We start from the raw sequence: 115,343 nt of genomic DNA on the forward strand, positions 1-115,343 counted from the left end.
GGTGTCGGCGGCCAACCGCGGCGCTGCGGTTGGGGCGTATTCGCTGTTCATCGATTTGTCACTGGGGATTACCGGCCCGCTGGTGGGCGCAGTGGCAGCGGGGTTCGGGTTTGCTTCGATGTTCTTGTTTGCAGCGGGAGCTGCAGCGTGCGGGCTGGTGTTGAGCCTTTACCTGTACAGGCAGGCGCGCCGGGCTCGGGATACCCTGCAGCGGTCCTGATTATGCAGTGCCTGTACCGGCCTCTTCGCGGGCAAGCCCGCGAAGAGGCCGGTGGAGGTTTAACGCTGCGCGTACTGCAACACCACTTCCAGCGGATGGCGCATCTGCCGCTCGGTCATGCGCTTGACCTGGCTACGGCACGAATACCCCGTCGCCAGCGGTTCGTCTTGCTTGTCCAGCTTGGTCGCCCAGGACTGCTCGAAGATGGTCCGCGAGGTCTCCTGGTTTCGCGCTTCATGCCCATAAGTACCGGACATGCCACAGCAACCCGTAGCCTCGGTCACCAGCTTCAAGCCCAGGCGGGCAAACACTTGCTCCCATTGCCGAGTACTGGCCGGCACGTTGGTCTTCTCAGTGCAGTGCGCCATCAGGCGGAAGCTGCCAGCATTGGCCGCCGCTTGCTCGGGTAATGCATCCATCAACCATTCCTGCGGCAACAGCACCTTCGGGCAGTCTTCCAGGCCTGGCACTTTCTGGTACTCCTGGCGATAGACCAAGGTCATCGCCGGGTCCAACCCCACCAGCGGCACACCACAGTCGGCCAGGGCCTTGAGCTGGGTGCCATTACGGATCGCCGCCTTGGCGAACGCGCCAAGGAAGCCTTGCACGTGCAGCGGTTTGCCGTTGGCACTGTACGGCGCCAGGAACACCCGGTGGCCAAGGCGGTGCGCCAGGTCGATGAACGCGGCCAGCAGCGGCGTCTCGAAGTAGCGGGTGAAGGCATCCTGCACCAGCACGATGCTGCGCTCACGCTGGGCCGGGGTCAGCTCGCGCAGCGCTGGCACGCTGGCCACGCCAACGCGGCAGCGGGTCAGGGTCGCCTGGAAGTTGAAACGGCTGATCAGCGGGCTGTCGACCATGCCGACCTTGTCCGCCAGCAGCTTGCTCACCCACTTTGAGCCCATCACCGCGTTATACAGCCCCGGCGCATGCGCCAGGTATGGGATGGTGAACTCCAGCGAACCGATCAGGTAATCCCGCAGCGGGCGCTGGTAGCGGCCGTGGTACAGCTCGAGGAAACGCGAGCGGAAGTCCGGCACGTTGACCTTGATCGGGCACTGCCCCGCGCAGGACTTGCACGCCAAGCAACCGGCCATGGCGTCGTAAACCTCGTGAGAGAAGTCCGCCTGCCCTTGATCACGCCCGCGGTTATTGCGCAGCCGTGCCGGCAGGCCCTTGAGCCAGGACACCTTGTTACGCGCGGCCGCCAGCACATCGATATCCGCCGCGCCTTGCAAACGCAGCCACTCACGCATCAACGAAGCACGGCCCTTGGGCGAATGCTGACGCTCACGGGTGGCCTTCCACGACGGGCACATGGCATCGTTGGGGTCGTAGTTGTAGCAGGCGCCATTGCCGTTACAGTGCACAGCGCTGCTGAAGTCCTGCCAGACACGCTCGTCGATGGTGCGGTCGAGGTCACCGCGCAGGGTCACGCCATCGACCCGGGTCAGGCCTTCGGCGCTGTCGGGTGGGGTGCAGATCTTGCCGGGGTTGAGCTGGTTGCGCGGGTCGAAAGCGCCTTTCAGGCGCTGCAGCGCCGGGTACAGTTCGCCAAAATATTCGGGCACGTATTCTGATCGCAGGCCCTTGCCGTGCTCACCCCACAGCAGGCCGCCGTAGCTTTTGGTCAGCGCCGCCACGGCATCAGAGATCGGCTTGACCAGCGCGGCCTGGGCCGGGTCTTTCATGTCCAGCGCCGGGCGCACGTGCAGTACACCGGCATCGACGTGGCCAAACATGCCATAGGCCAGGCCGTAGCCATCCAGCAGTGCGCGGAAGTCGGCGATGTAGTCAGCCAACTGCTCCGGTGGTACTGCGGTGTCTTCCACGAACGGCTGCGGGCGCACCTCACCCTCGACGTTGCCCAGCAGGCCCACCGAGCGTTTGCGCATGGTGTAAACGCGAGTGACCGCCTCGGCGCCCTCGGCCAGGGTGTGGCCCAGGCGCTCGACGCTGGTGTCGTTTTGCAGGTGCTGGATGAACGCCTGCACCCGTGCATTGACCTCGTCCGGCTGATCGCCGCAGAACTCCACCAGGTTGATACCCAGGGTCGGGCGCTCGGGGTCGGCCGGGAAGTACTCGGCGACGCTGTGCCAGACGATGTCCTTCATGGCCAGCATCAGCACTTTGGAGTCGACCGTTTCGATCGACAGCGGCTTGTGCGCCATCAGCGCATTGGCGTCACGCAGCGCGTCCATGAAGCTGGTGTAGCGGACGTTGACCAGTACCGCGTATTTCGGGATCGGCAGCACATTGAGCTTGGCTTCGACCACGTAACCCAGCGAACCTTCGGCGCCGCACAGCACGCTGTTGAGGTTGAAGCGCCCCTGTTCATCGCGCAGGTGTGCCAGGTCGTAACCCGTCAGGCAGCGGTTGAGCTTGGGGAAAGTGCTTTCGATCAGCTCGGCCTGGGTTTCCTGGATCTCGCGGGCCACACGGTAGACCTCGCCAACCCGACCAGGCGCTTCACAGGCCTGCGCCAGCGCAGCGTCATCGATGGGCAGGCTGTGCAGGCGCTCACCCCCGAGCAGCACGCTGTGCAGTTCGAGCACGTGATCGCGGGTCTTGCCGTAGGTGCAGCTGCCCTGGCCGCTGGCATCGGTGTTGATCATGCCGCCGACGGTGGCGCGGTTGGAGGTGGACAGCTCAGGGGCGAAGAACAGCCCGTGGGGCTTGAGCGCGGCATTGAGCTGATCCTTGACCACACCGGCCTGGACCCGCACCCAACGCTCCTCGGCGTTGATTTCGAGGATGGTGTTCATGTGCCGCGACAGGTCGACGACGATGCCATCGGTCAGCGACTGACCGTTGGTGCCGGTGCCGCCGCCACGCGGGGTCAGTTTGACCTGGGCAAAGCGCGCCTCGGCCATCAGCGTGGCGACCCGCGCGACGTCATCGGCGTCACGCGGGAACACCGCTGCCTGGGGCAGGCGCTGGTAAATCGAGTTGTCGGTGGCCAGCACGGTACGGGTGGCGTAATCGGCACTGATCTGGCCACGGAAGCCGCTGTTACGCAGGGCCTCGAGGAATTCGGGGTAGTTGGCGGTCGGTGCACTGGTCGGCAGCTGGGCGATCATCGACGGATGGCCTCTTGATATGGGCTAATTCACGGAAAACCTGTCATGCCGGCATGGGTTATTTCACACCAGATGACGAATAGGCCAATGTTCCTGTAGTTTCGCGCCAAGGGCAAACGGATAATCCTGCCGCTATCGATGACTTTTATGAATGAATTACCGCCACCTGACACCGTCCATGTCGCTGCTGCTGGCGTTCGAGGCTGCCGCCCGGCATGAAAGCTATACCCGCGCCGCCGCCGAACTGTCGTTGACCCAAAGCGCTGTCAGCCGCCAGGTGCAGGCACTGGAGCAGCAATTGGGGCTGACGCTGTTCCGCCGTGAAGGGCGCCAGGTGCAGCTGACCGACGTCGGCCGGCTGTATCAGCGCGAGCTGAGCGAAGCCTTGGGGCGCATCCGCAGCGCCACCTTGCAGGCGCTGGCCTACCAATCGGGTGTTGGCACGCTGCGCCTGGCCACCCTGCCCACCTTCGGCTCGAAATGGCTGCTGCCGCGGCTGCATGCGTTCTACAGCGCCCACCCGGGCATGCTGGTGCATATCCATTCACGGATCGAAGCGATCAACTTCGACACCAGCGAGATCGATGCGGCGATCGGCGTGGCGAGCCACGACCTGCCGGGGCTGATCTGCCACCGCCTGCACGCCGAAGAGTTGCTGGTGATTCTGCCGCCAGAGGCAGGCGCCGACGCGCATGGCTGGAGCCCCGCCCGGGTCAGCGAAGAAGTGCTGCTGAACGTCGCCAACAACCCGCATGCCTGGGGCGAGTGGTTCTCGCACCACAGCCTGCCGCACCGGGCGATGCGCCTGGGGCCGAGTTTCGAGCTGACGTCGCATTTGATCCAGGCGGTACGGGCCGGCATCGGCATCGGCCTGGTGCCGCGGATATTGGTGGAAGAGGAACTGGCCAAGGGCGAGCTGTTCAGCCCTGGCGAGGCGTTTGCCAGCCAACGCAGCTATTACCTGATCTATCCGCCACGCAACGAAGCGCTGCCGTCGTTGCGGGCGTTTCGCAGTTGGTTGCTGGAGCAGATCTGAGTTTTGTGCTGGCAGCACTGGCCTCTTCGCAGCACAAGGCTGCTCCTACAAGGGGCGCGTAACCGAAAAAACCCGATGCCAGTCACCTGGCATCGGGTTTTTCTTGCCACCTATGGCGATTACTTGGCCACAGTACCGGCGGCCCCGTTAGCCTGCGCGTCACGCTTAGGCTTGATGAGGTAGAAGAGGAACATCACCACCACCCACACCGGGATCGCATACACCGAGATCTGGATACCCGGGATCTGCAGCATGATGCCCAGGATCAGCACCACGAAAGCCAGGCAGATGTAGTTGCCGTAGGGGTACCACAGCGCCTTGAACAGCGGCTTCTGGCCGGTGCGGTTCAGGTGCTGACGGAACTTCAGGTGCGAGTAGCTGATCATCGCCCAGTTGATCACCAGGGTCGCCACGACCAACGACATCAGCAACTCCAGCGCATTCTGCGGGATGAAGTAGTTGAGCAGCACGGCAATCAGGGTCACCGCCGCCGAGACCAGGATCGAACGCACCGGCACACCGCGCTTGTCGACCTTGGCGAGGGCCGCCGGGGCATCACCCTGCTCGGCCATGCCCAGCAGCATGCGGGCGTTGCAGTAGGTGCCGCTGTTGTACACCGACAGTGCTGCGGTCAGGACCACGAAGTTCAGCAGGTGGGCGGCCACATCGCTGCCCAGCAGGGAGAACACCTGCACGAACGGGCTGCTGCCGTAGCTGCCGCCGGACGCGTCGATACTGGCGACCAGGTTGTCCCATGGGGTCAGCGACAACAGCACGACCAACGCGCCGATGTAGAAGATCAGGATGCGGTAGATGACCTGGTTGATAGCCTTGGGGATCACGGTTTTCGGTTTGTCGGCCTCGGCTGCGGTAAAACCGAGCATCTCCAGGCCACCGAAGGAGAACATGATGAACGCCAGGGCCATGACCAGGCCGCTGACACCATGCGGGAAGAACCCGCCGTGTGCCCACAAGTTGGTCACCGACGCCTCCGGGCCACCGCTGCCGCTGGTCAGCAGGTAGGCACCCAGGCCGATCATGCCGACGATGGCCACGACCTTGATGATCGCAAACCAGAACTCGGCCTCACCGAATACTTTCACGTTCATCAGGTTGATGAAGTTGATCAGCAGGAAGAAGCCCGCCGCCGTGACCCAGGTGGGGATCTCTGGCCACCAGTAGTGGATGTACTTGCCGACCGCCGTCAGTTCCGACATGCCCACCAGGATGTACAGCACCCAGCAGTTCCAGCCCGACATGAAGCCTGCGAAACCGCCCCAGTATTTGTGGGCAAAGTGGCTGAACGAACCGGCCACCGGCTCTTCGACGATCATCTCGCCCAACTGGCGCATGATCATGAAGGCGATGAAGCCGCAGATGGCGTAGCCAAGGATCATCGACGGGCCGGCGGATTTCATCACGCCTGCCGAGCCGAGGAACAGACCCGTACCAATCGCACCACCGAGAGCGATCAACTGGATGTGGCGGTTCTTCAGGCCCCGCTTTAGCTCGCCTGAATGCATGTTTTGTCCACTCATGAACGAAGTCACCTGCATTGTTTTTATCTGTGACGAAATCGGACCCACCGCGCTCGTGGCGCAGCGGAATGGGCAAGGTGGTTACCTTGGGTTTCTTGAACGCGGGCGCCGCCGAGGCGGTTCAGCCGGGTGTGATCAAGAGTGCGCGGTACGCAAGAGGGTCACAGGTAAAACGCGGCGCACTGTATACCCCTGCAAGCGCGCAGGCGTCAACGCGTTGCGTCATTTCCTCGGGAAAAAACGCAGCGATCCTGTGGTGTGAGCCTTGAAAGGCGGAGTGATCGGCGTACATGGCGCCTCCATTTGTTGTTTTGTCAGCACACCTCTGTGGGCGGGCTTTTGCACACGGCAATGCCTGCTATATCAGCGTGCGGCGGGGGTTTGGGCAATAGGCATGCATGGCAGAGGGGGAGTACTGGCAAGGTGGGCGCGGCAAGTTCTGTTTACAGATGTAGGAAAATACGCATTCGATGGCCAGAAAGGGGTAATTTTGTATAAAAAACGTTACAGGGTGGTTTGCCAGCTTTCCACTCGTCAGAAAAAGGGTGACTGATCAATAAGTTGGGGCCGCTCGCGCCCCATCGCAGGCAAGCCAGCGCCTACAGGTCTGCGCTTCATTAGGGTTGGGTGGAGGCGAAAAAAAACCAGCCCGAAGGCTGGTTCTTTATCTTGCGCTGCGGATCAACCGCGCGGCTTGCCGCGGCCACGGCCTGCCGGCTTGTCGCCCTCTGGCTTGCCGGTACGCTTGCGCATCTCGCTCGGGCGCTCGGCCACCGTGCTGCCACGGTTGCCTTTGCGTGGTGCTTCGTCACGCGACGGGCGCGCTGGGCGCTCGGCGGCGGTGTCACGCGGCTGACGCGCTGGGCGCTCGCCAGCCGTCGCATCGCTGGCCGGGCGCAGGTTACGCACGCGCTCGCCACGCCCCATCGGACGGCTCGACTTGCGCTGCATGCGCTCCATCTTGTCCTTGGCTTTGAGGTTCAAGGTCGGCAGCGCAACCGGCTGCAGGCCCACTTCGGCGGCCAGGATGTCGATTTCGCCCTGGGTCATTTCGCGCCAGCGGCCCATCGGCAGGTCGGAGTTGAGGAACACCGGGCCAAAACGCACGCGCTTCAGGCGGCTGACCACCATGCCCTGGGACTCCCACAGGCGACGTACTTCGCGGTTACGGCCTTCCATCACCACGCAGTGGTACCAATGGTTGAAGCCTTCGCCGCCCGGGGCCTTCTGGATGTCGGTGAATTTGGCCGGGCCGTCTTCGAGCATCACGCCCGCCTTCAGGCGCTCGATCATCTCGTCGTCGACCTCACCCCGTACACGCACTGCGTATTCACGGTCCATCTCGTAGGACGGGTGCATCAGGCGGTTGGCCAATTCACCGTCGGTGGTGAACAGCAACAGGCCGGTGGTGTTGATGTCCAGGCGGCCGATGTTGATCCAGCGGCCTTCTTTCGGGCGCGGCAGGCGGTCGAACACCGTCGGGCGGCCTTCCGGGTCGTCACGGGTGCAGATCTCGCCGTCGGGCTTGTTGTACATGATCACGCGGCGGGTGGCCTCGGCGGCTTCCTCGCGCTTGATCAGCTTGCCGTCGACAGCGATGGCATCGTGCAGGTCGACGCGCTGGCCGAGGGTGGCGGCAACGCCATTGACCTTGATCCGGCCCTGGCTGATCCAGGCCTCGACGTCACGGCGCGAACCGACGCCAATGCGCGCCAGCACTTTCTGCAGCTTTTCGCCGGATGGAGGGGTAATTTCGGTATTTTGCAGGTCTTGCTCACTCATCTGGGCACCTCCCGGTGTAGGAATGAAAAAGGGGTCTTGGCGACGAACGCGCCAAAGGGCCGCGCATCATACGCGGTTCGTGTCGGGAACGCACTGGAGCGTAGTGGGTTTTGTGGGGGCTGGATGGGTTTTCTGCCCAATGGTTTGGCGTTGGCAGTGCCGGCCTCTTCGCGGGGCAAGCCCGCTCCCACACAGAATGCCTGAAGCTTGCTACTTACCTGTGGGAGCGGGCTTGCCCGCGAAGAGGCCGGCAATGGTGGTAAAAGGCTCAGGGCTGTACCGGGTCTTCACCCTCAACCGAAGGCTCTGGCTCTACCACGTCCTGCTCGCGCAAATCATCGAAGTCGGTCTTCAACCCTTCTTCCATCGCATCCAATTCCACCAGCAAGGTGCGGAAGCTGGTCTCATCCTTCGGCGCCTCGGCTTCAGCCTCATCCCCCAGGCTTGCATCAGCCAACGCCTGAAGGTGCGCAGGCACCGGCGCGTCATCGGGGTCGAGCAAGGGTTCGGGCTCCATCTCGCGCAACTCGGCCAACGCCGGCAGTTCCTCAAGGCTCTTGAGGTTGAAGTGGTCGAGAAAGGCCTTGGTGGTGGCGAACATCGCCGGCCGGCCCGGCACTTCGCGGTAGCCGACGATGCGGATCCACTCGCGCTCCATCAGGGTCTTGATGATGTTGCTGTTCACCGCCACACCGCGCACGTCTTCGATTTCGCCACGGGTGATGGGCTGGCGGTAAGCGATCAGCGCCATGGTCTCGAGCAGCGCACGGGAATAGCGCTGCGGCCGCTCCTCCCATAGGCGCCCGACCCAAGGGGCAAAGTCTTCGCGGATCTGCAGGCGATAGCCGGTGGCCACTTCCTTGAGTTCGAAGGCGCGGCCGTTGCACGACTTGCCGAGTACTTCCAGAGCCTTCTTGAACACCTTGGGCTCCGGGCGCTCCGCCTCTTCGAACAACTCGTACAGGCGCTCAAGGGACTGCGGTTTGCCCGAGGCAAGCAGAAAGGCTTCGATCAGCGACGCCAGGTCGCGGGGTTCATTCAGGTTCATCAGGTTCTTCAACAAACTCGGCGCGAAGCCGCACGTGGATCGCGGCGAAAGCCTCATTCTGCACCAGTTCGATCAGCGATTCCTTCACCAGCTCAAGAATCGCCATGAACGTCACCACCACCCCCAGTTTGCCCTCTTCAGCCGCAAACAGCTCGACAAAGGGCACAAAGGCGCCGCCCTTGAGGCGGTCGAGCACCTGGCTCATGCGCTCGCGGGTCGACAGCGTCTCACGGGTGATCTGGTGGCTCTCGAACAGGTCATTGCGGCGCATGACGTCGGCCATCGAGACCAACAGCTCTTCCAGGCTGACCTGGGGCAGCAGCTTGCGCACCTTGGCCTGGGGGGCCTCCAGGCGTGGCACGACAATGTCGCGGCCCACCCGTGGCAACGCATCGATACCTTCTGCCGCCGCCTTGAAGCGCTCGTATTCCTGCAAGCGGCGGATCAGCTCGGCGCGCGGGTCGCCCTCTTCTTCCTCGACCTCGGTGGAACGCGGCAACAGCATGCGCGATTTGATCTCGGCCAGCATTGCAGCCATGACCAGGTATTCGGCAGCCAGCTCCAGGCGCACGCTTTTCATCAGCTCGACATACCCCATGTACTGACGAGTGATCTCTGCCACGGGGATGTCGAGGATGTCGATGTTCTGTTTGCGGATCAGGTAAAGCAGTAAGTCCAGCGGCCCTTCGAACGCTTCAAGAATGACTTCCAGGGCGTCCGGCGGGATGTACAAGTCCACCGGCATCTCGGTCAGGGCTTCGCCGTAGACCAGGGCCAGTTGCAACTGTTGAGGCGACTCGACCTCCTCGGCCGGCGCCTCGGGCGCTTCCACCTGGCTCACGCGTTGACCAGGAACGGGGTCGGGTCGCCGCAGCCTTCGCGGATCAATGCAGGCTCATCGCCCGTCAGGTCGATCACCGTGGATGCCTTGAGGTCCCCGAAGCCGCCATCGATGATCAGGTCGACATGGTGCTCCAGGCGTTGACGGATCTCGTAGGGGTCCGTCATGGGTTCTTCATCGCCGGGCAAGATCAGGCTCACACTCATCAACGGCTCGCCCAGCTCCTCCAGCAGCGCCAGGACGATAGGGTTGGACGGCACGCGCAGGCCAATGGTGCGGCGCTTCTCGTGCATCAGAAGCCTCGGCACTTCCCGGGTGGCATTGAGGATAAAGGTATAGGGCCCCGGAATGTGCGCTTTGAGCAGACGGAACGTGGAGGTATCGATCTTGGCAAACAGGCCCATTTGCGACAGGTCGCAGCACAACAGGGTGAAATTGTGTTGCTTGTCCAACTGGCGCAGACGGCGGACCCGTTCGATGGCGTTCTTGTCACCGATCTGGCAGCCCAATGCATAGGCCGAGTCGGTGGGATAGACCACCACACCGCCCTTGCGAATGATATCGACGGCCTGTTTGATCAGGCGCGCTTGCGGGTTTTCCGCATGTATCTGGAAAAATTGGCTCACATAGTCGTCCTGTTCATACCGCCATAGGCTGTTCATGGCTGAATCGGCGCCACAGAGGTGGCAGGTCCTCGGGCAAAGGCCGGTAGGCACCGATCTCTCCCCAGGTGCCGGGGCCGTGGAAGTCACTGCCAGCGCTTGCCAGCAGGCCGAACTCACGGGTGAGGATGGACATCGTGCCCACCTGCTCGGCGGGCATCATCCCATTGACCACCTCAAGCGCTTGCCCGCCTGCCTGAATATAGTCGGCAATCAGCCGTCTGCGCTTGCTGCGGGTCAGATCGTAATGCATCGGATGGGCCAGGCTCACCCAAGCGTTGGACTGGCGAAGGGTCGCCACGGTTTCGTCCAGGGTCGGCCAATGTTGCTTGACGTCGCCGAGCTTGCCGGCGCCCAGCCACTTGCGGAAGGCCTCGCCGCGGTCCTTGACGTGCCCTGCGCGCACCAGAAACTCGGCGAAGTGCGGGCGCGCTGGGGCGTTGCCGCTGTCGCCGAGTTCTTGTTGCACGGCCCTGGCACCGTCGAGCGCACCCGGCATGCCCTTGGCCGCCAGCCGTTTGTCGATTTCCTCCGCGCGCAGCCAGCGGCCACGGTGCAACGCCTCGATGGCGTCGAGCAAGGGCGGTGCGTCGAGCGGGAAGTCATAGCCCAGCACATGGATGGTTGCCCCACCCCAAGTGCACGACAGCTCTACCCCGCTGACCCAGTGCATGCCGTGCGCGTGGCAGGCCTGACGTGCTTCGACGAGCCCTTCGAGGGTGTCATGGTCGGTCAGTGCCAGCGTTTGCACCCCGTGCTCATGGGCCCGGGCGACCAGGACCGTGGGCGACAGGGCGCCGTCGGAGGCCGTGCTGTGACAGTGCAGATCAACATTCATGGAGGAGCGCTACCGCTGGAATCGATGTTTGTTATTATGCCGTCACATCCCGATTCTGGCTGCCATTGTGAAACAATTCATCGATTTCATCCCGTTGCTGCTGTTCTTCATCGTCTACAAGCTCGACCCGCGGCCCATGGAGGTCGCCGGCCACAGCTTCGAATTCGGCGGTATCTACAGTGCCACGGCCATGCTCATCGCCAGTTCCCTGGTGGTGTACGGTGCCCTGTTCCTGCGCCAGCGCAAGCTGGAAAAAGGCCAATGGCTGACCCTGGTCGCCTGCCTGGTGTTCGGCGGCCTGACCCTGACCTTCCACAGCGAAACCTTCCTCAAATGGAAAGCGCCGGTGGTCAACTGGTTGTTCGCCCTGGCGTTCGCCGGCAGCCACTTCATCGGTGACCGGGTGCTGATCAAGCGCATCATGGGCCACGCCCTGACCCTGCCCGATGCCATCTGGACCCGCCTGAACCTGGCCTGGATCTGCTTCTTCCTGGTCTGCGGCGCGGCCAACCTGTTCGTCGCCTTCACCTTCCAGGCCTTTTGGGTCGATTTCAAGGTGTTCGGCAGCCTGGGCATGACCGTGATCTTCCTGGTAGCCCAAGGTGTCTACCTGTCGCGTCACCTGCACGACGACCCTTCTACCTCCAAACCCAAGGATTGACATGCTCTACGCCATCATCGCCAGCGACGTCGCGAACTCCCTGGAAAAGCGCCTGGCTGCCCGCCCTGCGCACATCGAGCGCCTGCAGCAACTCAAGGCCGAAGGCCGCGTGGTGCTGGCCGGCCCACACCCTGCCATCGACAGCAATGACCCAGGTGAAGCCGGTTTCAGCGGCAGCCTGATCGTGGCTGAGTTTGATTCCCTGGCCGCTGCACAGGCCTGGGCCGATGCCGATCCGTACATTGCCGCGGGCGTGTACGACAGCGTCATCGTCAAGCCATTCAAGCAAGTTCTGCCTTGATTCAAGGCCGTGCGGCCTGCTTTCGCGGGCAAGCCCGCTCCCGCAGGGACAGCGCAAGCTTCGCGCTTTGCGCAAACCTGCAGGCGCGAGCTTGGCCGCGAAAGCAGGCCACGCGGTGCTGCTGGTTACACACTTGCCATCAGTCTGCGGTATCTTTGCCACTGGCGGACCAATATGACGCCGTCGATGGTTGAGTTGAGTGAGTCATGAGTGAGCTGTTACTGATTGATGATGACCAGGAGCTGTGCGAGCTGCTCGGCAGCTGGCTGACCCAGGAAGGTTTTTCTGTACGTGCCTGCCACGATGGCCTGAGCGCACGTCAGGCCCTGGCCGCGCATGCGCCAGCGGCGGTGGTGCTGGATGTGATGCTGCCTGACGGCAGCGGCCTGGAGCTGCTCAAACAGCTGCGCAATGACCATGCCGAGCTGCCGGTGCTGATGCTGTCGGCCCGCGGCGAGCCGCTGGACCGCATCCTTGGCCTCGAGCTGGGCGCCGACGATTACCTGGCCAAACCCTGCGACCCCCGCGAGCTCACTGCCCGCCTGCGCGCCGTGTTGCGCCGCAGCCACCCGGCAGCCACCACCACCCAGGTAGAGATCGGCGACCTGATCTACAGCCCGGCACGGGGCGTGGCCAGCATCGATGGCCGCGAGATGACCCTGACCCTGTCCGAAAGCCGCATCCTCGAAGCCCTGCTGCGCCAGCCCGGTGAGCCGCTGGACAAGCAGGAACTGGCGCAGATTGGTCTTGGCCGCAAGCTGACCCTGTATGACCGCAGCCTGGACATGCACGTCAGCAACCTGCGCAAGAAAATCGGGCCCCATGCCGATGGCCGCCCGCGCATCGTTGCGTTGCGTAGCCGGGGCTATTACTACAGCTTGTGAGATCGTTGGGGCCGCTGCGCAGCCCATCGCCGGCAAGCCAGCTCCTACAGCGATAGCGCGGCCCTTGAACACTGCACTGCTCATGTGGGAGCTGGCTTGCCGGCGATGGGCTGCGCAGCGGCCCCAAAATCTCAGCCGCCATCTTTACCCAGCCTTTACCCTCCCCTGACCGCCCTTGACGGTGAGCTGCGTAGACTGTGCTCATCCGGTAACCACCGGCCTATGAAAGGAGAGACACCATGCGCAAGACCCTTATCGCCCTGATGTTCGCCGCCGCCCTGCCGACCGTGGCCATGGCCATGCCTGAAGGCGGCCCGCGTCACGACGGCCCGCATCATCGCGGTGATGCGCCTTTCGCCCAACTGGACCTGAGCCGCGACCAGCGTCAGCAGATCGGCAAGCTGATGGGCGAGCAGATGAAGCAACGCCGCGACATCACTGAGCGCTACCTGTCCAAGCTGCCGGCCGCCGACCAGAAGGCCATGCAGGATGAACTCAAGGCAAGCCATGACAAGACCGACAGCCAGGTCCGCGCCCTGCTCAAGCCTGAGCAACAAAAGCAGTTCGACGAACTGCAGAAAGAGCGAGCTGCAAAGAAAGCCGAATGGCAAGCGTTCCAGGCCTGGAAGGCTGAAAAAGCCGCCAAGGCCCAGTAAGCTAACCGCCCGACGCCCGGCCCGCACCCCTGCGGGCCGGGCTTTTCCCGTTTGCAGGAGGTGCACTTGCGTTCACTGTTCTGGCGCATCCTGGCCAGTTTCTGGCTGGCCATTACCCTGGTTGCCGGGCTGTCGATCCTGTTGGGCCACATGCTCAACCAGGACGCCTGGATCCTCAGCCGCCACCCGGGCCTCAACACCCTCGCCAGCCACTGGGCCAAGCACTACGAACAGGAAGGCACGGCCTCGGCGCAGCAGTTCCTCGAACGCCGCAAGCAGCGCTTCAAGATCGATGTGCAAGTGCTCGACGACAGCGGCGAGGCTGTGGTGCCCGGCACCTTCCCGCGCCGCGCGGCGGCCTTCGAGGCGCGCCAGCACAATGACGAGCGGCGCTTGCCATGGCGGCGCCTGACCGAGGAATACACCAGCCCCTACAGCGGTGAGACGTACCTGCTGATTTACCGGATCCCGCACCCCGAGCTGGACGCGTGGCACCGCGAGAGCCTGCTCTGGCCGCTCAGTGCACTGGGCATCGCCCTGGTGGTCCTGACCTTGTTCAGCCTGTTGGTGACCTTGTCCATCACCCGCCCCTTGAGCCGCCTGCGCAGCGCAGTACACGACCTCGGCCAGACCAGCTACCAACAGAACAGCCTAGCGCGCCTGGCCGCCCGGCGCGACGAGTTCGGGGTCTTGGCCAACGACTTCAACAAGATGGGTGCCCGCCTGCAGAGCACCATCGGCAGCCAGCGCCAGTTGCTACGCGACGTCTCCCATGAACTGCGCTCACCGCTGGCTAGGCTGCGTATCGCCCTGGCCTTGGCCGAACGCGCGGAGCCCGAGCAGCGCCAGGCGCTGTGGCCGCGCCTGACCCGCGAATGCGACCGGCTGGAAGACCTGATCAGCGAAATCCTTGCCCTGGCCCGTGTCGATGCCGAGCAGGCGCATGCCGAGCCGGTCGACCTCAACGCCCTGCTGGGCGGGGTGCGCAAGGATGCGTTGCTCAGCGCGCCGGAGCAGGAAGTACGCCTGCAGGCGCAACCTGGGCTGACCTTGCAGGGTTGGCCAACCTTGATCGAGCGCGCCGTCGACAACCTGCTGCGCAATGCCTTGCGCTTCAACCCGGCCGGGCAGCCGATCGAAGTCAGCGCCGAGCGTGAGCAGGGCCGCATTGTGTTGAGCGTGCGTGACCATGGGCCAGGGGTGGCGCCAGAGCACCTGGCACAGCTGGGTGAGCCGTTCTTCCGGGCCCCGGGGCAGCAAGCGGCTGGGCATGGACTGGGGCTGGCGATTGCGCGCAAGGCGGCCGAGCGCCATGGCGGCAGCCTGGTGCTGGCGAACCATCCGCAAGGGGGGTTTGTGGCACGGCTGGAGTTGCCTGTGACACAGGCTGCTAGTTGACATTCACAGCACAAGGCTGCACCTACAGAGGATCGCGTCACCCTTGTAGGAGCAGCCTTGTGCTGCGAATGGGCCGCAAAGCGGCCCCAACCCTCTCAGCGCTTACTCGCCCCAGGCACTGACAAAATCAGCAGTGTCCAGCACCGGCGCTGTACGCGGCTCGTTTACCGGCGTGCCGACATACAGGTAACCGATCAACTCCTCATTCTCAGCCAACCCCAGCCCTTTGTGCACATGCGCATCGAACGCCATGTCACCGGTACGCCACACCGCACCGACACCCTGGGCATGCGCCGCGATCAGAATACCGTGGGCCGCACACCCGGCCGCCAGGCGCTGCTCGGACTTGGGCACCTTGAAATGATCCTGCAGCTTGGCGATCACCACAATCAGCAACGGCGCACGCAGCGGCATGGCACGTGCCTTGTCCAGCGCTGCCTGGCTGGCATCGCCCTTGTGCTGGACCGCTTCGGCGAACAGCTCGCCCAGCTTCTCGCGGCCCTGGCCTTCGATGGTCAGGAACCGCCACGGGCGCAGCTGGCCGTGGTCCGGTGCACGCAATGCAGCCTGGAACAATGCCTCACGCTGGGCATCATTTGGCGCGGGGTCGGTCAGACGTGGCACGGAAACACGGTTGAGCAATGCGTCGAGAGCCTCCATCGGCTACCCTCCTGGCAGGTGAATGTGCGGCCATTCTAGCGTTTACATCACCAGACCCATAGGTAGAATGGCGCCCTTCCGTTCAGAGTCAGAGCAGATCACATGGCGTTGCCGACCTTAAGGATCATTGGTTTCATCATCGGCATCTTCCTGATCACCCTGGCCGTCAGCATGGTCGTGCCCATGGCGACCCTGGTGATCTTCGAGCGCACTGGCGACATGCCGTCGTTCCTCTGGTCCAGCCTGATCACCTTCATCGCCGGCCTGCTCATGGTCGTGCAGGGCCGGCCCGAGCACGTGCACCTGCGCCCGCGCGACATGTACCTGCTAACCGTCAGCAGCTGGCTGGTGGTGTGCGTGTTCGCGGCCTTGCCGTTCCTGTTGACGCAACACATCAGTTACACCGACGCCTTCTTCGAGAGCATGTCGGGCATCACCGCGACTGGCGCCACGGTGCTCAGCGGCCTGGACAGCATGTCGCCGGGGATCCTGATGTGGCGCTCGATGCTGCACTGGCTCGGCGGCATCGGCTTTATCGCCATGGCCGTGGCGATCCTGCCGCTGCTGCGCATTGGTGGCATGCGCCTGTTCCAGACCGAGTCCTCGGACCGCTCCGAAAAGGTCATGCCGCGTTCACACATGGTCGCCAAGTCGATCGTCGGCGTGTACGTCGGTTTCTCCGTGCTCGGCGCGCTGGCCTTCTGGTGGGCCGGCATGCGGCCGTTCGATGCCATCAACCACGCCATGTCGGCGATTTCCACCGGGGGCTTCTCGACCTCCGACCAGTCGTTGGCGAAATGGGATATCCCCGCTGTGCATTGGGTCGCGGTGGTGGTGATGATCCTCGGCAGCCTGCCCTTCACCTTGTATGTGGCCACCCTGCGCGGCAACCGCCGGGCGTTGATCCGCGACCAGCAGGTTCAGGGCTTGCTCGGCATGTTGGTGGTCACCTGGCTCGTGCTGGGTACCTGGTATTGGGCCACCACCAAGCTGCACTGGCTAGATGCCTTGCGCCACGTGGCGCTGAACGTGACCTCGGTGGTCACCACCACCGGCTTCGCCTTGGGCGACTACAGCCTGTGGGGCAATTTCTCGCTGATGCTGTTCTTCTACCTGGGCTTCGTCGGCGGCTGCTCCGGCTCGACCGCAGGCGGGATCAAGATCTTCCGCTTCCAGGTCGCCTACATCCTGCTCAAGGCCAGCCTTAACCAGTTGATCCACCCGCGCGCAGTGATCAAGCAGAAGTACAACGGGCACCGCCTCGACGAAGAAATCGTGCGCTCGATCCTGACGTTCTCGTTCTTTTTCGCGATCACCATCTGCGTGATGGCGTTGCTGCTGTCGCTGCTGGGCGTGGACTGGATGACCGCGTTGACCGGTGCTGCCGGCACCGTGTCGGGCGTAGGCCCGGGGCTGGGCGAAGTGATCGGCCCAGCCGGCAACTATGCGACGCTGCCGGACGCCGCCAAGTGGATTCTCGCCGGCGGCATGCTGCTCGGTCGGCTGGAGATCATCACGGTGCTAGTGTTGTGCATGCCGGCGTTCTGGCGTCACTGACCCCTTCAGGCTCCGCGCCCAGGCGGGCGCGGTATTCGCTGGGGGTGGCATCGAACCAGCGGCGGAACGCCCGGTAGAAATTGCTCGGGTCGGCGAAACCCAGCAGGTAGGCGGTTTCCAGCAGGGTCATGCCGGGCTGGGCCAGGTACTGCTCGGCCAGCTCACGGCGGGTATCGTCGAGCAACGTCTGGAAGCTGGTGCCCTCCTCTTGCAGGCGCCGCTGCAAGGTCCGCTGAGACAGGTGCAGGGCCTGGGCCAGGGTTTCACGCTTGGGCTCGCCCTGGGGCAGGATGCGGCACAGTACCTGGCGCACCCGGTGGGTGACCCGGCTTTCCGAGAAGCGCGCCAGGTACTCACCGGCAAAACGGTCGTGCAATATGGCCATGGCCTCGTTGGCTGTCGGCAGCGGTGCTTCCATGTCGGCACGTTCGAACACCAGCGCATCATGCGGTGCATCGAATACCAACGGTGAATGGAAGGCGACCTTGTAGGGTTCGATATTCTTCGGCTGCGGCCCCTGCACCAGTACCCGGCGCGGCTGGATGACGCGCCCGCTGAGCCAGGTGCACAACGACAGCGCGCACGCCAACGACGCTTCGGCGCTGTGCCGGGTCGGTGGCAGATGGTCGCCATGCACGGTCAGAATCAGCGAATAGCCCTCAGTGCCGAGGCGGAAGCTCAAGTCGGAGCTTTCGGCAATGATGCGCTGGTAACGCACCAGCCGCTCGAAGCCTTCGGCCAGGGTGCGGCTGGACATCAACGCATAGCCCACCACATGGAACGAAGCCGGGCGCACTACCCGCGCCATATTCAGGCCGATGGCTTCGTTGCCCGACAGTTCCACCGCCAGCTGCCAGAGCCGGGTCATGGAGTCTTGGGGGAAACGCGCGTCGGGGTCGTCGAGGGCGGCGAAGTCGAGCCCGAGTTGCTTGAACATGGCTGGGCAATCGAGCCCTTCCAGCTCGAGTGCCTTGACGATCCCTGATGCCCAGCTGGCTGACGTGGTTCTTTCACTCATGACAGGCTTCTTATGCTGACCGCTCCTGCGGTGAACCCCAAGGATACTCAATTGGCGCCTATTGTCACTGGTAGGCCCCGCCAATGACTCTAGACTCGATTCAGGCTCCACGCCGTGTATCTTATCCAGAAGTATTAATCCCGGAGCAGTGCCATGAACAGCACAGCGCAGTTTCGCAGTTTTGCCGAGTTCTACCCCTACTACCTGGGCGAGCACAGCAACCCCACCTGCCGCCGCCTGCATTTTGTCGGGACAAGCCTGGTGATTGCCTTGTTGGCGTACACCATCGGCAGCGGCAAATGGTTGCTGCTGCTGGCCGTGCCGCTGTTTGGCTATGGCTTTGCGTGGGTCGGGCATTTCTTCTTCGAGAAGAACCGGCCGGCGACGTTTACCTATCCGCTTTACAGCCTGATCGGTGACTTCGCCATGTTCCGTGACATCTTGCTGGGCAAGATCAGCCTTTAAATGGCTTGGGCCGCTTTGCGGCCTTCAGCGTGTCGCGCCTGCGCGTCCGCCAGGCGATACAGCTCAATGCTGCCATCCCAGTGCTCGATCAAGGCCGTGCACGATTCCACCCAATCTCCGCAATTGAGGTACTCCACCTCCCCCACCTTACGGATCTCGGCATGATGGATGTGCCCGCATACCACCCCCTGGAACCCGCGGCGGGTGCACTCGTGGGCAATGGCATCTTCGAAGTCGCTGATGAAGCTCACAGCGCCCTTCACCTTGTGCTTGAGGTAAGCCGACAACGACCAATAGCCATAGCCGTAACGGGCTCGCCAGTGGTTGAGCCAACGGTTGAGCACCAGGGTGAACTCATACGCGCGGTCACCTAGAAACGCCAGCCAGCGGTGATAGCGGGTAATTACGTCGAACTGGTCGCCATGGATCACCAGCAGGCGGCGCCCATCGGCCGTCAGATGCTCAGCCTCATCCACCAATTGGATGTTGCCCAGCATCAGCTTCGAATAACGGCGCAGGAATTCGTCATGGTTGCCGGTGACATAAATCACCTCGGTGCCTCGCTTGCTCATGGTCAACAGGCGCCGAATGACATTGGTGTGCGCTTGCGGCCAATAGATGCCGCCACGCAGCTTCCAGCCATCGATGATATCGCCGACCAGGTAGATGCGGTCGGCCTGGTAGCCCTTGAGAAACCGCGACAGGTGCTCGGCCTGGCAGTCACGGGTGCCCAGGTGCACATCGGAAATCCACAAGGTGCGCACACGTTGCTTGCGCGAGGGACGGGAGAGTTCAGCGTGGGTCATGGGCGGGCTCCGGCGCAGTTTGCTGGAGACTGGCAGGCGCGGATGACACTGCTGTGGCAAAACCATGACGGGTGATGGCCTGCTGTGAATGAGGCACAATGCGCGTCTGCCCTGCGAGGACGCCCCCATGACCACAGGCCCGATCCTCTCGCTGCGCCACTACCGTGACAGCCTGATCGCCCACAGCCACGAACACCCGCAACTGGTGTTCGGCCTCAGCGGCCGCCTGGAATTCGAGGTCCAGGGCCACGGTGCACGGGTAGATCGTCAGGCCCTGATGGTGGTGCCGGCGGGTGCGCACCACACCTGCTCCAGCGGTGCTGGCAGCGACTGCCTGGTGCTGGATGTGCCTGGGGAGCACTGGTTGCGCGAGCAACTGGGTGAGCATGCCGATGCCAGCCGCCGGCTGCTCGATCGCCCCGCGGCCTTGGGCCTGGACGCTCGCCAGCAGCAGTTGGTGGACTGGCTGGCGGCCAGCCCCATGGGCGACCCGCTGATCGCCCGCCAAGGTGCGGCGCTGCTGTTGGCCAGCCTTACCCCACCGGCAGCCGCCAGCATCAGGGCCAGCCAGCGCCTGCCTTATGCGGCGTTCGATGCGCATATCGAGCAACATGCTGCCTACCCGTTGCAGGTCGCCGACCTGGCGCGCCTGGCCGGGCTGTCCACTGCTCGCCTGCATGCACGCTTTATTGCCGAATGCGCGATGACGCCGATGGATTACATGCGCCAGCGGCGCTTGCTAAAGGCGCGGCAACTGGTGGAGCAGACGGTGCTGCCTATGGGGGAGATTGCGGCGCGGGTGGGGTACAGCTCGCAAAGTGCGTTTTCGGCGGCGATGTTGCGGGCGTTTGGCTGTACGCCCTTGGCGTTGCGGCGAGAGTCTGGCGATAACGGACGCTAGTTGGGCGACAGAACGGGTTTGCCTGAAGACCTACACTGTGCCTGCACTGGCCCTTTCGCGGGGCAAGCCCGCTCCCACATGCTTCGGGGGTTGCGCCGTACCTGTGGGAGCGGGCTTGCCCCGCGAAAGCGCCAGTACTGACATACTCTTGCTCAAGGACCACCATGAACCACCGCACAGCCCTAGGCGCCCTGCACATTGGCGCGCTGTTCTTCGGCCTTACCGGCGTCTTCGGCAAGCTGGCCGCCAGCGCCAGCCCGGCCATCATCGTTTTTGGCCGCGCCGCTTTTGCCGTCCTGGCCCTGGCCCTGTTCGCCAGTTTTGCCCGTCAAGGCTGGCACCGGCTCACTGGCCAGGATGTGCGCCGCCTGCTGCTCGGCGGCGTGCTGCTGGCGGGGCACTGGGTCAGCTTCTTCATCGCCGTCAAGGTGGGCGGCGTGGCCATCGCCACCTTGGGCTTCGCCAGCTTCCCAGCCTTTACCGTGATCCTCGAAGGCCTGCTGTTCCGCGAACGCATCCGCCGCAACGAAGCGGTGCTGGTGCTGCTGGTGAGCGTCGGCCTGGTGCTGGTCACACCGGCGTTCGACCTGGCCAGCGAGGCCACTGGCGGCCTGCTCTGGGCGTTGCTGTCAGGGCTGTTGTTCTCGTTGCTGTCGCTGACCAACCGCGCCGGCTCCGGCCGCTTGCCCGCCGTGCAGGCAGCACTGTGGCAAAACCTGGTGGTCAGCCTGTGCCTGTTGCCGTTCGCAGCGCCCGGGCTGGGCGCGGTGACGCCGATGGACTGGTTGTGGATCGCCCTGCTCGGCGTCTTCTGCACGGGGGTGGCCCACAGCCTGTTTGTCGCCAGCCTGGCCGTGATCAAGGCGCGCACGGCTGCCGTGGTGTTCGGCATGGAGCCGGTCTACGGCATCGCCGTGGCCTGGGCCGTGTTCGCCGAAACGCCCACCGTGCGCATGCTGATGGGTGGCGCGCTGATCATTTTCGCCATCGTGCTGTCCAGCCGCTTGGCCGCCGAACAACCCGTAAAGCCACGGCCGCTGGCCGAAGGCGCCTGATCAGCGATCGTTGTGGCCCAAGTCGCGCTGCGGGTCGATCTGGTCACGTACCCGCTGCTTGAGCACCTTGGCCTCCGGGAACCCACCGTCGGCCTTGCGCTCCCAAATCTGCACGCCATCACAGGTGATGCGGAAGATGCCACCGGTACCCGGCTCCAGCGCTACCCGACCAAGGTCGTCGGCAAAGGTGCTGAGCAGTTCCTGGGCCAGCCAGGCAGCGCGCAGCAGCCACTGGCACTGCGTGCAATACGTGATGACGATTTCAGGCTTGCTGATGGCCATTGCGAAGCATCTCCAGGTAAGGGGCCGCTTATACTAGCGGTCTTTTGCCCACGGTTTGAGACTCACGATGCGCCGTTTGCTGTTCTGTTTTTTGCTAATGCTGGTTGCTGCCACGGTCAATGCCGCCGAGCAGGTACGGCCCAAGGTTGGCCTGGTGCTTTCTGGCGGTGCGGCCCGGGGCCTGGCCCATATCGGCGTGCTCAAGGCTCTGGAAGAACAAGGCGTGCACATCGATGCCATCGCCGGCACCAGCATGGGGGCGGTGATCGGTGGCCTGTATGCCTCGGGGTACAGTGTGGAAGAACTGGAAAAGCTGGCCACTACCCTGGACTGGCAACAGGCCTTGTCGGATGCGCCACCGCGCAAGGACGTGCCGTTCCGGCGCAAGCAGGACGACCGTGATTTTCTGGTCAAGCAGAAGCTGAGCTTTCGCGACGACGGCAGCCTGGGCCTGCCGCTGGGCGTGATCCAGGGCCAGAACCTGGCGCTGCTGCTGGAAAGCAAGTTGGCCCATACCGCCGACACCCGCGATTTCGACAAACTGCCCATCCCCTTCCGGGCGGTGGCCACCGATATCGCCAGCGGCGAAAAGGTGGTGTTCCGCCGCGGCCACCTGCCCCAGGTGATCCGCGCCAGCATGTCGATCCCCGCAGTGTTCGCCCCGGTCGAGCTGGATGGCCGCTTGCTGGTGGATGGCGGCATGGTCGACAACATCCCGCTGGATGTGGCCCGCGACATGGGTGTGGACCTGGCCATCGTGGTCGACATCGGTACGCCGCTGCGTGACCGCAAGCAATTGGCCACGGTGGTCGATGTGCTGAACCAGTCGATCACCCTGATGACCCGGCGCAACTCTGAAGAACAATTGGCCAGCCTGCACCGCGACGACATCCTGATCCAGCCGACGCTGGCCGCGTTTGGCGTGACCGACTTCGGCCGCGCCCGCGAAATGATCGAAGCCGGCTACCGCGCCACCCGCCTGCTCGACCCGCGCCTGGCTGCGTTGCGCCAGCCCGAGGGTGACAGCAGCCTGGCCGTTGCCCGCTCGCCGCGTCAGCGCACGCCGGTGATCACTGCGATCCGGGTGGAAAACGATTCCAAAGTCAGCGACGACGTGATCCGCTCCTATATCCGCCAGCCGATCGATGCGCCCCTGGAGCTTGACCGCCTGCAGACCGACATGGGCACGCTGTATGGCCTGGACTACTTCGACCGGGTGCAATACCGCGTGGTGCACAAGGGCGCGGACAACACCTTGGTGATCAATGCCCGCGGCAGGCGCGGCGGCACTGACTACTTGCGCCTGGGCCTGAACCTGTCGGATGACCTGCGCGGCGACAGCGCCTTCAACCTCGGCGCCAGCTACCGGGTCAACGGCATCAACAGCCTGGGCGCCGAATGGCTGACCCGCGCCCAGATCGGCGACCAGCAAGAGCTTTACAGCGAATTCTATCAACCGCTAGACGTGGGCTCGCGCTACTTCGTCGCGCCCTACCTGGACATAGGCTCGCGCAACATCGAGGCGACCCTGGACAACGACCCGATCGCCGAGTACCGCCTGGAACGTTATGGTTTTGGCCTCAACCTCGGCCGGCAAATCGGCACCTATGGCGAAGTACGCCTTGGCGCGGGCAAGGCCTGGGGGGAAGCCGAAGTGCGTATCGGTGACCAGGACCTGCCCAAAGTTAGCTTCAATGAGGGGTTCTACGAGCTCAAGTACTCGTTCGACACCCTCGACAACGTGTACTTCCCGCACAGCGGCGAAGACATCGGCCTGACCCTGCGCAAGTACGACAAATCGCTCGACTCCGACCAAGACTACCGCCAGTGGCTATTCAACCTGGACAAGGCCATCAGCAGTGGCCCGAATACCTGGGTGCTGGGTGGGCGCTACGGGCGCACGCTGGATGATGCCGAGGTAGTGACCTCAAGCTTCGTGATGGGGGGCGCGCGGGAGCTGTCAGGGTTCCGCCAGGACTCGGTGTCGGGGCAGAACATCAGCTTGCTGCGCATGGTCTATTACCGCCGCCTGACGCCACGGGCCTACGTGCCGCTGGACTTCCCGCTGTACATCGGCGGCTCGCTGGAGCGTGGGCGGGCGTGGAACAACGACAATGAATTCGACAGTGGCTACATCAATGCAGCGAGTATCTTCCTGGGGCTGGAGACACCGTTGGGGCCGTTGAACCTGAGCTATGGGGCCAACAGTGCGCATGAGCAGGCGGTGTACCTGAACCTGGGGCATACCTTCTGAATCGATGGGGCCGTATTCGGCCCATTCGCGGGACAAGTCGGATCGCCGCACCGCCGCTCCCACAGCTACAGCGCTGCGCTATCACTGTGGGCTTATCCCGCGAATGGGCTGCAACGCAGCCCCCGAAATCAGGACTTTTCGAGGTTACCCAGAATCTTCGCATGTACCCGCATGCACACTTCCAGGTCTGCCTCATCCACCCCGGTGAACAGCTCTACCCGCAGCGCGTTGGCAATGGTCTCGATCTGTTCGATCAGCGGCTTGGCCGGTGGGCACAGCAAAATCTTCTTCGCCCGCCGGTCTTCAAGCACTGCCTGCCTACGCACCAAGCCCTGCGCCTCCAGGCTGTCGAGCAAGCGCGCCAGGGTCGGGCCTTCGACGCCCACACTCTGGGCCAGTTCTCGCTGGGTCGGTGCTTCTTCGAAACGGGCCAGGTGCAGCAACACCAGCCAGCGCGCCTGGGACAGGTTTAACCCGGCCAGGCGGCGGTCCAGCTCGGCACGCCAGCCCCGGGACATCTGGGCCAGCTGCATGCCGAAGCGGTGTTGGTTGTCGGTCAGGGGCATAAGCAACTCATTGAATAGATCTAATTATTAGGCAGCTAACCATGCCCCGGACCACGTGGCAAGGCTCGGGCGCTTGCCAGTGTTCGATAATCGTCAAAAAGCATGACAAAGGTCAGCAGTTGGCGGTTCTGGCCTCGAACCTGCCGACTGTTAAACGTCGAATTCCGCGGCCAATGCTGCGCGTATGCAATACAGCACCCCCTCCGGTACCCGTGGCCCAAACAAGGGCGCGATAGTCGACACCGGCGGCAGCTCGCCTTCGCCGTCGAGGAAGGCGTCCTGCACCTCCATCATCAGGTCTTCCGGCAGGTCGAGGGCCTGATCAAGGCTCAGTTCCTGGCGGCCGATGGCTTCGGCCAGCAGGCTGTAGACGTTCTTTTCGCTGCAATTGAGCTGGCCGGCGATCTGCGCGGGGGTCATGCCCGCGCGCGCCAGGCTGACCAACTCGTGGCGCAGGTCGAGGACCACCTTGGGCGCCTCCTCGGTGCCCCCGCTGTTGTTGAGCACCTCCAGGAAGGCCTGGCCGTAGCGCTCCAGCTTGCGCGCACCCACGCCGCTGACCTGGGCCATGTCGCTGAGGCTGGCGGGCTGACTGCGCAGCATTTCGAGCAGCGTCGAATCGGGGAAGATGACGTAAGGCGGCACGCTGTGCTCCTCGGCCAACTTGCGCCGCAGGGTACGCAGCGCCTCCCACAGCTCGCGCTCTTCGGTACGCACCAACTGGCTGGCCGGGCTGCCGCCGCTGCCAGCGCTCTTGGCCACCGTCTGCGGCTTGAGGTCGCGGCGCAGTTGCAAGGTCACCTCGCCGCGCAACAACGGCCGGCAGCTGTCGGAAAGGCGCAGGCCCCCGTAGCCTTCGAGGTCGATATCCACCAGGCCGCGCGCGACCAACTGGCGGAACAACGAACGCCACTCGACCTCGGCCAGCGACTTGCCGACACCGAACACCGAAAGCTTCTCGTGGCCGAAATTGCGCACTTTCTCGGTGTCCTTGCCCAGCAACACGTCCACCAGGTGCCCGACACCATAGCGCTGGCCGGTACGGAATACGGCCGACAGCGCCTGGCGAGCAGGTTCGGTGGCGTCCCAGGTCTGCACTTGGTCGATGCAGTTGTCGCAATGCCCGCAGGGCTGCTCCAGGGTTTCGTCGAAGTAGGCCAGCAACGACTGGCGGCGGCAGCGGGTTTCTTCACACAGGGCCAGCATGGCGTCGAGCTTGTGCTGCTCGACGCGCTTGTGGCGCTCGTCGCCCTCGGAGTTCTGCAGCATCTGCTTGAGCATCACCATGTCCTGCAGGCCGTAGGCCATCCAGGCATCGGACGGCAAGCCATCACGGCCGGCACGGCCGGTCTCCTGGTAATAGGCCTCGAGCGACTTGGGCAGGTCGAGGTGGGCGACAAAGCGTACGTTGGGCTTGTCGATGCCCATGCCGAAGGCAATGGTGGCGACCATGATCAAGCCTTCCTCGTTGAGGAAGCGGTGCTGGTTGGCGGATCGCGTTTCGGCAGCCAGGCCGGCGTGATACGGCAGCGCCGGGAAGCCCTGGTCGCAGAGGAAGGCAGCGGTCTCGTCGACCTTCTTGCGCGACAGGCAGTAGACGATGCCTGCGTTGCCGCGACGCTCGCCGAGGAAGGCCATCAGCTGCTTGCGTGGCGCCTCCTTGGGCACGATGCGGTAGAAGATGTTGGGCCGGTCGAAACTGGAAAGAAAACGCTCGGCGCCCTGCAGGTGCAGGCGCTGGACGATCTCTTCGCGGGTGCGCATGTCGGCGGTAGCGGTCAGGGCGATGCGCGGCACATGCGGGAACAGCTCGGCCAGTTGGCCCAACTGCAGGTATTCCGGACGGAAGTCGTGGCCCCATTGCGACACGCAATGGGCCTCGTCGATGGCGAACAGCGAGATGTCCAGGTCGCGCAGGAAGTCGAGCATGCGCGGCTGAACCAGACGCTCAGGCGCCAGGTACAGCATCTTCAGCTCACCGCGGCGCATGCGCCCAGCCAGCTCACGTTGCTGCTCGGCGCTCAGCGTCGAGTTGAGTGCGGCCGCAGCCACGCCAAGCTCGTCGAGCGTGGCGACCTGGTCGTCCATCAACGCAATCAGCGGCGAAACCACCACGGTCAGGCCTGGGCGCAGCAGCCCCGGCACTTGGAAACACAGCGACTTGCCGCCGCCGGTGGGCATCAGTACCAGCGCATCGCCGCCGTTGGCCACGCATTCGATGATTGCTGCCTGGCGCCCACGGAAACTGTCGTAGCCGAAGATATCCTTGAGAACGCGCTGAGCCTGTTCGAGCATGTGCAACTCCACAAATCGCCGTACCATCCTGGAGACAGGCTGGACGAAAAACCCGCCCCGCACACGCCGAATGCGTAAGCGGTTTTTACCAGACGGCCGACAAAGACCGCCCCTGGATGAAAAATCGCGGATTATACCCCAGTGCTAACCCACGCAGGGTGCCGCTGTGACAGACGTTCCCTTTGCCCCGCCAACGCTGCAAGGTGCTAGAATTCGGTATCGTTTATTCCCCAAGGTAGCCCTGTAATGTCCTTCGCCGAGCAACTCACCCGCCTGCAAGCCTTCCTCGACGCCGACGAGCTGCACGAAGAAGCGCTGGACTACGTCGCCGCTCACGGCTACCTCACGGCCCTGTCGATCAATGCCGAGGACGTACCCGAGCGCGAGTGGATCGACGCCCTGTTCGCCGAAGAACCCCACTACGCCAGCGATGCCCAGCGCACCGAGATCGAAGCGACCCTGGTGGCACTGAAGGCGCACATCGCTCGCCAACTGGCCAGCGACGAAGAATTCGACCTGCCGTGCGACCTGGACTTGACCGAAGAGCCGGACGATTCCGACCTGCGCGGTTGGTGCATCGGCTTCATGGAGGGCGTGTTCCTGCGTGAAGAGGCCTGGTTCGAAAACGCTGAAGAAGAAGTCAGCGAGATGCTGCTGCCAATCATGGTCGGTTCGGGCCTGTTCGACGAGCAGCCAGAGTTCGCCGACATCGCCAGCAATGCCAACCTCCAGGACGACATGATCGTGCAGATCCCGGAAGCACTCAGCGCGCTGTTCCTGCTGCTGCACGCCCCTGATGAGAAGCCGGCGCTGCTCAAGCCTCGCCACCACTGAGTCGGCTGTGCGCTACCTGCTGCTGGCCGTCGGCTGGCTCAGCGTTGCGCTGGGGGTGCTGGGGATATTCCTGCCGGTGTTGCCCACCACCCCTTTTCTGCTATTGGCGGCGGCGTGTTTCGCGCGCAGCTCGCCTCGCTTTCACCACTGGCTGGTCCATCACCCGAAGCTCGGGCCGTGGATCCGTGATTACCTCAGTGGCGACGGCATACCGCTAAAAGGCAAGGTCTACGCCATAGGCCTGATGTGGGCCAGCATTGGCCTGTCGTGCTACCTGGTACCGCTGTTCTGGGCTAGAGCATTCATGCTCACCAGCGCGGTGCTGGTCAGTCTCTATATCCTCAAGCAAAAGACCCTGCGCAAGCAGTGATCAACGCTGCGTGCGCCAGTAATCGCACCCTCTTGGTGAACACATAGCGGGCCTAAACCCTCTAGCGTCATTTTTTTGTCGCCAAATATCTATTTCGCCTATCCAGCCTTTTTTTTAGCTGCAAAAGTTCTGGAACTCGCTGTAAACCTTGAAAAACGAGACTTTCAGCCGCTTTGATTTCGGTCGACCTTAAGCGTCTCCCGCGCCCTCTTAGACCTGATAAGTCAAATATCGGTATGTTTTATGAGAAAATCTTCTTATCACTTTGATTGAATGTTCTTAGCTCTGTTGTTAAAAACCTGAAACGATTTGCATGATAACTATATCGTCATTTTTTTGGCGACCAGCAGGACTTATTTTAGGATCAGGGAGAGGTACCCATGCGCGTTTTGACCCCCATCACCAGTGCATTACTGTTGGCAATGGCGTGTGCCAACGTACAGGCGATGTCGATTACCGAGGCTGTTCAGAGCGCCGTGGACTACCATCCGCAGATCAGCTCCAACCGCAACAGCAAGCTGTCTGCCGATGAAGACGTGAAATTCGCGCGTGGCGGCTACTACCCTTCCGTTGACCTGGTCGCAGGCTATGGCCGCCAGCGTTCGGACAACCTCAATACCCGCGGCACCAACCCCGACGGTACGCGCAACCATGACAAGGCCACCCTCAGCTACACCCAGTCAGAGCTGCGCCTGCGGCAAATGCTGTTCGACGGTTTTAACACCTCGAACGAAGTAGGCCGCACCGAAGCGGTCGCCACCTCCCGCGCCTACTACACCCAGGCGGTCGCCCAGGATGTTGCCCTGCGCGCTGTGGAGGTTTACCTCGAAGTGCTCAAGCGCCGTGAGCTGGTGACGCTGGCCAAGAACAACCTGCAAGCCCACCTGCGGGTAAACGACCAGATCGGCCTGCGCACCGAGCGCGGCGTCGGCAGCACCGCCGACCTCGATCAGTCCCGCGCCCGCCGTGCCTTGGCGGAGAACAACCTGGACACCGCCGAAGTCGACTTGGCCGATGCCGAGGCCAACTTCTTCAGCGTCATCGGCAAACACCCCGATGAACTGGAGGGGCCGCAATCGATCAAGGTTGAAATTCCTGGCACCCTCGACGATGCCCGGGAAGGCATGCGCCAGAACAACCCTTACATCAAGTCCGCCCAGGCCGATGTCAATGCGGCCGAGCGGCAGTACGAAGTGGCCAAGTCGACCTTCTACCCACGCCTGGACGCTGTGCTGGCCACGGGTGCCAACAACAACCTTGGCGGTGAGAAGGGTCACAGCAACAACGATTGGCAGGCCGGTGTCGAGCTGAACTACAACGTGTTCCGCGGCGGCAGCGACAAGGCCCGCCTGCAGTCCGATGCCCACAAGATCAACCAGGCCCTGGACATCCGCAACAACGCCCTGCGCGAGCTGACCGAGAACCTGAGCCTGGCCTGGAACGCCATGAACAACGCGCGCAAGCAGACCCCAACTGCGCGTGAATACGCCGAAACCACCAAGCGCGTACGCGCGGCTTACCAGGATCAGTTCGGCCTTGGCCAACGTACCCTGCTCGACGTGCTCGACAGTGAGAACGAGCTGTACAACGCCGACCGTCGTTACACCGAAGTGCGTTACACCGAGGAATTCTCGATGTACCGCGTGTTGGCAACCATGGGTGAACTGTTGAGCAAGCAGCGTATTTCGCTGCCGCCAGAAGCCATCGCCAGCAATGAGGTGAAGACCGACGCACAGCTGCCAGAGATGCGTTGATCAACAGTCGGGGCAACCCGACTGTTGGCTGATACACCTTACGTGTAGGAGCAGCCTTGCGCTGCGAAGAGGCCGGTGAAAACAGCCAAGATTAACTACGTTTTCACCGGCCTCTTCGCAGCGCAAGGCTGCTCCTACACGTTTATGGGGTGCCGTGATTGCGCTGGAACGTCTCGGTACCCATGGCCTTGATCTGCCCCTCGATCAGGGCTTCGAACGGTTTGAGCAATGCATCGAACCGGGCTGGCTGCTCCAGCACATTCAGCGCCTCCACCACCGCCTCGAGGGTCGACAATGCCCCCGGCTCCGGCGCCTTGCGCAACCGGTAGCGCGAAGGCGCGACCGCCCCCAGCGTCACACGCGGCAAGGCCTCCAGCAACGGATTCAGGTACAGCAGCTTGCGTGCCTTGCGCCAGGTACCGTCGGGCACGATCAACAGCAAGGGCCTGTCATCCCCCTCACCATAAGCCGTCAGCACCTGGGCATGCTCACCCGGGAACAGCAGCGCCGGCCGGTAGCCAGGTGTCTGCAGCAATTCAACGAGGTCGTCGAACACCTCGCCAACGCGCAATTCGGCATTGACCAGGCCAAGGGCGGCCAGGCGGGCGGTATTCAGGGCGTGCGCGCTTTCACTGGGGTGCTGCAGCAGAACCACGCGGGTGCGGCTGTCGAGCGAGGGTATCAGTGGGCAAAGGCAGTGGTCGAGCGGGCGCTGGCAGCGCTCGCAGCGGGGTCTGGGCATCGGCTTCTCCTTACCGGGCGCAGTGTGCCATAGCCCTGCAGAAAAGCCCCACTTCCTTGTGGGATACGCTGAATGTCAGCGGTTGAAACGCTCCGCCAAGCTATGCAGATACTCCGCCATACGCTCCAGGTCCTGGCTGATTTCCGCCCCTTGCCTGGCCTGCCCGGCGCTCTGATCACACAGCTGTGCAATCCTCACAATCTGCTGGTTGATATCCTCGGCAACATGGCTTTGCTGCTCAGAAGCCGTCGCCATCTGCTGGCTCATGCCGGTAATCCGGCTGACCGCCTGGGCGATACCGGTCAACGCCGCTTGCACCGCTTCGACACTGTGTACGCTGTCGCGTGAAATCTGCTCGCCGCGGCTGGCCGTGCTCACCGCCCGCTCTGCCCCTGCCCGTAACGAGGCGATGATCTGATGGATCTCCTCGGTCGAGGCACGGGTGCGCTGGGCCAAAGAGCGGACCTCATCGGCCACCACGGCAAATCCGCGCCCCTGCTCCCCGGCGCGGGCTGCCTCGATGGCGGCATTGAGCGCCAGCAGGTTGGTTTGCTCGGCAATCGAGGTGATTGTATCGACCACGCTACCGATCGACTGCGTCTGCTCGGCCAACGCGTTGACCGCCTGGCCGATGTCGTTGACCGCATCGCTCATGCTGCCCATGGCCTTGAGACTCTGCTGGGCCAACTCACTGCCTTGCTGCGCCAACTGGTCGGCATCGCCTGCCGCATGAGCGGTGCTTTGCACGTTGTGGGTGACCTCCTGGATAGTCGCCGCCATCTGCGCGATGGCCGTGGCGGACTGGTCGGTTTCGTTGCGCTGGCGGTCAAGCATCTGGGCCTGGGCGTCGGACAGGTCAGCCGACTGCGCCGCCCGCGACTTCACCCCGACGCCGGCGTCCACCAGGCGGGTCAAGGCGGTTTGCAAGCGGGCCTCTTCGCTGATGATGGCCATGTCCAATTGGCCCTGCAGGCCCAGGTTGTCGCTGTAGGTCAACGCCACCAACGGGCTGGTGAAGGCTTTCGGGTGCTCACCAAGTGTGCGCCGAATGGCCTGGCTGTGGTGATGCTCGACCAAGTACCAGGCCAGCAACAGGCTGGCCATCAGCACCCCCAGCGCCGCGTAGGGCGGCAGCCACAGGTAGCTTGCCGCCGACAGCAGGCCCGCGCCGATCAGTGGCCAGCCGTGCGCCAATTCATGCCCTAGCCGCGCCGCCCAAGACACCGGCGAACGGCCAGCACGCAAGCGCGCGTAAAGCGCTTCGGCACGGCGAATCTGCTCGCGCGTCGGCACTGAACGCACCGACTCATAGCCACTGACCCTGCCCTGCTCATACACCGGGGTGACGTAAGCGCTGACCCAGTAGTAATCGCCGTTTTTGGCGCGGTTCTTGACCACGCCCATCCAGGGTTTGCCTTGCTTGATGGTGTCCCACATGTGCCCGAACACCGCCGGAGGCATGTCGGGATGACGCACCAGGTTGTGGGTCTGGCCGACCAGTTCGTCGTAGGTAAAACCGCTGATCGCCACAAAGGCGTCATTGCAGTAGGTGATGCGGCTATTGAGGTCCGTCGTGGAGATCAGGCGTTGATCGCTGGAGAAGGTTCTTTCGTGCTCAGTGACGGGCAAATTCATGCGCATCTTGGGCGATCCTTGCAGGATGAAATAGGGAGGAATCATCAGCGCAAGTTGATGTTTAGCAGAGCGCTATCAGGTTAGCGGTCATGTTCTGTAGGAATTGAGCCCGTCCCGACGGAATGCATGGACAGGCTGTGTATCAGCCCACGTTGAGCTGGCTTTTAAGCAGGTCGCGGAACGTCTGAATCAACGGCTCGCGGCTGCGACCACGGCGAATGATCAACGAAAAGGGTGCTTGATAACCGAAGGTAGACGGCGACAACACCCGTAGATCGCCCTTCTCCACCCAAGCTTGGGCGTAATGCTCTGGCAGGTAGCCAATGTAGGCACCCGAAAGAATCAGGATCAGCTGCGCCTCCATGCTTTCCACCGTCGCCGCACTGTGCTTGAAGCCATGCCGGGCCAGCTCTGCCTGGCTCCAGTAGCCGCGCCCGACCATGCGCTGCTGGGTCACCACCTGCTCAGGGATGCGCCGCTCGTTAAACAACGGATGGCGGCTGCTGCAGTACAGCCAGTGCTGCTCACGGTACAGCGGCTGGTAAACCAGGCCGCTCATGCGCGAAGAGAACGCCCCGATGGCCAGGTCGAGGCGGTTGTCCTGTACGCCCAATTGCAGTTCGTACGGGCTGGACACCGACAGGTGCAAGTGCACCGCCGGGTGCTCCTGGCTGTAAGCACCGATGGCTTCGGCCAGGGGCAGTGCGCGGTCGCCCACGGTGGAGTCGATCACGCCCAGGTTGAGCGTGCCGCGCAGTTCACCCTTGAGGGCCGCGGCATATTGCTCAAAGCCATCCAGCTCGGCCAGCAGGCGCAGGCTCTCCTGATGAAACAGCTCGCCTTTGCTGGTGAGGCTGAAACCGCCGCGACCACGGTGACACAGCACAATCCCCAACCCGCCCTCCAGCTGGCTCATGTAGGTGCTAATGGCTGACGTCGACAGGTTCAAATCGCGCTGGGCGTTAGCGAAGCCCTGGTGACGCACCACGCTGACGAAGATGCGCAGGAGTTTCAGATCGGGCAGGGTCGAGCTCATGGTGCAACGGTTCCGCAACAGTAAATGCGTGAAGTCTAACCGGTTGCGCGGGCATTAGTTCAGAAATTCCTGAAGTAAGTATTTGCCGGTAGCGATTCTTCCTACGCACTACCTTGCGCAAACTCGGCCGAAATGTCCTGCCCGCCGGCACAACCAGACTACACAGGCGCGCCGCGGCACAGGTTCGAACAAACACAACAATCGACCGACTGATGAGGCCCACCGTGGACAAGACTCTCCACCAACCACTGGGCGGCAACGAAATGCCGCGTTTCGGCGGCATCGCCACCATGCTCCGTCTCCCCCACCTGCAAAGCGCCGCCGGCCTGGATGCCGCATTCATCGGTGTGCCCCTGGACATCGGCACTTCGCTGCGCTCCGGCACCCGCTTCGGCCCGCGTCAGATCCGCGCCGAGTCGGTGATGATCCGCCCGTACAACATGGCCACCGGGGCTGCGCCATTCGACTCGCTGTCGGTGGCCGACATCGGTGACGTGGCCATCAACACCTTCAACCTGCTCGATGCCGTGCGCATCATCGAAGAAGCCTACGACGAAATCGTCGAGCACAACGTTATCCCGATGACCCTGGGCGGCGACCACACCATCACCCTGCCGATCCTGCGCGCCCTGCATAAAAAGCACGGCAAGATCGGCCTGGTGCACATCGATGCCCACGCCGACGTCAACGACCACATGTTCGGCGAGAAGATCGCCCACGGCACTACCTTCCGCCGCGCCGTGGAAGAGGGCCTGCTTGACTGTGACCGCGTGGTGCAGATCGGCCTGCGCGCCCAGGGCTACACCGCCGACGACTTCAACTGGAGCCGTCGCCAGGGCTTCCGCGTGGTGCAGGCCGAGGAATGCTGGCACAAATCGCTGGAACCGCTGATGGCCGAAGTCCGTGAAAAAGTCGGCGGCGGCCCGGTTTACCTGTCGTTCGACATCGACGGTATCGACCCCGCTTGGGCCCCTGGCACCGGCACGCCTGAAATTGGAGGCTTGACCACGATCCAAGCGATGGAGATCATTCGCGGCTGCCACGGCCTGGACCTGATCGGCTGTGACCTCGTCGAAGTCTCCCCGCCTTACGACACCACCGGCAACACCTCGCTGCTCGGCGCCAACCTGCTGTTCGAGATGCTCTGCGTGCTGCCGGGCGTCGTGCGTCGCTGATCCTGGCGATACCACGGCACCGCTTGACTGCAATACCCCGGCAGGAGCCATGAGGGAGGGCCACTGAGGCCCGCCAACACAAGACTAGACCGCCGGGTGGCGCTAAGCCCGTGCGGTCGATCTCGCCATAATAAAGATAATCGGGAGACCCCCAATGGCCTTGGACATCATCGTTGTAATGATCTATACCGCCGGCATGCTCGGGCTTGGCTGGTATGGCATGCGTCGGGCAAAAACCCAGGAAGACTACCTGGTGGCCGGACGCAACCTCGGCCCGACCCTGTACATGGGCACCATGGCCACTACCGTACTCGGCGGCGCCTCCACCGTCGGCACTGTGCGCCTGGGCTATGTCTACGGCATTTCTGGCTTCTGGCTGTGCGCAGCCCTGGGCCTGGGCATCATCGCCCTCAACTTGTTCCTCGCCAAACCGCTGCTGCGCCTGCGCATCTATACCGTGACCCAGGTCCTGGAGCGGCGCTACAACCCGATGGCCCGCCAGGCCAGCGCGGCGATCATGCTGGCGTACGCGCTGATGATCGGCGTTACCTCGACCCTGGCCATGGCGACCGTGCTGCAAGTGCTGCTCGAGTTGCCGTTCTGGATGTCGCTGATGCTCGGCGGTGGCGTGGTGGTGCTGTACTCGACCATCGGTGGCATGTGGTCGCTGACCCTGACCGACATCGTCCAGTTCGTCATCAAGACCGTCGGCCTGATGTTCATCCTGTTGCCGGTGTGCCTGTACAAGGCCGGTGGCTGGGACACCCTGGTGGCCAAACTGCCTGCGGCCAGCTTCCAGCTGACCACCATCGGTTGGGACACCATCATCACCTACTTCCTGATCTACTTCTTCGGCATCCTCATCGGCCAAGACATCTGGCAGCGCGTATTCACTGCCCGTGACGAGAAGGTCTGCCAACGTGCCGGTACTACCGCAGGTGTCTACTGCGTGGTGTACGGCCTGGCCTGCGCCCTGATCGGCATGGCCGCGCACGTGCTGATGCCCGACCTGGCCAACCCAAACAATGCCTTTGCGGAGATGATCAAGAGCACCCTGCCCGATGGCATTCGTGGCCTGCTGATGGCGGCGGCCCTGGCGGCCATGATGTCGACTGCCAGCGCCGGCCTGCTGGCTGCGTCCACCACCCTGACTGAAGACCTGCTGCCCAAGCTGCGTGGCGGCAAGCAGTCGAGCCTGGCCATCAGCCGCCTGTTCACCCTGCTGACCGGCCTGGTGGTACTGGGTATCGCCTTGGTGGTGAACGATGTGATCAACGCCCTGACCCTGGCCTACAACCTGCTGGTCGGCGGCATGCTGATTCCGCTGATCGGTGCGATCTTCTGGAAACGCGCAACCACCGCAGGCGCCATCGCCAGCATGTCGCTGGGCTTCGCTACTGCGCTGCTGTTCATGTTCAAGGACGGGCTGGAAGCCAACACGCCGATCTACTACAGCCTGGCAGTTGGCCTGGTGAGCTTTGTGGCGGTCAGCCTGATGTCGCGCAAATCGATGGCAGCAGTCAAACTGGCCTGATACGCGCTAGGCAATACAGACGATCCACCGCAACAAAAAGGCCGCCGCATCAGCAATGATGCGGCGGCCTTTGTCATTTCAGCGACGGCGCGGTTGGCGCTTGCGCTGCTCTTCATCAGTCGGGATCGGCACCGGCTGCAAGGGGGGTGGAATCAACCCCAGTGCGACAGCCAAGTCGTGGAGCCAGTTGAACAGTGGTTTCTTCATAGTGCCCCCTTGACGGGTCAGCCTCACGGTCAATCAATCCAGTGATGTTTCATACAGATCATAGCCCGATGTCCTGTATTGCGCATGCATCTGGTCTTAGAGATAAGGGCCATTTTGACGCGGATCAAGCCTGAACGGCGCATTCCGACGATTGGTTAATCGTTTCGCTTTGTTGCAGATCGATCCAGGCCTGCAAATTTGCCCCGCGCATGCCCTGGCGCCACATCAACCAGGTCACCGCCTGATCGAAAGGTGCCTGCAGCCGGTGGACCCGCACCCGGTCGCGCCCAGGCAGGCTGTCGAGCATGGACTGCGCCATCATGGCCACACCTGCGCCGGCAATCACACAGGCCAGCATGCTCTGGTACGACTCGATCTCCATCACCCGCCCCATCGGTGTATGGGCGTGGGCGTACCAGGCCTCCAGGCGCATTCGGTACGAGCAGCCTTGGCGGAAAGTGAACACCGCTTTGCCTGCCACGTCTTTTGCCGTGTGCACGGGCGGGTGTTCGGGGCTGGTGATCAACACCAGCTGTTCCTCGCACAGCGGCACACCGTCCAGCCCGGCCAGGCTCGGTGGGCCATCCACCAAGGCTGCGTCCAGGCCATGGCTGAGCAAGCCCTCGAACAGCTCACCGCTGGGCGCTGCACGCACCTGCAGGTTCACCGCCGGGTACGCCTGGTGATAACGCGCCAGCAACGCCGGCAGGTGGGTGGCTGCGGTGCTGTACATGGTGCCCAGCACAAACTCCCCGGCCGGCTGGCCACCTTGCACGGCCGCCATCGCCTCATCACGCAGCGCCGACAAGCGATTGGCATAGTCCAGCAGCACCTTGCCCGCCGGCGACAATTGCAGCCGCTGGCGCTCGCGCAGAAACAGCTCCACGCCCAATTGCTCTTCGAGCTGGCGCAGGCGCGTTGACAGGTTCGACGGCACCCGATGCAGGCGCTCGGCGGCGCGTGTGACCGAACCTTCCTCGGCGACCGCCTGGAAGATGCGCAGTTGGCTGAACTCCATACCATTCTCCAAAACAGAACAACTTCATCATCATTATTCAATTTTAATGAAAATAAAACCGGCCTAACCTGCCATCTATCGCTTATCAACGTGCAGGAGCCCTTCCATGTCGCCCCGTATACAACTGCTGGCCAGCGCCGTAGCGCTGATGATGGCCATGGGCATCGGCCGCTTCGCCCTGACCCCTCAACTGCCGCAACTGATCGCCGAAGGCCAGTTCGACCTCACGGCCGCCGGGCTGGTCGCGGCGGCCAATTACCTGGGTTACTTCATCGGTGCGGTGGATGGCATGTTCGCTCGCAAACCTGCCCAGGTACGCCTGCGCCTGCAAGGTGGCCTGTGGCTGTGCGTGCTGTTGACCTTGGCCTCGTGGGCCGCCGATGGCTTCTGGAGCCACTTGCTGTTGCGCTTCGGCACCGGCGTGGCCAGCGCCTGGGTATTGGTGATGATCACCAGCCTCAGCCAGCAAGTTGCCAATGCACACCATCAACCCCGCTTGGGCGCTTTGGTGTTTGCCGGGCCGGGCCTGGGGATCGCCGTTACCGGGCTGCTGGCACTGGTGGCGCATGGGCTGGGGCTGGGTTCGGCGGCGCTGTGGCTGATCTACGCGGTGGCGGCGCTGATGATGCTGTTGGCCGTACGGGCCTGGTTGCCCCAGGCGCAAGCGCAAACGGCGCACCCGGCCACTGCGCAGCCCGGTAGGGCAGGCAATGCCGGGATTGCGCGTCTTGGGATGGTCTATGCCTTGTACGGCGTCGGTTACATCCTGCCGGCCACCTTCTTGTCACAGATGGCCAACCAGCAGTTTCACGGCCAGTGGATGGCTGACCTGTTCTGGCCGGCCTTTGGCCTGGCAGCCGCGCTGGGCGTACTGCTGGTGAGCGTGCGCCGGGCCGGCAGGACCTCTGCCTGGCTGACCGCCACCCTGTGGCTACAAGGGCTCGGCGTGTTGGCATGCCTGATGGGCGGAGGCCTTGGCCTGGGGTTGGGTGTGGTGCTGTGCGGCGCGCCGTTCCTGGCCTGCATGCAACTGGTGATGCAGCGTTCGCGGGAGCTGGCGCCGCACGCGACGCAGCGTAATGCCGGGCTGCTCACGGCGTGCTTTGCGCTCGGGCAACTCAGCGGGCCGTTGTTGGCGGCAGTCAGCAACCACTACACGGGGAGCCTGGAATTGGCATTGTTGCTGGCCGCGAGCGGGTTGGCAGTGGCCGGGGTGTTGGTGCTGACTGCAGCCCATGCCAACGCCAGCTGCCTGGCGGCCCCTTCAACCACTGCGCAATCCGTGTAGGAGCAGCCTTGTGCTGCGAAGAGGCCAGTCGCAGCAACGTAGATGCTCGCTGCTGCTACTGGCCTCTTCGCAGCGCAAGGCTGCTCCTACAGGGGTTTCGGTTGACGGTCAGTGACGCACTGGGCAGCGGCTGTTACCCCACCCATTTGCGCAATTGCTGCTTCACCCAAGGCTCGGCGCTCACCAGCACTACGCCAAGCAACACCATCACCGCACCAAGCACAAAGTTCACGCTCAGCGGCTCATCCAGCAGCAGCACGCCGAACGTGACGCCGAACAGCGGCGTGATGAACGAAAACACCGCGAGGTTCGACGCCAGGTATTTGCGCAATAACCAGAACCAGGTCAGGTAGCTGACAAACGACACCACGATCCCTTGGAACAGCACACTGCCCACCGCCAAAGGCGTCAGCGACACCGCGCCGATCTGGCCGCTGAGCAAGGCAATCAGCAGTAGCCCGGCAAAGCCCACCGCCAACTGATAGAACAGGGTCAAGGTCGCCGGCGCTTCCGAAAGCCGGGAACAGCGCACCACCACCGTCGTCGCACCCCAGGCCAGCCCCGCCACAACGCCAAAGGCATCGCCCAGCAACGTGCGGCTGTCCATTTCTTCAAACGACATGCCACCGGCAAACGCGGTGGCGATCCCACCGAAGGCCAGCAAGATCCCCAACCACTGCAGCAGCCGCAGCCGCTCACTGGGCAGCATGAAGTGCAGGCCCAACGCCGTGAAAACGGGTGCCGTGTAGAGGAAGACCGACATGTGCGCTGCCGACGTCAGCTTCAACCCTTCAGCGATGAACAGGAATTCGACACCAAACAACCCGCCCGCCAACAGCCCGGCGCGCCAAGTGCTGCCAACCTGCTCCCAACCACCGCGCCAGCAGATCATCAGGCCCACCAGCACAGCGGCGATGCAGTTGCGCAGGGCGGCCTGCATGACCGGAGCGATGTCGACGGCAGCCGTCTTGATCAACACTTGCTGGCAGCCCCAGATCAGGCACAACCCAAGCATGACCTGGAAAGCGAAGGCGTCGGGGTTCTTCCGGGCCGCGCTCATCGGCGGGCCTTTGGGGTAGTCATTGGCATGGGATCAGCTCGGCAGTCTTCAAAGACTGCCGATTATCGGGTTTACAGGCCCACCCGTGCCACCCTCAAAACGACCTCAAGCAATCTGTGCCTTCGATGACACCTGCTCAAAGGTCGCTTCATCCAGCGCATCGGCTTGTTCATCCAAGACCTGACGCGGGTGCTCGAAGCCCGGGATGCTGCTGTCGATCAGGCTCAACAGGCGCGAGCCGCGTTCGCTGAGGACAAAGTTTTCGCCGTTGCCCCCCTCTTCATCAGGCCGACTTTCGATGAAGCCTCGCTCGAACAACAGTTTTTCGTATTCGCAGGCCCGGGTCTTCAAGTGGTCCAGATCGCCTATCGGCTGGCCTTTGGCGGCTAGCGCCGCGGCGTGCTGCTCGGCGTAGGGGCGTGGCGTAAAGCTGTGACCGGCGCTGTTCTGCACTTCATGCAGCAAGCGTTCGATCAAGTCCCAGTCGTAGGTGGTGCTCATGGCGGCAGGCTCCTGCTGTGGACGGAAGGGGTACACAGGTTGGGACCTACCTGCGGCGGGTCGTGTTCAGAAAAAACAGAAACCATTTGATGCGCTAGCCCAGTGTGATTTATAAACTACATTCACCCAATGAAGAAGATCGAATCCAGCAGTTTCAGACATTGGGTGCATGGGCTCCGGGACGAAATGGCGCGTATCCGGATCATTGCTCGTATTAACCGTTTGATGGAGGGCCTGTCTGGTGACGTCTCAGCAGTTGGCCACGGCGTGAGTGAACTCCGAATTCACCATGGTCCGGGCTACCGGGTGTACTTTCACCAAGCAGGCGATACGTTGGTAATACTGCTTTGCGGCGGGGACAAGAGCAGCCAGCGGCGGGACATCAAAGCGGCTCACGAAATCCTGCGTTCCTGGAGGATGCAAAATGACTGAAACATTTTTTGAGTTCGATGCGGCCGATTACCTGACCACTCCGCAAGCCATCGCTCAATTCATGTCCGATGCGCTGGAAACGGGTGATGCCAGCTACGTGGCCAAAGCCGTTGGCGTAGTGGCTCGTGCAAAAGGGATGAGCGATCTGGCGAAAGAAACCGGCTTGTCTCGTGAGCAACTTTACCGATCGTTCAGCGAACACGGCAATCCGACCCTTAAATCGTTCCTCGCAGTCATGAAGGCGTTGGGCATAGACATGACGGCAAAACCTCACCTTGCACACTAACAATGTTGATTATCTTGCACCTGCGGGTTATCGAGCCCGCCGGTCGTCGAGGCTGAACTTCAAGGGATGTACCGCCCTCCACCAGGCATAGCCAATGCCGGAGGTATAAAGGATGAAATCGCTGCTGCGCATCACCTGTGCAACCGCCTTGCTCTGCGCCCTGCCCGCTTGGGCCTGCACGCCGGAGGAGGCCACTCAGAAGCGCGAAGAACTGGCCGGGCTGGTCAGCCAGCTGACCGAACAGAACCCGCAGAAGGCCAAGGAGATCAACGATGAGCTCCAGGGTATGGAGCTGGGGACGGCGAGCAAGGACCTGCCAGACAAGTGCCAGCTGATCGATACACGAATCAAGGAATTGAAGACAGCAGAGAAAAAAGCGGAGTGACGCAGAGGCGGTAAAGGCCCTATCGCCGGCAAGGCGGCGATAGGGCTGCAGACGGCTTACTCAGCTGCTGGCGTGCGCTTTTTCAGCGGCGCCATGCCGTCGGAGCTGGCCAGTGGCGCGTTGGCCTTTGGCTTGGCGGTCGGCTTGCGCTTAGCGCCAGCCTTCTTGTCACCCGACTTCTTCTCGACCTTTTTCTTCTTGGTACCGGCAGCCTTGCCCGAAGCCTTGACCTTTTTCGGCCCGTTGTAGGTGCCTTTGACTTCTTTGATCACCCGGCGCTCGAACTGCTGCTTGAGGTAGCGTTCGACGCTCGACATCAAGTTCCAGTCGTTGTGGGTGATCAACGAGATCGCCAGGCCCTCGCCCCCCGCACGGCCGGTACGGCCAATACGGTGCACGTACTCGTCACCGCTGCGTGGCATGTCGAAGTTGATCACCAGGTCCAGGCCGTCGATGTCAAGGCCACGGGCGGCAACGTCGGTTGCCACCAGCACGTTGGAGCTGCCCTGCTTGAAGCGTTCAATGGCCAGCTTGCGGTCTTTCTGGTCCTTCTCACCGTGCAGGACGAAGGCCTTCACGTCCTTGGCCACCAGGTGGCCATAGATACGGTCGGCCAGGGCACGGGTGTTGGTGAAGATGATCGCCTTCTGGTAGGTCTCGTTTTCCAGCAACCACTGGACGATCTTCTCTTTGTGCTGGTCGTGGTCAGCCATGATGATCTGCTGACGGGTGCCTTCGGCCAGCTGCGAGACGCTGTTGAGCATCAGGTGCTCAGGGTCTTTCAACACCTTGCCGATGATGTCGCGCAGGGCCGCGCCGCCTGTGGTGGCGGAGAACAGCAGGGTCTGCTCACGGTTCTCACACTCCTTGCACAGGCGCTCCATGTCTTCGGCAAAGCCCATGTCGAGCATACGGTCGGCTTCATCGAGGATCATGACCTTGACGTGGGACAGGTCCAGGTTGCCGGCGTTGAGTTGCTCGAGCAGGCGGCCCGGGGTGCCGATCAGCACGTCCGGCACCTTGCGCAGCATGGCGGCCTGTTCCTTGAAGTCCTCACCGCCGGTAACCAGGCCGGCCTTGATGTAGGTGAACTGGGAGAACAGTTGCACCTGCTTGAGGGTCTGTTGCGCCAGCTCGCGGGTAGGCAGCAGGATCAGCGCACGGATTTCCACGCGCGGGCCGCTCAGGTCGACCAGGCGATTGAGCATTGGCAGGACGAATGCCGCGGTCTTGCCGCTGCCAGTCTGCGCGGTCACACGCAGGTCACGCCCTTGCAGGGCCAGGGGGATGGCCGCTGCCTGCACCGGGGTCGGCTCGACAAATTTAAGCTCGGCCACGGCTTTAAGCAGGCGTTCGTGCAGGGCGAATTGGGAAAACACGGAGGTAACCTCAGGCAAGTGCGGGAAATTCAGTTGCATAGGGTAACGTTTTCTGCCGCCGTAGCCGAATTTCTTTTGGCAACTTTATCGGCATCCGCGCTCTAATGGCGCTTCGTTTGGCAATACAGACTGTTCAAAACCCCATGGATATCCAACGAATCTGGCGTGACTCCCTCGACCTCTGGGGCACCCTCGATCAACATCCCATGCTCCACGCCGCCATCGGCCTGGCCGTCCTGCTGCTGATTTCTCTAGTCGTCGGCCGCCTTTCGCGCTTCCTGATGCTGCACGGCACCCGCCTGCTGGCGCGCCAACAGGCGCTGAAATGGCTGGATGACCTGCGCCACAACAAAGTGTTGCACCGGCTGGCCCAGACCACACCGTCGCTGGTGCTGCAGTTTGGCCTGAAGTTGGTGCCGGAGCTGTCCGACACGGCGCAGCACTTCCTCGGCAACGTTGCCCTGGCCTTTACCCTGCTGTTCATGACCATGGCCCTGTCGTGCCTGCTGGATGCCTTGCTCGACATCTACGCGCGCACCGAGCATGCCCGCACCCGCTCGATCAAGGGCTATGTGCAACTGGCCAAGATGATGCTGTGGATCTTCGCCTCCATCGTCATCGTCGCCACGCTTATCGACCGCTCGCCGTTGCTGCTGCTGTCGGGCCTGGGTGCCATGTCGGCGGTGCTGCTGTTGGTCTACAAGGACACCCTGCTGTCGTTCGTGGCCAGTGTGCAATTGACCAGTAACGACATGCTACATGTGGGTGACTGGATCGAAATGCCACAGGTCGGTGCCGATGGCGATGTGGTGGACATCACCTTGCACACGGTGAAGGTGCAGAACTTCGACAAGACCATCGTCTCGATCCCGACCTGGCGCTTGATGAGCGAATCGTTCCGCAACTACCGCGGCATGCAGCAGTCAGGCGGCCGGCGCATCAAGCGCAGCCTGTTCATCGACGCGGCGGGTGTGCGTTTTCTGACCCGCGAAGAGGAACAGCGCCTGACCCAGGTGCGCCTGCTGGGCGACTACCTGGCTGGCAAACGCCAGGAGCTGCAAACCTGGAACGAAGCGCTGGGGCCGGTGGCCGAGCTGTCCGCCAACCGCCGCAAGCTGACCAATATCGGCACCTTCCGCGCGTTTGCGCTGGCTTACCTGAAGAATCACCCCAATGTGCATCAAGGCATGACCTGCATGGTCCGGCAGATGCAGACCACCGCCGAAGGGGTGCCGCTGGAGATCTACTGCTTCACCACCACCACGGTGTGGGCGGAGTACGAGCGGATTCAAGGGGATATCTTCGATTACCTGCTGGCGGTGTTGCCGGAGTTTGGCTTGAGCTTGTATCAACAGCCGAGTGGCAATGACATGCGGGTGGGGTTGAGCGGGCGAGTGCCGCACCGGTTGGAAGAGATGAGCGAGGCTTGAGATCGCCGGGGCTGCTTTGCAGCCCATTCGCAGCACAAGGCTGCTCCTGCAGGAGGTACGCGTCCACTGTAGGAGCAGCCTTGTGCTGCGAATGGGGCGCAAAGCGCCCCCGAATCACCCCGCGTAACCCAGCAGGTACAACAACCCGGTCAGGGTCACCAACGAAGCCACGGTCGACAACAGGATCGTCCGCGAAATCAGCCCCGCCTCGCGGTTGTAGTACTCCGCCAGCATGTACGGCCCGGTCCCGGTCGGCAGCGCCGCCAGCAGCACCGCCGAAGCCGCCCACATGCTCGGCAGGCTGAACACCTTGTACGCCAGCACCCAGGTCAGGGCCGGCTGCCCAACCAGTTTCAATCCCACCAACGGCCACGGGCTGGCTTGCGCACCCGCGCGCTTTTCTGCCAGGAATGCACCCAGCGATATCAAGGCGCACGGCGTGGTGGCCAACGCCAGCATGTCGAGAAAATGCATCACCGGCTCGGCCAGCCCCAACCCGCTCATGGCCCACCCAGCCCCCACCACCGGCGAAATCACCAGCGGGTTCTTCGCCAGCGCCTTGCTCACCACCAGCACCGCCCGGCCGACCTGCCGCTCGTCCTGCAACCCGACCTCAATAAAGGTCAGCGAAATGGCGAACACCAGGCACACCACGATCAACGACGAGATCAGCGCCGGCTGCAAGCCCGCCTGGCCGAACAGCATCAGACACAGCGGGATGCCGATGTAGCCGGTGTTGGCATACCCCGCGCTGAGCCCGTCGATGCTCGCCGCAACCAGGCTATGGCCGCTGTACAGCCGCCACGCCAGCGTGATCACGAACATGGCCAGCGCGCCCGTGCCAAACGCCACGATGAAGCCTGGGTGCCAGATCTCGCTCCAGGTCGCAGTGGCGGTCACCTTGAACAGCAAGGCCGGCAGGCAGAGCCAGACCACCATCTTGTTGATTTCGGCAGCGGCCTTGTCGCCGAGCTTGTTGGCGCGACGGCACAGGTAACCGACTAGGATGAGGGCGAAGATCGGCGCGACGATGACAAAGAGGGTATGCATATCAGGCCTTGCGGGTCAGCGCGGCGTCAGTGCGGCTACCCAACCGGCTCAACCACACCGACGCCAGAATCACCGCGCCCCCGATAAGCAACCGCCCCAATGGCTCGTGCTGGTTCCAGATCAACAGGTTGAGCAACAGCCCCACCGGCACGTGCAGGTTGTTCATCACGGCCAGCGTCGCCCCGGAAACCAGGCACGCACCCTTGTTCCACCAGTACAGGCCCAGCGCGGTCGGGCACAACCCGAGGAACAACAGCACCAGCCATTGCACATCGGTGCTTGGCAGGTGCTGGGCGTTGCCGAACAGCAGAAACGCCGGCAGCACGACGATCAAGGCCCCGAGGTAGAAGTAACCGAAGCGCTTGTAGTGCGGCAGGTCGCTGGGGTTTCGAGCGATCAGGTGACGGTACAGCACCTGGCCGGCGGCATAGGTGAAGTTGGCCAGTTGCAGTAGCAGGAAGCCGATGAAAAACTCACCACTGATGCTGTCGAAACGAATCACCGCGGCTCCCGCCACGGCCACCAGCGCGGCCAGTAATGCCCATGGGTTGAAACGCCGGTTCAAGGCATCTTCGATCAGGGTCACGTGCAACGGCGTGAGGATGGTGAACAACAGCACTTCCGGCACGGTGAGCACGCGAAAGCTCAGGTACAGGCAGACATAGGTAATGCCATATTGCAGCGCACCGATCAGCAGCATCGAACGCATGAAGCGCGGCTCGACCTGGCGCCAGCGGGTCAGCGGCAAGAACACCAGGCCCGCCAGCAGCACCCGCGCGAGCACGGCAAAGTAGCTGTCGACGTGCCCGGCCAGGTACTCGCCGATCAGGCTGAAGGAAAACGCCTGAATCAGCGCGACGATAATCAGGTAGCCCATGGTTGCCTCTCGTGGATCAAGGCGGCGACCTTAGCGGGTTGCGCCGCGTGAGTTCAACCATGAGAAGTGTGGGGGCTGTGCCGGGCCTTTCGCGGGCAAGCCTGCTCCCACAGGTACACCACGGGCCTTGAGAACAGTGAATTCCCTGTAGGAGCGGGCTTGCCCGCGAAAGGGCCGGCACAAGCAACCGAGAAATCCCAGGCATAAAAAAGCCCGGCCATCAGGCCGGGCAGGTACACCCAAAGGAGCAAAAACAGGTGTCAGGGTTGGGAATTCGTTGACGCTCAGGCCACCGCAGCCAGCTTGGCCTTGGCCTGGTTGATGCCCTTCTCGTGGAAGTCGCCGCTCATGTTCAAGCCCTCGGCATGGATGAAGTTCACATCGTGAATGCCGATGAACGCCATCACCTGGCGCAGGTAGGGTTCCTGGTGGTCGCTGGTGGCGCCGGCATGAATGCCACCGCGGGCAGTCAGGACGATGGCGCGCTTGCCAGTCAGCAGGCCCTGCGGGCCGGTCGGGGTGTACTTGAAGGTGATGCCGGCGCGCAGCACGTGGTCCAGCCAGGCCTTGAGGGTGCTGGGGATGGTGAAGTTGTACATCGGCGCAGCCATCACCAGCACGTCGGCCGCCAGCAGTTCATCCGTCAGCTCATTGGAGCGGGCCAGCGCTTCGAGTTCGGCGGCACTGCGCTGCTCTTCGGGCTTCATCCAGCCACCGAGCAGGTTGGCATCCAGGTGCGGCACCGAGGTCACAGCCAGGTCACGTACGGTGATCTCATCGCCCGGGTGGGCGGCCTGCCATTGCTGGATGAAGTCGCGGGTCAGTTGACGGGAAACGGAATCCTGCTGGCGGGCGCTGCTTTCGATGATCAGTACACGGGACATGGGGTGCCTCCATCGGCAAAAAGGGTGCGATTCGATGGAGGTGAGATTAAGGCTTGACCTATCGATAAAAAAGCGTAAAAAGTGGGTTCAATCAATCGATTAATCCGTTTATTCCGCTGTACAGTTCACGCTGATCCGCAATTTGATGATCTGGCGATTGAACTTGGCGGTGACGTCGACGCTTTTACCTGCCGGCACGTTCACCCGGCGCACCCGCGGCGCTTCAGGGCCGTTGCGGAACATCACCTTGCAAGCTGCAGGCACCTGCCCATAGTTGTTGAGGGTGATGGCGCCAATGTCGTAGGCGGTATCGTAGGCCGTGTAATCGAGCTTGACCCCGTCCAGTTGCTTCTCCACATCGATGGGGTAAGCCATGGCACCGAGGGGCAGGCACATCAGTATTGCCGCACAACATTTCTTCATGGGGCGCTCTCCTTGGAAGAGCGCAGCTTAGGACAACAGGAGCGAAACATGAAAGCGCCGCGCGTAACCCTTGATCAGTGGCGAACACTGCAAGCAGTGGTCGATCACGGGGGGTTTGCCCAGGCCGCCGAGGCGCTGCACCGTTCGCAGTCGTCGGTCAGCTACACCGTGGCCCGCATGCAAGAGCAGCTCGGTGTTCCGCTGCTGCGCATCGATGGGCGCAAGGCGGTGCTCACCGAGGCTGGCAACGTGCTGCTGCGCCGTTCACGCCACTTGGTCAAACAGGCCAGCCAGCTCGAAGACCTTGCCCATCACATGGAACAAGGCTGGGAAGCCGAGGTGCGCGTGGTGGTCGACGCCGCCTACCCCAGCGCCCGGCTGGTGCGTGCGCTGAGTGCGTTCATGCCGCAAAGCCGCGGTTGCCGGGTACGCCTGCGTGAAGAGGTGTTGTCGGGCGTCGAAGAAGTGCTACGCGAAGGCATCGCCGACCTGGCCATCAGCAGCTACAGCATCGGCGGCTACCTGGGCGCCGAACTGAGCGCGGTAGAGTTCATCGCCGTTGCCCACCCCGAACACAGCCTGCACCGCCTGGGCCGTGAAATTACCTTCCAGGACCTGGAAAGCCAGCTGCAGGTGGTGATCCGCGACTCTGGCCGCGCTCAACCGCTGGATGTCGGCTGGCTGGGCGCAGAACAGCGCTGGACCGTCGGCAGCTTGGGCACCGCCACCACCTTCGTCAGCAGCGGCCTGGGCTTTGCCTGGTTGCCGCGGCACATGATCGAACGCGAACTGCGTGAAGGTGTGCTCAAGCCGCTGCCGCTGGATCAGGGTGGCAGCCGTCACCCACTGTTCTACCTTTATTCGAGCAAAGAGAAGACCCTGGGCCCGGCTACGCAGATTCTCATCGACCTGCTGCGCAACTTCGACACCGCGCCTCTGGACGTGCCCTTCGCAGCCCCCCCACAAGCCTGAGAGGACCGCGCCCTTGGCCTATTTCGAACACGAAGGATGCTTACTGCATTACGAGGAATACGGCCAGGGCGAACCCTTGGTGTTGCTGCATGGTCTGGGCTCCAGCTGCCAGGACTGGGAGCTGCAGATACCGCTGTTGAGCCGCTACTACCGGGTCATCGTCATGGACATTCGCGGCCACGGCCGCTCCGACAAACCCCGCGACGGCTACCAGATCGCCACCTTCAGCGAAGACCTGCTGGCCCTGCTCGAACACCTGCAGACCGGCCCGGTGCACTTCGTGGGCCTGTCGATGGGCGGGATGGTCGGCTTCCAGTTTGCCGTCGATCACCCGCGCTGGCTGCGCAGCCTGTGCATTGTCAACAGCGCCCCGGAGGTGAAGCGCCGCACCCGCAGCGACTGGGCCTGGTGGGCCAAGCGTTGGGGCCTGGCACGCCTGCTCAGCGTCGAGACCGTGGGCAAAGGCCTGGCCCAGCGCCTGTTCCCCAAGCCCGGCCAAGCTGACCTGCGCCAGAAGATGGCGCAGCGCTGGGCACGCAACGACAAGCGCGCCTACCTCAAAAGCTTCGACGCCATCGTCGACTGGGGCGTGCAGGAACGCATCGGGCAAATTCGCTGTCCCACGCTGGTAATTGCCGCCGACCACGATTACACGCCGATACATCTGAAAGAGCGCTACGTTGCCCTGATCCCGCACGCCAGGCTGGTAGTCATCGACGATTCCCGGCACGCTACGCCCCTCGATCAACCCGAGGTCTTCAACCAGACCCTGCTGCAGTTTCTTGCAGCTGCTTCCACCTCTCAAGGATCTTTGAGCCCATGCTGAAAAAACTCCTGCTCACCGCCTGCTCGGTCGCCTTCGCCACCAGCGTCATGGCGTCCGACAAGACCCCTCACGTGTTGCTGGACACCAGCTTCGGTCAGGTCGAAATCGAGTTGAATGCCGAGAAGGCGCCGATCAGTACCAAGAACTTCCTCGAGTACGTCGACAGCGGCTTCTACAACAACACCATCTTCCACCGCGTGATCCCGGGCTTCATGGTCCAGGGCGGCGGCTTCACCGACCAGATGGTGCAAAAGAGCACCAAAGACCCGATCCGCAATGAAGCCAGCAATGGCTTGCAGAACACCCGCGGTACCCTGTCCATGGCCCGCACCTCGGACCCGAATTCGGCCACCAGCCAGTTCTTCATCAACGTGGCTGACAACGACTTCCTCAACCCAGGCCGTGACCGTGGTTATGCCGTGTTCGGCAAGGTGACCAAAGGCATGGAAGTGGTCGACCAGATCGTCAACTCACCGACCACCGTGAAAAAGGGCATGCGCGACGTGCCGGCCGATCCGGTCTATATCAAGTCCGCCAAACGTATCGACTGAATGCAGGTTTCACAGGGACGTGAACCCGCCTGAAGGCCGGACCAACAGGAGTGTTGTCACCCATGCTGTACCGCCGTTTCGAACGACTCATCGACATTTTTCGCGAGGCACCGAGCGAAGCACCGCCGAGTACGGTGTGGCCGTTTTATCTGTATTACCTGCGCCAGGTCTGGCCAAGCTTTGCCGCCCTGCTGGTGGTCGGCCTGGTCGCTTCGTTGATCGAAGTGGCGATGTTCAGCTACCTGAGCCGCATCATCGACCTGGCCCAAGGCACGCCCAATGCCAACTTCTTCAGCGAACACAGCGGTGAGCTGATCTGGATGCTGGTGGTGATCCTGCTGCTGCGCCCGCTGTTCTTCGGCCTGCACGACCTGCTGGTACACCAGACCATCAACCCGGGCATGACCAGCCTGATCCGCTGGCAAAACCACTCTTATGTGCTCAAGCAGAGCCTGAACTTCTTTCAAAGCGATTTCGCCGGGCGTATTGCCCAGCGCATCATGCAAACCGGCAACTCGCTGCGCGATTCGGCGGTACAGGCAGTGGACGCCCTGTGGCACGTGCTGATCTATGCCGTCAGCTCGCTGGTCCTGTTCGCCGAAGCCGACTGGCGCCTGATGCTGCCGCTACTGGCGTGGATCGCCTGCTACATCGCCGCACTGTTCTACTTCGTGCCGAGGGTAAAGGCGCGCTCGGTAATTTCGTCCGACGCACGCTCCAAACTGATGGGGCGCATCGTCGACGGCTACACCAATATCGCCACCCTCAAGCTGTTCGCCCACACCGACTACGAACAGCAGTACGCCCGTGAGGCAATCCGCGAACAGACCGAAAAAACGCAGCTCGCCTCGCGGGTGATCACCAGCATGGACGTGGTCATCACCACCCTCAACGGCTTGCTGGTGGTCGGCACTACCGGCCTGGCGCTGTGGCTGTGGAGCCAGTCGCTGATCACCGTGGGGGCAATTGCCCTGACCACCGGCCTGGTGATCCGCATCGTCAACATGTCGGGCTGGATCATGTGGGTGGTCAACGGCATCTTCGAGAACATCGGCATGGTCCAGGACGGCCTGCAAACCATCGCCCAGCCGGTCACCGTCACCGACAAGCCCAATGCGCCGGCGCTGAAGGTGAGCCGTGGCGCGGTGCATTTCGACGATGTGGACTTCCACTACGGCAACGCCAGCAACGTGATCGAAGGGCTCAATTTGAACATCCGCCCGGGCGAGAAGATTGGCCTGATCGGCCCTTCTGGCGCGGGCAAATCGACCTTGGTGAACCTGCTGCTGCGGCTGTATGACGTGCAGGGTGGGCGTATCCTCATCGATGGCCAGGACATCGCCGAAGTGAGCCAGGCCAGCCTGCGTGCGCAGATCGGCATGATCACCCAGGACACCTCGCTGTTGCACCGCTCGATCCGTGACAACCTGCTGTACGGCCGCCCAGAGGCCAGCGAAGCGGCACTGCTTGAAGCCGTACGCCGCGCCCGCGCCGACGAGTTCATCCCGCAGTTGACCGACGCCCAAGGGCGCACCGGCTTCGATGCGCATGTGGGCGAGCGTGGGGTCAAGTTGTCTGGCGGCCAGCGTCAACGTATCGCGATTGCCAGGGTGTTGTTGAAGAACGCACCGATCCTGATCATGGACGAGGCCACTTCAGCGCTGGACTCTGAGGTTGAAGCGGCGATCCAGGAGAGCCTGGAAACGCTCATGCAGGGCAAGACCGTGATCGCCATCGCCCACCGGCTTTCGACCATTGCCCGGATGGACCGGCTGGTGGTGCTGGACAAAGGGCATATCGTCGAGAGTGGCAGCCACAGTGAATTGCTGGCGCAGCAAGGGTTGTATGCGCGGTTGTGGCATCACCAGACCGGCGGGTTTGTTGGGGTGGATTGAGATGTGCGGTTGCCTGCACCGGCCTCTTCGCGGGCAACTTGTTATTCAATCCCTGCGGTAAGGCAACATCCCCCGCGCCTCTTCGGCATACCCCTGCACCCCTTCCCGCTCCTGCAACAAAAAACCTTCCACCGCCCGCCGCAACCCGGGATGCAGCAGGTAATGCCACGACCGCGTCAGCACCGGCTCGAACCCTCGGATCAACTTGTGCTCACCCTGGGCCCCCGCATCGAACCGCTGCAGGCCTTCAGCAATGGCAAAGTCCATGCCCTGGTAGAAGCACGTTTCAAAGTGCAGCCGGTCGAACTCATCCAGGCATCCCCAGTAACGGCCATACAGGCTGTCGCCGCCCACCAGGCTCAGGGCCATGGCCACGTCACGCCCACCTTGCCTGGCCATCACCACCCGCAGCGCCTCGGGCATGCGCTCGGCCAGCAGGCTGAAGAACTCACGGGTCAGATACGGCGCGCGCCGGCGCACTGCATAGGTGTTGGCGTAGCACAGGTAGACGAAGTCCCACTGCGCCTCACCCAGTTCATCACCCCTGTACCACTGAAAATCGATACCCTGCCCGGCCACTTGCTCGCGCTCTTTGCGCATTTGTTTGCGCTTGCGCGAGCTGAGCGTGTCGAGAAAGTCCTGGAAGTCCCGATAGCCTCGGTTGCGCCAGTGGAACTGGCAACCCAGCCGTTCCATCCAGCCTGGCAAGCCGGCCATCTGCTGGTCCAGTGCCGGGTCGGTGAAGTTGATGTGCGCCCCAGAGAGCCCGCCCTTGCCCAGGTACTCGGGCAGCGCTTGCAACACCAGCAAGCCATCGGCGGGGTCGGCGGCCAGCAGGCGTGGACCGCTGACCGGGCTGAACGGCACGGCGCCCAGCAGCTTGGGGTAATAGGCAATGCCTGCCCGCTCACAGGCATCGGCCCAGCCGTGGTCGAACACGTATTCGCCAAACGAATGCCACTTGCGGTAGGCCGGCAGCACGGCGCGTACCTGCCCTTCACGCTCCAGCACCAGGTGCTCGGCAGCCCAGCCGGTGGAGGGAGCAACGCTGCCACTGTCCTCCATCGCGGTGAGAAAGGCGTGGCGCAGAAACGGTTGGCCCGCAGGCACCAGGGCATCCCAGGTGGCCGCGGGAAGATCACGCAGATGAGCAAGGCTGTACAGGCTGGTCACGGTTTCGACTCGCTGTCTTAAGGCCCTCAGTATCCCGGAAGAATGGCCCATCACTCAAATGACGATCACCCGGCCAATCCGTTCATTGCCGATTACTTAACAACAGTGCCACTAATTAGACATTAATCTGTCATTCCCCCCCGCAATACTTGCGCCTGTTTTCCGGAACCCCAGAACCTGTCTATTCAGGCCCTTTCCGAAGACATGCCAACACAGGGGCGGGCGCTGAGCCTCCCCCATTTTTTTCTAGTAGGGAGAACCTTATGCGTCTTGTTTCCACACTTACCGGAGTGAGCCTCACCGGCATGATGCTGGCTCTGAGTACTCCGGCCAGTGCTGCTGTCGACGCCAAGCTGCTCGAAATGCTCCGCGCCAATGGCTCGATCAACCAGGCGCAGTACAACGAACTGCAAGGCGATCTGGCAAAAGAGACCAAGGAAAAGGCCGACCAGAAAGCGCAGTCCGAGCGTATGAGTTCCTTTGAACAAAAAGTGGCATGGGCCGCCAAGACCCAGATCAAGGGAGATGTGCGCCTGCGTTACGAAGACGTCAACGTTGACGACCCGAACAGCAGCAGCGGTAACCAGGACCGCCAGCGCGTCCGTGCCCGTGTCGGCTTCTACAGCGAGATCAACCCGCAAGTCGATGCTGGCGTGCGTATCGCCACCGGCAGCAGCGCCGACCGCCGCTCGACCAACCAGAGCTTCGACAATTATTTCGACAAGAAATCGCTGTGGGTCGACCTGGCCTACCTCGACTGGCACCCTACCGCAGTGCCAAACCTGCACCTGATCGGCGGCAAGATGCCACAGCCGTGGGTGAGCATGGGCGATATCATCTGGGACAGCGACATCAACCCAGAAGGCGTGGCCGCGACCTACAAGGCTGACCTGGGCGGTGCCGAAGTGTTTGCCAGTGCCGGTCAGTACACCCTCAAAGACAACGTCGACGGCGATGGCGTGCAGTACAAGCACGATGCGCAGGTCTACCACGGCCAGCTGGGCGCCAAGTTCGCCCCTGCCGACGTGCTGAAAGTCACTGTGGGTGCGAGCATCTATGGCTACGACAACGACAAGGAAGCGGCCATTCTGCAGTCGTTCGGCAACACCACCAATGAGTTCAACCTGGTGGAAGGCTTCGGTCAGCTCGACTTCACTGGCTTCGCCATCCCGCTGTCGGCCTACGGCCAATACGTGAAAAACACCGAGAGCACCGACGGTGAAGACCAGGCCTGGCTGGCCGGTCTGAAAACCAAGGTCGGCGCTTGGAGCCTGGACTACAACTACCGCGATGTTCAACGTAACGCCGTGGTCAGCCTGTTCACCGACTCCGATTTCGGCAACGGCTTCACCGGCTCTCGCGGCCACAAGTTCAAGGTCGGTTACGAGATCGACAAGAACTTCTCGCTGGGCGCGGCGTACCTGATGGCCAAGACCGATCTGTCGCAGCTGCCGAACAGCAATGCTGACGTAGACACGCTGCAGGTAGACCTGGAAGCCAAGTTCTAAGCAACCGCTTCACTGCTTCACTCAAGGCGGGAAATGCCGACCCCATCCGGTATTTCCTGCCTTTTTTTGTCTGTGACATTGTAGGGGGCTGCTTTGCAGCCCATTCGCAGCACAAGGCTGCTCCTACAGGTGCGGTTCGCGCTCCCCTGTAGGAGCAGCCTTGTGCTGCGAATGGGCCGCAAAGCGGCCCCGGCAATCAGCGTTTACGCAGAATCACGCTACCCACCGAATACCCCGCGCCAAACGAGCTCAGCACGCCCACCGCACCCTCGGCCAGGTCATCTTGGTACAGGTGGAAAGCAATCACCGACCCCGCCGAACTGGTGTTGGCATAACGGTCCAGAATCACCGGTGCCTCTTCCTCGGTGGCTTCACGCCCCAGCAGCTTCTTGACGATCAGGTGGTTCATGCTCAGGTTGGCCTGGTGCAACCAGAAGCGCTTGACGTCGCTCGGCTGCAGGTCATTCGCTTCAAGGTGCTCACCGATCAGCTCAGCCACCTTGGGGCACACTTCACGGAACACCTTGCGGCCTTCCTGGATGAACAGCTTGTCCGCAGTACCTTCCCCCTCCTCCGCCGCGCGGTTGAGGAAACCGAAGTTGTTACGGATGTTGTTGGAAAACCCGGTCCACAACTTGCTGCTGACAATCTCGAACTGGTGCTTCGAGGTGGCGTGGTCAGCTCGCTCGATCAGCACGGCGGTAGCGGCATCACCGAAGATGAAGTGGCTGTCGCGGTCGCGGAAGTTCAGGTGGCCGGTGCAGACCTCGGGGTTGACCATCAGTACCGAACGCGCCTGGCCCAGCTGCACGCTGTTGGCGGCGGTCTGGATGCCGAAAGTGGCTGACGAGCAGGCCACGTTCATGTCGAAGGCAAAGCCCTCGATGCCAAGCTCCTTTTGCACTTCGATGGCAATGGCCGGGTATGGGCGCTGCAGGTTGGAGCACGCGACGATCACACCATCGACATCGGCAGCGGTACGGCCCGCACGTTCAAGCGCCTGGCGAGCAGCGGCCACAGCCATTTCACACAGAATCGACGGCTCGTCATTGGAGCGCTCTGGCAGGCGTGGCTTCATGCGTTGCGGGTCGAGGATGCCAGCCTTGTCCAGCACGAAGCGGCTCTTGATGCCCGAGGCCTTCTCGATGAAAGCGGCGTCGGACAGCGGCGCTGCCTCGACCTCGCCGCGCTCGATGGCGGCGGCGTTGTCGTGGTTGAACTGCTGCGCCCACGTGTTGAAGGACTCCACCAGTTCTTCGTTGGAAATGCTCTGGGCCGGGGTATACAGGCCGGTGCCGCTGATCACGACGTTATGCACGGTCGTTCCTCTGGTCAAAGGCCATCGCCACGGGGCGCTGGCTGGAAAATGCGTAATAGCACTTTAGTGCCAATTTAGTGGCGAGGGCTGCGCTCCCTGTAGGAGCGGGCTTGCCCGCGAAGGGCCGCAACGCGGCCCCAAACTGCACCAATATTGCCACAATTCAGGAAGTTTAACCTTCCACCTGACTCCACTGTTTGCTGAGACGCTTGTCAGAAATCGGCACTTTGGTACCCAGCTGCTGAGCGAACAAAGACACCCGGTATTCCTCCAGCAACCAACGGTACAGCGTCAGTTGCTCATCACGCTTGCCCTCCTGGGCATGCTTGTCGGCGCGTGTCTTGTACTGGGCCCAAAGGTTTGCCAGCTCGCCACTCCAGACGCGGTCCTTCTGCACCTGCGAGCCGAGCTTCTCCAAGCGTAACTCCACGGCCTTGAGGTAACGCGGCAACTCCTTGAACCAGGCGCCCGGGGTTTCGCGAACGAAGCCCGGGTAGACCAGGTTGGCCAGCTGTTGCTTGATGTCGTTCAGCGCCACCGCCTGGCTCAGGTCGATCTTGCCTTTGAAGCGCTTCTGCAGCCCGTGCCACAACTTGAGCACTTCCAAGGTCTGGCGCGCCAGGCGCTCAGCGTGCTCGGCCCAACTGCCACGTTTGCGCTCGGCCAACCCGGCCAAGGCGGCACCGTCGCGCGGCAGCGGGTGCTCACCCTCAAGGATGCAGCTGTCCAGGCTGGCCAGCAGAATGTCTTCGACCAGTGCCTCGACACGGCCCAGCTCGCGGTACAGCAAGCCCAGTTCGGTCAGCCCGGGCAGCTTGCCACGCAAAAACTTGGCAGGCTCCGCCAACTGTTGCAGCAACAAGCGCTGCAAGGCGCGACGGTGCTGGAACTCGGCTTCGGCCTGGGTCGAGAAACGCCCTTCGCGCACCGTGCCGTTTTCGTCCACCAGCGCCGGGTAGACGGTCATCGACAGCCCGGCGATCTTCTGCTGGGTGCTCTGCGCCACTTCACTGAAGGCCTTGGCCTGCACCGGGCGTTCGGCGTTCTCGCTGCGTGGCACGGCCAATGCGGCCTGGCTGGCGGCGACAAAGCGTGCGGTCAGCTCGGCCAGGTCGCGGCCTTCGCCGAGGAACTTGCCCTGGCCATCGACCACTTCGATGTTCATCCGCAGGTGGCCTTCGACCAAGTTGACCGATTCTGCCCAGGCCTCGTCGGACACGCGCGCACCGGTCATGCGCAGCAGCTCCTGGCCCAACGCCTGGGGCAACGCGCCCTGGCCGAAGGTCATGCGCGCCAGCGCGGCCTTGACGAAGTCCGGTACCGGCACGAAATTCTTGCGCAGGGCCTTGGGCAGGTTGCGCACCAGCGCCACGCACTTGGCTTCGATCAGGCCCGGCACCAGCCATTCCAGGCGCTCGCCCGGCAAGCTTGGCAACAGCGGCGCCGGTACGCGCACGGTCACACCGTCGCGGGGGTGGCCCGGTTCGAAGTGGTAGGTCAACGACAGGCGCAAGTCCCCTACCTGCAGGCTGTCCGGGTACTGCGCTGCAGTGACTTCACTGGCTTCACGCGCCAGCACGTCTTCCTCGCGCATGATCAGCAGGTTGGCGTCCTTCTGGCTGGTCATGCGGTACCAGGCATCGAAGGTCGCGGTCTGGTGGATTTCCTCGGGCAGGCGCGCTTCGTAGAACGCGTAGAGGGTCTCTTCATCGGCGAGAATATCGCGCCGACGGGCCTTGGCCTCCAGTTCGTCGAGCTGTTCGAGCAGGCGTTTGTTGGCCGCCAGGCACTTGGCCCGCGACTGGATCTCGCCGCCCACCAGCCCCTCGCGGATGAACAGCTCGCGGGAGGTCACCGGGTCGATCGGGCCAAAGTGCACCGGCCGGCGCCCCACCAGAATCAGCCCATACAAGGTGATCTGCTCATAGGCCACCACTTGCCCGCGCTTTTTCTCCCAGTGCGGTTCGAAGTGGTTCTTCTTGACCAGGTGGGTGGCCAGCGGCTCGATCCAGTCGGGCTCGATCTTGGCGACCACCCGCGCGTACAGTTTGGTGGTCTCTACCAGTTCCGCCGCCATGACCCACTGCGGGCGCTTGCGTCCCAAGCCCGAGGACGGGTGGACCCAGAAACGCCGCTGACGGGCACCTTGGTAGTCGCCCTCTTCCGTCTTCTGGCCGATCTGGCTGAGCAGGCCGCTGAGGATGGCCTTGTGCATCCGCTGGTAATCGGACGGTTCCTTGTTGACCGTCAATTGCAGGTCACGGCAAATCAGCGCCAGCTGGCGGTGGGCATCGCGCCATTCGCGCAGGCGCAGGTAATTGAGGAAGTTCTTCCGGCACCAGTTACGCAACGGGTTGGCCGTCAACGCCTGGCGCTGTTCTTCGAAGCCACGCCACAGGTTGACCAGTGCGGCGAAGTCGGAATCGACGTCCTTCCACTGAGCATGCGCCTGGTCGGCCGCCTGCTGGCGCTCCGGCGGCCGCTCGCGCGGGTCTTGCACCGACAGGGCGCTGGTGACGATCAACACTTCCTGCAGGCTGCCCTGGCGGGCGCCTTCAAGCAGCATGCGGCCCAGCCGTGGGTCGATCGGCAAGCGCGCCAGCTGTCGCCCTAGCGGGGTCAACTGGTTCTCGCGGTTGACCGCCGAGAGCTCCTGCAACAGGTTGAAACCGTCGCTGATGGCCTTGCCATCCGGCGGCTCAATGAACGGGAACGCATCGATCGCACCCAGGCGCAGGTGCAGCATCTGCAGGATTACCGCCGCGAGGTTGGTGCGCAGGATCTCTGGGTCGGTGAACGCCGGCCGGCCGTTGAAATCCTCTTCGCTATACAAGCGTACGCAGATGCCCGGTTCGACCCGGCCGCAGCGGCCCTTACGCTGGTTGGCGCTGGCCTGCGATACCGCCTCGATCGGCAGGCGCTGGACCTTGGCGCGGTAACTGTAGCGGCTGATGCGAGCGGTGCCGGTGTCGATCACATAACGAATGCCCGGCACGGTCAGCGAAGTCTCGGCGACGTTGGTGGCCAGGATCACGCGGCGCCCGGTGTGCGACTGGAAAATGCGCTGCTGCTCGGCGGGCGACAGGCGCGCATACAGCGGCAGAATCTCGGTATGGCGCAGTTGCGCCTTGCGCAGGATCTCGGCGGCATCGCGAATTTCCCGCTCGCCCGGCAAGAAGATCAGCACATCGCCAGGCCCCTTGCCCTCGCTGCGCTCATGCTGCGCCAGTTCGTCCAGGGTGGCGAGGATCGCCTGGTCGACGGTGAGGTCTTCCTCGATCTGGTTGCCTTCCTCGTCCTGCTCGCTGGTCAGCGGGCGGTACCAGGTTTCGACCGGGAAGGTGCGCCCCGACACCTCGATGATCGGTGCGCCATCGAAGTGCTGGGAGAAGCGCTCAAGATCGATGGTCGCCGAGGTGATGATCAGCTTCAGTTCCGGGCGGCGGTGCAGCAGGGTCTTGAGGTAGCCGAGCAGGAAGTCGATGTTGAGGCTACGTTCGTGAGCCTCGTCGACGATGATCGTGTCGTAGCGTTCAAGGAAGCGGTCGTGCTGGGTTTCGGCCAGCAGGATGCCGTCGGTCATCAGTTTGACCAGGGTATTGGCATCACTCTGGTCCTCGAAACGCACCTGGTAGCCGACCAGCCCGCCCAGCGGCGTGCCGAGTTCTTCGGCGACACGGGTAGCGACGCTGCGCGCGGCGATACGACGTGGCTGGGTGTGAGCGATCAGGCCATGGCTACCGCGACCCAACTCGAGGCAGATTTTCGGCAACTGAGTGGTCTTGCCCGAGCCGGTCTCACCGGCAATCACCAGCACCTGATGCTCGGCCAGCGCCTTTTTGATCTCGTCACGCTTGGCGGCAATCGGCAGGCTGTCGTCATAGCGCACGTTTGGCACGCTTTGCTGGCGTGCGGTGACCTGCGCGCAGGAGGCCTGGACCTTTTCCACCCACTGGGCGAGCTTCGCTTCGTCCGGGCGTTTGCGCAGCTCGTGCAGTTGCCGACGCAGACGGTGGCGGTCGGCGATCATGGCGTGGTCGAGGTTTTTCAGGAGCTGGTCGATGGCTTGGTCTGTCATGGGGCTTTTTAGTGATGCAGGTGAGCCTGCTTTTTCATGATCGGCATTTGAAGAGGCGCGATTGTCGCAGATTTGAGGGTTCTTTGCTGTCCGCGCTGGCCCCACCTTCTGTTTGTAGGAGCAGCCTTGTGCTGCGAAGAGGCCGGTGACAACAAAGGTGATGTCGGTTGCTATCACCGGCCTCTTCGCAGCACAAGGCTGCTCCTACAACGCTCAGGCAAGCGCGCTATGTTTAGTGAAGGCTGATGTAAAGGTTGCCATTCACTGCTTTAATCAACCTTACGCCGCATGTGAGTATCAAAGGCATGACTCCCGCCCAGCCTATCGCCCCACCGTCGTCCCGCCCTTCGCTGCCGAAGGCCAGGAGCCGTGCTGGGGAAAATCCGCTGGTCCACATCATCCTCGCCTTCTGGGCTTTGTGGCACTGCCGTCACGCGCGCCCACCGGACACTTCGCTCACGCCATTGTGACCCAACCCGGCCACCGTCTGGCCGTTTGACTCAACTGGGCCGCCTGCATGCGCGGTGGCCCTGTGCGCCCGTGAGCGAATTCATCATGCACTTTGCACCCGTAGAGCACGCCAGCCAATTCCTGGCCGACAACCCCGATATCGAGCTGTTCGAGCTGTTCATCCTCGACGCCAACGGCGTCCCCCGCGGCAAGCTGCTGCACCGCGAGGAACTGCTGGCGGTTTACCAGACCGGACGCCCGCTGCCCAGCACGATCCTGGGCCTGACCCTCAATGGCGATGACGTCGAAAACTCTGGCCTGGTCTGGGACGTTGGCGACATCGACTGCCGCGCCTACCCGCTGGAAGGGAGCTTGGTGCGCCTGCCCTGGCGGCGTGTACCCACCGCCGCGGTGCAGGTCAGCATGCACCCCAGCGAAGGCCTGCCGGCGAGCATTGCCGACCCACGCCATGTGCTGTTGCGCACGATCGAAGCGCTCAAGGCCGATGGCTACCACCCGGTGATGGCGTGTGAGCTGGAGTTCTATCTGCTCGACCAAAAACGCGATGCCCAGGGCCGCCCGCAGCCGGCCCTGGACAACGATGGTGGGCGCCCGCGCAGTACGCAGGTGTATGGCCTGCGTGAACTGGAACAGATCGAGCCCTTCCTCGCCGACCTTTACGCCGCATGCAAAGCCCAGGGCATCCCCGCCCGCACGGCGATCTCCGAGTACGCACCTGGCCAGGTGGAAATCACCCTTGAGCACGGCGATGCACTGCTGGCCATGGACCAGGCCGTGCGCTACAAGCGCCTGGTCAAAGGCGTGGCCCATGCGCATGGCATGCAAGCCTGTTTCATGGCCAAACCCTTTGCACAACTGGCCGGCACCGGCATGCACATGCACCTGAGCCTGGTCGACAGCGCCGGCAACAACCTGTTCGCCAGCGAGGACAAGGCCGGTACGCCGTTGCTGCGCCACGCCGTGGCCGGCATGCTGCGCCACCTGCGCGATTCGCTGCTGCTGTTTTGCCCCAATGCCAACTCGTTCCGCCGCTTCCAGGCCAACAGCTACGCGCCACTGGCGCCCACCTGGGGCGTCGACAACCGCACGGTCAGCCTGCGCGTACCGGGCGGCCCGGCCAACAGCCGGCACGTGGAGCACCGCATCTGCGGTGCCGATGCCAACCCGTACCTGGCCGCAGCGGCCATCCTCGCCGCCAGCCACCGCGGCATCCGTGAACAGCTGGACCCTGGCGCCCCCGTTGAAGGCAACGGCTACGCCCAGGCCACCGAGCACTTGCCCACCGACTGGCTGACCGCCCTGGATGCCCTGCAGCATTCGGGCTGGGCCCGGGAGGCACTGGGCGAGGAATTTCTTGGGGTGTACCTGAAGGTCAAGCGCGCCGAGTACCGCCAGTTCATGGCCGAAGTCAGCGAACAGGACTGGCGCTGGTACCTGCACCAGGCCTGAGCCCCATTCATAACAAGGAACACCCATGAACGCAGCATTGAACAAGGGACCGGCCCAACGCGCGCCGTCCTATTACAGCGCCACCCTCAATGACCACACGCAGTACCCGACCCTCAAGGGCACCGTGCACGTCGACGTGGCCATCATCGGCGGTGGGTTCACCGGCGTGGCCACCGCAGTGGAGCTGGCAGAGCGCGGCCTGAAGGTGGCCATTGTCGAAACCAACCGCATCGGCTGGGGCGCCAGTGGGCGCAATGGCGGCCAGGTGACCGGCAGCTTGTCGGGCGACGAAGCCATGCGCACGCAAATGCGCGATCGCCTGGGCAGCGAGGTGGATGATTTTATCTGGCACCTGCGCTGGCGCGGGCACCAGGTCATCGAGCAACGGGTGGCACGCTACGGCATCGACTGCGACCTCAAGCGCGGCCACCTGCATGCCGCGATGAAGCCGTCGCACTTGAACGAACTGCGCGGTTTCGCGGCCGAGGCGGAGCGTCGCGGCATGGGCGACCAGGTCGAGATGCTTGACCGCAGCGCCATGGCCCAGCACCTGCAGAGCCCACTGTACCTGGGCGCCTTGAAAAACCGCCGCAACCTGCACCTGCACCCGCTCAACCTGTGCCTGGGCGAGGCCCGCGCCGCCCACAGCCTGGGCGCGTTGATCTTCGAGCATTCAGAGGTGCTGGACATCGTCCACGGCCCACGCCCAGCAGTGGTGACCGCCGAGGGGCGCATCGAAACCCGCCAGGTGATGCTGGCCGGCGATGTCTACCACAAGCTGGAGAAGCGCAAGCTCAAGGGCAAGATTTTCCCGGCCATGGGCGGCATCGTTACCACTGCGCCGCTGGGTGAACTGGCCGAGCAGATCAACCCGCAGGACCTGGCGGTCTATGACTGCCGCTTTGTCCTCGACTATTACCGCCTGACTGCCGACAAGCGCTTGCTGTTTGGCGGTGGCGCCAACTACTCCGGGCGTGATTCACGCGACATCGAAGGTGAACTGCGGCCCTGCATCGAACGCACCTTCCCGGCGCTCAAAGGGGTGCCGATCGAGTTCCAGTGGAGTTGCGCCATGGGCATCGTGGTCAATCGCATCCCGCAACTGGGCAAGCTCTCGGACAATGTCTGGTACTGCCAGGGCTACTCCGGGCATGGCATTGCCACCAGCCACATCATGGGCGAGATCATGGCCGAAGCACTGACCGGGACACTGGAGAAGTTCGACACCTTTGCGCAGTGCAAGCACGTGCGGGTGCCGATGGGGGATTTGCTGGGGAATCCGCTGTTGGCGGCAGGCATGTGGTACTACCAGATGCTCGAGAAATTGCGCTGATTTCACCGGCCCTTTCGCGGGCAAGCCCGCTCCTACAGTGAGATACCTGTAGGAGCGGGCTTGCCCGCGAAGGGCCAGCAAAGCCAGCCCAGAATACAGGCTCAAGCGATCTTCTTGAGCCCTTGCTTCTTCAGCTCTTCATCGCGCAACTCACGGCGCAGGATCTTGCCCACGTTGGTGGTCGGCAACGTATCGCGGAACTCGATGTAGCGCGGCACCTTATAGCCGGTGACATTGGCGCGCATGTGCTCCATCACCTGCTCCTTGGTCACGGTCATGCCCGGCTTGACCACGATGAACATTTTGATCACTTCGCCCGATTTTTCGTCGGGCACGCCGATGGCCGCACACTGCAGCACACCTGGCAGGCCGGCCAGCACGTCTTCCAGCTCGTTGGGGTACACGTTGAAACCGGAGACCAGGATCATGTCCTTCTTGCGGTCGACGATACGCATGTAGCCGTCCGGCTGGATCAACGCGATGTCGCCGGTCTTGAGCCAACCCGCGCTGTCGAGGATCTCGGCGGTGGCGTCTTCGCGCTGCCAGTAGCCCTTCATCACTTGCGGGCCCTTGATGCACAGCTCACCCACCTCGCCCAACGGCAGTTCATTGCCACTGTCGTCGATGATCTTGCACAGCGTCGAAGGTACCGGAATACCGATGGTGCCAACCTGGTTGGCCTCGGACGGGTTGACGGCGGCCACCGGGCTGGTTTCGGTCATGCCGTAACCTTCGCAGATGGCGCAACCGGTAACGGCCTTCCAGCGCTCGGCCACGCTCAATTGCAGGGCCATGCCGCCAGACAAGGTGATTTTCAACGCAGAGAAGTCCAGCGCGCGGAACCCCTCGTTGTTGCACAGGGCGACGAACAAGGTGTTGAGGCCAACGAAGCCGCTGAATTTCCACTTGCTCAGCTCTTTGACCATCGCCGGCAAATCACGCGGGTTGCTGATCAGCACGTTGTGGTTGCCGATCAGCATCATTGCCATGCAATGGAAGGTGAAGGCATAGATGTGGTAAAGCGGCAGCGGCGTGATCAGGATCTCGCAGCCTTCGTGCAGGTTCGAGCCCATCAGCGCCCGGCATTGCAGCATGTTGGCCACCAGGTTGCGGTGGGTCAGCATCGCGCCCTTGGCCACGCCCGTGGTACCGCCGGTGTATTGCAGCACGGCGACATCATTGGGTTGCGGGTTGGCCTCGGTGACCGGCTGGCCCTTGCCCAGCGCCAGTGTGTCGTTGAAGCGCACGGCACGCGGCAGGTCATAGGCCGGCACCATCTTCTTCACGTACTTGATCACACTGTTGATCAGCAGGCGCTTGAGCGGCGGCAGCAGGTCGGCCACTTCGGTGACGATGACATGCTTGACCTGGGTCTTGGGCACTACTTTTTCGGCCAGGTGGGCCATGTTGGCCAGGCACACCAGCGCCTTGGCACCGGAATCGTTGAACTGGTGCTCCATCTCCCGCGCGGTATACAGCGGGTTGGTGTTGACCACGATCAGCCCTGCACGCATGGCGCCGAATACCGCTACCGGGTATTGCAGGACGTTGGGCAGTTGCACGGCAATGCGATCACCCGGTTTCAGGTCGGTATGTTGCTGCAGCCAGGCGGCAAACGCCCCCGACAGCGCATACAGTTCGCCATAGGTGATAGTCTTGCCCAGGTTGCTAAAGGCCGGTTTGTCGGCAAAGCGTTGGCAGGATTGCTTGAGTACCGCCTGGATATTGGGGAATTCGTCAGGATTGATTTCCGCCGTAATCCCGGCTGGGTATTTATCCTTCCAAAAATGTTCGATCATGGAAGCCCACTCCTTCAGCAACAGCGAAGTTCGATTCACGCGTCGATGCGCTTATTATTGATATGTGATGGCGGCTCATTGCAAACCGGATCATCTGAAAGCGGCCCGAGAGTAACAGCTTTGCCAGGGGTCGCCTAGAGGCCAAAACAGGCCTCACGGTCACAAAAATGACTCAATGAACTATACAAGTCATTTTTAGAGTATTTATCCAAAATGTCGCAAAACGGGCCAAAAGGCCCGTTCCAGAGGCGCCCTGCATCCCTGTCAGGCGATGTCACGCAACTCGCGCCGCAGGATCTTGCCCACCGGCGTCATCGGCAGCGACTCGCGCAGCACGATGTGTTTGGGCACTTTGTAGCCGGTGAAGTTGGCCTTGCAGTACGCCTTCAGCTCATCGACGCTCAACCCGCCCTCGCGCGGCACCACGAACAGTTTCACTGCCTCGCCAGAACGCTCGTCCGGCACGCCGATGGCCGCGCAGTTGGCAACCTGCGGATGGCCCATGATCACGTCCTCGATTTCGTTGGGGTACACGTTGAAACCCGAGACGATGATCATGTCCTTCTTGCGGTCGACGATGCGGGTGAAGCCATCCGGGTCGATCACTGCGATATCACCCGTCTTCAGCCAGCCTTGTGCGTCCAGGGTCTGCGCAGTGGCTTCGGGTTGCTGCCAATAGCCCTTCATCACCTGCGGCCCCTTGATGCACAGTTCACCCCGCTCACCCACCGGCAGCTCGTTGCCGTCGTCGTCGATTACCTTGAACGCCGTGCCTGCCACCGGGATACCCACCGTGCCCAGCCGCGCCAACTGGCCATAAGGGTTGGTACTGGCGACCGGCGAGGTTTCGGTCAGGCCATAACCTTCGACGATGCGGCAGCCCGTGAGGCTCTCCCAGCGCTCGGCGGTGGCCTTCACCAGCGCGGTGCCACCGGAGTTGGTGACCTTCAGCGCGGAAAAATCCAGTTGCCGGAAGCCGGGGTGGTCCATCAGCGCGACAAACAGTGTGTTGAGCCCGAGCAGGCCGGAAAAACGCCACTTGCCCAACTCCTTGATGAAGCCGGCAATGTCCCGCGGGTTGGTGATCAGCACATTGTGGTTGCCGGTGACCATCATGCACATGCAGTTCGCGGTAAAGGCATAGATGTGATAAAGCGGCAGCGGCGCGATCATCACCTCCTGGCCTTCTTTGATCATCTTCTGCCCGTCTGGCCCATGCTGCGAGAAACACGCCAGCACTTGGAGCATGTTGGCCACCAGGTTGGCATGGGTGAGCATCGCGCCCTTGGCCAGGCCGGTGGTGCCGCCGGTGTATTGCAGCACGGCGATATCGTCCAGGCTCAGCGGCACCGGCGTGTGGCTCAGCGAGCGGCCCTCACGTAGCACCTGCTTGAATGACACCGCCTGGGGCAATTGATAGGCCGGGACCATCTTCTTCAGCTTGTCGACCACGGTGTTGATCAGCCAGCCCTTGGCGGCGGGCAGCAGGTCGCCCATTTTCGCCTCGATCAAGTACTCGATACCGGTATCGGGCAGCACCTCCTGCACGCGCTTGCCGAACATGTTCAGGTAGACCAGCGCGCGGGCGCCGGAATCCTTAAACTGGTGGCGCATTTCACGCTCGGTGTAGAGCGGGTTGGTGTTGACCACGATCAGCCCGGCACGCAACGCGCCGAAGACCGCGATCGGGTACTGCAGGACGTTGGGCATCTGCACGGCGATGCGGTCGCCCGGTACCAGGTCAGTGTGTTGCTGCAGCCAGGCGGCGAAGGCCGCCGAATGGCGCTCCAGCTCGGCGTAGGTCAGGGTCACGCCCAGGTTGCTGAACGCCGGGCGGTCGGCGAAGCGCTTGCAAGAACGCTCGAAGACCTCGACGACGGAGGTGTAGGCATGAATGTCGATGGTGGAAGGCACGCCCGCCGGGCGCTTGTCATTCCAGAAGTCGGCTTGCATTTATTATTGTTCCTCTGCCTGGACCTGCTGCGGGGGGTGTAGCGGGTCGTTTTAGTCCTTTGACCTGATCGCCAATGGCAAACAGGCGTTTAACCGACGTTAGCAGGTAAGCCCAAGGCGGCATATACGCCAAGCTCCGCCATTAACATTGTGAATCTTATTTGTGCCCTTCCTGCAATCCAGCCGGTTGCGCATACACTGTGCTCGTACCCCCCGCGCAAAGGACCGGCCATGCCCCACGACGCCTTCTGGCTGCCCGCCAGCGAGCATTGCAGCCTGTACGTACACCAATGGCTGCCGGCCACGCCGGTCAAGGCCGTGGTGCTGCTGGCCCATGGCATGGCCGAGCACGCCGGGCGCTACCAGCGGCTGGGCCATGCGCTGAGCGAGGCCGGCTTCGCCCTGTTCGCTCCCGACCTGCGCGGCCACGGGCGCACCGCCGAACTGGGCAGCCTCGGCCTGTTCGCCCGCCATCATGGCTGGAATGCCGTGGTCAATGACCTGGGCTTGCTCGCCCAGCACATCGGCCAGCAATACCCCTGCACGCCGCTGTTCCTGTTCGGCCACAGCATGGGCAGCTACATTGCCCAGGCTTACCTGCTGCACCACAGCGCCAGCCTTCACGGGGCGATCCTCAGCGGCTCGAACTTCCAGCCGGCGGCGCTGTACCGCGTGGCGCGGCTGATCGCCCGGGTCGAGGCCTGGCGCCAAGGGCCGCTGGGCAAGAGCGCACTGATCGAGTGGCTGTCGTTCGGCTCGTTCAACAAAGCCTTCAAGCCCAACCGCACCGCCTTCGACTGGCTAAGTCGCGACCCTGGCGAGGTAGACCTGTACGTAAATGACCCCCTGTGTGGCTTTCGCTGCAGCAACCAGTTGTGGCTCGACCTGCTGCAAGGCTTGGCGCAGATCAGCCAGGCAAGTAACCTCGCGCAGATCGATCCGAACCTGCCCCTGCTGGTGATTGGCGGTGAATGTGATCCGGTCAGTACCGGCAAGCGTCTCACCCATCTGGCCGACGCGTTACGCGCGACCGGCAACCAGCATGTACAGCTGCGCATCTACCCAGAGGCACGGCACGAAGTGCTCAACGAAACCAACCGTGACGAGGTCACCGCCGACATTCTCGGCTGGCTCGAACAGGCGCTGGCCCTTGGCCGCCCTGCGCGCAGTGAATGATAGCCGCCCTCGCCCACCGCTTAAGGAAGCCCCGATGTCCCAGGTCACCAACACGCCTTACGAAGCCCTTGAAGTCGGCCAGACAGCCACCTATGAAAAGTCTGTGGAAGAACGTGACATCCAGCTGTTTGCCGCGATGTCCGGTGACCACAACCCGGTGCACCTGGATGCCGAGTTCGCGGCCAAGAGCATGTTCCGTGAGCGCATTGCCCATGGCATGTTCAGCGGCGCGCTGATCAGTGCGGCGGTGGCGTGCACGCTGCCTGGCCCTGGCACCATCTACCTGGGCCAGAAGATGAGCTTCCAGAAGCCGGTGAAAATTGGCGACACCCTGACCGTGCGCCTGGAAATCCTCGAGAAGCTGCCCAAGTTCAAGGTGCGGATCGCCACCAATGTGTACAACCAGAACGATGAGCTGGTGGTCGAGGGCGAGGCCGAGATCCTGGCGCCGCGCAAGCAGCAGACGGTCGAGCTGGTATCGCCGCCGAATTTCGTGGCCAGCTGATCACGTTTTTCAGCCGGTTTTTGATGTAACCGGCACAGGCCCTATTCGCTGGCAAGCCAGCTCCCACACGGTTTGTGCAGACTCCAAACCTGTGGGAGCCGGCTTGCTGGCGAATAGGACCTGTTCTGCCCGCTCATTTCAGTGCTTGGAGCCGCCGCTCGATATGCCGCCGCTCCGGCGCCTGCCGGGTCAACGCCAACGCCTGCTGCCACGCCGCACGGGCCTCTTCGACATGGCCCAGTTGAGCATGCAGCTCCGCCCTTGCCGCATGCGCCAGGTGATAGTCGTGCAGCTCACCCGCCGCCAGGATCGCTTCAACCGCCGCTAACCCCACCTGCGGCCCATCCCGTTTCGCCAGCGCCACTGCCCGGTTCAGCGCCACCACCGCCGACGGCCAATGCCGTTGCAACACGTCATACAGCCCGACGATCTCGTCCCAGTCCGTGTCATCCGCCGTGGCCGCCTCGGCATGCACCGCGGCTATCGCCGCCTGCACGGTATAGGCGCCATAGCCGCGGCTTCGCAGGGCGTGACGCACCAGCTCACAGCCTTCTTCGATGCGCGCACGGTCCCACATGCTGCGGTCCTGCTGTTCAAGCACCACCAAGTTGCCCTGCGCGTCGATGCGCGCACGCTGCCGCGATGCCTGCAACAGCATCAGCGCCAGCAAGCCGATCACCTCCGGGTCTGGCAACAATAGCCCCAGCAGGCGGCCGAGGCGGATTGCTTCGTCTGTCAGGTCCTGCTGCAGCAAGGCGTCGCCGGACGATGCCGAATAGCCTTCGTTGAACACCAGGTAAATCACCCGCAGCACGCTCTCGAGGCGCTCGGGCAACTCATCGAGCGCCGGCACCTGGTAGGGGATGCCCGCGTCGCGGATCTTGGCCTTGGCGCGCACGATGCGTTGGGCGATGGTGGCCGGGGTTTGCAAAAACGCCCGGGCAATCTGCTCGGTGGTCAGGTCGCAGACCTCGCGCAGGGTCAGCGGCACCTGCGCGTCGGCGGCCAAGGCCGGGTGGCAGCAGGTAAAAATCAGCCGCAGGCGATCATCGCCGAGCAGCGCTTCCTCGCTGGGGTCTTGCACCTGGCCTTCCAGTAGCATGATCAGGTCCGCCTGGGAGCGGTCGAAGCGGGCACGTCGGCGCAACGCATCAATGGCCTTGAAGCGACCGGTCGACACCAGCCATGCCCGAGGGTTACCGGGGATGCCATCGCGCTGCCAGCGCTCCACAGCGATGAAGAACGCATCGTGCATGGCCTCCTCGGCCAGGTCGAAGTCGCCCAACAAGCGGATCAAGGTCGCCAGGATGCGCCGCGAATCGCGACGGTAGACCGCCTCGACTTCGGCGCGCACCTGCGCCAGCCCTGCCATCAGTCCGGCATCCGCAGGGTCACCACCTCCACCAGGCGGTCCAGGCTTTCTCCCCAGCCTTGGTGGAAGCCCATTTCCTCATGGGCTCGGCTGTCGGCGGCGCTCCAATGCCAGGCGCGGGCGGTGTAACGGGTCTTGCCGTGCTCCTCGTCAAAGGTCACCACAGCGGTCATGAACGCTTTGTCAGAAGGTACCCAACCCGGCCCGAAGGCGTCGGTGAACACCAGCCGCCTCGGCGCGGCAATCTCCAGAAACACCCCCTGGGTCGGGTACTCGGTGCCATCCGGAGCCCGCATCAGGGTGCGGAACAGGCCACCGACCCACAGTTGCATTTCGCATTCCGGGGTGGTCATGCCGTGCGGCCCCCACCATTGCATCAGCCACTGGGGCTCGGTCCAGGCGCGGAACACCTTGGCCGGGGGCGCGTCGATCAATCGGCTGATGGACAACTCGTGCTGCGCTTGCGCAGGGTGTGCAAGGCTCATGCTGGTGGTTCTCCGTGAGTGTCAGGGTTGCAGTTCGCGCACAGGTCGCACTTCAACGCTGCCGACCCTTGCGGCGGGGATGCCTTTGGCGATGTTCAGCGCCTCGTTCAGGTCTCGGGCATCTACCAGATAAAACCCGGCCAGTTGTTCCTTGGTTTCGGCGAACGGGCCATCGGTGAGGCTCATGTGCCCACTGCGCACACGTACCGTGGTGGCGGTTTGCACCGGCTTGAGCGCCTCGGCCGCGAGCATGCGCCCAGAACCCTGCAACGCCTCGGCATAGGCCATGCATTCGGCGTCTTCCGGGCTGTCGGGCAGGCTGTGCAGCAGCCCTTCGTCACAATAGACCAGGCACAGGTATTTCATGGTCGCCTCCAGGGCATTGGCAAAGTGCGTTTGGCGATATCAGATCAGGGCTTCAGATCGAACAGGGCTTTCTGCGTTTCCATGTCGAACGGTGCCGACCAGTGTTCATGGATGACTTGCCATTGCCCGCCCTGGCGGCGATAGCCGACCGTGGCGCGCATGAAGCCGCATTGGCTCTCGTCGTCCGACGGGCCGCAGCGGTTCAACCAGTGCGCCAGGCCCAGGTCGCCGTCGGCGTATACGGTGAGCTCGGCGAGCTCGAAGATCATCGGGCCGGTGCACAGGCCCATGCACATTTCCCAGTGAGCCTGGTAAACAGCCTTGCCTTTGAATTGCAGGGTTTTGATGGCATCGAAGGCGACGATGTCGTCGGCATAGGGCGCAGTGATGCCGGGGATGTCACGGTCGCGCACGGCCTGCATCCAGCGGTCGATCAGTTGGCGGAGTTCGTTTTCAGCTGCAGTGCTCATCGGGGGGCCTCCGATCGTTTGTCAGGTTTGGGCACAGGTGGGGCCTGTGCTTTCAACTGTTAGTCGAACGGTAGCGGGGGAAATCGACAGGCCGGTGAAAATAAATGGGCTTGAGGTTGGGTGAGGGCTACCAGGTGTTCGCTTCGGGTTGTTTAGCGCCTGGGAGATCGAGCGCCGCCCGCGCGGCGCTTCGCAGCACAAGGCTGCTCCTACATCTGTTTCCGGCCAGTAAAGCCTGCGAGAGAGGCGCGCGACCGCCTTGTTTGTTCGACTCGATATCGTGTCAGCCGCCATGGGACCGCGCGCTAATGCCTCAGGAATAATTGGCCCGAAACAGATGTGGGAGCAGCCTTGTGCTGCGAAGCGCCGCGCGGGCGGCGCTCGATCTCCCAGGCGCTGAAAGACCCAAGGCATGCACCCTGCCTCAAACCCCAGGGCTGGCGAGAATGAACTCGCGATACCCCGAAACAATCACGTAAACCGCGAAATAGCAGAAAATCGCCGCCGAAAGCAGGTACGACCAGGTCAGCAATCGATCCCCCAGCAATCGCCCCCCGTGGCTGGCAATGCCGCACAGGCTCAGGCACCAGACCAACCCCGCCGCAAAAAAACCGCTGAGGAACAACCCGGCCTCCAGCAAGCTGCCACCACCGGATCGGGAAATCAGCACCCCACCGACCGCCGCGAACCACAAAATCGCGGTGGGTGAAGACATGGCCAAAAAGATCCCACGCAAGAACTCGCGCCAGCCCGAATCCACCACCACGTCTGCCCGCGTGTCCATGTGCCCGCCGCGCCACGCCGCCAGCAGCATCTTCACTGCGAACCACACCAGCAGCGCAGAACCGCCCAGCCACAAGGTCCAGCGCACGCTTTCAAACTGCAGCAGCACGGTCATCCCGGCCAGTGCGGCAACGGCATAGATCAAGTCCCCCACACAGGTCCCCAGCCCCAGCCAGAAACCTTTGAGAAAACCACGCTGCATGGCCAAGGTGATCATGGCGATGTTGGCGACGCCGATGTCCAGACACAGGGACAGGCTGAGGAGAAAACCATTGGAGAAAGGCATTGAGCACTCGATGACCGGCCAATTAAGCGCCGTAGAGCCTGCCACGAGTGATCAGGGGATGGGAAGAAGAAGTGTTCGATCAGGCAAAGGCCGCCTGCTCGAATACCTCATCCGCCCATTGGTTCAGGCTCTTGCCGGCGGCCCGGGCGGCAATGCTGGCAGCAGCGTGGACTTCTGGCCGGATACGCAACATGATCTTGCCTGATGCCGGCTTTTCAGGGGTGATGCCCTGTTCTGCACAATCAGCGAGATAGTCCTCGAGCGCTTCACGGAAGGCTTCATGCAACTCAGGAACGGAGCTTGCGTGAAAGCTGATGATGTCGCGCATGCCAAGCACGCGACCCACGAAAATGTCGTCACGCTCATCGTATTCGATTCGGGCGGCATAGCCCTTGTAGCGCATGCAACTCATAGGCTGACTCCTGCCCGCAGCAAGAATTCGCGGGCTTCTTCAATCTGATACCGCCTGGCTTCCTTGCCTGGGTGAGGGCGATGGCATCTCCAGTATTGGCCGCCAAGCACCAACTTTACCCTGGAGCCTTGTCGCTCCAGCACCTGCCCTCCCAGATGAAGCACCAGCGCCTCGATCTCGGAAAAGGCCAATGACGACGTGGTTGGCGTCCTGGAGATAGCGTCGAGAATTTTTCGGTATCGAGTGTTCATCGAAAAATGCTATCAGATTAAGATAGCACTTATTCCTCGATATTCATTCAGGATTTTTCATCACCCGCCAGCACGCGCGCATAACGCGCGCGATCCACGTTCGCCCCGCTCAGCACCACGGCCACCCGCCTGCCCACTTGCCGCTCGCGTTCCTGCATCAACGCCGCCAGCGCCGCAGCGCCCGCACCTTCGGCGGTGTTATGCGTGGCCTCGTGGTACACGCGCATGGCCTCGGCAACTTCACTGTCGCTCACCCGTACGATGCGCGCGGCATGCTCACACACCAAGGCGAACGCCTCCGGGTGCGGCACCCGGCAGGCCATGCCATCGGCGAAGGTGTCGGCAGTGGCAGTGGTGACGATGCGCCCCCGCTCGAAACTTTGCGCATAGGCATCGGCCACGCTAGACACCACCCCCACGATCTCGGTCTTCAACCCCAGCAGGTTGCGTGCCTGGATCAGCCCGCAGATGCCCGACCCCATGCCGATAGGCACGTATACACAGTCCAGCTCAGACACGGCCTCGAACAGTTCCAAGGCATAGGTGGCTACCCCGCGCACCAGCTCCGGGTGAAACGATGGCACCATCATGTAGCCCAATTCGTCAGCCAGCCGGGCCGCCTCTTCACGGGCCACATCAAAATCAACACCGTGCTCCACCAACTCGGCACCCAGGGCGCGCATGGCGGCGTTCTTCTCGGTGGAGTTGCCTTCGGGCACGACGATCACCAACGGTATGCCCGCCTGGCGTGCAGCCAGTGCCATGCTCTGGCCGTGGTTGCCGCGCGTGGCGGTGACCAGGCCACGGGGCGGCGCGCCATCCGCCAGCAGCGAACGCACGTAGACCAACCCGCCGCGCACTTTGAACGCCCCGGTGGGCGCATGGTTTTCATGTTTCACCCACACTTGGCAGCCCAGCCGCTCGGCCAGCAAAGGCCAGGCGTGCTGGGGCGTTGCGGGCACATGCTGGTGAACGAAATCGGCGGCTTCGCGCAAGGCTTTCAAGTCGAACATGGCGATCATCCCTCATCGGTAGGTGGTTGATCCGATCCTAAGCGCCGGGCATTGTATGGGTACAACCTTATATTGCATGGGTAGCAATTTCGTGTGGATCCCAACGCTTGTGGATGATGACCAACCCCGCTACCTGGCCTTGGTCGATGCGATTGCCGACGCCATTGAGCGCGGTGAGCTCAAGGTCGGCGACCGCCTGCCACCCCAGCGGCGCCTGGCCTGGAAGCTCGACCTCAACCCCAGCACCACCCAGCAGGCCTACCGTGAAGCTGCCGCGCGCCACCTGGTGGCAGGTGAAGTCGGCCGCGGCACCTACGTGCTGGCGGGCAGCAAGGAAGCGACGCTGTTTCGACTCAAGCACCACGATGGGCAACAGCCATTGATCGACCTGTCGACCAACGTCCCGGTGGCCGACCTGCACAATCAAGACCTGCAAAGCAGCCTGCGTAACCTGCTGGCACGGCACGAGAGTGGCCTGCTGGATCATTACCTGGGGCCCGAGCAGTTACTGCTGGGCCGCATTCATGGCGCGCAATGGCTGGCCAATCGCGGATTGGCCCTGCCCCCAGACGCACTGCTGCTCAGTAGCGGTGCGCAACAGGCTCTGACCCTGGTGCTGCAGTCGTTCTGCCAGGCCGGTGAGCCGGTCATGCTCGAAGCTTTGACCGCACCCGGCATCAAGGCGGCCTGCCGACAGTTGCGCTTGCCCGTGCATGGTGTGGCGCTGGACAGCCAAGGCCTGCGCCCCGACGACCTTGACCGCGTCGCCCGCGCCAGCGGTGCCCGTGTGCTGGTGACCACACCCACCCTGCACAACCCCACCGGCGCCTGCATGGATGACGCTCGCCGCGAAGCGCTCGCTGCGGTCGTCAAACGCCTGGGGCTGTTGGTGATCGAGGATGACGTGTATGGCGCACTCAGCGACAGGCCGCCGCTCTACCCCCTGCTGGGCGAGCAAGGGATTTTCATCAGCAGCCTGTCCAAGACGGTGGCTGCCGGTTTGCGCCTGGGGTGGATCGTGGCCAGCCCGCAGCTGCTGGCACAGGTCGACCCGCATGCCCAGGCCAGCCACTGGCCTGTATCGCCGTTGAACCTGCACATCGCCTGCCAGTGGATCGAAGACGGTACGGCTGCGCGGCGGCTGGCCTGGCAGCGGGAGGAAATTACCGAGCGTTGGCGCCTTGCGCGAAGGCTGCTGGGCGATGGCCTGCACAACACAGCGCAGCCTTCACCTCATGCATGGTTGGCCACACCGCAGGGTGCGGAGGGGGTGGTAAAGCGGTGTCGCGAGCAGGGTGTGGAAATCGTCCCGGCCAGTGTCTTCGCCATTGGTGCGACCGAGGTGCAGGCGGTACGTATCAGCCTGTCGGCGGCGGCTAGCCGGGCCGAGCTGAAACGCGGGCTGGAGGTGGTGCGCCAAGTACTGTCCAGCCCATGACACCGAGATCGGCCTGGCCACCTCCTCGCGACGGTTCGGCGCGAAGAGGTGGTTGGCGTTGCAGTATCAACCCTGCTGGCAACCCTCGCCCATGGCGCGGTACTGAATAGTGTGCACCTGGCCTTGGTGGTCTTCGTAGGTCATGGTCGCAGGCACTACTTCGCAGACATTGGGGATGGTCGACAGGTTGATGACCCGCTTGATATCCAGGTTCATGGAGTAGTCGTATTGCTGGGCCACGGGCTCGTTGGAGACAGGTTTGACCTCATCGGCGAGGGCGAACGAGGACATACCGACCAATGCAAGAATCAGTAATGGTTTCATGTGGGTTTGCCTATAACGCAATCAAGCTGATCGATTGACTTCTAATGCCGTCACTGGCGCGGAGAAGTTGTCATCGACTGCAAAGATGACACGAAGTACCGATCCCGCTTCGTCGTACTGCTGGTGGGATACGTAAAAGTCTACTCCCGGTTTGCAATAGTTGAACCCCGAAGTCGGATATTCACCCTTGCCGGTTTTGCAACAATCTGCGACATAATGGTTTGAGAATGGTGGGATAGAGCCTCTGGCATGTACCTGCCCATCGTGGCCGTTTAAACAAGGGATACACGCCATTTCTGATCATCTGCATTGCTCCGAGCTGTCAGACACGGAACGTCGCCTGCTCGATCACTTCTACCGCCAGCACGGCTCTCCCATGCGCGCAGCACGTGATGCTGCACTGTGGGTGGCGCGGGCCAGCGGCATCATTGCAGGCATGAGCCTGACCGCCGTTGGCGATGGCTATTGGCTGACCGGGCTGTTCGTCGCCCCGCCACAGCGTGGCCTGGGTGTCGCTGGGCGGCTGATCGACAGTGCGTTGGCGCAAGCGGCTGGGCCGACCTGGCTGTTTTGCCACCCGGACCTTGTGCCCTTCTACCAGCGCCTGGGGTTCGATGACGCGCAAACGCTACCCGAGCCCTTGGCTGCGCGCCTGCAGCGCTACCAACGCAGCAAGCGCTTGGTGGCCCTGGTGCGCGGTCAGTCGTCGCTAGCGTCCAGCCCGGGAAACAGCACCTCGGTGTAACCGAATTTAGCGAAATCCTGGATGCGCGAGGGGTACAGCCGGCCGATCAGGTGGTCGCACTCGTGCTGCACCACACGCGCATGGAAGCCATCGGCAAAGCGGTTGATCGGGTTACCCTGAGGGTCTAGGCCTTCGTAGCGAATGTGCTGGTAACGCGGTACCACGCCGCGCAGGCCGGGCACCGACAGGCAGCCCTCCCAACCGTCCTCGACCTCACTCGACATCGGCGTGATCAACGGGTTGAGCAGGATGGTCTGCGGCACCGGTTCGGCATCCGGGTAACGCTCGCTGCGTTCGAAGCCGAAGATGACCAGTTGCAGGTCGATGCCGATCTGCGGCGCAGCCAAACCCACCCCCCCAACATGGCGCATGGTCTCGAACATGTCGTCGATCAGTTGCTGCAGTTCAGCGCTGCCGATCATCTGCGGGGGCACGGGCGGGGCGATGCGCAGCAAGCGTTCGTCGCCCATCTTGAGAATGTCACGGATCATCGGGGGTTCGGCTCGGTGGTTTGCGGCTCGACGGGGTGTTCATGGCCGAGCACAGTGATGGTTTCCTTGGGCTTATCGCCGTCGAAATCCTTTTCGCCAGGGTTCTTGCCCTCGGCGGACATGTGTTCGATCACCGCGTTCATTTCCGCGCCAAGCAACAGCACGGCAGCAGAAATGTAGAAATACAGCAACAGCACGATGATTGCACCGATGCTGCCATACATGGCGTTGTAATCGGCAAAGGTTTTCACGTAGTAGGCAAAGCCCAGCGACGCGACGATCCACACCACCACGGCCAGCACCGAGCCTGGGGTGATGAAGCGAAACTTCTGCTTAACATCGGGCATCACGTAATAGATCAGCGCCACCGCCACCATCATCAGGATGATGATTGCCGGCCAGCGCAGGATGGTCCACACCGTGACGATGACTTCCTGCATGCCGACCTGGGCGGCAATCCACTCCATCACCTGCGGCCCCAGCACCATCAACGCGGCGGCGGCCAGCAGCATGACGGCGATGCCCACGGTGTAGAAGATGGACAGCGGTATGCGCTTCCATACCGGGCGGCCTTCGGGTACGTCATAGGCGGCGTTCATGGCGCTCATCATCAGCCGTACACCCGCCGAGGCAGTCCACAGGGCAATCACGATACCCACCGACAACAGCCCACCCTTGGACTGTTGCAACTGGTCGATCACCGGGTTCACCTGCTCCAGGGCCTGGGGCGGCAGCACCAATTCTGATTGCAGGCGCAACCAGGAAAAGAAATCTGGCAAATGCAGGAAGCCGATCAGGGCAATCAGAAACAACAGGAAGGGAAACAGCGAAAACAGCATCTGGTAGGCCAGCGCGGACGCATAGGTGGACATCTCGTCGTCAAGAAACTCTTTGACGGTGCGCACCAGCACGCGGTGCAAGGGCAAACCTTGCAGGGCGGAAAAAATCATAGCGTCTCCTTTCGCCGCTCGATCGATACAACAGACAAGTCTAATAGACCACGCCGTTGCTGTGCTGCTCCCGAGGGTTTAAAAGAAAATGCCTACGTTAAACGCAATCCTTGTAGGAGCAGCCTTGCGCTGCGAAGAGGCCCGTAGCAACTTACATAATATTCATTGCTATCACTGGCCTCTTCGCAGCACAAGGCTGCTCCTACAGGGCGACGCCTACACCCTGGTGAACAGGGCAGGATGCATCAAGGCTTTTTCACAGCGTCCTTCACATCGCCTTTGATCTGCTGGGCTTCACCCTTCAGTTCCTGCGCCTTGCCTTCGGCCTTGAGCTTTTCATTGTCGGTCACTTTGCCGATGCCTTGTTTCACGTTACCGATTGCTTCGTTGGCCAAGCCTTTCGCTTTGTCTTTAGTACCGCTCATGGCAAAACTCCTGCAAATGGAGACACGTGAACCGTGTCGACAGTCTGTGGACCTGAGGCCCTTCGCAAGAGTTTCAACCAATTTGCCACGATCAAGCCGAGCGGCAAATCTGCGGGCGAATACCGCACCAATTCCCGCCAACCACCTGCGCAGGGCCGACTGCCTGCCCTAGAATCCCCGCATACGACCGCCTGCAATAAAAACAACGACTTATCGGAAAACCCGCCCCATGCGTTTGATGCCTGTGCTCGTGGCCATGCTGCCACTGCTCCCCCTGCCTGCCCTCGCCGCCTCGCCGGCCGTCACCGAAGCCCTGCGCGTCGAGCACTATGCCGATGACGGCCAGCCCGGCAGCCTGCGCTGGGCGATCGAGACCAGCAACCAAAACCCCGGCCACTACCGCATCGAGATTGCCGCGGTGGGCCAGGCGCCCTATGTGATTAAACCCACGCGCGCGCTGCCTGAAATCAAAGGCCCGGTGAGCATTACCGGCCTGGCTTGGGCCCGCGACGGCCAGTACATCGCCATCGACGGCTCGGGCTATATCAAAGACCAGGGCGTGCACACCTGCCCCGGCGCCCTGCCCGGCCAGTTCGGCACCAACGTACGCACCACGACCCACCCGGGCCTGGTGCTGCGCGACACCCAAGGCGTGCACCTGAGCGGCCTGGAAGTGCGCAACTTCTGCATCGGCATCCTGGTCAACCGCGCCAGCGGCAACGTCATCGAAGACAACCGCGTCATCGCCAACAAAGGCGGCGCCGGCATCATGCTCACCGGTGACGACGGCGCCGGTAACCCCACCGCCACCAGCACGGTCAACAACAAGGTGCTGCGCAACCAGCTGATAGACAACGGTGACGGCCTGGAGCTGACGCGTGGCGCGGCCTTCAACCTGGTGGCGGACAACCTGTTCCGCTCCACACCGGCCAACCCCGAGCCGTCCCAGGGCATCGAGATTCTGCTGGGCAATGACAACACGGTGGTGCGCAACCGTTTCGAGAACTACTCGGACGGCCTGCAGATCAACTGGGGCAACCGCAACTACCTGGGCGCCAACACCTTCACCGGTAACTCGATCGGCGTCAGCGTTACCGGCGAGGGCAACATCCTCGATGGCAACCTGATCCACGGCAACCGCATCGGCGTGGCCTTGCGCCCAGAGCCGAGCGTCACCGCCACACGCCTGAGCGCCAACCGCATTTGGAACAACAGCCAGGACATCCGCCGCTGCGAGGCCGGTGGCTCCTGCGTGCCAAACCAGCGCACCGGCGCCATCATCTTCGGCGTGCCGGCGCAGGCACATGCGTTGTATGAAGGGTCGCGCGGGGTGGGTGCGGAGCTGGCGAAGAAGGACCAAGCGATCATCTGCGATGCCAAGGGCGAACCCAAGCCTTGCCAACCGTTGCCTAACCACAACCAGCAGCCACCTCGGCTGATCGCGCTTGAGGGGAATGTGATTCGCGGCGAAGTGCAGGGGCCGGCATCGAGCCTGTTGCGCGTCGAGTTGTTCGGCAATGCGCAGGCTGCGGGCAGCGAAGCGGAGCAGTCTCTTGGGGAAGTGCTGGTGAACAGCGATGCCCAGGGGCAGGCGCGGTTTGCACATCCGCTGGAGAATATCGGCGGGTTGCGCAGCTTTACCGCGACAGTGACCACTGCCGATGGGGCCACTTCCGAGTTGAGCCGGCCGGTGAGTCGCTGAAGCAATCAGCCTCTTCGCGGGGCAAACCTTGCCCCGCTAACCGCCACCCCTCACAATGCAGGCCTTATCACGCGTCAACCCGCAGGAACCTGCATGAAACTCGACAAACCCGCCGCCATCGCCCGGCGCAACGAAGCACTGACCCGGCCCGTACTGACCAGCAGCAACACGCTGTTCGCCATCCTCGACCCCAAACGCAACCTGTGGTGGTTCGAAGTGCCGGTAGCGCTATTGGGCAAAGGCCAGCCCGACTGGGTCAACCTGCTGCTGCACACCCCGGACAGCGATGAGCTGCAGCACCTGAAAGTACCGACCAACTTCCTCAAGGCTCACCTGGAGCAGATGGAAGTGCGCAAGCCAGGCAAACGCCGTTCGACCATCAGCCTGGCCCTGAGCGCCGACCGCGACTCGCTGCTGCGCGACACCCGCCCGGGTGGCGAGCAGCTGGACTTCCGCACGTTCGTGCAGGCCTGATCAGACCCGCTCGATGCGATCGTCATGGATGACGATGCGGCCTTGCTTGAACAACGCGCCAATGGCCTTCTTGAAGTTGCCCTTGCTGACGTTGAACAGCTTGGTGATCACTGCCGGGTCGCTCTTGTCGCACACCGGCAGCACACCGCCTTCGGCGTCCAAGCGCGCCATGATCTGCTCCTGCAGGCTGTCAGCCAGGGCAGCGCCAACCGGTTGCAGGCTCAGGGCGATTTTGCCGTCGTGGCGAATTTCCTTGATGAAGCCCTTCTCGTGCATCCCCGAACGCAGGAACTTGAACACCTCGTTCTTGTGGATCAGGCCCCAGTGGCGGTTGTTGATGATCGCCTTGAAGCCCATCGGCGTCTCGCCGGCCACCAGCAGCTCGACCGGCTGGCCGACCTGATAATCGGCCGGGGTACGGTCCAGGTAGCGGTCCAGGCGCGCGGTCGCGGTGATGCGGCGGGTACGCTTGTCGAGGTACGCGTGCACCACGCAGTAGTCGCCGATCTTCAGTGGCCGCAACTCTTCCGAGTAAGGCATCAGCAGGTCCTTGGACAGGCCCCAATCCAGGAAGATACCGGCACCATTGATGTCCTTGACCTTGAGGCTGGCGAACTCACCGACCTGCACCTTGGGCTTCTCGGTGGTGGCAATCAGCTGGTCTTCGCTGTCCAGGTAGATGAACACGTTCAACCAATCGTCTACCTCGGTCTCGGCGTTCTTCGGGATGTAACGCCCCGGCAGCAGGATCTCGCCATCGGCGCCGCCGTCCAGGTAGAGGCCGAATTCCACGTGTTTAACGATTTGCAAACTGTTGTAACGCCCAAGCAGAGCCATTTCCGATGTTCCTCAAGACAAGACGGCTATTCTACACCTGAAGCCACCGTACTGCCCGACCGCTGATTCGGTGGAACCGTCATCTTCCCCCTTGCGTCTACCGACTGGCCAGCCACTGCAAGGATCAGCACATGCTTCGACGCCTGCTCAAGCCCCTGCTCATCACCGTCGCGTTAGCCCTGGCCCTGGTCGCGTGCAGCCGCATCGACCTGGCCTACCGCAACCTGGACCGCCTGGTGCCGTGGTCGCTCGGTGACTACCTGGACATGAACCGCGACCAGAAGGTGCTGCTCGACGAGCGGCTCAGGCAGCACCTGGCCTGGCATTGCAAAACCCAACTGCCCAGTTACCTCGACTGGCTGGACCGAGTGCGGGCTATGGTCGCCGAAGACCAGGTGACCGACCAGGCATTGCAGCAGCGCACCCGCGAAGCGCGCGAGGCGATTGGCCGGGTTGCCGAAGAAATCACCCCCTCTGCCACCGAACTGCTGCGTGGCATGAGCGACGCGCAGGTGGCGGAAATGCGCGAGGCGTTCCGCGACGACATCAGCGAACGGCAAAAGCAGTATGTCGATACGCCGTTGCCCAAGCAGATTGCCCGCCGCGCCGAGCGCATGGAGAAACGCCTGACGCCGTGGCTGGGTGAACTCAATGCAGCGCAACGGCTACGTGTGCTGACCTGGTCACAGGCGTTGGGCGATCAGAACCGCCAATGGATCGCCAACCGTGCCCACTGGCAGCAACAGCTGGTGCTGGCGATGGACAAACGCAGCGATGCCAGCTTCGAACCGCGCCTGGCGCAGTTGCTGCAGCGCAAAGAGAGCCTGTGGACCCCGGAGTACCGCATCGCCTACCAGAACACCGAGCTGCAAGCACGCAGGTTGCTGGTCGACCTGATGCACTTGAGCACGCCGGAGCAGCGGCAGCAACTGCAGGCGCGACTGAGCAAGGTGCGCACCGATTTCAGCGAGTTGAAGTGCCTGAAGGGCTAAAACCCGAGACGTGCGTGGCGCTGATTTTTTACGGTCGCAGCGCAGCCCCAGGGGTTACCGCACCTTACGCCGATACGGGAACACATCGATCACCTTCCCGTCGCGAATCGTTGCCTGCAAACCCTTCCAGTAATCCGCGTCATACAACTCGCCATGCAAGCGGCTGAACAAACGCCGCTGGCCCATATCGGCAAACAGAAACGGCGGGAACTCTTCGGGGAACACGTCATGCGGCCCGATCGAGTACCACGGCTCGCCTGACATCTCGTCTTCCGGGTAGCGCGGTGGCGGTATATGGCGGAAGTTCACCTCGGTCAGAAAACAGATTTCGTCATAGTCGTAAAACACCACCCGGCCATGGCGGGTGACGCCGAAGTTTTTCAGCAACATGTCGCCGGGGAAGATGTTCGCCGCCGCCAGTTGCTTGATGGCCAAGCCGTAATCCTCCAGCGCTTCGAGCACTTGGCCTTCGCTGGCGTGCTCCAGGTAAAGGTTGAGGGGCGTCATGCGCCTCTCGGTCCAGCAGTGGCGGATCAGCACTGTATCGCCTTCCAGGGCGACCGTGGACGGCGCCACTTCCAGCAGCTCGGCCAGGCATTCCGGCTCGAACTTGCTGCGCGGAAAGCGAAAATCGGCGAACTCCTGGGTATCGGCCATGCGCCCTACCCGATCGACGCTTTTCACCAGGCGGTATTTGTCGATCACCGTGGCACGGTCAACGGTTTTCGACGGTGAGAAGCGGTCCTTGATGATCTTGAACACGGTATTGAAGCCCGGCAGCGTGAACACGCTCATGACCATCCCACGCACCCCGGGCGCCATGATGAAGCGGTCGTCACTGTTGGCCAGGTGGTTGATCAGTGCCCGGTAAAACTCCGACTTGCCATGCTTGTAGAAACCGATCGAGGTGTACAACTCGGCAATGTGCTTGCCGGGCAGGATGCGCTTGAGGAAGTTGACGAATTCCGCCGGCACCGGCACATCGACCATGAAATAGGAGCGGGTGAAAGAGAAGATGATCGACACCTCCGCCTCGTCGGTGATCAGCGCATCGGCCTCGATGCCATGGCCTTCGCGGTGCAACAAAGGGATCACCAGCGGCCACTGCTCGTCGGGGGTGTACAGGCGGCCGACCAGGTAGGCGCCCTTGTTGCGGTACAACACCGGCGAAAACAGCTCGACCGCCAGGGCTGGGTCCTTGCACACCCAGTCCGGCAGGCATTCGCGCAGCTGTTCTTCCAGCCGCGTCAGGTCGCCCTCAAGGTCACCATAGGGCACATCGAACGGGTAATCGGCGAAGATCGCCCGCAGCAGGCCCTTGAGCCCCTCCCCAAGCTGATAGGTGCGGGTTTGCGCCGCGCGCTCGTGGCTGCGCATGGAAGGCCGGGTGGTGTGGATGAACATGCAGCCGTCGCTGATCTGGTCGTGGCTGAACAGGCTGCAGAACAGCGAGTTGTACCAGGTCTCGGACAACTCGTCGTCGAGCCGTGGGTCAATCAGGTGGATGTAGGCGCTCTTGACCAGCGGCCACTGCTCCACATCCAGCAGCACCTCATCGGCAACGCTCTGCCGTAGCCGGCCGTTGGCCTCGGCCACCTTTTCTTCATAGAGGTTGATACGCGCCGCCGCTGCGCGTTGGATGTCTTGCCAGCGCGCCTGCTCGAAGCGCTCACGGGCGCCGAGGGTGATGCGCCGAAAGTGTTCGCGGTAGTCATCGAAGCCATCGAGGATCATCCGGGCGATTTCGCTGGCAGGCCAGTGCTGGGACATGCAGGGCATCTCGGTGCAGGGTGAGTGATACAGCTTAGCCGGTCCACAGCCTGCCTAGATTCACAGCGCAAGAAAGCACAAGAATCCCACTCCCCCCTGGCGTAAACTCGCGCCCTGCCCAGAACCCGGAGACCGTTGTGACCCCCATTGCCCTAGCCCGCCTGCTGACCCTTGCCGCTGTCTGGGGGGCGAGCTTCCTGTTCATGCGCATCATCGCCCCCGAACTAGGCACCGTGCCGACCGCGTTTTTCCGCGTGTCGATCGCCTGCCTGGGCCTGGTCGCCATCGTCGCCGCCGCGCGGCTACGCTGGGACTTCCAAGGCAAGCTCGGCGCCTGCCTGGTGCTGGGTATGATCAACTCGGGCATCCCGGCGACCTTCTACTCCGTGGCCGCGCAGGTACTGCCAGCCGGCTACTCGGCGATTTTCAACGCCACCACACCGCTGATGGGCGTACTGATCGGCGTGCTGTTCTTCCGTGAACCGATGACCCTGCCCAAGCTCTGCGGCATCTTCCTGGGCCTGTTCGGCGTCGGCGTCCTCAGCGGCGCTGGCCCCGTCGCGCTGGACCTGGCCTTGCTGCAAGGCGCCCTCGCCTGCCTGGCGGCCACCACCTGTTATGGCTTCGCCGGTTTTCTCGCCCGCCGCTGGGTCAGCGGCCTGGACAGCCGCCTCTCGGCCCTGGGCAGCATGCTCGGCGCTACGCTCCTGCTGAGCCCGCTGTTCGCCTGGAGCGCCCTGGCTCAGCCCCCTGCCAGCTGGGGCGGCTGGCAGGTGTGGCTGTCGCTGCTCGGGTTGGGCCTGCTGTGCACCGCATTCGCCTACATCCTGTACTTCCGCCTGCTCGAAGAAATCGGCCCAGTCAAAGCCAGCACCGTGACCTTCCTGATCCCGGTATTCGGCGTATTGTGGGGGGCATGGTTGCTGGATGAGCCGCTGTCGATGGCGCACCTGTACGGCGGTGTGTTGATTGGCGCGGCCTTGTGGCTGGTGCTGCGGCCGACGCGCCATTGAAGCGGGGCACACGATGAACAGTGCATACAAGAAAGTGTTGTTCCGCCTGGTGCAGGACGCAGACGGTTACCCGCCGGCCTCGGTCGAGGGCCTGTGGGCCAAGGCAGTCGACGGCGGCTACCAAGTCGATGGCATCCCGTTCTATGTCTACGGCATTGCGCCGGGCGACATCATCGACACGCGGGAGGACGGCGGTGAAACCTGGTTCGACAGCTTGCGCATCAGCAGCGCCCGCTCGGTGTTCCGGGTGATCGTAAAGCCACCGGAGACCCTCGACCAGGTGCGCTCAGCCCTGCAAGACTTCGGCTGCAACTGCGAAGCAGAACAGGCGGTGAGGATGCTTGCCGTCGAAGTTCCCTCACAGCGCGCGCTCGACACCTTGCTCTATTACCTGCTGACCCAGCGCGAAGCCGACCTGCTGGACTTCGAGGAAGGCGTGCTGCGGCACACCATCCCCGAAGAGTTTCGCTAGAGCGCTACGCTTACGCCTCCGCTAACCGCGCAGCCGGCTTGCGGAACACGAACAGCAAGCCCACCACAATCAGCCCCATCCCCAGCAGGCTAAGCGCTGCCAAACGGTTACCGAAGATCAGGAAGTCCATCACCGCAGTCACCGCAGGCACCAGGTAGAACAGGCTGGTGACATTGACCAGATTGCCCTTGGCGATCAGGCGATACAGCAGCAGGGTCGCCAGCAACGACACCACCAGCCCCATCCACAGCAGGGCACCGACGAAGCCGCCGGTCCACTGCACGTGCAACGGCTGCAAGGGGGCGAACAGCGCGCACAGGGCAAACCCTGCCAGGTACTGCAACGGCAAGGTGCCCATAGGGTTGTCGGTGATGCGTTTTTGCAGGATCGAACCCAACGTCATGCTGCCCAGCGCCAGCAGCGCGAACAGCATGCCGGCCAGGGACACCCCACCCAGGTTGATGCTTTGATAAACCACCATCACCAGGCCAGCAAGGCCCAGCCCCAGGCCGAACAGCCGGCTCCAGGAACGCTGACGCTCCATCAGTACCACGGTGAGGATCGGTTGCACCCCCATCACGGTGGCCATGACGCCAGGGGTGACATGGGTATTGAGCGCCAGCAAATAGAAGATCTGGTAGGCCCCCAATAACACGCAGCCAGTGCCCAGGGCGCGCAGCATCGCCCCACGACTGCGCGGCCAACGCAGGCCCAACAACGGGCCGATCATCAACAGCCCCGCGAGGGCCAGCGCCGAGCGCAACAACAGGAAAGCGAACGGGCTGGCGTGCGCCAGGCCCAGCTTGGAGACGATTGCCCCGCTGCTCCACAGCAAGACGAACAGGCTGGTGGTGGCCGCCGAGGCCACGGATGCTTTGGAAATGACAGACATGTATTGCCACCTTTCGGGCGAATGAGCCGAACGGAGGGCGTACGCTTCAGCGAGGGAAGTAGCCGACCGTGTTCAGTAGGTTGCGAGCGCGGTGGGATGCGGCCAGAAGCCGATCAGCCCAGCACGACCACGCAAAGAGGCGGAGCTACGCCGCCTACAACGCCACTGACAGGTGGTGGGTAGTGACTGATCATGGCCGGCTGCTGGCTACCACGCACGACCTCGCCCGCGACTGGCGCGATGGCAAAGCATGAGGTGGAAGGGATGGCTGGCATGAACAGGTCTTCAGGATGAGATCAATGGCCTGGACTATAGCCCGGCGTTTTCTGGCTGGCAACTGGCTAAACCGACCTTTGTAGGCGCGGCCATTGGTTAATTTTTCACCGCCTTGGCTCGTCTGAATGCGAAACGCCGCACGCATTCACCCGCTCCGAGGACCACTCATGAACGCAAAAGCCTGGCTCTACCGGCCAGCCCAGATCACCTGCCTGCTGCTGGTCAGCGCCTACGCCCACGCGGCCAAGCCAGGTGATGTTTTCCAGGACTGCAAGGACTGCCCAGAGATGGTGGTACTGCCCGCCGGCAGCTACGTGATGGGCGCACCCGATGACGAAGCCGGCCGCCAGCCCGACGAAGGCCCGCTGCACACCGTGACCTTCGCCAAGCCTTTCGCGATGAGCCGCTACCAGGTCACCGCCGGCGAGTTGGACGCCTACATCAAGGCCACCGGCACCGTCATCAAGAGCGGCGACGACCGCCCCGGCCGCTGGTGCGAAGCCAGCAAGCCCACCTACAAACAAACGGCCCGCCAACCTGCGGTCTGCGTCGACTATGACGAAGTCCAGGCCTACACCGTGTGGCTGGCAAAAAAAACCGGCAAGCCCTACCGCATGGTCAGTGAGGCCGAACGTGAATACGCCGCCCGCGGTGGCTCTACCGGCCCGTTCCCCTTCCCGTTCGACGAGCCAGGCAGGTACGAGATCAGCAAGCACGCCAACACCTACGGCCCCCGTGACGGCTACACCTTCACCGCCCCCGTGGGCAGCTATCCGGCCAATGCCTTCGGCATGTACGACATGCACGGCAACGTCTACGAGTGGGTCGCCGACTGCTACCACGAAAGCTACGAAGGCGCCCCCAGCGACGGCAGCGCCTGGATCCAGGACCCCAAGTGCATCCGCGCGCACATGCGCGGCAACGACTGGGGCGAGCCACCGATCTTCTCGCGCTCGGCCAACCGCAACGACCGCCTCAAGACCACCCGTGGCGACTTCCTCGGCTTTCGCGTAGCCCGCGAACTCTGAGCGTTGTGACGCGGTTAACAGCACCTGTAGAAAAACAGTCAATAAGAATCGTTCCGGTTTTTCACAGGTGCTGCGTCACATACAGCACATAGAAAAAAACCCCTCTGCCAACGAGAACGCAACAGATGTCCATGCCATTGCCCACTGCGCTCAACCCGCTTGCCAAAGCCTTACTGATTCGTCATTCCCTTCGCCCCCAGCGTGCGCTGTCACGCATTGGCCTGGGCCTGGCGCTGTCCTCTGCGCTGGTTGCACAAGTGCAGGCGCAGGAATGGACCCTGGATATTCCGGCGCAGTCGATGAACTCGGCGCTGCAGGCGCTGGCCAAGCAGACGGATACTCAACTGCTGTACAGCCCGGAAGACATCAGCGGGCTGCGTTCTTCGGCGCTCAAGGGGCGGCATGATTTGCAGTCCTCGCTGCGCACGCTGCTGCAAGGGACGGGGCTGCGTTACCAGATTGATGGCAATACGGTCACCGTAACCGCCGCAGCGAATGCCGAAGGCCAGATGGAGTTGTCGCCAACCAACGTGAATAGCCACGCGCTAGGGTCGACCACAGAGGGCACTGGCTCCTACACCACTGGGGTCACCAACACTGCCACCAAGATGAACCTGTCGCTTCGCGAAACCCCGCAGTCGATCAGCGTCATCACCCGCCAGCGTATGGATGACCAACAGCTTCACAGCATGACCGATGTGCTGACCCAAACCCCTGGCATTACCATGTCCCAGGATGGCGGCGAGCGGTTCAACATTTATTCCCGCGGCAGCCAGATCAACACCTATCAGATCGATGGCGTCACCACGACCCAGGAAAACCAGACCCGCACCCTGCCGAGCACGTTTTTCGACACGGCGCTTTACGACCGAATTGAAGTGGTCAGGGGTGCGACCGGTTTGATGACCGGTGCCGGCGACCCAAGTGGTGTAGTCAACATCATTCACAAACGCCCCACACGCCACTTTCAGTCTTATGTGCAGGCTGGTGTAGGGTCGTGGGATTACAACCGCCTGGAGGCGGACGTGTCCGGGCCGCTGACTGACAGCGGCAATGTGCGTGGCCGCTTCGTCGCAGCCAAGCAAGACAATAACTCCTTCATGGACTGGTACAGCCAGCGCAAGGACATTGTCTACGGCGTCGTCGAAGCCGACATGACCGATTCCACCCTGGTACGTTTCGGCGTCGATTATCAAAAGTACAAGGCCAATGGCGCCCCTGGCGTACCGTTGATGTACAGCAACGGCCAACAGACCAACTTTTCTCGCTCCACCAGCTCCGGCGCGCGCTGGGCATTCGACGATTATGAGACGCTGAACTACACCCTCAATGTCGAGCAGAAGCTGGCCAACGACTGGGAATTCAAGGTCGCTGCCAACTACATGGACGTGGACCGTGATTTTGCCGATGCCACCTATGAAACCGCCAGTGGCACCTCATCGCTGGATCCGGTGACCCTCGAGGCATCTGCAGACATTGGCAAGGCGCATGCCGAACAAGTCCAGAAAGGCGTGGATGTCACCCTGCAAGGCCCCTTCGAGCTGCTCGGACAAACGCATGATTTGATCTTCGGCTGGAACTGGAACGAGTACAACAACGATCACTTCTCTGCTATAGGCTCAGGGTCGAACAGCTTCAACTTCGGCAGCTGGGACAATTACATGGAGAAGCCCGACAGTTACATTCCGCTGCTGGACTTCAACATCAACTCACGGCAAAGCGGCTACTTCGCCGCCACACGCCTTAACTTCACCGACCAGCTTCACCTGATCCTCGGCGCCCGCGGGACCAACTACAGCTACAACTACTACTCAAAAGTACTCACCATCGCCCGTGCGCCGACCGACTATCACATTGGCGAAACCGGCGTGGTTACCCCCTATGCAGGGCTCGTCTACGACCTCACGCCCGAACAGTCGGTGTATGTCAGCTACACCGACATCTTCAAGCCCCAGTCTGCACGTGACATCGAAGGCAAGGTACTGGACCCCGTGCTTGGCAAGAACTATGAGATGGGCTGGAAAGGTGAGTTCTTCGACAGCCGCTTGAATGCCAGCGCAGCAGTCTACTGGATTGAAAGGGACAACCTGGCAGAGCGTACTGGCCAGACCATCCCCGACAGCACGAATGGCGAAGAGGCGTATAAAGCTGTCAACGGTGCTAAAACCAGAGGTGTTGACCTTGAGCTCACGGGTGAAATCCTGCCAGGCTGGAATGTGCAAACCGGCTACAGCTATTCCAGGACCGAGAACGGCGACGGCGATCGCATGTTGACGCAACTGCCGATGGATTCCCTGCGTTTCTGGACCACATACCGCCTGCCGGGTGAGTTCGACAAGCTGACCGTAGGGGGTGGCCTTAACTGGAACTCTGGCACTTCATTGTACTTCTCGTCGTACAAGACCCGGGCGACCCAGGATGACTACTACGTCGCCAGCCTGATGGCGCGTTACCAGATCACCGACCATCTATCGACAACGCTGAACCTCAACAACCTCTTCGATGAGAAATACTACGCCGGCTTCGCGGGCAACTACGGCCACTACGGTGCGCCACGCAATGCTCAGATGAACCTGCGTTACGACTTCTGATCCTCCTTGGCCCCTGGCGTCAACGCCAGGGGTTTTCCCCGCTCGTACAGCATTCGCATCACCTCCCTCCTCGCCTGTGGCCCGCCCCCCGCGCAAACGCATGACCACGCTGGTGCCTCAAAAAAAAGGGGCTTGACGTGATGCCGGGGAATCGCGGCTGCGATGTGTTTGGCGAGAGATAGGGTGAAGGCTGCCAGGTGCTTGTCTTGGGTTCTGAGCGGGGGGGCGCAAATCGAGCGCCGCCCGCGCGGCGCTTCGCAGCACAAGGCTGCTCCTACAGCTGTTTCGGGCCAATTACGCCTGTACCTGCGCGCACGACCGCCTTGTTTGTTCCACACGATATCGAGGTGGACGCCAAAGGGACGCGCGCTCAGGACTCACTGGCCCGAAAAAGCTGTAGGAGCAGCCTTGTGCTGCGAAGCGCCGCGCAGGCGGCGCTCGATCTCAACGGCGCAGAAGATCCAGCAACAAGTCCCCAAAAAAGGGGCTTCACGTGATGCCGGGGAATCGCGGCTGCGATGTGTTTGGCGAGAAATAGGGTGAAGGCTGCCAGGTGCTTGTCTTGGGTTCTGAGGGGGGCGCAAATCGAGCGCCGCCCGCGCGGCGCTTCGCAGCACAAGGCTGCTCCTACAGCTGTTTCGGGACAATTACGCCTGTACCTGCGCGCGCGACCGCCTTGTTTGTTCCACACGATATCGAGGTGGACGCCAAAGGAACGCGCGCTCAGGACTCACTGGCCCGAAAAAGCTGTAGGAGCAGCCTTGTGCTGCGAAGCGCCGCGCAGGCGGCGCTCGATCTCAACGGCGCATAAGATCCAGCAACAAGCCCCCCAAAAAACGGGAAGCTAGCCTCACTCCACCATTGAACCCTCCTGAATCAACTGCACTGCCAGCCCTTCAATCACCTCAGAGGCCTTGAGGATGTCGTAATGGCCAGCGTCCACCTGACAATGGACTGCGTCTCCCAGCACCGCGCCGGCCGTGTTCCCAGCCCACCAGCAATGCGCCATAGCCTTGGTCTGCGGAAGCCCGGCCAGCTGCTGCGACAACGCTTTCAAACGCATGGCCACGACGAAGGTATGAGCCAGTTCGGCACTGTCGATTTCGGCATAGGCCGATTGCAGCGCCTGGGCCGAACGGACCTGATCGATCACACCCTGCAAATGAACGACGTCGCTGTCGGCAGAAACGCCAGGCACCGCCAGGTCGTCCTTGGCCCCTCCCAGAACCACACTCAGGAAGCCCTGCAAATCCTGGCTCCAGTCATCAGAGAACGACTCGCGCAGGCCTGCCGGAATGAAGCTGTCAACCAAACCAAGCAATGCGACCTTCTGCCCCTGGTTTTCCAGCTCTTGGGTGACAAGTACCGCCAACGCCCCACCCAGCGACCAGCCCGCCAACCGATACGGCCCTTCGGGCTGCTTCTGGCGAATGTACTGCGCATACTCAATCGCCATCGACTGGAGCGAATCGTCTTGCCATTCGCGGTCAAGCAACATGCGGCACTGGATACCGTAGACACTGCAATACCCATCCAGGCGGCGAGCCAGAGGCTCGTAATCGAACACGGTACCAAAGCCGGCATGCAGGCAGAACAGCGGCGGTGCCTGATCGACACGGGTGTTGAGCAATAGCAGTGGGTCAAGGCTTGCCTCATCGGCCGAATAGCCAGACAGCTCACCGATTGTCGGCTTGGCCATCACATCGCGCAGCTTCAACTCGATGGGCAGATCATCGTGGCTGCGTACTTTTGACAGCATTTTCAGCACACGCAGTGAGTCGCCGCCCAGTTCGAAGAAGTTGTCGTCGATGCCCAGCGCCTCCACCTCCAGCACGTCTTGCCATATCTGCACCAATACCCGTTCGATGCCGTTACGCGGCGCCAGACGTACACGCTGGCCGCCCAGCTCAGGCGCTGGCAGCGCCTTACGGTCGATCTTGCCATTCGGGGTAAGGGGCATGGCCGCCAGCAGCACAAGTTGTGCTGGCACCATGTAGTCCGGAAGCTCAGCACGCAAGGCATCGCGCAACTGGCCAGGCGTCGTTACGCCTGTACCGGTCACGACATAACCGACCAGTTGCTTGCCAGTTGCACCTTCCCGTGCAACAACCACCGCATCCCTGACCTCTGGCAGATTGCGCAAGCGCGCTTCGATCTCACCCGGCTCAATGCGGAAACCGCGAATTTTCAGCTGATTGTCCAAGCGCCCGATGAAGTCGATCACCCCATCTGCGCGGCGGCGTACTCGGTCACCGGTGCGGTACAGGCGTGCACCTTGACCGAATGGGTCGGCAACGAAGCGCTCGGCAGTAAGGGCTGCACGCTGATGGTAACCTCGTGCAACACCCTCCCCACCAATGTACAGCTCTCCAGCCACCCCATCAGGCAACGGGTTGAGGTCCTGGTCGAGCACATGCAGTGTGCGCTGACCGACCCGCTCACCGATCGGCGCATAGACCGCGGCGCAGGCCTGTTGCGCCGATACTTTCCACAGCAGCGGCGTGACCACGGTCTCGGTGGGGCCGTAACCGTTAGTCAGGTATTGGGGCTGCAAGGTGCGCTTGACCAACTCGAACAAAGCGTCAGGCACTGCATCACCGCCGAAGCAATAAATGCGCACAGGCGGTGCAGCCTGCTGTTGGCTTTCGGCAAACTCGGCCATTTGCTGCAGGTACGCCGGTGGGAAGCAGGCAATGTCGATGCGCTGCTCATGCAGCACCTGCAAGGTCTCCTCAGCAGTCCACAAGCGATTGTCCCGCACGACCAGGCAACCACCCGAGGAGAGTGTCGACAGCCAGCGTTCCTGGGCACCATCGAAGGCAAACGACATGAACAGCAATTCGCGGGTGGACGCGTCCATCTCATAAAGCTGCGCGATAGCCTGGCAGTGCATACGGATCTGGCCATGGCTCACCGCGACGCCTTTCGGCTTGCCGGTCGAGCCCGAGGTGTAGATCAGGTAGGCAAGGTTGTCGTCCATCACCGAGACCTCAGGCACACTCGCAGCCTGCTCAGCCAACGCCAAACGGTCCAGCGCCACGCAATGTTCCACCTCCGGGAACCGCTCACGCAAGGCGCTGCTGGTCAGCAGCAAGTGCATGGCCGAATCCTCGACAATCCACTGCAAGCGCTCCTGAGGATAATCAATGTCCAGCGGCACATAGGCAGCGCCCGTCTTCATCACCGCGAGGAAGGCCACGATCACCTCGACTGAACGTTCCAGGGCCACCCCCACGGTGACTTCCGGTCGGGCGCCAAGGCCGATCAGGTGATGAGCCAGGCGGTTGGCACGGTCCTCCAGTTGCGCATAGCTCAGTTGCTGATCGGCGCAGATGACCGCCACCGCATCGGGGTATGACTGCGCATGCCGGGCGATGAGGTGCGCAAGCCGAGGGCCATTCGGCTCGCTTGGTTGCAACAGATTGCGCTGAGCCGCTTGCTTTATTTGTACGGCGCTGAGCATTTCCAGGTTGCCGATCGTGGCATGCGGATCATCCAGCATCGCGCTGAGCAGGCATTCGAAACTGCTGCGGATGGCTTCGGTAGCCGCTTCGGTGAAACGGCTACGCAGGTACATGAACTCCACCGAGAAGGTGTCATTCAGATGCACGGCCAGGTCCATCGCATAGTTGGTGACGTCGCGATCATTGACCTCGCCAAATTGCAGCGTACCGCTGCCATCGCCCTGCAAGCGCTCACCCACTGGGTAGTTTTCAAAGACCAGGATGCTGTCGAACAACGGCTGCCCCGGACGCCCCGCCCAGCGTTGCACGTTGGAGAGCGCAGCATGTTCGTGGTCGCGCAGCTCCAGGTTGTAACTCTGCAATTGCTGCAACCAGTCACTGACCTTTTGCTGCGGCTCTGGCGTCTGCACCACCGGCAAGGTATTGATGAACAAGCCCAGCATCTCGTCGGAACCCGGCAAAGAGGCGGGGCGGCCCGCCACGGTCGCACCGAAGCAGACCGTCTGTTGGCCGGTATAACGCTGCAACAATAGCAGCCAGGTCGCCTGGACGAGCGTGTTGGGTGTCACGCGCAGGCGCTGGGCGCGCTCACGCAGGTTCTCGGTGCGCTTGGCATCCCAGTGCAAGTAGAGCGCGGCATGCCCTGTCAGTTGGCCAGCGGGCTTGGGTGCGAGAGTGTCCGCCAACAAGGTCGGGCCTTCGAGCGCCCCAAGCTTGCTGCTCCAAAATGCTTCCAGCTGTGCCTGCGACTGCCCCTCGAGCCAACGGATGTAATCGCCGAACCGTCCTTTAGGGCTGTCGAAAGCCTTCCCATGATAAGCCTGGAACACCTCTCCCAGCAGTCTGGCGTTACTCCAGCCATCCATCAGAATGTGGTGACGGGTCCAGATCAATTGCATGCGATGGTCGTCCAGGCGCACCAGGATGACCCGCATCAAGGGCGCCGACATCATGTCGAACGCTTCACCCGACTCTGACGCGGCCAACGCCTCCAAGGCCTCTTGCGTGACAGTACGGTCGCGCCAGTCCAGCACGCGGATCGGCAAGTTCAGATGACGATGGACAATCTGCAGTGGCTGCGCCAAGTGGGCCGCCGACCAGAAGCCGGTACGCAAGATATCGTGACGCGCGATCACGAAATTCCACGCCTCGACGAACTGCTCGATCACCAAGCCTTCCACCGCCACCGAAGTCTGGTTGATGTAGATCCCCCCTTCCGCTCCCTGTGCACTGTAGAACAGCATCCCTTGCTGCATGGGCGACAACGGATAGATGTCGCCGACCTGCAAGGCAGGTACCGGCAAGCCGTCGAGCTGCGCCTGGGTCAGGCCGGCCAATGGGAAGTCGGACGGTGTGACGCCTCGATGTTGTTCCTGGCAACAGTGAGTTACCAGTGATTTGAGCTCCTCGGCATAGGCATCTGCCAGCCTGCGGACGGTCGAGCGTTCGAACAGCTGCGAACTGAACGACCAGGCCAGTTCCAGTTCACCGCCGTACACCTGCCCGTTCACTGCCAGCAAACTACCCAACGGGGCGCATGCATCATGGCTTGCGCCGCCGTACTCTTTGGCCGGTACGAACAGCCCTGTTTGCTCATCGAAACTTGCGTCGAACTGCCCCAGGTAGTTGAACACGATCTCGCCCTGCGGCAGCGCAGCCAGCGTCTCAGCGGCCTGAGCACCACTCAGGTAGCGCAGCAGGCCATAACCCAGGCCTTTGCTCGGCACTGCTCGCAGCTGTTCTTTGATGGTTTTGATCGAGCCGGCCAGGTCGGCCTGCGGGCTGAGCTTGACGGGGTACATGCTGGTGAACCAGCCCACCGTACGGCTCAGGTCTACGTCATCGAACAGGTCTTCACGGCCATGACCTTCCAGGCGCACCAATACGTCACTGCGCTGGGTCCAGCGGCTGACTACTCGTGCCAGGGCGGTCAGCAGCAGGTCGTTGATTTGCGTACGGTAGGCAGCCGGGGCGTCCTGCAGCAGTTGTCGCGTGGTTTCGCGATCCAGGCGGGTGCTGACCGAGGAGGCGTGCTGCAGCTGGTTGCCACCTTGTGGGTGATCGCAAGGCAATTCATCGCTTGCCCCTTGCAGCTGGTTTTGCCAGTAGGTCAATTCGGCACGCAGGGGTTCGCCTTGTGCGTAGTGTTGCAGGTGCTCGGCCCATGTTTTGAGCGAGCTGGTCTTGGCCGGCAGGGTCACCGGCTCCCCATTCCTCAGTGCTTGGTAAGCCTGCTGCAAGTCCTCCAGCAGCAACCGCCACGACACACCGTCCACCACCAAGTGGTGAATCACTAGCAGCAAGCGCTGGCTGCCATCTGGCAGCCCGACCAGCAGCCCCCGTAACAGCGGGCCTTGCCCAAGGTCCAGGCTGCGCTGCGCCTGCTCTGCGATATCGAGCAGGTCTTCTTCGGCGGCCAGTGTCCGCACCCAGACCAAATCCTGAGCCGTATCAGCGGTGAACTCGGCTCGCCACGTCCCCTCGACCTGCTCGAAGCGCATGCGCAGCGCATCGTGGTGATCGAGCACCGCGCGCAACGCCGCATGCAACTGCTCAGCGACAATAACCTCGCCAGGTTGCAGCAATACCGACTGGTTCCAGTGATGCCGAGCGGCGATGTCCTCTTTGAAGAACCATTGCTGAATCGGTGTCAGTGGCGACGATCCCGCCACCCTGCCTTGATCAATCGAGGTGCCGACGACTCGCCGGGCCACCGCGGCCAGTTCCTGAATCGTCTGATGCTGGAACAGCTCCTTGGGTGAGAACTGGATGCCAGCCCGACGGGCGCGGCTGACCACCTGCAGGGAAATGATCGAGTCGCCACCCAGTTCGAAGAAGTTGTCGGTAACGCCAACCTGCTCCAGCTTCAGCACGCCCGACCAAATTTCGGCCAGTTGCTGCTCAAGCGCGCCCTGCGGGGCAACATAATCCTTTGGCGACTGATCGTGATCGGCAGCAGGCAAGCGCTTGCGGTCCAGCTTGCCGCTTGGCGTCATCGGCATGTGCTGCATGATCACCAGGTAGGTCGGGATCATGTAGTCCGGCAAGCTGGCCTTCAGGTACTGCTTCAAGGAGGCACGCAGGTCGCTTTCGTCCTCGACTTCATCAGTCGGCACCACATAGCCGCACAGCTGTTTGCCAGCGGCCTGATCGACAGCGATCACGGCGGCCTCGCGCACCTGCGGATACGCCTGCAGATGCTGCTCGATCTCTCCTAGCTCAATGCGGAAACCGCGCACCTTCACCTGATGATCAACACGGCCGCGGTAGGCGATTTCACCCTGCTCGTCGAAATACCCCAGATCCCCGGTGCGGTACAGCCGCCCCCCGCCGACTTCATCGAATGGGTCCGGGATGAAACGTTCTGCCGTCAGCGACGGTCGCTGGTGGTAACAACGCGCCAGACACCCGTCACCACCGATGTACAGTTCACCGGCTACGCCAATCGCGGTCGGCGACAAGCCGCCGTCCAGCGCGCGCATGACCCGCCCAGGCAATGCGCGGCCAATCGGCACACCGCTGTCTGCCGCCGGGGCATGGACCAGGCGCGAGCAGTCATAGGTCGTGGCGACCACCGTGGCTTCAGTCGGCCCATAGGTGTTGAGCAAGCGTACTGCCGGCGGGCCATCTGCCAGCCAGGCTTGAAGGCCATCGAGGGCCACGGCTTCGCCACCGACATGGATCTGCTTCAATTGGCCATAGGCCTCAGGCTTGCGCCGATCGAGTGCCAGCAAGCGCCAATACGCGGCAGGCAGGTCGGCGACGGTTACCCCGTGCCGAATGATCTGTTGGCTGAAGGTGTCGGTATCCCAGAGCTGTTGACCGCGCATCACGATGCAAGCCCCCCGGGACAGTGGCGGGAAGAATTGCTCGATGAACCCATCAAAACTGAACGTCGCGAACTGCAACACGCGGTCTTCGGCTGACAGGCGCGAGTAGCCACTGGCAACTTCGCAGAAAACCGACAGCGCATGGTGAGCAATGGCTACACCCTTGGGCATGCCGGTGGAGCCCGAGGTGTAGATCACATACGCCAGGCTGTCTGGCGTGACCTGTGTTTCCAGCGGCTGGGCACTGAGGTGCTCCAGCCATTGCCCGCCTTGCTCCAGGCCCACGCACGGCAAGCCGTCAGGCATTGGCAGACGCGCCATGGAGGCCGCGTCCGCCAGCAGCACACCGATGCCACTGTCCTGAATCAGATAGGCCAACCGATCTTGCGGATAGTCCGGGTCCAAAGGCACATAGGCCGCACCGGCCTTGTGGATGGCAATCAAGGCCACAGCCAGCGCAAGCCCACGTTCGGCAGCAATACCCACCAGTGTGTTCGGTGCTACCCCTTGCTCCATGAGCTTACGCGCCAACTGGTTGCTGCGCAGGTCCAGCTCGCGGTAGCTCAGTTGCTGGTCGTCGAACACCAGCGCCACCGCATCCGGACGCTGGTGTGCCTGTGCTTCGATCAACTGGTGAGCGCACTTGCCGGTTAGCGCAACGGCTTCGCTGCGGTTCCACTCGTGGAGGATCTGCTGACGCTCGGTGCTGCCGAGCAACGACAGCTCTCCCAGCGCCGTGCTTGCATCCGCAATGAGCGCTTGCAGCAGGTTGAACAAGTGATCGGACACCCGCTGAATACTGGCTTCGCTCCAGCACGCGCGGTCATAGCTGTACTGGATGGACAGTGTTTCCCCAAGCATTGCAGCAAGCGTCAAGGGGTAGTTGGTCTTCTCACGGTGTGAAACCACGCCGAAACTCAGCCCCTGCGGCGCCCCTTCCTGAAGCGCCTGGGAAACCGGATAGTTCTCGAACACCATCAGCGTATCGAACAGCGCCTCACCCCCCAGGCCTGCCCAGCGCTGAACCTCATTGAGCGGCGTGTGTTCGAACTCGCGCAGGGCCAGGTTGCTCGCCTGCACCTGTTCGATCCACTCGGCCACGCTCTGCTCCGAGCGTGGTGCACAAATAACCGGCAATGTATTGATGAACAGGCCGATCTGTTCCTCCACCCCCGGCAGCTCTGCAGGGCGCCCGGCTACGGTAGCGCCGAAACACACAGTGGATTGCCCGGTGTAGCGTTGCAGCAAAAGCAGCCACGCCGACTGAAGCAACGTATTGACGGTTACCCGATTGGCTCTTGCAAAGCCTTCGATGCGCTGGGTCAATGCCTGATCGAACACTTGATGAAGCTCACCCTGGCCAGGCAGTTCTTGCGCCGACGCGCTACGCAGCACCTGAGCCAGACGGGTCGGTTCTTCCAGGCTGGCCAGTTGGTCCTGCCAGAAGGTCTGGGCGGCACTCGCACTCTGCTGCTGCAGCCAGCCGATGTAATCGCGGTAGTGCACAGGCTGCGTGGCCAGCGCGTGGCCAGTGTAACGCTGCAACACTTCGCCCAGTAGCCGAGAGGTGCTCCAGCCATCCATGAGGATGTGATGATGGGTGCAAATCAAGTGATGCCGATCGGCGTCCGTACGTACCAGGACCAACCGCAACAAGGGCGCCTCGTCCAGCACGAACCCCTGCTGCTGCTCGCTTTCAGCCAGCGCATGCAAGGCGCTTTCCAACATCGGCTGGGTGCGCCAGTCAAAGGTACTGAACGGCAGGGCAACCCGCTTGCGCACCACTTGCACTGCCTGGTTCAGTTCTCCCTGCCAGACGAAGCCGCTTCTCAGGATGTCATGGGCATCCAACGCTGCCTGCCAGGCCTGCTTGAAGCGCTCCACGTCCAACCCGTCTACGTCCACTCGCAGTTGGTTGATGTAGCTGCCGGCTTCCTGCTCGTACAGCGTGTGGAACAGCATGCCCTGCTGCATCGGTGACAGCGGGTAAACGTCGGCGATCTGCTCCGGCGGTACCAGCAGGCCATCCAGTTGCGCCTGGGTTAGCCCGGCCAACGGGAAGTCCGAAGGCGTAACGCTGCGGTGCTCTGGCTGGCAGCAATGAGCGATCAGTGCCTTGAGCTCTTCGGCGTAGTCATTGGCCAGCCGTTCAATCGTCGCTTCATCGAATTGCTCCCGGCTGAAGTTCCAGCCCAGTTTCAGCTCACCGCCGTAAACCTGCCCGTTGAGCGCCAGCAGGCTACCCAGAGGGGCCTGCGCGTCCTGCGGGGCGCCGGCATATTCCTTGGCAGGTACGAACAACCCCGCCTCATCGAAACTGCCATCGAACTGGCCCAGGTAGTTGAACACGATCTCACCCTGCGGCAACGCTGCCAGGGCCGCCTTGGCCTCGGCACCGCCCAGGTAACGCAGCACGCCGTAGCCCAGGCCTTTGCTCGGTACCGCTCGCAGTTGCTCCTTGATGGTCTTGATCGAACTCGCCACGTCAGCCTGGGGGCTGAGCTTGACCGGGTACATGCTGGTGAACCAGCCCACCGTGCGGCTCAGGTCGATGCCATCGAACAGGTCTTCACGGCCGTGGCCTTCCAGGCGCACCAGTACTTCATCTTGCTCCGTCCAACGCCCAACCACGCGCGCCAAGGCGCTCAGCAGCAGGTCGTTGATCTGTGTGCGGTAGGCTGCTGGGGCCTCCTGCAGCAGTTGCCGGGTGGTTTCCCGGTCCAGGCGGGTGCTGACCGAAGCGGCATGACACTGTTGATTGCCCCCCTGCAGATGGTCGCAAGGCAAGGTATCGCTGGCGCCCTGCAACTGCGCCTGCCAGTAGCCCAGCTCAGCCTGCAGCTCGGCGCCTTGGGCGTAGGCTTGCAAGTGCTCTGCCCAGGCCTTGAACGAACTGGTCTTGGCCGGCAGCTTCAGCGCTTGCCCTGCACGCAGTGACTGGTAGGCCTGTTGCAAGTCTTCCAGCAGCACCCGCCACGACACACCGTCCACCGCCAGATGGTGGATGACCAACAGCAAGCGCTGCTCACCCTCGGGCATCTCGACCAACACAGCACGTAGCAGAGGGCCTTGCTCCAGATTCAGGCTACGGTGTGCCTCATCGGCAACGCGATGCAACGCCTGTTCATCCGCACAAGGCCTGACCCACAACAACGCGGTCGTTTCAGGGGGGCCGAAGGTGGCCTGCACCCCGAAGCGCAGTCGCAGCGCATCATGATGCTCAACCAGGGCCAGCAACGCGGCATTCAGCGGTTCGCTCAGCAGTGTTTCGCGGGGCGCCAGCAACACGGACTGGTTCCAGTGATGAGGCGCTGGCATCTTCGCCTCGAAGAACCCGTGCTGGATCGGTAGCAAGGGCGTATCACCCGTCACCGGGCCCTGATCGATTGCACTTTGGGACGCACGCCGGGCGACTGCTGCCAGCGCCTGTACGGTCTGGTTGAGGAACAGCTCTTTGGGCGTGAACTGGATGGCTTGCTGGCGGGCTCGGCTGACCACCTGCAGCGAGATGATCGAATCACCGCCCAGCTCGAAGAAGTTGTCGGTCAGGCCGACCTTCTCCAGCTTCAGCACATCCGCCCAGATCGCTGCGATCTGTTGCTCCAGCTCGCTCTGCGGCGCCACGTACTCGCCTTGTAGCAAGCTGGCATCCGGTTGTGGCAGGGCCTTGCGGTCCAGCTTGCCGTTCGGTGTTACCGGCAGCTTGCCCAGCAGCAGCAGGTGCGCGGGCACCATGTAATCCGGCAGGCCGGCCTTGAGGGCCTCACGCAGGCTGTCGCGCAATACGGCCTCGTCTTGCGTGCTGTCGGCCGGTACCACATAGCCCACCAACTGTTTGCCGCTCGGCCCGTCCTGGGCCAGCACCACCGCTTCCTGCACCGCTGGCAATTCCAGCAGGCGCGCTTCGATTTCACCCAGTTCAATCCGCAACCCGCGGATTTTCACCTGGTGGTCGAGACGCCCGGCGTAGTCGATCACGCCATCGGCGTTGTAACGCGCCAGGTCACCGGTACGGTACAGGCGCCCGCCGTTGTCGCTGAACGGGTCCGGCACGAAGCGCTCGGCCGTCAGCGCCGGGCGCTGGTGGTAACCACGGGCCAGGCCTACGCCGCCCAGGTAAAGCTCGCCGGCACTGCCGCGTACCGCCGGTTGCAGGCTGCCTTCGAGGATGTGGGTCTTGAGGTTGTCGATCGGCTGGCCGATCGGCACGCTGATGCTTTCGTCTGGGCGGCAGGTCCAGTGGGTGACGTCGATGGCCGCTTCGGTCGGGCCGTACAGGTTGTACAGGCCGGCGGCTGGCAAGCGCTGCAGGGTCTGGCGCGCCAGCTCGGCCGGCAATGCCTCGCCACTGCACACCACACGCTTGAGGCTGCGGCAGCTTTCCACCGCCTCGTGGGTCATGAACGCCTGCAGCATCGACGGCACGAAGTGCAGCGTGCTGATGGCGTTCTGGTTGATGGAATCGACCAGCAGCTGCGGGTCGCGGTGAGCACCCGGCTGGGCGATGACCAGGCGCGCGCCGGTCATCAGCGGCCAGAAGAACTCCCACACCGACACGTCGAAGCTGAACGGAGTTTTCTGCAGCACGCTGTCACTGGCGTCCAGGCCATAGGCCTTCTGCATCCACCACAGGCGGTTGACCAGTGCCTGGTGGCTGTTGCCGGCGCCTTTCGGGCGGCCGGTGGAGCCGGAGGTGTAGATCACATAGGCGAGGTTCAGCGGGGCCACGTCGATACCAGGATTGGCATCGCTGTAGCCATCGAGGTTTTCGCTGTCCAGGTCCAGGCTGCGCAGGCCAGCCGGGATCGGCAAGGCAGCGCGCAGGTGCGACTGGGTCAGCAGTAAGGCGATGCCGCTGTCCTCGAACATGTAGCTGAGGCGGTCCTGCGGGTACTCCGGGTCCAGCGGCACATAGGCGCCACCGGCTTTGACGATACCCAGCAAGCCGATGACCATCTCCAGGCTGCGCTCCATGGCGATGCCCACCAGCACGTCCGGGCCCACGCCGAGTTCACGCAGCTTGTGCGCCAGCTGATTGGCTTTGCCGTTGAGTTCGGCGTAGCTCAGGGTCTGCTCGCCGAACACCAACGCCGGGGCGTCCGGGGTGGTGAACACCTGGGCTTCGATCAGTGAGTGAATGCTGCGCTCGACGGGGAATTCGGCGGCGGTGGCGTTCCACCCCTGCACCATCGCCTGCTGCTCTTGATGGCTCAACAAAGGCAAATCAGCAACCTGCTGCCCAGGTTGGCTAACAATACCTTCCAGCAAGTTACGCCAATGTTGCGCCATGAGCTCAAGGGTCGGCGCCTCGAACAAATCGGTTGCGTAGGTCAGTGCGGCCTCGATCCCACCCGCGTGCTCGACGGTGTCCAGCTTCAGGTCGAACTGGGCCGTGTCATTGCTCCAGGCCACCCCTTCGACCTCAAGGCCGGGCAAGCTGTGGCGCTCACCTTTGACCTGCGTCTGGTGGTTGTACATCACCTGGAACAAGGGGCTATGGCTCAAGCTCCGCTCAGGCTGCAAGGCTTCGACCAATTGCTCGAATGGCAGGTCTTGATGGGCCTGGGCCCCCAGCACACGCTGTTTGATCTGCGCCAACAGGTCATTGAAGCGGGCATCTGCAGCGAACTCGGCCCTGAGTACCTGTGTGTTGACGAAAAAGCCGATCAAGCGCTCCGTCTCCACCCGGTTGCGGTTGGCCACAGGCACACCCACACGAATGTCCGCCTGCCCCGAATACCGGTGCAGCAGCACCTGGAAGCTCGCCAGCAACAGCATGAACAATGTCACACCCTGCTGTTGCGCGCATTGCTTGAGCGATGCGGCCAGCTCGGCCGGCAAGCTAATGCCGACACAAGCACCGGCGCCGCTCGGTACGGCTGGGCGCGGTCGGTCGGTGTGCAATTCGAGGACCGGCTGTTCATCGCCCAGCTGTTCCTTCCAGTAGGCCAGCTGGCGCTCCTGCTCCCCAGCTTCCATCCAACGACGCTGCCAGATGGCGTAGTCGGCGTACTGGATGGGCAGCGCCGGCAGCGCAACTTCCTGGCCTTGGCTGTAGCCCTCATAAAGACGGACAAGCTCTTCCACCATCACCGGCATGGACCAACCGTCGGAGACAATGTGGTGCAGGGTTACCGCCAACACATGTTCGCGCTCCGCCAGGCGCAACAACTTGACCCGCAGCAGCGGCCCGTTGGCCAGGTCGAAAGGCTGACGCGCCTGAGCCTCGACCCACCCGCGAACAGCCTGCTCGTCTGCCTGTTCCTGGTCCTCCAGCGACAACTCAAAAGGTTGTTCTTCGTGTAGCCGCTGCACGGCCTGCTCGCCCTCCAGGTGGAAGGTGGTGCGCAGCGTCTCATGGCGGGCGATCAGCGTTTCAAAACTGCGCCGCAGTGCAGTCGTGTCCAGTGCCCCCTTGAACTTCAAGGCAGTGGGAATGTTGTAGGCCGCGCTGTCTGGCTCCCACTGCCAAAGGAACCATTGGCGTTGCTGGGCATAGGAAAGCTCGGGCCTTTCTACCTCATGGCGCACGACCGGAATGGGCAATTGCGCGAGGCTGATGCCTTTGTCACTCAGCTTTTCGAGAAAGAGCTTGCGCTGTGCAAGAGGCAGCCGAACGAAGCGCTGGACCAGGTCCGAATTTCTTTTATCCATGTGCATCTCAAATTGCCTCAAGCTCATTCATGAAGTCCTGGAGCTCATCCAGGTCTTCGTCACTATTGGTATTCAGTTCACTGATCATGGCCGCGTAGGCCTGCAGGTTTTCAGCCTGGAACAACAGGGCCAGCGGCAGGTTCACGCCCAGCTCGATCTGCAGACGGGCCAGCACCTGGGTTGCCAACAGCGAATGGCCGCCCAGTTCGAAGAAGTTGTCGGTCAACCCGACTTTCTCCAGCTTCAGTACCTCGGCCCAGACAGCTGCGACTTGCTGTTCAAGCTCACTGCGCGGGGCGAGATACTCGCTCTGCAGCAGGCGTGCATCCGGTTGTGGCAAGGCCTTGCGGTCGAGCTTGCCGTTGACGGTGAGCGGCAAGGTGTCCAGCAACAGCAGATGTGTTGGCACCATGTAATCCGGCAGGTCAGCCTTGAGCGAAGCACGCAAGGTGTCGCGCAGGGCAGCCTGTGCCTCGACGCTGGCGAGCGCCGCGACGTCGGCAGGCACCACATACCCCACCAGTTGCGGGCCACTCGGCCCCTCCTGGGCCAGGACCGCGACTTGACGCACTGCCTGCTGGTTCAACAAGCAGGCTTCGATCTCGCCCAGTTCGATGCGGAAGCCTCGAATCTTCACCTGATGGTCGATACGGCCCATGTACTCGATCACCCCGTCGGTGCGGTAGCGGGCCAGGTCGCCCGAGCGGTACAGGCGACCGCCGTGTGCGCCAAACGGGTTGGGCACAAAGCGCTCGGCGGTCAACCCTGCACGGCCGTGGTAGCCACGGGCCAAGCCGGCCTCACCGATCACCAGCTCGCCATGCCCTCCGGGTACCGCAGGGTGCAGCGCTGCATCGAGCAAGTACCAGCTAAGGTCGGGAATGACCTCGCCGATAGGGCTGGTCGCGCCCTTGTGCAAGTCTTCGAGGGTGATTGGCCGGTAAGTGACATGCACCGTGGTTTCAGTGATGCCGTACATGTTGATCAACCGTGGCTGGCTGTCGCCGAACACCTCGAACCAAGGTTTGAGGCTTGCAACTTCCAACGCCTCGCCGCCAAACACCACGTGCCGCAGCGCCAGCTTCTGCCCTGCCGTTGCCCGCTCACAGGCAACAGGCATCAGCTGTTTGAAAGCCGAAGGCGTCTGGTTGAGCACGGTCACGTGCTCGCGCACCAGCAACGCATGGAACGCGTCGAAGTCGCGAGCCACATCCTTGGCCACGATCACCGCCTTGCCGCCATACACCAGCGCCCCGAACAGCTCCCACACCGAGAAGTCGAAGGCATAGGAGTGGAACACCGTCCATACGTCGCTCGCGTCGAAGGCAAACCAGTCATGGGTCGCTGCAAACAACCGCACCACGTTGCCGTGCGGCAGCAGGGTGCCCTTGGGCTTGCCGGTGGAGCCCGAGGTGTAGATCACGTAGGCCAGGTTGTCCGGTGTCAACGCGATCGCCGGGTTGGCATCGCTGTAGCCGGCAAACGCATCAGCGACGATATCCAGGCACTGCACCTCAGCAGGCACCGGCAGGGCGTCGGCCAGATGCTGCTGGGTCAGCAACAGCTCGATACCACTGTCTTCGAACAGGTAAGCCAGACGCTCGCTCGGGTAGCCTGGGTCCAGCGGGACATAAGCACCGCCGGCCTTGAGGATGCCCAGCAGCCCAATCACCATCTCCAGGCCGCGCTCCATGGCAATACCCACCCGCACATCCGGGCCAACGCCAAGCTCGCGCAGCTTGTGTGCCAGCCGGTTGGCACGGCGGTTGAGCTCGCCATAGCTCATCGTCTGCTCACCGAAGGCCAGGGCCGGCGCGTTCGGTGCACGTTGCACCTGGGCCTCTATCAGGTGGTGGATAGCGCGATGATCCGGATACTGCCCGTGGCTGGGGTTCCAGCCTTGCAGGATCTGTTGTTGCTCATCGGCAGCAAACAACGACAGCTCGCCGAGCACTCGGCCTGCATCCTGAGTCATGGCTTGCAGCAGATGGCTCAGGTGGCGAGCGACCTGCTGGAGGGTGGCCGGGTTCCACCGCGCGAGGTCATGGCGGTACTGGATCGACAATGTCTCGCCGAGGCTTACCAACAGGGTCAACGGGTAGTTGGTCTGCTCCTGAATACCCACATCACCAAACTGCAAACCACCTGGCGCGCCCTGCTTGAGTGCCTCGGACACTGGGTAGCTTTCAAAGACCACCAAGGTGTCGAACAGCGCCTCGCCGCCCAGGCCGGCCCAACGCTGTACATCGTAAAGCGGCGTATGTTCGAACTCGCGCAGGGCCAGGTTGCTCGCCTGCACCTGGGCGATCCAGTCACCCACGGTTTGCTCCGCACGCGGGGCACCGACTACCGGCAGGGTGTTGATGAACAGGCCGATTTGCTCCTCGACGCCCGCCAGCTCAGCCGGGCGCCCCGCAACCGTGGCACCGAAGCACACGCTGGCCTGGCCGGTGTAGCGCTGCAGCACCAGCAACCAGGCAGCTTGCACCAAGGTATTGACGGTAACCCGGTTGGCACGGGCAAAGGTTTCGATGCGAGCGGTTTGCTGCGCGTCAAAGTGTTGCTCCAGATCGTGCTGGCCCGTGCCTGTGCTTGCCTGCGGTTCGCAAATGGCTTGAACCAGGTGCGTCGGGGCCTGCAATTCATTCAACTGCACCTTCCAGAAGGCTTCTGCCGCAGCACCGTCCTGGCGTTGCAGCCAGGCGATGTAGTCACGGTAGTTGCCTGCCAGGGTCGGCAGCGGGTAACCGGCGTAGTGTTGCAGCACCTCGCCCAGCAAGCGTGAGCTGCTCCACCCATCCATGAGGATGTGATGGCTGGTGTAGATCAACTGGTGGCGCCCAGCACCGGTACGCACCAGCACCAAACGCAACAAAGGTGCCTGGTCCAGGGTAAAGCCCTGCTCACGCTCGCCGGCGGCAAGTGTCTGCAGCGCGTGCTCCAGCTCAGGCAGGCCGCGCCAGTCATGCTCGGTAAACGGCAGCGCCACGCGCTTGTGCACCACTTGCACCGCCTGATCGAGCGTGCCCTGCCAAACGAAGCCGCTGCGCAGTACAGGGTGGGCGTCCAGCGCTGCTTGCCAGGCCTGCCTGAAGCGCTCCACATCCAGGCCATCCACATCCACCCGCAACTGGTTGATGTAGTTACCCGCCTGCTCTTCATAAAGCGTGTGGAACAACATCCCTTGCTGCATCGGCGAGAGTGGGTAGACATCCGCAATCTGCGAGGCAGGCACCGGCAGGCTGTCCAGCTGAGCTTGGTTGAGACCGGCCAGCGGGAAGTCCGATGGCGTAACGCCACGGCTGTGCTCCAGGCAGCAATGGGCAATGATCTCGGTCAACGCCTGCTGGTAGGCTGTCGCCAACCGTTCGATGGTTTCGGCCTCATGGATGGCCTGGCTATAGCCCCACTCCAGGCGCAGCTCACCCCCGTAAACCTGACCACTCAGGGAAAGCAGGCTGCTCAGCGCAGACGCTTCGTTCTGCTTGATGCCATCATTTTCTTGCGCGGGCACGAACAGCCCCGACTCATCGAAGCTGCCGTCGAACTGGCCCAGGTAGTTGAACACGATCTCGCCCTGCGGCAGTGCCGCCAGGGTCGCGCTGGCCTCGGCACCGCCCAGGTAACGCAGCAGGCCGTAGCCCAAGCCTTTGTTCGGGACCGCTCGCAGTTGCTCCTTGATGGTCTTGATCGAGCTCGCCACGTCAGCTTTGGGGCTGAGCTTGACCGGGTACATGCTGGTGAACCAGCCCACCGTGCGGCTCAGGTCGATGTCATCGAACAGGTCTTCACGGCCATGGCCTTCGAGGCGCACCAATACTTCTTCCCGCTGGGTCCAGCCACCGACTACCTGTGCCAACGCTGTCAGTAGCAGGTCGTTGATCTGAGTACGGTAGGCTGCTGGGGCGTCCTGCAACAGTTGCCGCGTGGTTTCACGGTCCAGACGCGTCGTGAACGAAGCGGCATGGCGCTGCTGATTGCTGCCCTGCAGGTGGTCACAGGGCAAGGCATCACTGGCGTCCTGCAACTGCCCTTGCCAGTAGCCCAGTTCGGCCTGCAATTCTGCGCCGTGGGCGTAGGCTTGCAAGTGCTCTGCCCAGGCCTTGAACGAACTGGTCTTGGCCGGCAGGCTGACGGGCTCGAACGCTGCGAGGGCGCGGTACGCCTGCTGCAGGTCTTCCAGCAGGACGCGCCAGGACACACCATCCACCACCAGGTGATGGATCACCAGCAGCAAGCGCTGGCTGCCATCCGGTAACGAAGCCAGCACAGCTCGTAGCAGCGGACCCTGCTCAAGCACGAGGCTGCGCTGGGCATCGTTGGCGACGTGCTCCAGTGCCGCTGCGTCCGGCAGGTCAAGCACCCACAGCAGTTGAGCCGCTTGCGCCTGGGCAAATTCGGCCTGGCCCGTCGCTTCAGACTGCACAAAGCGCAACCTCAAGGCATCGTGATGCTCGACCAGGGCACGCAAGGCGGCGTCCAGCTGTGTGGCCTGCAAGCTGGTATTCGGCTTGAGCAGTACGGACTGGTTCCAGTGATGGCGCTCGGGCACCTCGCGCTCGAAGAACCAGTGCTGGATCGGGGTAAGTGGCAACGTACCGGTAACAGCCCCCTGATCGATGAACGTGCTGTCTTCACGGCGGGCCACGGTAGCCAGAGCCTGCACCGTCTGGGCCTCGAACAGCTCCTTGGGCGTGAACTGGATATCCATGAGGCGTGCTCGGCTGACCACCTGCAGCGAGATGATCGAATCACCGCCCAGCTCGAAGAAGTTGTCGGTCAGGCCGACCTTCTCCAGCTTCAGCACATCCGCCCAGATCGCTGCGATCTGTTGCTCCAGCTCACTCTGCGGCGCCACGTACTCGCCTTGTAGCAGGCTGGCATCCGGTTGCGGCAGGGCCTTGCGGTCCAGCTTGCCGTTCGGTGTTACCGGCAGCTTGCCCAGCAGCAGCAGGTGCGCGGGCACCATGTAATCCGGCAGGCCGGCCTTGAGGGCCTCACGCAGGCTGTCGCGCAATACGGCCTCGTCTTGCGTGCTGTCGGCCGGTACCACATAGCCCACCAACTGTTTGCCGCTCGGCCCGTCCTGGGCCAGCACCACCGCTTCCTGCACCGCAGGCAACTCCAGCAGGCGCGCTTCGATTTCACCCAGTTCAATCCGCAACCCGCGGATTTTCACCTGGTGGTCGAGACGCCCGGCGTAGTCGATCACGCCATCGGCGTTGTAACGCGCCAGGTCACCGGTACGGTACAGGCGCCCGCCGTTGTCGCTGAACGGGTCCGGCACGAAGCGCTCGGCCGTCAGCGCCGGGCGCTGGTGGTAACCACGGGCCAGGCCCACGCCGCCCAGGTACAGCTCGCCGGCACTGCCGCGTACCGCCGGTTGCAGGCTGCCTTCGAGGATGTGGGTCTTGAGGTTGTCGATCGGCTGGCCGATCGGCACGCTGATGCTTTCGTCTGGGCGGCAGGTCCAGTGGGTGACGTCGATGGCCGCTTCGGTCGGGCCGTACAGGTTGTACAGGCCGGCCCCTGGCAGGCGTTGCAGGGTCTGGCGCGCCAGCTCGGCCGGCAATGCCTCGCCACTGCACACCACACGCTTGAGGCTGCGGCAGCTTTCCACCGCCTCGTGGGTCATGAACGCCTGCAGCATCGACGGCACGAAGTGCAGCGTGCTGATGGCGTACTGGTTGATGGTATCGACCAGCAGCTGCGGGTCGCGGTGAGCACCCGGCTGGGCCATGACCAGGCGCGCGCCGGTCATCAGCGGCCAGAAGAACTCCCACACCGACACGTCGAAGCTGAACGGGGTTTTCTGCAGCACGCTGTCACTGGCGTCCAGGCCGTAGGCCTTCTGCATCCACCACAGGCGGTTGACCAGCGCCTGGTGGCTGTTGCCGGCGCCTTTCGGGCGGCCGGTGGAGCCGGAGGTGTAGATCACATAGGCGAGGTTCAACGGGGCCACGTCGATACCAGGATTGGCATCGCTGTAGCCATCGAGGTTTTCGCTGTCCAGGTCCAGGCTGCGCAGGCCAGCCGGGATCGGCAAGGCAGCGCGCAGGTGCGACTGGGTCAGCAGTAAGGCGATGCCGCTGTCCTCGAACATGTAGCTGAGGCGGTCCTGCGGGTACTCCGGGTCCAGCGGCACATAGGCGCCACCGGCTTTGACGATACCCAGCAAGCCGATGACCATCTCCAGGCTGCGCTCCATGGCGATGCCCACCAGCACGTCCGGGCCCACGCCGAGTTCACGCAGCTTGTGCGCCAGCTGGTTGGCTTTGCCGTTGAGTTCGGCGTAGCTCAGGGTCTGCTCGCCGAACACCAACGCCGGGGCGTCCGGGGTGGCGAACACCTGGGCTTCGATGAGTGAGTGAATGCTGCGCTCATTCGGGTACGCCGCGACGGTGTCGTTCCAGCCCTCGACCATCAACTGCTGCTCTTGCAGGCCCAGCATCGGCAGCTCGCCGACCACTGCACCCGCATCGGCGACCAATGCCTGCAGCAGGTGGGTGAAGTAACCCGCCAACCGGCCAATGCTCTCGTCACTCCACAGGGCACGGTCGTGGCTGTATTGCATCGACAGGGTCGCGCCCAGTTCTACTACCAGCGTCAGCGGGTAGTTAGTCTGCTCTTGCACAGCCACGTCGCCAAAGCGCAACCCGCCCGGCGCACCTTGTTGCAGCGCCTCGGACACCGGGTAGTTCTCGAACACCAGAATGCTGTCGAACAGCGCGTCACCGCCCTGCCCGGCCCAGCGCTGCACGTCGTACAACGGGGTGTGCTCGAACTCGCGCACGGCCAGGTTGCAAGCCTGCACCTGGCTGATCCACTCGGCTACCGTCTGCTCGGCACGGGGTGCGCCAATCACCGGCAGGGTGTTGATGAACAGGCCGATCTGCTCCTCAACGCCTGCCAAATCTGCCGGGCGGCCGGCCACGGTGGCGCCGAAGCAGACACTGGCCTGGCCGGTATAGCGCTGCAACAGCAGCAGCCAGGCCGATTGCACCAGGGTGTTGACGGTAACGCGGTTAGCCCGGGCGAAGGCTTCGATGCGGGCGGTCTGCTCGGCATCGAGGGCCAGGCGATGATCACCATAGCCGCTGCCCGCATCGCCCGCGCTCCCGGCAATGGCCTGGGCCAGGCGCGTCGGGGCGTCGAGCGCGGCCAGCTGGGCCTGCCAGAAGGCCTCGGCGACCGCCGCGTCCTGGCCTTGCAGCCAGGCGATATAGTCACGGTAGTGCGTGGCCTGGGCCTTTGGCGCCATGCCTGCGTAACGCTGTAGCACTTCACCCAGCAGGCGTGAGGTGCTCCAGCCATCCATCAAGATGTGGTGGTTGGTGTAGATCAGGTGGTGGCGGGCTTCGCCCGTTTGCACCAGCACCAGGCGCAGCAGCGGCGCTTCGGTCAGCTCGAAGCCTTGTTGGCGCTCGCCTTCGGCCAGCGCCTGCAGGGCCTGCTCAAGCGCCGGCTGGCCACGCCAGTCATGCTCGCTGCACGGCAACGCCACCGATTTGCGCACCACCTGCACGGCCTGCTCCAGCTCGCCCTGCAGGACGAAACTGCTGCGCAGGATGTCATGGGCATCGAGCGCAGCCTGCCAGGCCTGCTTGAAGCGCTGCACATCCAGCCCTTCGACATCGACCCGCAATTGATTGATGTAATTGCCGGCCTGCTGATCGTACAGGGTGTGGAACAGCATGCCCTGCTGCATCGGCGACAGCGGATACACATCGGCGATCTGCGCCGCAGGTACAGGCAAGCTGTCCAACTGGCCCTGGGTGAGCGCGGCCAATGGGAAGTCCGAAGGCGTCACGCCGTGCTGTTGCGCCTGGCAGCAATGCTCGACCAACTCGGCCAGTGCCTGCTCGTAGGCCTGGGCCAACTGCTGGATGGTTTCCGCGCGGTAGACGTCGTCGCTGTAGGTCCACTCCAGGAACAGCTCGCCGCCATACACCTGGCCGGTGATGCTCAGCCAGTTGCCCAGTTGCGCACCGGCGCATTGGGTACGCCCGGCGCTTTCGCCGCTCGGGCTGAACAAGGCGGTATCGTCGGTCGTGAAACTGCTGTCGAACTGGCCCAGGTAGTTGAAGGTGACGCGTGGCTGCGCAGTGCCGCTGAGCCGCTCACGTACCGGGGTGTCGCCCAGGTAACGCAGCAAGCCGTAACCGATGCCCTTGTCCGGCACCGCGCGCAATTGCTCTTTGATTGCCTTGATCGACGGGCCCAGCGCCTGGCCAGGGGCAAGGCGTACCGGGAACACGCTGGTGAACCAACCCACCGTGCGGCTGAGGTCAAGGTCGTCGAACAGGTCTTCGCGGCCATGGCCTTCCAGTTGCACCAGCACCTCGTCCTGCGCGCTCCACTGGCACAGGGTACGCGCCAGCGCGGTCAGCAGCAGGTCGTTGACCTGGGTGCGGTAGGCGGCGGATGCCTGCTTCAGTAACTGGGCGGTACGCGCGGCATCCAACCGCGATGCAGCGGTGCGGGCATGCTGGTTGCCCAGGCTGCCCTGCGGGTTGTCACGCGGCAGTTCTGCCAGGCTGCCTTGCAGCACGTGCTGCCAGTAGTCAGCCTGGGCGTGCAACGCTGGGCTGCTGGCGTGAGTGACCAGGCGCTCTGCCCAGGTTTTCACGGCGCAGGTTTTGGCCGGCAGGCTAACGACTTGCCCGTTCAGGCGTTGCTGGTAAGCCTCTTGCAGATCCTCCAGCAGTACCCGCCAGGACACGCCGTCTACCACCAGGTGGTGAATGACCAACAGCAAACGCTGCTGGCCATCGGCGACGTCGAACAGTTCGGCACGCAGCAGCGGCCCGTGCTCCAGGTCGAGGCTGGCTTGCACCTCGGTGCCCGCAGCGTCCAGTTCGCTCAACGCCGCGAGGCTGCGCTGGCGCACCACCGGCGAAGCGTCCAGGGCCTGGAAGCGGGCCTGCCACTGGCCGTTCTGGCGGCTGAAGCGCAGGCGCAAGGCATCGTGCTGTTCCAGCACCGCACGCAGGGCCGCTTCCAGGTGCTCCACTTGCACACGCTGGGCCGGTTTCAGCAGCACCGACTGGTTCCAATGCGCAGGCTGGGCGATGTCCATTTCGAAGAAACGCACCTGGGCCGGCAGCAGCGCCACCTCACCGCGGGTCGCGGTATCCACGGGGGCTGCAAGCGGTTGCTTGGCTTCGATGCGCTTGGCGACCTGGGCCAGCTGGCCAACGGTCTGCTGCTCGAACAGTTGCTTGGGGGTGATCTTGATGCCTTGGCGCTTGGCCCGGGCAATGATTTGCAGGCTGAGGATGGAGTCGCCACCCAACTCGAAGAAGTTGTCGCTGCTGCCCACGCGTTCCAGCTTGAGCACATCGGCCCACACGGCGGCGAGCTTCTCTTCGATCTCGCCTTCTGGGGCCACATAGCCGCGGCTTACCGCGCCCGGTGTGGGCAAGGCACGCTTGTCGAGCTTGCCGTTGGCGGTCAGTGGCAGGCGCTCGAGCAACAGGATGTGTGCGGGCACCATGTAGTCAGGCAGGCGCGCCTGCAGGTGCGCCTGCAACTGCTGCGTGCTCATGCCCCCTTCAGCCACCACGTAGGCCACCAACTGCAGGCGCACGGCATCGCCTTCCAGTGGCACGGCCAGGACCACGGCGTCGCTGACACCGGGCAGCCCGGCGATGACTCGGCCGATTTCACCCGGCTCGACGCGATAGCCACGGATTTTCACTTGGTCATCGGCACGCCCGATGAATTCGATCAGGCCTTCCGCGCTCATTCGCGCTCGGTCGCCCGTGCGGTACAGGCGGGCGCCACCCGCAGCCGGTACAAAGCGCTCGGCCGTGAGCCCCGGCTGGCCCAGGTAGCCCTGGGCAACACCCTGCCCACCCAGGTACAGCTCGCCGACCACGTGCGGCGCCAGCGGGTTGAGGTAACCATCGAGCACCTGGGCGCAGGCATTGCCCAGCGGGCGACCGACTGGCACTGTGCGGCAGCCTTGCAGACGCTGGCCTGGCTCGAAGGTCAGCACGCCGACCGTGGTCTCGGTCGGGCCGTAGTGGTTGATCACCCGGCACCCCGGGCGCAACTCACGGACTTTTTCCAGCAGGCTCCAAGGGCACGCTTCGCCGCCCAGAATCAACGCTTCGGCAGGCAGCACCTCGGCGGCGCGGGACGCTTGTAGCAGGCCTTGCAGGTGGCTTGGCACCAGCTTCACCACGCCCACCTGGTGCTGCGCCATGTAGCCGGCGAAACCGTCGGGATCGAAGGCCAGTTCTTGCGGCAACAAATGCAGCAGGCGGCCCGAGGCCAGGGCACCGAACAGCACGGTGTGGCCCAGGTCGGCGGCGGTGGTGGACACCATGGCCATGCTCGCGCCGGCAGGCAGTTGCAGGCGCTCCAGCATGGCCTGGAGGTAGCTGGCCAGCGCCCCATGGCTGACCACCACGCCTTTCGGCTGGCCGGTCGAGCCCGAGGTGTAGATGAGGTAGGCCGGCTGTTCAGGGCTGACCGCGACCTCTACTCGGCTGTCGCTGCAGCCTGCCCAGGTGGCGGCTTCACAGGCAACCGCCTGCACCCCGTCGAGGCCCGCGAAGCGTGTTTCGCCAGGCTCATGCAGCAGCACGGCAGCGCCACTGTCGACGATCAACTGCTGCAAGCGCTCCTGCGGCTGCTGGGTGTCCAGCGGCAGGTAGGCGGCCCCGGTCTTGAGGACTGCCAGCAAGGCCGTGACCCACTCAATGGAGCGCGGCAGGCACAGGGCAACGATGCTGCCAGCACCGACGCCGCGCTGGCGCAGGTAGTCGGCCACGCGGTTGGACGCAGCGTCCAGCCCGGCCTGGGTCATGAAGCGGTCACCTGCACGCACGCCACCCTGGGCCTGCCCTTGGGCCATCGCCTGGTGCCACAAGGCGAGGAAGTCGCGGTGCGGGTAAGCTGCTGGCGCGGCCTGCTGCTGCGCCGCCACTTCAAGGTGCTCGACGATCGGCGTGTGCTGAGCGTGGCTGAGCACGTCCAGCACACGCCGCAGCGAATCCGCCAAGCGCTCAATGGTGGCCTGCTCGAACAGGTCGGTGGCGTAGGTGAAATACCCCTCTATGCCATCGGCTTTGTCCGAGAAGTCGAAGGCCAGGTCAAAGCGCGCATCGCCCCCTTCACGGGCAAAGCCTTCTACCTCCAGCTCGCCCAGGCGCTTGCGCGAGGGGTCGCCGGCCGCCACGTGCTGGTTGATCTTGAATTGGAACAGCGGGTTGTGGGCCAGGTTGCGTTCTGGCAGCAAGGCATCCACCAGGTGCTCGAACGGCAGCTCTTGGTGCGACTGGGCGCCGCCAATTACGTCCTTGACCTGCTCCATCAGCGCAGCGAAGGTCGCGCGCTCGTCCACCTGCACACGCAGCACTTGGGTATTGATGAAAAAGCCGATCAGGCCTTCCAGCTCGGTGCGGTTACGCCCGGCA

The 115,343-nt window shown here is 62.8% G+C and carries 86 protein-coding genes (2 of these 86 only partly in view); 40 read left to right on the plus strand and 46 right to left on the minus strand.

Annotated features, from left to right (window positions below; genetic code table 11):
* Nucleotides 1-220: the 3' end of an MFS transporter gene (locus LOY53_RS19405; RefSeq protein ID WP_252825328.1), read on the plus strand. 980 nt of this gene lie to the left of the window's left edge; 220 of the gene's 1,200 nt are visible here — the last part of the coding sequence; its start codon lies off the left edge, out of view; it ends in the stop codon at nt 218-220.
* Nucleotides 221-279: 59 nt separating this feature from the next.
* Here LOY53_RS19405 and LOY53_RS19410 read toward each other — a convergent pair whose 3' ends face one another.
* Nucleotides 280-3,300, minus strand: a complete 3,021-nt coding sequence (locus LOY53_RS19410; RefSeq protein ID WP_238215477.1) for an FAD-binding and (Fe-S)-binding domain-containing protein — start codon at nt 3,298-3,300, stop codon at nt 280-282.
* A gap of 151 nt (nt 3,301-3,451) precedes the next feature.
* On the opposite strand from LOY53_RS19410, the gene LOY53_RS19415 reads away from it, so the two are divergent.
* Nucleotides 3,452-4,336 (plus strand): LysR substrate-binding domain-containing protein, encoded by an 885-nt coding sequence (locus LOY53_RS19415; RefSeq protein WP_027593098.1) that lies wholly within the window; start codon nt 3,452-3,454, stop codon nt 4,334-4,336.
* 119 nt (nt 4,337-4,455) lie between these two features.
* Here the strand turns inward: LOY53_RS19415 and LOY53_RS19420 are convergent, their stop codons facing one another.
* The 6 genes from LOY53_RS19420 to LOY53_RS19445 form a co-directional block, all read right to left on the minus strand.
* Nucleotides 4,456-5,874, minus strand: a complete 1,419-nt coding sequence (locus LOY53_RS19420; protein WP_172961377.1) for an amino acid permease — start codon at nt 5,872-5,874, stop codon at nt 4,456-4,458.
* 681 nt (nt 5,875-6,555) lie between these two features.
* The gene (gene rluB / locus LOY53_RS19425; protein WP_027593100.1) at nt 6,556-7,656 is read right to left on the minus strand and encodes a 23S rRNA pseudouridine(2605) synthase RluB; all 1,101 of its coding nucleotides are present in this window, start codon (nt 7,654-7,656) and stop codon (nt 6,556-6,558) included.
* Between the two features lie 268 nt (nt 7,657-7,924).
* Nucleotides 7,925-8,704 (minus strand): SMC-Scp complex subunit ScpB, encoded by a 780-nt coding sequence (scpB, locus tag LOY53_RS19430; RefSeq protein ID WP_252825332.1) that lies wholly within the window; start codon nt 8,702-8,704, stop codon nt 7,925-7,927.
* Nucleotides 8,691-9,416: a ScpA family protein gene (locus LOY53_RS19435; protein WP_186681975.1), complete on the minus strand. Its 726-nt coding sequence runs from the start codon at nt 9,414-9,416 to the stop codon at nt 8,691-8,693. Before LOY53_RS19435 ends, scpB begins: the two co-directional genes overlap by 14 nt.
* Nucleotides 9,417-9,541: 125 nt before the next feature.
* Nucleotides 9,542-10,171 carry an L-threonylcarbamoyladenylate synthase gene (locus tag LOY53_RS19440; RefSeq protein ID WP_252827449.1) on the minus strand — a complete coding sequence of 210 codons (630 nt, stop codon included), beginning with the start codon at nt 10,169-10,171 and terminating at the stop codon, nt 9,542-9,544.
* A gap of 13 nt (nt 10,172-10,184) precedes the next feature.
* Entirely contained in the window at nt 10,185-11,045 is an 861-nt protein-coding gene (locus tag LOY53_RS19445) for a PHP domain-containing protein (protein WP_099430134.1), read from the minus strand.
* Between the two features lie 67 nt (nt 11,046-11,112).
* On the opposite strand from LOY53_RS19445, the gene LOY53_RS19450 reads away from it, so the two are divergent.
* The 5 genes from LOY53_RS19450 (at nt 11,113) to LOY53_RS19470 (ending at nt 14,945) form a co-directional block, all read left to right on the plus strand.
* Entirely contained in the window at nt 11,113-11,706 is a 594-nt protein-coding gene (locus LOY53_RS19450; RefSeq protein WP_027593105.1) for a septation protein A, read from the plus strand.
* Nucleotide 11,707: 1 nt separating this feature from the next.
* A complete protein-coding gene (locus LOY53_RS19455) occupies nt 11,708-12,007 on the plus strand; it encodes a YciI family protein (protein ID WP_027593106.1) in 300 nt (99 codons plus the stop codon).
* Between the two features lie 206 nt (nt 12,008-12,213).
* Complete coding sequence (locus LOY53_RS19460; protein ID WP_027593107.1) at nt 12,214-12,891, plus strand: response regulator transcription factor; 678 nt, start codon at nt 12,214-12,216, stop codon at nt 12,889-12,891.
* A gap of 239 nt (nt 12,892-13,130) precedes the next feature.
* On the plus strand, nt 13,131-13,547 hold the full coding sequence (locus LOY53_RS19465; RefSeq protein WP_027593108.1) for a Spy/CpxP family protein refolding chaperone: 417 nt from the start codon (nt 13,131-13,133) through the stop codon (nt 13,545-13,547).
* Between the two features lie 60 nt (nt 13,548-13,607).
* The gene (locus tag LOY53_RS19470; protein WP_258703151.1) at nt 13,608-14,945 is read left to right on the plus strand and encodes a HAMP domain-containing sensor histidine kinase; all 1,338 of its coding nucleotides are present in this window, start codon (nt 13,608-13,610) and stop codon (nt 14,943-14,945) included.
* Nucleotides 14,946-15,047: 102 nt separating this feature from the next.
* Here the strand turns inward: LOY53_RS19470 and LOY53_RS19475 are convergent, their stop codons facing one another.
* Nucleotides 15,048-15,605 carry an NAD(P)H nitroreductase gene (locus LOY53_RS19475; protein WP_099454989.1) on the minus strand — a complete coding sequence of 186 codons (558 nt, stop codon included), beginning with the start codon at nt 15,603-15,605 and terminating at the stop codon, nt 15,048-15,050.
* 102 nt (nt 15,606-15,707) lie between these two features.
* Between LOY53_RS19475 and LOY53_RS19480 the strand changes: the two genes are divergently transcribed.
* Nucleotides 15,708-17,162: a TrkH family potassium uptake protein gene (locus LOY53_RS19480; RefSeq protein WP_027593111.1), complete on the plus strand. Its 1,455-nt coding sequence runs from the start codon at nt 15,708-15,710 to the stop codon at nt 17,160-17,162.
* Here the strand turns inward: LOY53_RS19480 and LOY53_RS19485 are convergent.
* Nucleotides 17,119-18,180, minus strand: coding sequence for an AraC family transcriptional regulator (locus LOY53_RS19485; RefSeq protein WP_258703152.1), 1,062 nt, complete (start codon nt 18,178-18,180; stop codon nt 17,119-17,121). The two genes, LOY53_RS19480 and LOY53_RS19485, sit on opposite strands and share 44 nt — an antisense overlap.
* A gap of 153 nt (nt 18,181-18,333) precedes the next feature.
* Between LOY53_RS19485 and LOY53_RS19490 the strand changes: the two genes are divergently transcribed.
* Nucleotides 18,334-18,645, plus strand: a complete 312-nt coding sequence (locus tag LOY53_RS19490) for a DUF962 domain-containing protein (RefSeq protein ID WP_027593113.1) — start codon at nt 18,334-18,336, stop codon at nt 18,643-18,645.
* On the opposite strand, the gene LOY53_RS19495 is transcribed toward LOY53_RS19490, so the two are convergent.
* Nucleotides 18,642-19,451 carry a UDP-2,3-diacylglucosamine diphosphatase gene (locus tag LOY53_RS19495; RefSeq protein ID WP_099454990.1) on the minus strand — a complete coding sequence of 270 codons (810 nt, stop codon included), beginning with the start codon at nt 19,449-19,451 and terminating at the stop codon, nt 18,642-18,644. The genes LOY53_RS19490 and LOY53_RS19495 overlap by 4 nt on opposite strands.
* Before the next feature lie 127 nt (nt 19,452-19,578).
* Here LOY53_RS19495 and LOY53_RS19500 point away from each other — a divergent pair, with 127 nt between their 5' ends.
* Both LOY53_RS19500 and LOY53_RS19505 read left to right on the plus strand, forming a co-directional pair.
* Entirely contained in the window at nt 19,579-20,352 is a 774-nt protein-coding gene (locus LOY53_RS19500) for an AraC family transcriptional regulator (RefSeq protein ID WP_085272476.1), read from the plus strand.
* A 164-nt stretch (nt 20,353-20,516) separates the two neighbouring features.
* Nucleotides 20,517-21,407, plus strand: a complete 891-nt coding sequence (locus LOY53_RS19505) for a DMT family transporter (protein WP_258703153.1) — start codon at nt 20,517-20,519, stop codon at nt 21,405-21,407.
* Here the strand turns inward: LOY53_RS19505 and LOY53_RS19510 are convergent, their stop codons facing one another.
* On the minus strand, nt 21,408-21,689 hold the full coding sequence (locus LOY53_RS19510; protein ID WP_027593117.1) for a SelT/SelW/SelH family protein: 282 nt from the start codon (nt 21,687-21,689) through the stop codon (nt 21,408-21,410).
* 67 nt (nt 21,690-21,756) lie between these two features.
* Between LOY53_RS19510 and LOY53_RS19515 the strand changes: the two genes are divergently transcribed.
* Nucleotides 21,757-23,943 (plus strand): patatin-like phospholipase family protein, encoded by a 2,187-nt coding sequence (locus LOY53_RS19515; protein ID WP_027593118.1) that lies wholly within the window; start codon nt 21,757-21,759, stop codon nt 23,941-23,943.
* 128 nt (nt 23,944-24,071) lie between these two features.
* On the opposite strand, the gene LOY53_RS19520 is transcribed toward LOY53_RS19515, so the two are convergent.
* Nucleotides 24,072-24,509, minus strand: a complete 438-nt coding sequence (locus tag LOY53_RS19520; RefSeq protein ID WP_027593119.1) for a MarR family transcriptional regulator — start codon at nt 24,507-24,509, stop codon at nt 24,072-24,074.
* A gap of 150 nt (nt 24,510-24,659) precedes the next feature.
* On the minus strand, nt 24,660-26,804 hold the full coding sequence (gene recQ / locus LOY53_RS19525) for a DNA helicase RecQ (RefSeq protein WP_252825338.1): 2,145 nt from the start codon (nt 26,802-26,804) through the stop codon (nt 24,660-24,662).
* Nucleotides 26,805-27,050: 246 nt separating this feature from the next.
* Between recQ and LOY53_RS19530 the strand changes: the two genes are divergently transcribed.
* From LOY53_RS19530 to LOY53_RS19540, 3 genes are all read left to right on the plus strand, one after another.
* The gene (locus LOY53_RS19530) at nt 27,051-27,638 is read left to right on the plus strand and encodes a YecA family protein (protein ID WP_252825340.1); all 588 of its coding nucleotides are present in this window, start codon (nt 27,051-27,053) and stop codon (nt 27,636-27,638) included.
* A gap of 7 nt (nt 27,639-27,645) precedes the next feature.
* Nucleotides 27,646-28,008 (plus strand): YbaN family protein, encoded by a 363-nt coding sequence (locus tag LOY53_RS19535; RefSeq protein WP_258703154.1) that lies wholly within the window; start codon nt 27,646-27,648, stop codon nt 28,006-28,008.
* Between the two features lie 380 nt (nt 28,009-28,388).
* Nucleotides 28,389-29,762, plus strand: coding sequence for a TolC family outer membrane protein (locus tag LOY53_RS19540; protein ID WP_027593123.1), 1,374 nt, complete (start codon nt 28,389-28,391; stop codon nt 29,760-29,762).
* Between the two features lie 142 nt (nt 29,763-29,904).
* Here the strand turns inward: LOY53_RS19540 and LOY53_RS19545 are convergent, their stop codons facing one another.
* The 3 genes from LOY53_RS19545 to LOY53_RS19555 all read right to left on the minus strand — a co-directional run bounded on the left by LOY53_RS19545 (nt 29,905) and on the right by LOY53_RS19555 (nt 33,175).
* Nucleotides 29,905-30,504, minus strand: coding sequence for a tRNA-uridine aminocarboxypropyltransferase (locus tag LOY53_RS19545; RefSeq protein WP_258703155.1), 600 nt, complete (start codon nt 30,502-30,504; stop codon nt 29,905-29,907).
* Nucleotides 30,505-30,579: 75 nt separating this feature from the next.
* Nucleotides 30,580-32,145 carry a PAS domain-containing methyl-accepting chemotaxis protein gene (locus LOY53_RS19550; RefSeq protein ID WP_252825345.1) on the minus strand — a complete coding sequence of 522 codons (1,566 nt, stop codon included), beginning with the start codon at nt 32,143-32,145 and terminating at the stop codon, nt 30,580-30,582.
* A 136-nt stretch (nt 32,146-32,281) separates the two neighbouring features.
* Entirely contained in the window at nt 32,282-33,175 is an 894-nt protein-coding gene (locus LOY53_RS19555; protein WP_099454998.1) for a LysR family transcriptional regulator, read from the minus strand.
* A 224-nt stretch (nt 33,176-33,399) separates the two neighbouring features.
* On the opposite strand from LOY53_RS19555, the gene speB reads away from it, so the two are divergent.
* Together speB and LOY53_RS19565 are read left to right on the plus strand one after the other, a co-directional pair.
* The gene (speB, locus tag LOY53_RS19560; RefSeq protein ID WP_027593127.1) at nt 33,400-34,350 is read left to right on the plus strand and encodes an agmatinase; all 951 of its coding nucleotides are present in this window, start codon (nt 33,400-33,402) and stop codon (nt 34,348-34,350) included.
* 154 nt (nt 34,351-34,504) lie between these two features.
* Nucleotides 34,505-35,884 carry a sodium:solute symporter gene (locus LOY53_RS19565; RefSeq protein WP_252825346.1) on the plus strand — a complete coding sequence of 460 codons (1,380 nt, stop codon included), beginning with the start codon at nt 34,505-34,507 and terminating at the stop codon, nt 35,882-35,884.
* Nucleotides 35,885-35,962: 78 nt separating this feature from the next.
* On the opposite strand, the gene LOY53_RS19570 is transcribed toward LOY53_RS19565, so the two are convergent.
* Together LOY53_RS19570 and ptrR are read right to left on the minus strand one after the other, a co-directional pair.
* Nucleotides 35,963-36,091 carry a PA1414 family protein gene (locus LOY53_RS19570; RefSeq protein ID WP_256214945.1) on the minus strand — a complete coding sequence of 43 codons (129 nt, stop codon included), beginning with the start codon at nt 36,089-36,091 and terminating at the stop codon, nt 35,963-35,965.
* A gap of 124 nt (nt 36,092-36,215) precedes the next feature.
* On the minus strand, nt 36,216-37,109 hold the full coding sequence (ptrR, locus tag LOY53_RS19575) for a putrescine utilization regulator PtrR (protein ID WP_027593129.1): 894 nt from the start codon (nt 37,107-37,109) through the stop codon (nt 36,216-36,218).
* 106 nt (nt 37,110-37,215) lie between these two features.
* Here ptrR and LOY53_RS19580 point away from each other — a divergent pair, with 106 nt between their 5' ends.
* Complete coding sequence (locus LOY53_RS19580; protein ID WP_258703156.1) at nt 37,216-38,397, plus strand: MFS transporter; 1,182 nt, start codon at nt 37,216-37,218, stop codon at nt 38,395-38,397.
* A gap of 133 nt (nt 38,398-38,530) precedes the next feature.
* Here LOY53_RS19580 and LOY53_RS19585 read toward each other — a convergent pair whose 3' ends face one another.
* Both LOY53_RS19585 and LOY53_RS19590 read right to left on the minus strand, forming a co-directional pair.
* Nucleotides 38,531-39,457, minus strand: coding sequence for a DMT family transporter (locus LOY53_RS19585; protein WP_099430143.1), 927 nt, complete (start codon nt 39,455-39,457; stop codon nt 38,531-38,533).
* Between the two features lie 105 nt (nt 39,458-39,562).
* The gene (locus LOY53_RS19590; RefSeq protein ID WP_027593132.1) at nt 39,563-39,958 is read right to left on the minus strand and encodes a hypothetical protein; all 396 of its coding nucleotides are present in this window, start codon (nt 39,956-39,958) and stop codon (nt 39,563-39,565) included.
* Nucleotides 39,959-40,087: 129 nt separating this feature from the next.
* On the opposite strand from LOY53_RS19590, the gene LOY53_RS19595 reads away from it, so the two are divergent.
* The 3 genes from LOY53_RS19595 (at nt 40,088) to LOY53_RS19605 (ending at nt 41,061) form a co-directional block, all read left to right on the plus strand.
* Nucleotides 40,088-40,390, plus strand: coding sequence for a type II toxin-antitoxin system RelE/ParE family toxin (locus LOY53_RS19595; RefSeq protein ID WP_252825351.1), 303 nt, complete (start codon nt 40,088-40,090; stop codon nt 40,388-40,390).
* Entirely contained in the window at nt 40,383-40,676 is a 294-nt protein-coding gene (locus tag LOY53_RS19600) for an addiction module antidote protein (RefSeq protein WP_027593133.1), read from the plus strand. Before LOY53_RS19595 ends, LOY53_RS19600 begins: the two co-directional genes overlap by 8 nt.
* Before the next feature lie 112 nt (nt 40,677-40,788).
* Complete coding sequence (locus LOY53_RS19605) at nt 40,789-41,061, plus strand: hypothetical protein (protein ID WP_099455003.1); 273 nt, start codon at nt 40,789-40,791, stop codon at nt 41,059-41,061.
* Nucleotides 41,062-41,117: 56 nt separating this feature from the next.
* Here LOY53_RS19605 and LOY53_RS19610 read toward each other — a convergent pair whose 3' ends face one another.
* The gene (locus LOY53_RS19610; protein WP_027593135.1) at nt 41,118-42,479 is read right to left on the minus strand and encodes a DEAD/DEAH box helicase; all 1,362 of its coding nucleotides are present in this window, start codon (nt 42,477-42,479) and stop codon (nt 41,118-41,120) included.
* Between the two features lie 104 nt (nt 42,480-42,583).
* Here LOY53_RS19610 and LOY53_RS19615 point away from each other — a divergent pair, with 104 nt between their 5' ends.
* Nucleotides 42,584-43,870 carry a mechanosensitive ion channel family protein gene (locus LOY53_RS19615; RefSeq protein ID WP_099455004.1) on the plus strand — a complete coding sequence of 429 codons (1,287 nt, stop codon included), beginning with the start codon at nt 42,584-42,586 and terminating at the stop codon, nt 43,868-43,870.
* A 114-nt stretch (nt 43,871-43,984) separates the two neighbouring features.
* Here the strand turns inward: LOY53_RS19615 and LOY53_RS19620 are convergent, their stop codons facing one another.
* From LOY53_RS19620 to LOY53_RS19635, 4 genes are all read right to left on the minus strand, one after another.
* The gene (locus LOY53_RS19620; RefSeq protein WP_252825353.1) at nt 43,985-44,920 is read right to left on the minus strand and encodes an AEC family transporter; all 936 of its coding nucleotides are present in this window, start codon (nt 44,918-44,920) and stop codon (nt 43,985-43,987) included.
* 1 nt (nt 44,921) lies between these two features.
* Nucleotides 44,922-45,797, minus strand: coding sequence for a carboxylate/amino acid/amine transporter (locus LOY53_RS19625; protein ID WP_252825355.1), 876 nt, complete (start codon nt 45,795-45,797; stop codon nt 44,922-44,924).
* A 284-nt stretch (nt 45,798-46,081) separates the two neighbouring features.
* Nucleotides 46,082-46,681 (minus strand): FMN-dependent NADH-azoreductase, encoded by a 600-nt coding sequence (locus tag LOY53_RS19630; RefSeq protein ID WP_252825356.1) that lies wholly within the window; start codon nt 46,679-46,681, stop codon nt 46,082-46,084.
* 108 nt (nt 46,682-46,789) lie between these two features.
* Complete coding sequence (locus tag LOY53_RS19635; RefSeq protein WP_099455007.1) at nt 46,790-47,104, minus strand: 3-phosphoglycerate kinase; 315 nt, start codon at nt 47,102-47,104, stop codon at nt 46,790-46,792.
* A 48-nt stretch (nt 47,105-47,152) separates the two neighbouring features.
* On the opposite strand from LOY53_RS19635, the gene LOY53_RS19640 reads away from it, so the two are divergent.
* The 4 genes from LOY53_RS19640 (at nt 47,153) to LOY53_RS19655 (ending at nt 51,348) form a co-directional block, all read left to right on the plus strand.
* Complete coding sequence (locus LOY53_RS19640; protein WP_027593141.1) at nt 47,153-48,076, plus strand: LysR family transcriptional regulator; 924 nt, start codon at nt 47,153-47,155, stop codon at nt 48,074-48,076.
* Nucleotides 48,077-48,089: 13 nt separating this feature from the next.
* Nucleotides 48,090-48,902, plus strand: coding sequence for an alpha/beta fold hydrolase (locus LOY53_RS19645; protein ID WP_252825358.1), 813 nt, complete (start codon nt 48,090-48,092; stop codon nt 48,900-48,902).
* The gene (locus LOY53_RS19650; protein ID WP_252825359.1) at nt 48,896-49,453 is read left to right on the plus strand and encodes a peptidylprolyl isomerase; all 558 of its coding nucleotides are present in this window, start codon (nt 48,896-48,898) and stop codon (nt 49,451-49,453) included. The genes LOY53_RS19645 and LOY53_RS19650 overlap by 7 nt, the downstream gene beginning before the upstream one ends.
* A 62-nt stretch (nt 49,454-49,515) precedes the next feature.
* Nucleotides 49,516-51,348 (plus strand): ABC transporter ATP-binding protein, encoded by a 1,833-nt coding sequence (locus tag LOY53_RS19655; RefSeq protein ID WP_252825361.1) that lies wholly within the window; start codon nt 49,516-49,518, stop codon nt 51,346-51,348.
* Nucleotides 51,349-51,393: 45 nt separating this feature from the next.
* Here the strand turns inward: LOY53_RS19655 and LOY53_RS19660 are convergent, their stop codons facing one another.
* The gene (locus tag LOY53_RS19660) at nt 51,394-52,521 is read right to left on the minus strand and encodes a GNAT family N-acetyltransferase (protein ID WP_258703157.1); all 1,128 of its coding nucleotides are present in this window, start codon (nt 52,519-52,521) and stop codon (nt 51,394-51,396) included.
* Between the two features lie 263 nt (nt 52,522-52,784).
* On the opposite strand from LOY53_RS19660, the gene LOY53_RS19665 reads away from it, so the two are divergent.
* Complete coding sequence (locus LOY53_RS19665) at nt 52,785-54,029, plus strand: putative porin (protein WP_027593146.1); 1,245 nt, start codon at nt 52,785-52,787, stop codon at nt 54,027-54,029.
* A 196-nt stretch (nt 54,030-54,225) separates the two neighbouring features.
* On the opposite strand, the gene LOY53_RS19670 is transcribed toward LOY53_RS19665, so the two are convergent.
* Both LOY53_RS19670 and hrpA read right to left on the minus strand, forming a co-directional pair.
* Nucleotides 54,226-55,347, minus strand: coding sequence for a beta-ketoacyl-ACP synthase III (locus LOY53_RS19670; RefSeq protein ID WP_258703158.1), 1,122 nt, complete (start codon nt 55,345-55,347; stop codon nt 54,226-54,228).
* Nucleotides 55,348-55,519: 172 nt separating this feature from the next.
* Nucleotides 55,520-59,425: an ATP-dependent RNA helicase HrpA gene (gene hrpA / locus LOY53_RS19675; RefSeq protein ID WP_258703159.1), complete on the minus strand. Its 3,906-nt coding sequence runs from the start codon at nt 59,423-59,425 to the stop codon at nt 55,520-55,522.
* Between the two features lie 555 nt (nt 59,426-59,980).
* Here hrpA and LOY53_RS19680 point away from each other — a divergent pair.
* Entirely contained in the window at nt 59,981-61,345 is a 1,365-nt protein-coding gene (locus LOY53_RS19680; protein WP_258703160.1) for a glutamine synthetase family protein, read from the plus strand.
* 25 nt (nt 61,346-61,370) lie between these two features.
* Entirely contained in the window at nt 61,371-62,678 is a 1,308-nt protein-coding gene (locus LOY53_RS19685; RefSeq protein WP_258703161.1) for an FAD-binding oxidoreductase, read from the plus strand.
* A gap of 101 nt (nt 62,679-62,779) precedes the next feature.
* Here LOY53_RS19685 and fadD1 read toward each other — a convergent pair whose 3' ends face one another.
* On the minus strand, nt 62,780-64,477 hold the full coding sequence (gene fadD1, locus LOY53_RS19690; protein ID WP_252825370.1) for a long-chain-fatty-acid--CoA ligase FadD1: 1,698 nt from the start codon (nt 64,475-64,477) through the stop codon (nt 62,780-62,782).
* Nucleotides 64,478-64,741: 264 nt separating this feature from the next.
* Nucleotides 64,742-66,430: a long-chain-fatty-acid--CoA ligase FadD2 gene (gene fadD2, locus LOY53_RS19695; protein WP_258703162.1), complete on the minus strand. Its 1,689-nt coding sequence runs from the start codon at nt 66,428-66,430 to the stop codon at nt 64,742-64,744.
* 231 nt (nt 66,431-66,661) lie between these two features.
* Here fadD2 and LOY53_RS19700 point away from each other — a divergent pair, with 231 nt between their 5' ends.
* Together LOY53_RS19700 and LOY53_RS19705 are read left to right on the plus strand one after the other, a co-directional pair.
* Nucleotides 66,662-67,606, plus strand: a complete 945-nt coding sequence (locus LOY53_RS19700; RefSeq protein WP_252825373.1) for an alpha/beta hydrolase — start codon at nt 66,662-66,664, stop codon at nt 67,604-67,606.
* Nucleotides 67,607-67,640: 34 nt separating this feature from the next.
* Nucleotides 67,641-68,111 (plus strand): MaoC family dehydratase, encoded by a 471-nt coding sequence (locus LOY53_RS19705; protein WP_099430159.1) that lies wholly within the window; start codon nt 67,641-67,643, stop codon nt 68,109-68,111.
* A 133-nt stretch (nt 68,112-68,244) separates the two neighbouring features.
* Here LOY53_RS19705 and LOY53_RS19710 read toward each other — a convergent pair whose 3' ends face one another.
* The 7 genes from LOY53_RS19710 to LOY53_RS19745 all read right to left on the minus strand — a co-directional run bounded on the left by LOY53_RS19710 (nt 68,245) and on the right by LOY53_RS19745 (nt 73,549).
* The gene (locus LOY53_RS19710) at nt 68,245-69,483 is read right to left on the minus strand and encodes an RNA polymerase sigma factor (protein ID WP_252825375.1); all 1,239 of its coding nucleotides are present in this window, start codon (nt 69,481-69,483) and stop codon (nt 68,245-68,247) included.
* A complete protein-coding gene (locus LOY53_RS19715) occupies nt 69,483-69,968 on the minus strand; it encodes an SRPBCC family protein (protein WP_252825376.1) in 486 nt (161 codons plus the stop codon). Before LOY53_RS19715 ends, LOY53_RS19710 begins: the two co-directional genes overlap by 1 nt.
* A gap of 21 nt (nt 69,969-69,989) precedes the next feature.
* Nucleotides 69,990-70,334: a YciI family protein gene (locus LOY53_RS19720; protein WP_099455018.1), complete on the minus strand. Its 345-nt coding sequence runs from the start codon at nt 70,332-70,334 to the stop codon at nt 69,990-69,992.
* A gap of 44 nt (nt 70,335-70,378) precedes the next feature.
* Nucleotides 70,379-70,804 (minus strand): nuclear transport factor 2 family protein, encoded by a 426-nt coding sequence (locus tag LOY53_RS19725; RefSeq protein ID WP_027593158.1) that lies wholly within the window; start codon nt 70,802-70,804, stop codon nt 70,379-70,381.
* A 424-nt stretch (nt 70,805-71,228) separates the two neighbouring features.
* Nucleotides 71,229-71,873 carry a LysE family translocator gene (locus LOY53_RS19730; protein WP_252825378.1) on the minus strand — a complete coding sequence of 215 codons (645 nt, stop codon included), beginning with the start codon at nt 71,871-71,873 and terminating at the stop codon, nt 71,229-71,231.
* A 79-nt stretch (nt 71,874-71,952) separates the two neighbouring features.
* Complete coding sequence (locus LOY53_RS19735; RefSeq protein WP_252825380.1) at nt 71,953-72,285, minus strand: type II toxin-antitoxin system HicB family antitoxin; 333 nt, start codon at nt 72,283-72,285, stop codon at nt 71,953-71,955.
* Nucleotides 72,286-72,583: 298 nt separating this feature from the next.
* A complete protein-coding gene (locus LOY53_RS19745) occupies nt 72,584-73,549 on the minus strand; it encodes a threonine dehydratase (RefSeq protein WP_252825382.1) in 966 nt (321 codons plus the stop codon).
* A gap of 76 nt (nt 73,550-73,625) precedes the next feature.
* Between LOY53_RS19745 and LOY53_RS19750 the strand changes: the two genes are divergently transcribed.
* The gene (locus tag LOY53_RS19750) at nt 73,626-74,987 is read left to right on the plus strand and encodes a PLP-dependent aminotransferase family protein (RefSeq protein WP_258703163.1); all 1,362 of its coding nucleotides are present in this window, start codon (nt 73,626-73,628) and stop codon (nt 74,985-74,987) included.
* A gap of 66 nt (nt 74,988-75,053) precedes the next feature.
* On the opposite strand, the gene LOY53_RS19755 is transcribed toward LOY53_RS19750, so the two are convergent.
* Nucleotides 75,054-75,311, minus strand: a complete 258-nt coding sequence (locus LOY53_RS19755; RefSeq protein ID WP_027593162.1) for a DUF2790 domain-containing protein — start codon at nt 75,309-75,311, stop codon at nt 75,054-75,056.
* Between the two features lie 340 nt (nt 75,312-75,651).
* Here LOY53_RS19755 and LOY53_RS19760 point away from each other — a divergent pair, with 340 nt between their 5' ends.
* The gene (locus tag LOY53_RS19760; protein ID WP_338110233.1) at nt 75,652-76,056 is read left to right on the plus strand and encodes a GNAT family N-acetyltransferase; all 405 of its coding nucleotides are present in this window, start codon (nt 75,652-75,654) and stop codon (nt 76,054-76,056) included.
* Here the strand turns inward: LOY53_RS19760 and def are convergent.
* The 3 genes from def to LOY53_RS19775 all read right to left on the minus strand — a co-directional run bounded on the left by def (nt 76,011) and on the right by LOY53_RS19775 (nt 77,922).
* A complete protein-coding gene (def, locus tag LOY53_RS19765) occupies nt 76,011-76,547 on the minus strand; it encodes a peptide deformylase (protein ID WP_027593164.1) in 537 nt (178 codons plus the stop codon). The genes LOY53_RS19760 and def overlap by 46 nt on opposite strands.
* Nucleotides 76,544-77,497: a YihY/virulence factor BrkB family protein gene (locus LOY53_RS19770; RefSeq protein WP_027593165.1), complete on the minus strand. Its 954-nt coding sequence runs from the start codon at nt 77,495-77,497 to the stop codon at nt 76,544-76,546. Before LOY53_RS19770 ends, def begins: the two co-directional genes overlap by 4 nt.
* 245 nt (nt 77,498-77,742) lie before the next feature.
* Entirely contained in the window at nt 77,743-77,922 is a 180-nt protein-coding gene (locus LOY53_RS19775) for a CsbD family protein (protein WP_099430165.1), read from the minus strand.
* 229 nt (nt 77,923-78,151) lie between these two features.
* On the opposite strand from LOY53_RS19775, the gene LOY53_RS19780 reads away from it, so the two are divergent.
* On the plus strand, nt 78,152-79,624 hold the full coding sequence (locus LOY53_RS19780; protein ID WP_258703164.1) for a nitrous oxide reductase family maturation protein NosD: 1,473 nt from the start codon (nt 78,152-78,154) through the stop codon (nt 79,622-79,624).
* 93 nt (nt 79,625-79,717) lie between these two features.
* Nucleotides 79,718-80,098 (plus strand): hypothetical protein, encoded by a 381-nt coding sequence (locus LOY53_RS19785; protein WP_252825389.1) that lies wholly within the window; start codon nt 79,718-79,720, stop codon nt 80,096-80,098.
* On the opposite strand, the gene LOY53_RS19790 is transcribed toward LOY53_RS19785, so the two are convergent.
* On the minus strand, nt 80,099-80,935 hold the full coding sequence (locus LOY53_RS19790) for a S1 RNA-binding domain-containing protein (protein ID WP_027593169.1): 837 nt from the start codon (nt 80,933-80,935) through the stop codon (nt 80,099-80,101).
* 131 nt (nt 80,936-81,066) lie between these two features.
* Here LOY53_RS19790 and LOY53_RS19795 point away from each other — a divergent pair, with 131 nt between their 5' ends.
* On the plus strand, nt 81,067-81,927 hold the full coding sequence (locus LOY53_RS19795) for a DUF6279 family lipoprotein (protein ID WP_252825391.1): 861 nt from the start codon (nt 81,067-81,069) through the stop codon (nt 81,925-81,927).
* 54 nt (nt 81,928-81,981) lie between these two features.
* On the opposite strand, the gene aceK is transcribed toward LOY53_RS19795, so the two are convergent.
* Nucleotides 81,982-83,697 (minus strand): bifunctional isocitrate dehydrogenase kinase/phosphatase, encoded by a 1,716-nt coding sequence (gene aceK, locus LOY53_RS19800; protein WP_258703165.1) that lies wholly within the window; start codon nt 83,695-83,697, stop codon nt 81,982-81,984.
* Between the two features lie 137 nt (nt 83,698-83,834).
* On the opposite strand from aceK, the gene LOY53_RS19805 reads away from it, so the two are divergent.
* Both LOY53_RS19805 and LOY53_RS19810 read left to right on the plus strand, forming a co-directional pair.
* Nucleotides 83,835-84,710, plus strand: coding sequence for a DMT family transporter (locus LOY53_RS19805; RefSeq protein WP_252825394.1), 876 nt, complete (start codon nt 83,835-83,837; stop codon nt 84,708-84,710).
* Between the two features lie 13 nt (nt 84,711-84,723).
* Nucleotides 84,724-85,182: a DUF4265 domain-containing protein gene (locus LOY53_RS19810; protein ID WP_252825396.1), complete on the plus strand. Its 459-nt coding sequence runs from the start codon at nt 84,724-84,726 to the stop codon at nt 85,180-85,182.
* 10 nt (nt 85,183-85,192) lie between these two features.
* Here the strand turns inward: LOY53_RS19810 and LOY53_RS19815 are convergent, their stop codons facing one another.
* Entirely contained in the window at nt 85,193-86,074 is an 882-nt protein-coding gene (locus LOY53_RS19815; RefSeq protein ID WP_252825397.1) for a DMT family transporter, read from the minus strand.
* Nucleotides 86,075-86,517: 443 nt separating this feature from the next.
* Here LOY53_RS19815 and LOY53_RS19820 point away from each other — a divergent pair, with 443 nt between their 5' ends.
* Nucleotides 86,518-87,378: a formylglycine-generating enzyme family protein gene (locus LOY53_RS19820; RefSeq protein ID WP_258703166.1), complete on the plus strand. Its 861-nt coding sequence runs from the start codon at nt 86,518-86,520 to the stop codon at nt 87,376-87,378.
* Nucleotides 87,379-87,503: 125 nt separating this feature from the next.
* Complete coding sequence (locus LOY53_RS19825; protein ID WP_258703167.1) at nt 87,504-89,969, plus strand: TonB-dependent siderophore receptor; 2,466 nt, start codon at nt 87,504-87,506, stop codon at nt 89,967-89,969.
* 850 nt (nt 89,970-90,819) lie between these two features.
* Here LOY53_RS19825 and LOY53_RS19830 read toward each other — a convergent pair.
* Both LOY53_RS19830 and LOY53_RS19835 read right to left on the minus strand, forming a co-directional pair.
* Entirely contained in the window at nt 90,820-103,917 is a 13,098-nt protein-coding gene (locus LOY53_RS19830) for a non-ribosomal peptide synthetase (protein WP_258703168.1), read from the minus strand.
* A gap of 7 nt (nt 103,918-103,924) precedes the next feature.
* A protein-coding gene (locus LOY53_RS19835) for a non-ribosomal peptide synthase/polyketide synthase (RefSeq protein WP_258703169.1) crosses the window boundary here: on the minus strand, nt 103,925-115,343 show its 3' portion. It continues 953 nt past the right edge of the window; 11,419 of the gene's 12,372 nt are visible here — the last part of the coding sequence; the start codon falls outside the window, past its right edge; it ends in the stop codon at nt 103,925-103,927.

Origin of the sequence: Pseudomonas sp. B21-031 (assembly GCF_024748985.1) — a bacterium.
GTDB classification, from domain to species: Bacteria; Pseudomonadota; Gammaproteobacteria; order Pseudomonadales; family Pseudomonadaceae; genus Aquipseudomonas; species Aquipseudomonas kermanshahensis.

Bases quoted from the DNA above. Each gene is read 5' to 3' on its own strand.
- LOY53_RS19665 (WP_027593146.1), top strand. From the start codon at position 52,785: ATGCGTCTTGTTTCCACACTTACCGGAGTGAGCCTCACCGGCATGATG.
- LOY53_RS19540 (WP_027593123.1), top strand. From the start codon at position 28,389: ATGCGCGTTTTGACCCCCATCACCAGTGCATTACTGTTGGCAATGGCG.
- LOY53_RS19585 (WP_099430143.1), bottom strand. From the start codon at position 39,457: ATGAGCGCGGCCCGGAAGAACCCCGACGCCTTCGCTTTCCAGGTCATG.
- fadD1 (WP_252825370.1), bottom strand. From the start codon at position 64,477: ATGATCGAACATTTTTGGAAGGATAAATACCCAGCCGGGATTACGGCG.
- LOY53_RS19755 (WP_027593162.1), bottom strand. From the start codon at position 75,311: ATGAAACCATTACTGATTCTTGCATTGGTCGGTATGTCCTCGTTCGCC.
- LOY53_RS19620 (WP_252825353.1), bottom strand. From the start codon at position 44,920: ATGCATACCCTCTTTGTCATCGTCGCGCCGATCTTCGCCCTCATCCTA.
- LOY53_RS19550 (WP_252825345.1), bottom strand. From the start codon at position 32,145: ATGCGCATGAATTTGCCCGTCACTGAGCACGAAAGAACCTTCTCCAGC.
- LOY53_RS19520 (WP_027593119.1), bottom strand. From the start codon at position 24,509: ATGCCCCTGACCGACAACCAACACCGCTTCGGCATGCAGCTGGCCCAG.
- LOY53_RS19610 (WP_027593135.1), bottom strand. From the start codon at position 42,479: ATGCAACTGAATTTCCCGCACTTGCCTGAGGTTACCTCCGTGTTTTCC.
- LOY53_RS19510 (WP_027593117.1), bottom strand. From the start codon at position 21,689: ATGGCCATCAGCAAGCCTGAAATCGTCATCACGTATTGCACGCAGTGC.
- LOY53_RS19415 (WP_027593098.1), top strand. From the start codon at position 3,452: ATGAATTACCGCCACCTGACACCGTCCATGTCGCTGCTGCTGGCGTTC.
- LOY53_RS19545 (WP_258703155.1), bottom strand. From the start codon at position 30,504: ATGCCCAGACCCCGCTGCGAGCGCTGCCAGCGCCCGCTCGACCACTGC.
- LOY53_RS19465 (WP_027593108.1), top strand. From the start codon at position 13,131: ATGCGCAAGACCCTTATCGCCCTGATGTTCGCCGCCGCCCTGCCGACC.
- LOY53_RS19700 (WP_252825373.1), top strand. From the start codon at position 66,662: ATGCCCCACGACGCCTTCTGGCTGCCCGCCAGCGAGCATTGCAGCCTG.
- hrpA (WP_258703159.1), bottom strand. From the start codon at position 59,425: ATGACAGACCAAGCCATCGACCAGCTCCTGAAAAACCTCGACCACGCC.
- LOY53_RS19685 (WP_258703161.1), top strand. From the start codon at position 61,371: ATGAACGCAGCATTGAACAAGGGACCGGCCCAACGCGCGCCGTCCTAT.
- ptrR (WP_027593129.1), bottom strand. From the start codon at position 37,109: ATGGAGTTCAGCCAACTGCGCATCTTCCAGGCGGTCGCCGAGGAAGGT.
- LOY53_RS19555 (WP_099454998.1), bottom strand. From the start codon at position 33,175: ATGAGCTCGACCCTGCCCGATCTGAAACTCCTGCGCATCTTCGTCAGC.
- LOY53_RS19725 (WP_027593158.1), bottom strand. From the start codon at position 70,804: ATGAGCACTGCAGCTGAAAACGAACTCCGCCAACTGATCGACCGCTGG.
- LOY53_RS19480 (WP_027593111.1), top strand. From the start codon at position 15,708: ATGGCGTTGCCGACCTTAAGGATCATTGGTTTCATCATCGGCATCTTC.
- LOY53_RS19490 (WP_027593113.1), top strand. From the start codon at position 18,334: ATGAACAGCACAGCGCAGTTTCGCAGTTTTGCCGAGTTCTACCCCTAC.
- def (WP_027593164.1), bottom strand. From the start codon at position 76,547: ATGATCCGTGACATTCTCAAGATGGGCGACGAACGCTTGCTGCGCATC.
- LOY53_RS19500 (WP_085272476.1), top strand. From the start codon at position 19,579: ATGACCACAGGCCCGATCCTCTCGCTGCGCCACTACCGTGACAGCCTG.
- LOY53_RS19770 (WP_027593165.1), bottom strand. From the start codon at position 77,497: ATGATTTTTTCCGCCCTGCAAGGTTTGCCCTTGCACCGCGTGCTGGTG.
- LOY53_RS19810 (WP_252825396.1), top strand. From the start codon at position 84,724: ATGAACAGTGCATACAAGAAAGTGTTGTTCCGCCTGGTGCAGGACGCA.
- LOY53_RS19785 (WP_252825389.1), top strand. From the start codon at position 79,718: ATGAAACTCGACAAACCCGCCGCCATCGCCCGGCGCAACGAAGCACTG.
- LOY53_RS19530 (WP_252825340.1), top strand. From the start codon at position 27,051: ATGTCCTTCGCCGAGCAACTCACCCGCCTGCAAGCCTTCCTCGACGCC.
- LOY53_RS19820 (WP_258703166.1), top strand. From the start codon at position 86,518: ATGAACGCAAAAGCCTGGCTCTACCGGCCAGCCCAGATCACCTGCCTG.
- LOY53_RS19570 (WP_256214945.1), bottom strand. From the start codon at position 36,091: ATGAAGAAACCACTGTTCAACTGGCTCCACGACTTGGCTGTCGCACTG.
- LOY53_RS19455 (WP_027593106.1), top strand. From the start codon at position 11,708: ATGCTCTACGCCATCATCGCCAGCGACGTCGCGAACTCCCTGGAAAAG.
- LOY53_RS19485 (WP_258703152.1), bottom strand. From the start codon at position 18,180: ATGAGTGAAAGAACCACGTCAGCCAGCTGGGCATCAGGGATCGTCAAG.
- LOY53_RS19640 (WP_027593141.1), top strand. From the start codon at position 47,153: ATGAAAGCGCCGCGCGTAACCCTTGATCAGTGGCGAACACTGCAAGCA.
- LOY53_RS19460 (WP_027593107.1), top strand. From the start codon at position 12,214: ATGAGTGAGCTGTTACTGATTGATGATGACCAGGAGCTGTGCGAGCTG.
- LOY53_RS19825 (WP_258703167.1), top strand. From the start codon at position 87,504: ATGTCCATGCCATTGCCCACTGCGCTCAACCCGCTTGCCAAAGCCTTA.
- LOY53_RS19445 (WP_099430134.1), bottom strand. From the start codon at position 11,045: ATGAATGTTGATCTGCACTGTCACAGCACGGCCTCCGACGGCGCCCTG.
- LOY53_RS19790 (WP_027593169.1), bottom strand. From the start codon at position 80,935: ATGGCTCTGCTTGGGCGTTACAACAGTTTGCAAATCGTTAAACACGTG.
- LOY53_RS19815 (WP_252825397.1), bottom strand. From the start codon at position 86,074: ATGTCTGTCATTTCCAAAGCATCCGTGGCCTCGGCGGCCACCACCAGC.
- aceK (WP_258703165.1), bottom strand. From the start codon at position 83,697: ATGTCCCAGCACTGGCCTGCCAGCGAAATCGCCCGGATGATCCTCGAT.
- LOY53_RS19730 (WP_252825378.1), bottom strand. From the start codon at position 71,873: ATGCCTTTCTCCAATGGTTTTCTCCTCAGCCTGTCCCTGTGTCTGGAC.
- LOY53_RS19595 (WP_252825351.1), top strand. From the start codon at position 40,088: ATGAAGAAGATCGAATCCAGCAGTTTCAGACATTGGGTGCATGGGCTC.
- LOY53_RS19780 (WP_258703164.1), top strand. From the start codon at position 78,152: ATGCGTTTGATGCCTGTGCTCGTGGCCATGCTGCCACTGCTCCCCCTG.
- LOY53_RS19630 (WP_252825356.1), bottom strand. From the start codon at position 46,681: ATGTCCCGTGTACTGATCATCGAAAGCAGCGCCCGCCAGCAGGATTCC.
- LOY53_RS19420 (WP_172961377.1), bottom strand. From the start codon at position 5,874: ATGAGTGGACAAAACATGCATTCAGGCGAGCTAAAGCGGGGCCTGAAG.
- LOY53_RS19830 (WP_258703168.1), bottom strand. From the start codon at position 103,917: ATGGATAAAAGAAATTCGGACCTGGTCCAGCGCTTCGTTCGGCTGCCT.
- rluB (WP_027593100.1), bottom strand. From the start codon at position 7,656: ATGAGTGAGCAAGACCTGCAAAATACCGAAATTACCCCTCCATCCGGC.
- LOY53_RS19615 (WP_099455004.1), top strand. From the start codon at position 42,584: ATGGATATCCAACGAATCTGGCGTGACTCCCTCGACCTCTGGGGCACC.
- LOY53_RS19795 (WP_252825391.1), top strand. From the start codon at position 81,067: ATGCTTCGACGCCTGCTCAAGCCCCTGCTCATCACCGTCGCGTTAGCC.
- LOY53_RS19410 (WP_238215477.1), bottom strand. From the start codon at position 3,300: ATGATCGCCCAGCTGCCGACCAGTGCACCGACCGCCAACTACCCCGAA.
- LOY53_RS19635 (WP_099455007.1), bottom strand. From the start codon at position 47,104: ATGAAGAAATGTTGTGCGGCAATACTGATGTGCCTGCCCCTCGGTGCC.
- LOY53_RS19515 (WP_027593118.1), top strand. From the start codon at position 21,757: ATGCGCCGTTTGCTGTTCTGTTTTTTGCTAATGCTGGTTGCTGCCACG.
- LOY53_RS19495 (WP_099454990.1), bottom strand. From the start codon at position 19,451: ATGACCCACGCTGAACTCTCCCGTCCCTCGCGCAAGCAACGTGTGCGC.
- LOY53_RS19590 (WP_027593132.1), bottom strand. From the start codon at position 39,958: ATGAGCACCACCTACGACTGGGACTTGATCGAACGCTTGCTGCATGAA.
- LOY53_RS19580 (WP_258703156.1), top strand. From the start codon at position 37,216: ATGTCGCCCCGTATACAACTGCTGGCCAGCGCCGTAGCGCTGATGATG.
- LOY53_RS19655 (WP_252825361.1), top strand. From the start codon at position 49,516: ATGCTGTACCGCCGTTTCGAACGACTCATCGACATTTTTCGCGAGGCA.
- LOY53_RS19720 (WP_099455018.1), bottom strand. From the start codon at position 70,334: ATGAAATACCTGTGCCTGGTCTATTGTGACGAAGGGCTGCTGCACAGC.
- LOY53_RS19735 (WP_252825380.1), bottom strand. From the start codon at position 72,285: ATGAGTTGCATGCGCTACAAGGGCTATGCCGCCCGAATCGAATACGAT.
- LOY53_RS19605 (WP_099455003.1), top strand. From the start codon at position 40,789: ATGAAATCGCTGCTGCGCATCACCTGTGCAACCGCCTTGCTCTGCGCC.
- LOY53_RS19650 (WP_252825359.1), top strand. From the start codon at position 48,896: ATGCTGAAAAAACTCCTGCTCACCGCCTGCTCGGTCGCCTTCGCCACC.
- LOY53_RS19710 (WP_252825375.1), bottom strand. From the start codon at position 69,483: ATGGCAGGGCTGGCGCAGGTGCGCGCCGAAGTCGAGGCGGTCTACCGT.
- LOY53_RS19680 (WP_258703160.1), top strand. From the start codon at position 59,981: ATGCACTTTGCACCCGTAGAGCACGCCAGCCAATTCCTGGCCGACAAC.
- LOY53_RS19505 (WP_258703153.1), top strand. From the start codon at position 20,517: ATGAACCACCGCACAGCCCTAGGCGCCCTGCACATTGGCGCGCTGTTC.
- LOY53_RS19715 (WP_252825376.1), bottom strand. From the start codon at position 69,968: ATGAGCCTTGCACACCCTGCGCAAGCGCAGCACGAGTTGTCCATCAGC.
- LOY53_RS19625 (WP_252825355.1), bottom strand. From the start codon at position 45,797: ATGGGCTACCTGATTATCGTCGCGCTGATTCAGGCGTTTTCCTTCAGC.
- LOY53_RS19750 (WP_258703163.1), top strand. From the start codon at position 73,626: ATGGGTAGCAATTTCGTGTGGATCCCAACGCTTGTGGATGATGACCAA.
- LOY53_RS19475 (WP_099454989.1), bottom strand. From the start codon at position 15,605: ATGGAGGCTCTCGACGCATTGCTCAACCGTGTTTCCGTGCCACGTCTG.
- LOY53_RS19775 (WP_099430165.1), bottom strand. From the start codon at position 77,922: ATGAGCGGTACTAAAGACAAAGCGAAAGGCTTGGCCAACGAAGCAATC.
- recQ (WP_252825338.1), bottom strand. From the start codon at position 26,804: ATGCTCGAACAGGCTCAGCGCGTTCTCAAGGATATCTTCGGCTACGAC.
- scpB (WP_252825332.1), bottom strand. From the start codon at position 8,704: ATGAACCTGAATGAACCCCGCGACCTGGCGTCGCTGATCGAAGCCTTT.
- LOY53_RS19565 (WP_252825346.1), top strand. From the start codon at position 34,505: ATGGCCTTGGACATCATCGTTGTAATGATCTATACCGCCGGCATGCTC.
- fadD2 (WP_258703162.1), bottom strand. From the start codon at position 66,430: ATGCAAGCCGACTTCTGGAATGACAAGCGCCCGGCGGGCGTGCCTTCC.
- LOY53_RS19745 (WP_252825382.1), bottom strand. From the start codon at position 73,549: ATGTTCGACTTGAAAGCCTTGCGCGAAGCCGCCGATTTCGTTCACCAG.
- LOY53_RS19705 (WP_099430159.1), top strand. From the start codon at position 67,641: ATGTCCCAGGTCACCAACACGCCTTACGAAGCCCTTGAAGTCGGCCAG.
- LOY53_RS19600 (WP_027593133.1), top strand. From the start codon at position 40,383: ATGACTGAAACATTTTTTGAGTTCGATGCGGCCGATTACCTGACCACT.